This window comes from Arthrobacter dokdonellae (genome assembly GCF_003268655.1).
Taxonomy (GTDB): Bacteria; Actinomycetota; Actinomycetes; order Actinomycetales; family Micrococcaceae; genus Specibacter; species Specibacter dokdonellae.
Genome location: NZ_CP029642.1, coordinates 3,154,980 through 3,265,946, shown reverse-complemented (window position 1 = coordinate 3,265,946; position 110,967 = coordinate 3,154,980). Strand labels below are relative to the sequence as shown.

The following is a 110,967-nucleotide window of genomic DNA, read 5'->3' as shown; positions in this document are numbered from 1 at the left end:
GCGCCTGCCGAACCGGTCGTGCAGCCTGCCGAACACATTGAACAGTTCCCCTCCACGACTATGGGGACCATCCCGCCCCTGGCCGCCGTTCCGGTTGACGAATCCGCCGCGCCGTTGCCCGACTGGGGCGGCGCGCGGGCGGCCGGACAAACGGAGGGGGGACAGACATCGGATATGGAGGGCACGGCGGAAGGTGCCGAAGAGCCCGTCACCGCCGTCCTTTCCGAGATACTGCTGGCAGTGGAGGAGCTCTGGCCCGAATCCCTGGCCGAGGAATGGGACAGCGTGGGTCTGGTGGCGGGACGGCCTGACGCTGAGGTGGACAGGATCATGTTCGCCGTGGACCCCACACTGGAGGTTATCGACGAGGCCCTGGAATGGGGCGCCAAGCTGCTCGTCACGCACCATCCTCTGCTGCTCAAGGGTGTGAACTCCGTGGCCGCAACCACTGGCAAGGGACGCGCCCTGCACCGGTTGATCGAGGGCGGCTGCGCACTGCTGACCATCCATACCAACGGCGACAGCGCCGTGGGCGGAGTTTCCGACGTCCTGGCCGACGTCCTGGGCCTGGAGGAAGTCGCCCCGCTGGTGCCCGCCGCGCACGGGCTCGAGGAGGAAGGGATCGGCCGCGTGGGCGTGCTGCCCGATGTCGAAAAGCTCGGCGAGCTGGCGTCGCGGATCTTCCTGACCCTGCCGGCGGTGGCCGGGGGCGTGCGGGTGGCCGGCGACCGCGACGCACTGGTGCGCAAGGTGGCCGTCTGCGGCGGCGCCGGGGATGGCCTGTTCGACGCCGTCCGCGCATCCGACGCGGACGTGTACGTCACGGCGGACCTGCGCCACCACCCGGCGTCGGAGGCCCGCGAATTCAGCAGCGACGGCCGACCGTACCTCATTGACCTCTCCCACTTTGCCAGCGAATGGCTATGGCTGCCGGTGGCCGCGCAGGCGCTCGCCAACGTGCTGGCCGACCAAGGCTTCCAAGCCGAGCTGGCGGTCAGCCAGACCAACACGGACCCTTGGGACTTCATTTTGACGCCCGGCAACTAGTGGTGTGTCTCAGTTTTGCTTGATGGTTTGGAGTGCGACGCGGCCGCGGGCGACTTTTTCCAAGATGGAGTCCGCGGTTGCGACCCAGATCAGGGGTTTCGGGCGCTCGTTGTTGACCTGAATGTATTCCTCAATTTTGCCGATCAAGTCCGGTACTGAGTGGAAGACACCCCGGCGCAGAGCCTTGTCCGTGAGGTCCCTGAACCAGCGCTCGACCAGGTTCAGCCAGGACGATGATGTTGGCGTGAAATGCAGGTGGAACCGGGGATGTTTGCCCAACCAGGACTTCACTTCGGCATGCTTGTGCGTGGCGTAGTTGTCCAGGATCAGATGGATTTCCAGGCCCTGCGGGACCTCCTTTTCGATGGTCTTCAAAAAGGCCAGAAACTCCTCATGGCGGTGCTTGTCAACGCACGAACCGATCACTTTCCCAGTCGCCACCTCCAGCGCTGCGAAGAGCGTGGTGGTGCCGTTGCGCTTGTAGTCGTGCGTCATGGTTTCCCCGCGGCCCTTCTTCATCGGCAACGACGGCTGGGTATGATCCAGGGCCTGGATCGAGGTCTTCTCGTCCAGGCACAAGACGATCGCATTCTCCGGCGGGTCCAGGTACAGTCCGCACACATCGATGAGCTTCTCATCAAAGTGCGGGTCCGTGGAGAGCTTGAATGTCTCCACCCGGTGCGGCTTCAAGCCGCGCGCCGCCCAAATCCTTTGGACCTGAGCCGGGGACACCCCGACCTTGGCCGCCATCGACCGCACGGACCAGTGAGTGGCACCCTCCGGCTTGGAAAACCGCGTCAATTCCACGATCTCGGCGATCTTCGACTCCGGAATCACCTTCTTCCGCCCACGACCGGGCGCCACCGCACCAAGCTTCTTCAAACCGTCAGCAGCGAACCGGTTCCGCCAAGCACGCACCGTTCCCGGCGTCACTCCGACGACCTTGGCAATCCACTCATTGGGAAAACCATCGGCAGCCATCAACAACTGTTAGCTGCAACTTTAAACTGACCATAGACGGCATTTTTGATTGACCGTTCGCGGCAGTGGTTTTGACCAGTGGCTGCAAGTGTTTTGACCAGTAGTTCGCCGCCGTCCGGTGGCTGGGTGTGCTGGGATTCCCTTGTCCATCCCCGTGTCTTTACGGGGAGAGCCCCTTCCTTCGGGGTGAAATGACGATGCCAATCGTTTCAATTTCACCCTTTGCGGGAAGGAAGGGGCTTATTTTGAAGTCTCCAGGAGAGTTCATGGAAATTTTAGCTGCTTATGACATGACCCAGTCGTATCGAGGTGCCGCGGTGGTTTGCGGTGTCTCACACAACACTGTCCGTTCGTATGTGAAAGCACGGGCTGCCGGTGCGCAAGCGCCGATCGCCCGCAAGCGTGGCAGGATCACTGACCCGTACCTGCCGGCGATGACACAGCTGGTGGAGCAGTCCCGCGGAAAGATCCGCGGCGACGTTGTTCACGACAAGCTCGTTGATCTGGGATACGCCGGTTCGATCCGCACGACCCGCTATGTGCTGGCCGGGTTGAAATCGAAGTACCGGGCCCAGAACGCCAGGGTTCACCGGCCCTGGACTGTGGCCCCAGGGCTGTGGCTCCAGTGGGACTACGGAGACGGTCCTGTCGTTGACGGCGCCAAGACCGTGTTGTTCGTCGCGTGGATGGCGTACTCACGCTTCCGTATCGTCATTCCCTTGCGGGATAAGACGATGCCGAGCGTATTCGCGGCCCTTGACAGGTCATTCAGGCTGATTAATGGTGTACCAACGTATGTATTGACCGACAATGAGAAAACAGTCACGGTCGAGCATGTCGCCGGCGTTCCGGTCCGCAACCCGCAGATCGTTGCGTTCGCCCGGCACTACTCCACCGCCGTGCACACGTGCATGCCGGCAGACCCTGCCTCCAAGGGCGGGGTGGAAAACGCGGTGAAGATCGCTAAAGCCGACCTCGTGCCCAAAGACACCAACCTGCGTCCGGAGTACGGCTCCTTCGCCGAGCTGGAGCAGGCCTGTGAGGCGTTTATGGAGGATGTGAATTCCTCCGTGCACCGCGCCACGCTGGAGATCCCCAAGGACATGCTCCGGTTGGTGGAACAGCCTAAGCTTCACCCGGTTCCGGCGGTGCCGGTCACGGCGAGTTTCGGTCAGGTCCGCCAGGTCCCGCCGAACACGCCCATGGTTACGTATGAGCATTCGCGCTATTCCGTCCCGCACACCCTGATGGGGCAACGGGTGTGGGTGCGTGGTACCGACACCCACGTCATCATCGTGCACGTTGACAAGGCCGGGCCGGTGGAAGTCGCTCGCCATAAGCTCACCCGCCCCGGCGTACCAGCGGTCATTGACGCGCATTTCCCACCAGCCTCTGCTGGCGCCCTGGAACGGGTCATCCGCCCCAGCAACAGGGCCGAAGAGGAATTCCTGGCCCTGGGCGCCGGGGCAGCACTCTGGCTCAAGGAGGCCGCGGCAGCCGGCACGAACAAGATCCGCCACAAAATGGAACGGGCTGCCACGCTCGCCAAGGTCATGGGCAACGATGTCGTCGACCAGGGCCTGGGAGCTGCCGCGGTGCACCACCGTTTCACCCATGAGGACCTGGTTTCCATCATCACCAACACCGCTACCGGCGAACCATCCAGCACCATCAACAACACCCGGCATGCCGTGACCGATCAAAGCCAATGGCTGTCCCAAGGCACCAGCGGTTGGGCGAACTTCGGCACCACCAACCCGACCACCACGCCCGGCGAGGAGACCATTCCCGCCGATATCACCGATCTTGAAGGAGCAGCAGAATGAGCGCCGCAACCCTGGCTCCGGCGCCGCTGGCAGACGTGGCAGTAGAACAGGTGATTGCGCTGATGCGCACCACCCGGATGCCCCACGCCCGCGCCGTTGTCGCCGACGTCCTGGCCACCGCGAAAGCCCAGCGTTGGGACCCCACCGAGGTCGTCAGGGTCCTGCTCGAGGCCGAAGCGACCGGGCGGAACCGGTCCATGCTCACCACCCGGCGCAAACGTGCGGGGTTCCCGACCGGGAAAACCTTCGATGTGTGGGAGGAATCCCTCTCCACCCTGCCCGTGGCGACGACCTCGTTCCTGCGAACTCTGGAATGGGTGCGGCGGCGGGAGAACCTGATCGCTTGCGGCCCCTCCGGCACCGGTAAGACCCTGCTGCTGGAATCGTTGGGCCAGCAGGCCATCGATGAAGGCCTCTCCGTGTCTTGGCTGAGCCTGGAGGACCTCGGCGCGCTCGTACGCCGGCACCGCATCGATGACAGCGTCAACAAAGCCATCACCCGCGTCACCAATGTCGATCTGATTTGCATTGACGATATTGGCCTTTTGCCTGTCTCCGGCGACGCCGCCGAAGGCTTCTACCGCGTCGTGGACGCCTCCTACGAGAAACGCTCCCTCGCGATCAGCTCCAACATCCACCCCTCCGGGTTCGATGAGCTCATGCCAAAAACCATCGCCACCGCGACCGTGGACCGGCTCATGCACCACGCGCACCTCTGCCAAACCAGCGGTGAGTCCGTGCGCCTCATGCAAGCCCAAAACGGGAAAGGAACCCACCCGATGAACTAACCGCGCACCATGGTCAGGCGCCGCAACCCCAGCACACCCCCGGCGCCTGGCCACTGGTCAAAAGTACTTGCCGCCCATGGTCAACCGACTGCCGCCACTGGTCAAAACAAACTGCCGCCAGTGGTCAGTTCTAAGTTGCAGTTGACAAACAACACCTTCGCCCGCTGCACCTCCCGATGGGCGGCAACCTGGGACTTCGACAAAGCCTCCAAAACAGGACGCTCAGCCTCTGACAACGACAACGCAGCAGCTGGTCTCGACATAAGACCAGTTTAAACCCACACTCATTGCTTATTTTGGAGACACACCACTAGCGCCGTCGTGCCCTCCCCACCCTCGCTCGCGTCCCCGACGGCTCCCACCCCTCGCCAGCTCGCGGTCGTGGGCCCTCGTGCGGGGCCCCTCGGACGCTAGCGCCGTCGCGTCCTCCCCGCACTCGCTTCGCTCGTGCGGGGCCCCTCGGACGCTAGGCTGTCAGCAGGTATCGACTTATAGCAGGAGGAAACACATGGCGAAGGCAGCACCGGCGGAACAATTGCGTTTGTTGGACATGCAGGTCCTGGACGGCAAGCTGCGGGCGCTGGACGCCCAGGCGAAGGCGCTCAAGGAGGACCCTCGGCTGCCCGACCTCCACGGCGGCGTGACGGTGGCCAAGAGCGACCTGGTCGTCATTGACACGGAGGTCGGAGACTTGTCGCGCAAGCTCACCAAGGCCGAGGACGACGTCGCCCAGGTCACCGCGCGCATCGCCAAGGACGACGCGAAGCTCAACAGCGGAACCGGCCTCTCCAAGGACCTGGTGGCGCTGCAGCATGACATCGAGTCGTTGAGCAGACGCCGCAGCGACCTTGAAGACGTGGAGCTTGAGGCCATGGAGGCGCTCGACGACGCCAAGGGCCGTCAGGCCGCGCAGCAGGCGCTGGTGGACCAGATGCAATCGGTGCTGGACGGCGTGGTGGCGGAAGTGCGCGGCAAGCTCGCGGCCCTGCGCACTGAACGGGATGCCACCGCCGCCGAAAGGGCCGAACTGGCAGCCAGCTTCGATCCGGCCCTGATGGCGATCTACGACCGCACGCTCGCCAAGTACGGCGTGGGCGCGGCCCGGCTGTTCCACGGCACCTCGGAGGGCTCTGGCATGCAGCTGAGCCCGGGCGACCTCGCCGAAATCAAGGGCGCCGCCCCGGACGACGTCGTCTTCTGCCCCGACTCCGGCGCCATCCTGGTCCGCTCGCCCGAGTGGTCGTAGGGCGCGGCCGGCTGCACCACGTCGAAATCTGGGTCCCGGACTATCAACGGGCAAAGTCAACCCTCGGTTGGCTCATGGAAGAGCTCGGCTATGGTCTGGACTCCGAATGGGACAACGGCGGCAGCTGGCAAGGAGCAGGCGAATACATCGTGCTGGAAGCCGGCACCGACGTTTCGGGCCCGCATGACCGCCGCCGCGCGGGACTGAACCATCTCGCCTTTGACGCCGGGCCGGCGTCGGACGTTGATGCCATCACCCAGGCCGCCCTGCGCCAGGGCTGGGTGCTGATGTTCGCCGACAAGCACCCCAACGCGGGTGGATCGGGGCACCATGCGGCGTACCTGGAGAATGCTGACGGCTTTGAGGTGGAACTGGTCGCCCGCGCCGACTAGCCCCGCCGACTATGTTGCTGGTGTTGGACCAAAAATCGCGAAAATCAGGCAAAGGCGTCCAACAAGTGCAACATAGGCGGGGGCGAATGGATGCGGACGAATGGACGGGGGCGAACAGACGCGGGCGGGAGGCCTTGTCAGTCGGCCAGGATGATGTTCAGCGTGTGATGCTTGCGCGGCGTGCCGGACACCAGTTCCACGGCCCACTTCTCGCCGGCGGCCCTGGCCAGCTGCGCGGGGGTCTCAGGGGCCTTGCCGCGTCTGGTGAGCAGGTGCCGGGCCAGTTCGCCACGGGTGTGTTTGGCAAAATGGGAGACCACCTTGCGGGCGCCGTCGCGCTCGGTGAACACGTTCACGGCAACCGTCCGTTCCGGCGCGGGCGTCCACGCCGCAGCGTAGGTGCTTGAGCGGCAGTCAACCAGCAGGTGCCCCTCGGCGTGCCCCTGCAGTGCCGCCGCCAGCTTGGGCTTCCAGTAGCTGGCCAGCTTCCCCAGCCCGGGCAGCCCCACCGACATGGACAGCCGGTAGGCGGGAATGCTGTCGGCAAAGGCCACGGCTCCCCACAATCCCGAGACAACCACGACGCCGGCATCCGCCTTGCGCTTTTGGGCGGCCGTCATGCTGTGGTAACCCAGGGCGTCGTAGAGGACGCCGGTATAGATGCTGTGCGCCGGCGCCGCGGGTTCGGCCGCCAGCCGGGTGTTCCGCAGGACATCGTGGGCCAGGGACGCGCCCACGCCGAGGTGCGCCAGCGCGTCCTCCCGCCCTGACACTTTAGCCAGGGAGGCGGCAACTTCCTGCCGGGCCTGCGTCAGCTCGGGGAAGTGCAGCTGGTCCAAATCCACAGGGCGTCCGGCGTTGGCGGGGGTCTTGCCTTCGGACGGGGGCAGCAAAATCAACACCCTGCGAGCTTACCGGCACCGGGGGCGTGCTTTTTCGGGCACCTGGAACCTCGAACGGACAGATATCGGCGATGTTGCGCCCGGGCACTGCCGTTATCTGCCCGTTCGCGGGAAGAAATGTGACGGGAGGGCGCGGGGATAGACCGGTCTAGTGAGGTGCGGCACTGAACTCGCGGATAACCCGTCGCCCTTGGCTAGAATGATGTTGGCTTGGACCAAGGGTGTTTTAGGCCAGGAAGGTAATTTTTCGTGACGCTCAACAACGCTTCATCGAACAGCGACGCCGCATTGGACACATGGATCCAGCGCGAGACACTGGCGGAATCCATGATTCCGCTCATTGGCCGCCTTTACCGCGAAAACAACGTGATCACCAGCATCCACGGCCGGTCCCTGATCAACCAGTCGGTGATCGACCTGCTCAAGGCGCACCGCTTCGCCCGCCAGATCGACGACGTCGAACTTCCCTTGGCGGAAACGCTTCCCCTGCTGGAAACCCTGGTCACCCTTCAGCTCGGCGCCGCCTCCTTGGACCTGGCCCGCCTCAATGCCGGGTTCAAGGCTTCGGACGAAACGAGCCTTGAGGCTTTTCTGCGCACGGAACTGGCCGACGTCGTCAACCGCTACGGCGCGGACGAGCGCACCAGCACCGACGTGGTCCTCTACGGCTTCGGCCGGATCGGCCGCCTGCTGGCCCGCATTCTCATTGAGCACTCCGGCGGCGGCCACGGCCTGCGCCTGCGGGCCATCGTGGTCCGCAAGGGCGGCGACGCCGATCTCACCAAGCGCGCCAGCCTGCTGCGCCGCGACTCCGTCCACGGCCCGTTCACCGGCACCATCACGGTGGACCAGGAACGCAACGTCATCCAGGCCAACGGCATCGCCATCCAGGTCATCTACTCGGACAGCCCCTCCACGATCGACTACACGAGCTACGGCATCCGCGACGCCCTGGTGGTGGACAACACCGGCCGCTGGCGCGACGAGGCGGGACTCTCCCAGCACCTGCAGAGCACGGGCGTTGCCCGCGTGCTGCTGACAGCCCCGGGCAAGGGCGCGCTGAAGAACATCGTGCACGGCATCAACCACGGCGCGATCCTGCCCGAGGACAAGATCGTCACGGCGGCGTCCTGCACCACCAACGCCATCACGCCCGTGCTGAAGGTCCTCAACGACAAGTACGGCATCGTCCACGGCCACGTGGAAACGGTGCACTCGTTCACGAACGACCAAAACCTGACGGACAACTTCCACAAGGGCGACCGCCGCGGCCGTTCCGCCGCACTGAACATGGTGCTGACGGAAACGGGCGCCGCCAAGGCCGTCGCCAAGGCGCTGCCCGAGCTTGAGGGCAAGCTGACGGGCAACTCCATCCGCGTCCCCACGCCCAACGTGTCCATGGCGATCCTGAACCTGACACTGGAAAAGGGGACCACCAAGGACGAGGTCAACACCTACCTGCGCGACGTGTCGCTGAACTCGGGCCTGCGCAAGCAGATCGACTACATCGACTCCCCGGAAGTGGTCTCCACCGACTTCGTGGGATCGCGCCGGGCCGGCATCGTGGACGGGCTGGCCACCATCAGCACGGAGAAGAACCTGGTGCTCTACGTCTGGTACGACAACGAATTCGGTTACAGCTGCCAGGTGGTGCGCGTCATGGAGGAAATGGCCGGCGTCCACCCGCGCCAGTTCCCCGCGCTCGACGGCGCAGCCCCGGACGCAGGTCTGGCCGAGGCGCGGGATGCGGCTCGGGACGACGCCCAGCCCGCCCCGGCGTCTGCGGCGTCACCGTCGGCACTCGCCTCTGCGTCACTGGCGTAAGGCCAGGCACCCACGCCAGGTTCCGGCGTCGTACATGGTTCGCAGCAGCCAGGTGCGGCGCCGACGCCGTCGCCCCGGCCTGTAGACTGGGACACGGATAGGGCAGCTGGGCAACCGCGCGTCGCGCAAGCGGCTCGAGGAACGTCCGGGCTCCACAGGACGGGGTGGTGGGTAACGCCCACTCGGGGTGACCCGCAGGAAAGTGCCACAGAGAACAGACCGCCCGCACGGCCGCAAGACCGACGCAGGTAAGGGTGAAACGGTGGTGTAAGAGACCACCAGTTCCCCAGGTGACTGGGGAAGCTAGGTAAACCCCACCCGGAGCAAGGCCAGACAGGGCATGATTGAGGGCTGTCCGCCCGAGTGCCTGGGTAGGCCGCTGGAGGGCGTCGGCAACGGCGCTCGTAGATGGATGGTTGCCGCTCCGCCGCGGGCAACTGCGGCGGATGACAAAACCCGGCGTACAGGCTGCCCTATCCATTCACCCCGAGTAACGCCGTTGGGTCCGTTTGCGCTCCGGGTGCGTAGACTTGCGGGCATGTTGATACGCGAGGCAGCCGCCGCCGACTGGCCCGGCATCTGGGCCGTCATCGAGCCGACCGTCCGCGCCGGGGAGACCTACACCTTCCCGCCCGATGCCAGCGAGGAGTCGCTGCGTGCCGAGTGGCTGCCGGAAACCGTGGCTGAACCCACTGCTCCCGCTGCACCCTCTTCTCCCACTTCTCCCACTCCTCCCACGCACGACGCCGGACCCGCCCTCCGCGTACCGCGCACCTATGTGGTCACGGAGGAAACGGGCGGGCAGTCGCCGCCGATGATCGTGGCCACCGCGCAGCTGCACCCCAACCTGCCCGGCGCCGGAAGCCACATCGCCAACGCATCGTTCATGGTCCACCCCGACCACGAGGGCAAGGGCTACGGCCGGCTCCTGGCCCACCATGTGCTCAACGCAAGCATCGCCGACGGCTACCGCGCCATGCAGTTCAACGCGGTGGTTGAATCCAACACCGGTGCAATCTACCTGTGGGAATCGCTCGGCTTCGACATCATGACGACAATCCCCGACGCGTTCGACCACCCTTCGCTCGGACCCGTCGGCCTGCACATCATGTACAAGGCACTGGCGGGCTGATTTCCGCCGACCGTGAAGTGGCGCCGACGCCCTCGCCGAGACGTTCCGCGCATTGCCGTCACGCGCATGGTGCGGAGCAAAATTATGCGTGATGGAGACGAGCGGGGGCTGCGCAGCTTGTTTTCTGGCGCAGCGCCGGCGGCCGGCACTGCGCATGGCGGAAGTGGACCGGGGCCATGCGCCCCCGCGGCGGCCGGCACTGCGCATGGCGGAAGTGGACCGGAGCCATGCGCCCCCGCGGCGGCCGGCACTGCGCACGCTCGAAGCGGTGCAAGCTGAGGCGTATTGCCCGGTACGGGGGTGTGGATAACTTTCGGCGCGGGCGCTGCCGGATGCCTAGACTCGAACCATGGTGAGCCGGCCGTGCCCGCGGCGGCCCTGCCCGGAGGGGGCGTGGGACAGCCGGACAGGCGGAAGGGATGGTCCATGGCCCGGCATGCAGTAGTTGTTGCGGCGCGCCGGTCCGTGCCCCATGCCGGAACCCGTGTGAACGGATGCGGCGACCGGGACAGGCGCCGTGCCCCGGAAACGGACAGCCGCCCGGGCACGGACGCCCGCCCGGAAACGGACAGCCAGGGCACGGACGCCCGCCCGCCAACCCGCCGGTCTCCGGAGCGGGGCCTGCTGCAGGTGGCCGCGGCGCTTTCCGTGCTGCTCACCGCGGCCCTGGGCGGGTGGCTTCATGCCAGCGGCCGGTGGCCGTTTGAGCCCGGTGCCGGCCCGGCTCCCGTCATGTCCACGCCGCCGCCGGGGCTGGGCACCCCTGTCGTACGCGTGGGGCCGGCGTCGGCCCTCGCCGTGCTGGACACGCTGCAGGTCAAGGGGCGGGCGCCGAAGACGAACTACCAGCGGAGCGAATTCGGCGAGGCCTGGCTTGACGCGGATGCCAACGGCTGCGATACCCGCAACGACGTCCTGCGCCGCGACCTGCAACACGCCACCTTTGAAGGCGCGTCGCTGTGCCAGGTCAAGGCCGGCACGCTCGCTGAACCGTATACCGGCCGCACCATCGAGTTCCGGCGCGGTGCCGCCACCAGCGCCGCCGTCCAGATTGACCATGTGGTGGCCCTGGGCAACGCATGGCAGACGGGCGCACAGCGGCTCACGCCCGTGCAGCGCCAAAGCCTGGCGAACGATCCCCTGAACCTGCTGGCCGCTGACGGCCCGGCGAACCAGGAAAAATCGGACGGGGACGCCGCCACGTGGCTGCCGCCGGACAAAAAGTTCCGGTGCCAGTACGTTGCCCGGCAGGTCTCCGTCAAGGCCGCCTACCGGCTCTGGGTCACGCCGCCGGAAAAGGCCGCCATGACCCGGGTGCTGGCCGCCTGCCCGGGCATTCAATCGCTTCCGTCCGGCTACGCGGCACCATCCTGACGGCCACCGGGGACACGCCGCATGACACAAACGGCGCCTTGGTGGCCTGCCGCGGCAAACGGTGCAATGATGCCTTTTATGAGCGAATCAGACTTCAACGACCCGATGCAGCTGGCCCACGACAACCTTGAGGAGGCCAACCGTCAGCTGGCCCGGGCCACCGCCGATTTCAACGCGGGAAAGATCACGCAGCAGCGTCTGGACCAGCTCCATGAGCTGCGTGACATTGCCGCCGCCGACGTCAACCGCGTGGCCAAGGAAAGCTAAGACCAGCCGGCCCGGGGCGGCTACTCCCGGCTGGTGCCGATCTCGGCCAGCGGCAGGTCCGGGTGGTTCTTTTCCACGCGCCGCATGGCCCAGATGTCATTGAAGAGCGCCAGAAACTCACCGTCGCTGCGCTTAAGCACCTCGGCGCCATGGACGGAGCCCAGCACGGCCTCCGCGTCCGCCGTCGTCAGCCGGGCAAGTGAATAGGGGAGGCGCTCCAGGCGCATGGGGGCGTTGAAGTCGTGGTGCATGCGGTCCTCGACCACCTCAAACTGCATGGGCCCGACGGCGGCCAGCACGGGAGCCTGGTCCCCGCGCAGGTCCGAGCGCAGCACCTGGATGACGCCTTCATGTTCCAGCTGCTCGATGCCGCGGCGGAACTGCTTGTACTTGCTGGGGTCCTTGGAGCGGGCCACCTGGAAGTGCTCCGGCGCGAACAACGGGATGGCCGGGTATTCCACCGGCTCCTCCACGTACAGGCTGTCGCCCACGCGCAGCGCGGAGGCATTGACAAGTCCGACGACGTCGCCGGGAAACGCGGTGTCGATCACCTCGCGCTCACGCCCAAACACCTGCTGGGCGTACTTGGTGGCGAAGGATTTGCCGGTGCGTCCCTGCGTGACCACCATGCCGCGTTCAAACATGCCGGAGCAGACGCGGATGAAGGCCACGTGGTCGCGGTGGGCCTGGTTCATCCCGGCCTGGACCTTGAAGACAAAGCCGGAGAACGGCGCGTCCACGGGGCGGGTGCCGCCGGTGACCTCGGGGCGCGGGGCGGCCGGGGGGGCGTAGTCCACCAGTGTGTCCAGGATCTGCTTGACGCCAAAGTTCAAGGCCGCGGAGGAGAACAGCAGCGGCGTGGCCTTGCCGGCGTAGAACGCCTCCAGATCCAGGGGCGCGCCGGCGTCGACCACCAGCGACGCCTCGTCAATGGAGTCCTGCCAGGCGTCGCCCTCCGACGCGGCCGCCTGCTCGGGCGTCAGGTATTCGGTCAGGGCGATGTGGGCGCCGGAGCTGTTGCGGGCAAACTTGGCGAACTCGTTGCGCTGGATGTCCCAGACGCCGCGAAAGTCGCCGGCGATGCCGATGGCCCAGGTCAGCGGCATCGGGGCCAGGCCCGTGCGCTCGGTGATCTCGTCCATCAGCTCCAGCGGGTCCAGGCCGGGGCGGTCCCACTTGTTGATGACGGTGATGATGGGCAGGTTGCGCTGGCGGCACACCTCGAAGAGCTTCATGGTCTGCGTCTCCAGGCCTTTGCCGGCGTCCACGAGCATCACGGCGCAGTCGACGGCGGCCAGCACCCGGTAGGTGTCCTCGGAAAAGTCGGCGTGGCCGGGCGTGTCCAGGAGGTTGATGACGGTATCCCGGTAAGAGAACTGCAGGGCCGCGGAGCTGATGGAGATGCCGCGGTCCTTCTCCATCTGCTGCCAGTCGGAGACGGTGTCCTTGCGGTTCGACTTGCCGTTCGTGGCGCCGGCCGTGCCGATCACCTTCGCATGCAGCGCCAGGGCCTCGGTCAGCGTCGACTTTCCGGCATCCGGGTGGGAGATCACGGCGAAGGTGCGGCGCCGGCCCGCTTGGGCGGTGATTTCCGAGGCACGGACGGGGGACTGGACCTGAGAAGACACAAGACTGCTTTCTGGGGGTGGAGCGCGATGAACGACGGCGTGGCTTGCCCCGGGGCAACCTGCGGGTCGCGGCGCCACGGGTGCGGATCCTGCGGTTCGCGGCGCCACGGGTGCCGGGGCGAAAACGCCAACTCCCAAGTTTACCGCAGCCGGGCCGGAGTTACGGAAGCTGCAGGCAGCCGTACCCGACCTGCCACGTGCCTCCGCCGGCGATGCGGTCAAGGACCAACTGTTGGAGCGCCGTCGTGCGGGGAAGCTCGGAGAGGTTGTCCATGCCGCGGGTGCGGAAGGTGAAGTAGACGGCGTCGGTGGGTTCATCGCGCGGAGTCCCGTACGGGGTGAACAGGGCGGCGAAGCGGGAGATGTTGGACCACTGGTCCATGTGGCCGGACAGGTACGGGTCCAGCAGCCAGGACTCGCAGTTCGCGATCCGGACAGGCCGTTCCGGAAAGTGCGTGGCGAAGAACGGCCCGGCTGCGGCGAGGCTTTCCGCAACGGGCGCCATGCCCAGGGCGCCGTCTTCGGGGATGTGAATGCCCAGGATCCACTCGCCGTCTGCGACACCGGGAATCGTGACCGCGGGCTGGTGGAGCAGGTACTGCAGGCGGCCCAGGGCGAAGAGCCGGCCGGTGAAGTGGTGGGTGAGCCACCTCCAAGTGTCCATTCCGAACCGGCCGTGGACCCGCCGGTTGAGGGCCAGGTTGCGGCCAAAGTCGGCCAACGTGTCCCGCGTGACGACGTCGGGGATGTCCAGTTCGGCGTGCCAATGCTGCAGGGCGGGCACGAAGCGGAGCATGCCCTCCAGCCAGTCGCTCTCTGTGACGGGCAGTTCCGGCGTCCCGGGTTCCGGCACCGCGGCGTCAGTGCTGCCGAGGGCGGCGAAGAGATAATCCAACACCGCCGCCGCCGCCGGACCCGTCTCGCCGTCGAGCAGCTGCAGGCAGCCGTCCCGGTCTTCTTCCGCCACCGCAAGGTAGTCCAAGGACAGTTCTGTGCTCAGCGCGGTGTGCGGGATCATCAAGCCAGCTTACCGAAAATCCCCGTTGAGATCACGACGCCCCGGACCGTTGAGGTTCGAGATGACCACCTGTCCAAGAGTTGAGGTTCGAGATGACGACGCCTCCACGCCGCCGCGGAGGCGTCGTGATCTCGAACCTCGACGGCGGGCTAGGACTTGGCTTTCTTCACGAACAGCGTTTCGGCCTGCTCCAGGGACATGCCATTGGTCTCGGGCACCTTGAACATGACGAAGAAGAACGACGCCGCGGCGAACAGGGCGTACATGCCGTAGGTCAGCGGCAGGGAGGCGGAGGCCATGGCGGGGAAGCTGAGCGTGATCAGGAAGTTGGCGATCCATTGCGCCGCGGCGGCCAGTCCGAGCGCGCGCGCACGGATGCGGGACGGGAAGATCTCGCCCAGCAGCACCCACACCAGTGGTCCCCATGAGGCGCCGAAGCTGATGACGAACACGTTCGCGGCGACGAGGGCGACAGGACCCCAGGCGCCGGGAAGCGTGATGTTGGCGCCCGAGCCCGCGGCGGAGGAGAAGGCCAGCGCCATGGCGCCCAACGAAATGGCCATGCCGGTGGAGCCGGCGAGCAGGATAGGCCGGCGGCCGATCCTGTCCACAAGGGCGATCGCCACCAGCGTGACCAGGATGTTCACGACGGCGGTGACCACGGAGATGGTCAGCGAGTCGCTTTCGTGGAAGCCCACCGCCTTCCACAGCGTGGTGGAGTAGTAGAAAATGACGTTGATGCCAACAAACTGCTGCAGCACGGAGAGGATGATGCCAATCCAGACGACCGGCACCAGCCCAAAGCTCTTGCCGCGCAGCGAGCCTTTCCGTGCCGCGAGGGAGTCTTCCTTCACGGCGTCCTTGATGTCGCGGATGCTCCGGTCCGCGTCCTCGGCGGGGGCAATCGTCAGGAAGACTTCCCTGGCCTTGTCCTCCTTGCCCTTCAGGACCAGGAAGCGCGGTGATTCGGGGAGGACGAACGCGATCCACCCGTAGGCGACGGCGGGCACGGCGCCGGCGAGAAACATCCAACGCCAGGCCGGCAGGCCCAGCCACAGTTCATGGATGGCGCCCCCGGCTGTGGTGGCGAACAGCGCGTCGGAGAGCAGCGCGGCAAAGATGCCCACCGTGATCGCCAGCTGTTGCAGCGAGGCCAGCCGGCCGCGGTGGCGGCGCGGGGAGATCTCCGAGATGTAGGCAGGGGCAATGACAGAGGCCAGCCCGATGCCGAGGCCGCCGATGAGGCGCCAGAAGATCAGGTCCACCACGTTGAACGCCAGGCCTGTCCCGATGGCGCTGGCTAAAAACAACAGGGCGCCCAGCTTCATCGCCGGGATGCGGCCCTTGGCGTCGGCGATCCTGCCTGCCACGTAGGCGCCTGCCGCGCAGCCCAGAAGTGCGACGGCGATTGTGAAGCCCGTGAGTGCCTCACCGAGGTGGAACTGGCCTTGGATGGCGTCGACGGCTCCGTTAACCACTGAGGAATCGAAGCCGAAGAGGAAGCCTCCCAGGGCTCCCGCCACGGCGAGGCCGATCACCTTTTTGGGTATTTTTGCCGCCGCACCTGTGTCGGTGGTCGTGGACTCGGTCATGGTTTCCCCCTTGCCGGCCGTCCAAAAAGGGGGACCGGCCGGCTCATGTGGCGTCTAAAGAATGCTCTACGCCAAGCTACTCCATGACCGCTGCGCAGGCGGAATCCGCGCACCCGCATCGAAGGCGTGCGCCATGGCGAGGTGCTGATCCCGAAGGGGAGATGGAGGTCAGTGCCCGAAGGGGTCCGGGTCCACGCCGGGCATCCAGGTCAGGCCCGGCACGCCCCAGCCGCGTTCCTTGGCCGCCCGCCGGGCCTTGCGGCCGTAGCGGTCGTTGAGGCGGTCCACGTAGAGCTTGCCGTCGAGGTGGTCGTATTCGTGCTGCATGCACCGTGCAAACCATCCGGTCGCCTCAAAGTCCACGGGCCGGCCTTCGGCGTCGAAGCCGCGCACGCGCGCCCACTCGGCGCGCTTGAGCGGGAAGTCGATGCCGGGGACGGAGAGGCAGCCTTCCACCTCGTCGTCCGGGTCGGGTGCCTTACCCGAAATCTTCCCGACCGTCAGTGAGGGGTTCACCAAAACGCCCCGGTCGGGGACGCCGTCGTCGTTCTCCATCTGGTAAGTGAACACGCGCAGGCCCATGCCGATCTGCGGGGCGGCCAGGCCCACGCCGTGGGCGGCGTCCATGGTCTCGAAAAGGTCGGCGACGAGGGATTTCAACTCGCCATCGAAGCTCTTGACCTCCTCCGCCCGGCGGTGCAGCACGGGGTCGCCCAGAATGGTCACGGGATGGATGGTCATGGCGGATCCTTTTATGGGACGACTGGTCTGTGAGTGACCTGTCTGAGGACGACAGGGGAATGAAAAACACCCCGATCGAGTGACCGGGGTGTTTCGGTGTTTCGTAGCCGTTACACCAAGGGGGTGAGATACGGGGGTTGAACCCGCGACCTCCTGGACCACAACCAGGCGCTCTGCCAACTGAGCTAATCCCACCATGCGAAGCCGTCCCGCAGTCACACCGTGACGGTGTGTTCCGCGCTTTGGGCAACGACGACTAGTCTACCCGGTCCCGCGGGTGCTTATGACCAAAACCGGCCGGTTGGGCGAAAATGTGGTTAAGATCCCATTTTTTGGCCTGCAGGTTCCGTGTCGTCAAGCTGTTTTCAGCCCGCGAACTTGGCCGCGATCTTCTTCGCGGTCTCCGAATCGGGGCCCGGCGCCGGCACGAAAACGGCCTCGCGGTAGTACATGAGTTCGTTGATGCTGTCCTTGATGTCGCCGAGAGCGCGGTGTCCTCCCGTTTTCGCGGGCGCCTGAAAGTAGGCGCGGGCGTACCAGCGGCGGGAGAGTTCCTTGATGGTGGAGACGTCGATGACCCGGTAGTGGAGGTGCTCGACGAGCTCGGGCATGTCGCGGGCCAGGAACACCTTGTCGGTGCCGATCGAGTTGCCTGCCAGCGGAGCCTTGTTGGGCACGGGCACGTGTTGTTTGATGTAGGCCAGCACCTGGGCCTGCGCGTCGTCCATGGTGGTGCCGCCGGCCAGCTCGTCGATCAGCTTGGAGGTGGTGTGCATGGTGCGTACGAAGTCGCCCATCTGGGCCAGGGCCTCGTCGGAGGGCTTAATGACCACGTCCACGCCGTCGCCAAGAATGTTCAGCTCGGAGTCGGTCACCAGCACCGCGACCTCGATCAGGGCGTCGTTGACGGCGTCCAGGCCCGTCATCTCGCAGTCAATCCACACAATGCGTTCATTTGTAATAGGCACCTGTCCAATGTACCGCCTCCCGGTCCTGGCTCCCGGGGACGTCCCGGCCCGGGGGACTGGCGCCTCCGGCCCGGACGTCGGCGGCGCTGGTAAAATCAAGGCTTGCCCGCGCCTGGCACGCGGAATCCTCTTTTTGACGTACTTTCAATGGCCGGAGGCTTTGATGGCAGCCCCACCCCGCGCCACCCGTGCCGTCGGCCGGGCAGGTGACCGCCCCCGGATCGCACTGCTGCAGGGCCTTGCGGGGTCGGTGCTGTTGCTGGCCGGGTCGGTGGGCGTGGGGTGGATCGCCAACGGCTCGCCGATGATCCGCCAGCCGCTGGTTATTGCGATGCGGACCGACGGCACCGGCGTTCTGGTTTCCACGGCGCTGTTGGTGGTGGGCGCGATGGTCCTGCTGCGCTCGTGGTTGCGGCTGGGTCAGCGCCTGGCTGGCTGGGGTACCGGGTCGCTGAGGGAGGTGGTGCTGGCAGTGGTCCTGTGGGGCGCGCCCCTGGTGTTGGCCGTTCCCATCTACTCCCGGGACGTCTACGCCTACACAGGCCAGGGGCGGCTCATGTCCGAGGGCCTGAATCCATACAACACCGGCATTTCCGCGCTGAGCAACTGGTTCATGCTGGGCGCGGACCCGTCCTGGGCGGAAAACCGGACACCTTACGGACCGCTGTTCCTGTGGCTGGCCCAGGGCGTGGTGGCCGTGACGGGCGCCCAGCCGGACTTCTCGGTGCTGCTGTTCCGGCTGCTGGCCTGCGTTGGCGTGGCCCTGTGTGTCATTTATGTTCCGAGGCTGTCCGCCCTGCACGGCATCGGGGGCGCCCGCGCCCTGTGGCTTGTGGCGGCGAATCCGTTGTTTTTGATTTCCTTCATAGCCAGTGCCCACAACGACGCGCTGATGGTGGGCCTCGCCGTGGCCGGCACGTACTACGCGGCCGTCCGAAGGCCGCTGCTGGGAATCGTGCTGGTGACGGCGTCCATCGCGGTCAAGCCGATCACCATTGTGCTGCTGCCGTTCATCGGCCTGCTGTGGGCGGGGCACGCCGCGGGATGGGGCCGGAAGTTCCTGTGCTGGGCGGCCACGGCCGTGGTGTCCGGCGGGCTGCTGGTGCTGGCCGGGCTGCCGCACGGGCTCGGCCTGGGCTGGACGTGGGCGCTGACCGACGGCACGCCCGGATACACCGGGTATTCGCCGTCGGGCTTTGGCGGCCAGATGGTGGAGCTGGCGGTGAATGCCGTGGGGCTCGACGGCGGCACGGCCGCGGACATTTTCCGCACGGCGCTGACGCTTGCCAGCATCGCCGCGGCCTGCTGGCTGGTGCTTTTTGGCGACCCGAAGCGTGTGGTGCGGCGCCTCGGACTGGCGTTTGCCGCCGTCGTGCTTCTGGCGCCCATCATCCAGCCCTGGTACGTGCTGTGGTTCCTGCCCTTCCTGGCCGCGACGGGCATCCGGAATAACTGGCAGGTCAAGCTGATGTACGTGGTGGTGGGCTTCTTCGTGGTGTTTGGCGCCCAGGATCAAGTGTTTGTGTGGAACTTCGTGGAACTGCCCGTTTCCGCCCGCGCCCTGGCCTTCGGGGTGGCGCTCGCCGCGGTGGTGTACCTGCTGCTGGTGGACGTGCACACACGGAAGCTCCTGTTGCACCGGCCCGTGCGGTCCTCGCCGAAGTAGCCGCCGGAGTAGATGGCGGGCCCCGAAGCGCTCGGCGGGCCTGGTGCGGCGGGCCTGGTGCCGCGAGGTAGCGGCATGACGTCGAATCGCCCTGAAATTTCAGGCGGCCTCGGCGCGAACCTGCTGCCTCGGCGACCCGGGAGGGGGATGATGCGTGGTTTCGGCGCGGACCGGCTACCTCGGTGATGGAGCGGTGGCAAGACAGGAACTCACCGCCCGCCGCCTTTTCGCAAGGCGGCCATCAAACGGGTTTTGAACAGGTGCTCGTTGAAAAGGTCCGACCAGCCGATCCGGATAACAGTCCAGCCTGCCTCCACCAGGTCGTTTTCGCGGCGGCGTTCGTCACGAACGACCTGTTCAGTGGGCCGGTAGTCGAAATATTTGCCCTCCCCGTCAAATTCCAGGATGACCTTGTATCGGGGCCACGCGAAGTCTGCGCGGTAGTTGCCGTGCCGCGTGCTGAGTTTGAACTGGAGCTCCGGCGGCTCAATTCTGCAGATGCAAATGAGGTCGCGGGTGAGGGACTCACCAGCCGATTCGGAGGAGCCGGACGCGAAGTCGAGTGCGGCACGGAAGATGCGGATTCCACGGTGCCCGTCGAGTGCGGCCGCTTCGTGCTCGAGGGCTGCGCGGGCAACGCCGGTGCGAAGGGCGTGGTCCATGAGGATCAGCGCCTGTTTGTACGTCATGGTGAGAGCGCAATCGACCGTTGTCCGGAGCACGTTCGTCGCCGGCAGCCCGTCGATTTCGGTGCATTGGCCGTCGGGCAACGCCCGGCAGTGGATTTTGACGTCTGCGGCCCGGCCAACTGTCGAAGTCTTCGATCTGCGGGTCAAATGGATGTAGTTGTCCGCACGCCAGAGAGGGAGCCCGTGAAGGCGCGCCGCAGAGGCATGGCTGTAAACGGCTTGTGATGGCGATGACGCAACCGAGGCGTGGGCATGCAGCAGGATTTTCAGCCTTTCCTGGGCCCTGGAGTCGAATTTGTCCCAGTATTCTGCGCGGACATAGCAACCATGCCGGGCCCTGACTAGGACGCGCTCCCGAAGAAGCGTGACAATCGCGGCGGCATTCAGGCCGGCCGCATTCAGCTGGGAGGTCCGCCAGGCGTGTTCGCCATTCGGCAGCCGCGGCGCGAATGGATGTGCAGCAAAATCGCCGGCTGGCAGCTCCCCGCTGCTCTGGGAGACAAGTCTCAAGCCGCCGCCTGATTCGTCGGGCTCGGGCGGCGGGCCGGGGGCGCCAAGCCATGATGAAGTGTTCATGCATCCAGCTTGGACGCTTCCCGCGCCGCTCCAACAGTCTCACTTTGCGTTTTGTGGATAACGGGGCGCCCGTGTGTTGTCCGCGAAGTAGCGGGATCGGATCGAGGCTCGCCGTAATTGTTCGCTGGCTCGGCGTGCACCGGCTACCTCGGCAGAGGTGGGTCGTATGGATCCGCGACCTCGGAGCGAACCAGCTACCTCGGTGCGCTTTCCGCGGCCGACTCGGACGCCCGACGGCCCAGTTCCGCGGTGCGGCGCACGGCCCACACCAGCAGCGTCACCAGGAGCACGTTGCGGACGGTCAGGACGGCGGCCATGACAGGGTTTGCGTGGATCAGCGGCGTGTAGAACAGCGGGTAGATCACAAAGGTGGTGAACGCGATCCCCATGAGCAGCGTGGCCGGAACCTTCCAGCGGTCCCAGTTGTGGACCAGACCGGCAACGACCACCGGCGCCAGCCAGATGATGAATTGCGGCGAGCCGACCTTGTTAAACACGATGAACGCCGTCACCATCAGCAGCGAACCCTCCAGCAGCAGCTCCTCCCGCTCGGCCCCGCGCCGCAACGCCCACACCATGAGCAGAACACCGGCCACGGCGGCGACAATCAGCAGCGGCTGCATGAGCATCGCGGCCAGCGGCGCGCCCGGGCCGTACACCTCCGTGGAGTTGATGGCCACGTTGTCCGCAATCTTCGATCCGCCCAGCCTGAAGACGCTGAGCCACACCCACGGCGTGGAGAACGTGGCCTCGAGCTGCATGCCGCGTTCGCCCTGGTTCACGGCAAAGTCCAGCAGATGGGGCCCGGCCCCAGACGCCGCTGTGGCACCGGCCACCACGGCGCTGACCGCCACGCCGCACAGGAGTACGCGCACCCGCCTGGCGCTGGCGATCAGCAGGGGAAGGACGACGGCGGCCGGCCAGACCTTGACCCACGTCGCCACTGCGAGCAGGACCGCCGCGACGGCGGGACGCTCGGCCGCATAAAGCAGCGCGATGATCACGATCGGCGCGGTGATGCCCTCCACGCGGGCAAAGCTGAGGTAGCCCATGAAGACGGTGAAGAACAGCCAAAACCAGGCCGGCGCAATGCCGCTCCGGGCCCGCCTGCCGCGCGTCAGGAACGCCAGGCCCACTGCGTCCAGGGCCGTGATGACCAGCGTCCAGCCGAGCAGGTACAGGGACTGGCCGAACATGTTGGCCGCGAAGATGGGCACCTGGGCCAGCACCGGGTACACCCAGGGGCTGATGGTGCCGTGGAGCTCGGACGGGTTGTAGCCCAGCAGCGCCCACTGCCGGTACTGCTCGGTGTCGCTGAAGGTTTCGCCGTGGACAAAGAACGTGAACATCCAGCCCAGGAAGAACAGGTGCACGGCGGTGAAGCCCCACCACACGCTGGCGGGCGTTCGGAACCAGGCCAGCACGGCGGGGGAGAGGAACCGGTTCCTCAGCGCGGTGGCACGGTACAGGACCCGGTCGAAAAGTGGCGTGGAAATCTTAGGACTCCTTGGCGCCGGCGGGGGTTCCGGCGTCGTGCTGGGAAGGAACGGAGGAGGGGCGGCGGCCCATCAGGAAAAGCTCGCGCACGGACCACACAAACAACACCACCAGCATCAGGTTGCGCAGCGTCAGCACGGCGGCCATGACGGGGTTGTTGTGGGAGAGGGCGTCGTAAAAGAGGGGGTAGACCACAAAGGTCAGCACGCCGATGGCGATCAGCAGGGTGGCAGGCACGCGCCAGGCCCGCCAGCTGTGCGCCAGTCCCACGGCCACGGCGGGGGAAAGCCACACCATGAACTGCGGCGAACCAACCTTGTTGAACACCACAAACGCGGTGACCAGCGCCAGGGCGCCCAGGAGCAGCAGCTCGGTGCGGTCCGCGCCGCCGTTGCGCTTGCCCGTGTGCAGCGCCCAGAAGATCAGCCCGGCCACCAGCAGCGCGGCGGCGATGAGCAGCGGCTGCATCAGCACGCTCATCACCTCGGTGCCGGGGCCGTCCACCTGCATGGAGTTGATGTCCTGGTTCATGTACATGCGCGCCCCACCCAGCCCCAGCACGCTCATCCACAGCCACGGCGTGGTGAAGGTGGCCTCGAGCTGCATGCCGCGGTCGCCCTGCTGGAGCAGGAAGTTCAGCAGCTTGGGCAGGGCGTGCATGGAGAGCGCCAGGGCAACGACCAGCGCGGTGGCGAGCACGCCGGCGAGCACCACGCGCACCCGCCGCCGGACCACGGTGAAAAGCGCCAGTACGACGGCGGCCGGCCAGACCTTCATCCACGTCGCCAAACTCAGGATGCACGAGGTCAGGAACGGCTGGGCCACGCCGATGGACAGGGCTATCAGCACCACCGGCGCCGTGAACCCGTCCACGCGGGCAAAACCGAGCCAGCCGAGCAGCGCGGTGAACCCCAGCCACCACAGTGCGGCCGGAATGGCGCTGCGCCGGCGGCCCCAGCTCGTGAGCTTGGCCACGGCCAGGAAGTTCAGCGCGCTGATCATCAGCACCCACAGGAACAGGAACGGCGCATTGCCAAACACGTGCGCCACGGCCATGGGGAGCAGCGCCAGGATGGGGTACACCCAGGGGCTGGGGCCGGTGATGCGGCTTTCGTCAAAGCCGGTGGCGGCCCAGGTGCGGTAGATGAAGGTGTCGCTGAACGCCTCGCCGCGCAGGGAAAGCACCGCGGCAAAGATCAGGAAAAAGAGGTGGACGGCGCCGAAAACGCTCCACAGCCCCAGGGGTGTTTTCAACCAGGCCTGGGCAGGTGCCGGCAGGATGCGGTCCCGGAAGCGGGAGAGCGCGGCGAAGAATGAGTCCGTGGAGATGGTTGGGTCCTTCTCAAGCGTGGTTGGGTGGAGCGTGGTTGGGTAGACTGCCAAGATAAGGTGCCCCTCGGCCCCTATCATGTTAGCGCAGCCCGTGTTCCCTCCACTGGTTCGCCCGCGGGCTCGGGGCGGTATAAGCGTGCGAAGGATGTGCCCGCCAGCGATTGTTCAGGAGTGAGTATTTGACCAGCCGGGAAGTTGCCGAGCGCGAGACGAGGAGTCCGGGGCCAGTGAAGGAGCCGGTGGGCAGCTGGACAGTCCGGTCGGCGGTGTGGCAGGGCTTTGCCGGTTCGCTCATGCTGCTGCTGGGTTCCTTTGGCGTCGGCTGGATGGCGACCAGCGTGTCCCCCCTGATCCGCACGCCGCTGTTTATCCTGGCCAGGACCACCCCCGAGGCCGTCATCACGTGCACCGTGCTGCTGTGCATCGGCGCGCTGCTGATGCTTCGCGCGTGGCTGCGGCTGTCCCAGCACTTGGCGGGCTGGGATCCGTCCTGCCGGCCGCTGCTGCTCAAGGCGCTGGCCCTCTGGACCGCCCCCATGATGCTGGCCCTGCCGCTCTTCAGCCGCGACTCCTACGCCTATATCGGCCAGGGGCGCCTGATGCAGCAGGGCCTGGACCCGTACACCAACGGTATTTCCGCGTTGAGCAACTACTACAACCTGGGTCCGGACGTGCTCTGGACGGAGGCTCCCACCCCCTACGGCCCGGTGTGGCTGTGGCTGGAGCAGGCCGCCGTCGGGCTGGCCGGCGGCAGCCCGGAACTGGCGCTGGTCCCGTTCCGGCTGGCGAGCCTGCTCGGCATCGTGCTCCTCGCCATCTACGTGCCCCGGCTGGCCGAGCGGCACGGCTTTAACCCGGACCGCGCCCTGTGGCTGGTGGTCCTGAATCCGGTCCTGCTCATCAACTTCATCGGCAGCGTCCACAACGACTCGCTCATGCTGGGCTTGGTCGTGGCGGGTGTCTATTACGCGTCGGCCAGGCATCCGGTGTGGGGCATTGTGCTGGTCACCCTGTCGATTGCGATCAAGCCCATCACGCTCATCGCCCTGCCGTTCGTGGGCCTGCTGTGGGCCGGATCCCGGTCGGGCTGGCTGCGCAAGTTTGGCTTGTGGGCCGCCACCTTGGCCATCTCCATGGGAATCATGGCCGCCATGGGCCTGGTCAACGGGCTCGGCTTCGGCTGGCTGGCGGCATTGCAGACCCCGGGCACCGTGTGGATCTGGTACGCGCCGGTGGGCATGTTTTCGCACGTGGCCGGCTTCCTGGTGGGGCTGGTGGGGGGCGCCGGGGCGGTGGTGACCGGAGTCATTCAGGCCATCGGCCAGGGCGCGTCGATCCTCATCGTGGTGCTGCTGGCACTGGCCAAGGTGCGTACGACGCCGGATGCAGGCCCGGGCGGCGGCCCCTCCGAGGGCGTCCGGTACAGCCAGGCGGTGCTGCGCCGCATGGCCTGGGCGTTTGCCGCCGTGGTGCTCCTGGCCCCGATGATCCAGCCCTGGTATATGTTGTGGCTGCTGGCGTTGTTCGCGGTCACCGGCATCCGGGACGGCTGGACGCTGCGGGCGGTGTTCTACCTCTCCATGTTCTTCACCCTGATCGCGCTGACGGACCAGCTGAGTGTGTTCCAGTGGATTCCCGTGGTGGCCGTGCGCAGCGTGGCCATCGGGGTAGGCGTGCTCGGTGCGCTGTGGCTCATGCTGGCGGACAGGAAGACGCGCAGGCTCTTCCGCCCCTCGAGGGCTGCAGCGGATGTGGCCCGGGACCCGAGCACGTGACACGTTCTCCGCGCGCGGTCCGCTAACCGAGGTGCTTGAGTGCCTCGCGGCGTGAGAGCGGGCTGAGTCCGCCGGAGTAGCGGTCCACAAAGTCCAGCACCCAGGCCGGGTCGCTCCGTGCGTGTTGGCGCAGCGCCCAGCCGATCGCCTTGCGGATGAAAAACTCCCGGTCTGCCAGGTTGGCGGCGAGGACGTCGTGCAGCAGCACGGTGTCTGTTGCGGACTTGGCCGGGAGCTGGACGATGATGGCCGCCCGCCGGAACCAGAAATTCGCGTGGCGGCTCCACTCACGCAGCAGCGGATCCATCGTGGCCGGATGCGCCAGGAGCAGTTCGCACAGGCGCGGCGCCACGGAATCCACGTAATCCCACCACTGTCCCTCGGCAATGACGGCCGTGTAGAAAGGCAGCAGTCCAAGCTCTCCGCGGGCCAGCCGCGTATCCGTCACCATGATCGCCGCGTAGCGTTCCTCGCGGAATTCGGCCCCGCCCCACAACTGGGCCGCCGTGGAATGCAGCTGCTCTACGTCCGCAAAGGGATGTTCCTTCGCCAGGGCCCGCACGGTCCGGCGCACCCCGGGGGAGCGCACGCCCAGATACGGCAGGGCGGACTTCATGTAGGCGGCCATGCCCTCTGCCCTCCCCGGTTCCGCGATCCGCTCCAGGGCCGGGCGCAGGGAGGCGAGGAAGACAGCGTTGGGGGCAGCGGCGTCGTACTTCATGTCCACAGCGTAGCGGCGGCGGGCGGGCGCCCAAGTAATGTGGGTTCCACAACTGCGGGAAAGGGGCTCGATGAGCCAGATCAAGTCGGTCGAGGAGATCGCGGCCATGCGCGAGGCCGGGCGGGTGGTGGCACAGGCGCTGGCGGCTGTGAAGGCGCACGCGGAGGTGGGCACGGCACTCACGGAGCTCGACGACGTGGCCGCCACGGTGTTTTCCGGCGCCGGCGCCGTGCCCGCGTTCCTGGGCTACCATCCGCGCTGGGCACCCGTGCCGTACCCGGGCGTGATCTGCGCCAGCGTGAACGACGCCATTGTCCACGGCATCGCCAACGGCCTGCGCCTGGCTGATGGCGACGTGGTCAGCATCGACGCCGGCGCCTTCCTGGACGGCTGGTGCGCGGACTCCGCCATCAGCTTCACCGTCGGCACGCCGCGGCCCGAGGACGTGGCCCTCATCGAGGCCACGGAGGCGGCCCTGGCGCGCGGCATCGCGGCGGCCCGGCCCGGCAACACCATCGGTGACATCAGCCACGCCATCGGCCGGGACGCCCGCCGCGCAGGTTACGGAATCCTGGCCGGCCACGGCGGCCACGGCATCGGCCGCGCCATGCACGAGGAACCGCACGTGCCCAACGACGGGCTCCCCGGCCGCGGCATCAAGCTGGCCGAGGGCCTGGTCATCGCGATCGAGCCAATGCTGATCCTGGGCGGCCGCGATGAATACACGCACGACGCCGACGGCTGGACCCTGCGGACACCGAGCGGACGGCGGGCGGCGCATGCCGAGCACACCGTGGCCGTCACGGCCGAGGGGCCGCTTGTCCTGACGCTGCCGTAAATTCCGCGGGCCGGCGAAGTCGGGATCCCGGTGAGCGCACACGTCTGGCGGGTGTCCACCGCCGGGACTGGCGGAATGAGCGGGCCTGCTGAAACCTGCCGCCGCGGCGGCCATCGCGCGCTACTGTTGGACTGATATGGAGTTCTTTCCCGAGTTGACGGCCGCAACGCTCGCAGCCCGGCTGCGCGACGCCGGCTGCGTCTATGCCGAGGATGAGGCTGAAATTCTCCTCGAAGCGGCTCGCAGCGCGCAGGAATTGGACACCATGGTGCAGCGCCGCGTCGAGGGCCTGCCGCTGGAGCACATCGTGGGCTGGGCGGCATTTCACGGCCTGCGGATGAAGGTGGCCCCAGGGGTTTTTGTGCCGCGCCTCCGCACCGAATTTCTGGTCGTGCAGGCCGCCCAGATCCTCCGCCGTCTCCAGCACACAACGGGACGCGGGTTGAACGCCGTCGCGCTTGACCTGTGTTGTGGCAGTGGGGCGATCGCTGCGGCGCTCGGCGTCGAATTTCCGGGGTTGGAAATCCATGCGGCGGACATCGACCAGGCGGCCGTGGAATGCGCGGCGGAAAACCTGGCACACCTTTCCGGTGCCGCCTACTGCGGGGACCTGTTTGCGCCGCTGCCCCCGGACCTGCACGGCCGGATCGGCATCATCACCGCCAATGCGCCGTACGTCCCCACTCAGGACATTGCCTTCATGCCGCAGGAAGCACGGTTCTTTGAACCGGATGCCGCCCTGAACGGCGGTGACGACGGGCTGGACATCCAGCGGCGCATCGCGGCCGATGCCCCGGAGTGGCTGAGTCCAGGCGGGCACCTGATCATGGAAACCAGCCCCACCCAGGCGGCGGAGTCGGTCAGGATCCTGGAACGCAGCGGCTTCCGGGCCTCCAGCGTGCATTCGGAGGTGCTCGATGGAACGGCGGTGGTCGGCCTGTTCAGCGGGGAGATCAGAAGCTAACCTCGTCAGAGGCAACCATGCCTCGAACGACGGAGCCATTCATGAGCCTGCACAAGCACCACGCCCGACCTGACGAGACGGTACTGGACCCTGCCTTCGACGGGGGAGTGGGGGCGATTCCCAAGCACCGGCTGCCGCGCACCACGCAGGACGCGGCGGCTGCCCTGCGGTTTGTCCAGGACGAACTCATGCTCGACGGCAATGCACGGCAGAACCTTGCCACCTTTGTCACCACCTGGATGGAGCCGGAGGCCGCGACGCTGATCCAGGAGTCGTTGGAAAAGAACATCATCGACAAGGATGAATACCCGCAGTCGGCCGAGATTGAGCGCCGCTGCGTCAACATCCTGGCCAACCTGTGGAACGCGCCGCCGCCCACCGGGGGCACGGACGCCGTCGGATGTTCCACCACGGGTTCCTCGGAGGCCGCCATGCTCGCCGGCCTGGCCCTGAAGTGGCGGTGGCGGGCGCGCAGGAAGGCCGAGGGAAAGGACGCCACCAAACCCAACCTCGTGATGGGCGCGAACGTGCAGGTGTGCTGGGAAAAGTTCGCCCGCTACTGGGACGTGGAGGCACGGCTGATCCCGCTCGACGGCGCCACCCACCTGACCGCCGCACAGGCGGTCGCGGCCTGCGACGAAAACACGATCGGCGTCGTCGCCGTTCTTGGCTCCACCTTTGACGGCTCCTACGAGCCGGTGGCACAGATCGCCGCCGCCCTTGACCGGCTGGCACTGGACACGGGGCTGGACGTGCCGGTCCATGTCGATGCCGCGTCCGGCGGGTTCATTGCGCCCTTCCTAGACCCCGAGGTGCCGTGGGACTTCCGGCTGGACCGGGTCAGGTCCATCAACTCCTCCGGGCACAAATACGGGCTCGTCTATCCCGGCGTGGGCTGGGTTCTCTGGCGCAGCACGGATGACCTTCCCTCGGACCTGATCTTCAGCGTCGACTACCTGGGCGGCTCCATGCCGACGTTCGCGCTGAACTTTTCCCGCCCCGCCGCCCAGGTGATCGCGCAATATTACGTTCTGGTGCGCTACGGTTTCGAGGGATACCGGCGCATCCAGCAGCGTTCGCGGGACATCGCCCGGTACATTGCCGGCGGCGTGGAGAAGCTGGGCGTGTTCACACTCCTCAGCCGCGGCGAGGAACTGCCGGTGCTTGCCTTTTCGTTGACGACGCCGGATACCTACTCCGTCTACGACCTTTCCCACGAGTTGCGCAGCTTTGGGTGGATCGTGCCCGCCTATCCCATGCCGGAAGGAATGGCCGGCGTCGACGTGCTGCGCGTGGTGGTGCGCAATGGGTTGACGTTTGACCTGGCGGAGGCCTTCCTGGCTGACCTGGCCAGGTCTGTGGAACGGCTGTCGGGGCTGGCGCCGGCGCGCATCGCGTTCCACCACTGATACGAAAATAGGGTGGGTTAGGCCGCCTGGGTGAGTGTCACCTCGTATCCAAGCTGCTTGAGTGCCCTGAGGGCGTGTTGGCGGGTCCTGTCGTTGTTGGCCTGGTCGTATCGGCGCGGGTGTGGTTCTTCGTAGGCGACGCCGTTGGCGAGCATGTTCCAGATGTCCGTGATGAGTGTGTGTCCGGTGGCGACGATGGCGCGGGGCTTGCCGCGGCGGTTGGCGATTCTTTTGTAGCGTGTGGGCAGGAAGCCGCCCTTTTGCTTGGCGATGTTCAGCGCGGCCTGCCCGAGGGCGGCCTTGAGGTACTTGTCGCCCTTGCTGGTCGCGGCGGGCTTGTGGCGGCCGGCGGATTCGTTGTTGCCGGGCGCGACGCCGGCCCAGGAAGCGAGTTGGGCCGAGGTGGGAAACGCGGCCATGTTCCCGCCTGTTTCGGCGATGATGACTTGGGCGATGGTGGTCTTCACGCCCGGGATCGTGGAGAGCAGTTCGATGTCGGTGCGAAAGGGCGCAAACGCCTCGGTGATCTGCGCATCGAGGGCGGCCAGGCGTGCCTGCTGGGCGTTCAGCTCGTCCAGGTGGAAGGCGACCATGAACGCGTCGTGTGCGGTGAAGCGGATCCCGGTGAGGGCCTGCTCCAGCTCGTCGGTCTTGTTCTTCAGCCGGCCCTTGGCCAGGGCGGCCAGCGCCTTCGGGTCGCGTTCACCGCCGGCCAGGGCGCGCAGGATCAGCGTGGAGGTCACCCCGTCCAGGTCCGAGACCACGGAGGAGAGCTTGCTTCCGGTGCTTTCCAGGTACTTCTCCAGCCGCTGCAGTTCACTGGCGCGCCCGAAGGTGATCGTGCTGCGGGCCCGGGTCAAATCCCGCAACACCCGGATTGGCGGGGGTGGCACGAACGAAGGTGCGAGCATCCCCCACGAGGCGGTCTTCGCCAGCCAGTGGGCATCGGAAACGTCCGTCTTGCGCCCTGGCAGGTTCCGTGCCTGGCGGGCGTTGACCAGCTGCACCGGGACGGTGTCCTCGAGCAGGTAGAAGTACGGCTTCCAATAATCGCTGGTGGACTCCATCACGACCAACTCCAGCTGCGCTTCTTCCAGGAACGCCTTCAGCTTCATGATCTCCGGCACCGTCGCACCCCAGGTCGTGACCTCGGAATGGTACCGGTTGCGCTGGGTCGAGGGCACCCTCACGCAAACCTTCACATCACTCTTGGACACATCCATGCCCGCCACACGGCGGTACACCACATCATTCGGATCCTTGGTTCCCATCACAATCCCTCCAACGGTACAGACATGCTGCGCCCCGGCACGGGGTGCGTGCCCGTGAAGGGGAGGGCGGGATAAAACTAAGGAAACTGATACGCGTGCTCGAAGCAACAATCCACGGTGCCCATGGAAGCCCTCCGCGCCAAGCTAGTCCACAAGCTCAAGGCATCATAGTCGCACCGGCGTCGACGATCACAGACACCACCATCATCACCCCGGCAACACCGCCGGGCAAGGGCACACGGCGCCACGGAAGCGCACACACGGCGCCACGGAAGCGCACACATTTTCGGCACCCACTGGCGCGGCGAAGCCGCCCATTTGCTAGGCCGGGAATATGGGGCAGCGGCCCTGCGGGACACGGCCCGCGCCGAACCGCTGAGGAACTCATGAAAGGCCTTGACGGACGGCCGACGCGGGCTTAACGTTTAATAATCAACCAAGAGGTTGATAAACAAAATGATTGATCATAGGCAGCGGCATATGCAGGACACGGACGTTGAGCACCGGCTGGACAGGGCCTTTCTGGCGCTGGCCGATCCCGTCCGCCGGAGGCTGGTGGCGCGTCTGTCGCGCAGCTCGGCCACGGTGAACGAGCTCGCGGAACCGTTCACGATGAGCAAACAGGCCATCTCCAAGCACATCCAGGTGCTGGAAAAGGCCGGGTTGATCACTCGGACGCGGGATGGCCAGCGCCGCCCGTGCCATCTGGCTCCGGCGGCCCTCGAGGAATTGACCTCCTGGATTGACGGCTACCGGCTGGTTGCGGAAGCGCGCTTTCGGGCGCTGGACCACGTCCTGGCGAGCATGAAAGCTGCCGACAGTCACGACTCTGTTTGAAAGAAGTTGGGAAAGATGACAACAAACAACGCCCTCGTCGTCTCGGCCGAGCCCGGCGTGCCCTTCGTGGACAGTGTCCGCGAGGTGAACGCGCCGGTGGCAGACGTGTTCCGCGCGTACACCGACCCGGAGCTCGTGGCCCAGTGGCTCGGACCGCGGGCAATGGTCATGGACATCAGTTCCTGGGATGCGCGCATTGGCGGCACCTGGGCGTACACGCACACCGACCCGGACGGCAACGTCTACGGATTCCGTGGGGTCTTCCACGACGTTTCCCCCAACCAGGGCATCGTCCAGACCTTCGAATACGACGGTTTCCCCGGCCACGTGAGCCTGGACCGGGTGGCCTTTGAGGACCTGGGTGGGCGGACGCGGATCGTCAATCACACCGCGTTCCAATCCCAGGAGGACCGTGACGGCATGATGGGCTCCGGTATGGAGGGCGGCATGGCCGAAGGATATGATCGCCTGGAGGAACTGCTGGCCAAGAAGTAGCGGGAAGCAGTCGGCCGGGTTGCCGGCCGAACCTGAAGCCCCGATCCAGCTACGCCTTCCCGGACACCGCCTGGGCCAGTCGCGCCAGCCCCTTGTCAAAGTCGCGGCCCACCATCTTGTCCATATTCATGAAGAGCATGAACAACTTGTTGATGCCCCTGCTTTCACCGGACATGGTCCAAGTGACCCGGGTGCCGGCCCCTACGGGCGCGAAGTTAAAGGTGATCTGGTTGACGGACCTCATCGGCCGTGTGAACTCGAGCCGGATGGTAATTTCGGCGGCCGTCGCGCCGGTCAACTCCATGGTGCCGGCGCCGGCCCTGCCGTTGCCCTTCCAGGCATACTTCGCTCCCACGCCGGTGACAGGACCGTCATAGCTGCGTTGCATGGTGGGGTCGATGGTCTCCCACGGCGACCACTTGGTCCACTCGCGGAAGCTCTCAACGAGCGGATAAATCGCTGTGACGGGCGCGGGGATGACGGCGCTGCGTTCAACCGTGAAAGTCGACATGCGCTCATCATATAGTCGAGACCGGCACCGTGGCCGCCGGGTGGCCTGTTCACGGATCCGACGTTCGACGCCGGAGCCCCTACGTGTCCCTGTCCGGCCCCTCCGCGGCGTCCTGGGAGTGCATCCGGATTTCGGCCATCTCCGTGCCGTCGGTTCCCTCGGCGGCGACCTCGCTGTGTTCCCGGGACGGGCCTGCATCGCCTGCCGGCGTGGTTCCGCGGGTGAATGCTGGTGTTTGTGCCATGGCTGTACCTTTCCCTCCACCGCCCGGCGACTTCGGGCCAGGCGGGCTTGCTTCCATTGTCCGCCCGGACCCCCGGCTTTGCCACGCGGCCGCCGGCGCGGCCTGGCCAGGCGGAAGCCCGGAGGCTACCGTTTCCTTCCCTCAAGGGGCAGGATGGTTGCATGAATACATCGCCCGCCGCGCCGGGCGGCATGAGCGGCAACCACCAGGGGCCGGAACAACGCCACCCCTGGCGGCGTTTCGTGGCCCTCGGGGATTCGTTGACTGAGGGCGTGGGAGACCCGGATCCGGGCAGCCCCAACGGCTTCCGTGGCTGGGCGGACAGGGTGGCGGAAGAGCTCAGCGCCGGGGCCACCGGTTTCTCCTACGCCAACCTGGCCGTGCGCGGGCTTCAGCTGCGCGAGGTCATCGACACGGAAGTGCCCAGGGCCTTGGCGCTCCACCCGGACCTGGTCTCCATTCAGGGAGGCGGCAACGACCTCCTGCACGCAGGCGCCGACCCGGACAAGCTTGCCGACGCGCTGGAACGGGCCGTCAGGGAACTGCGCGCGCTCGACGCCACGGTGGTGGTGTTTGTGGGCCCTGATTCCGGCCGGTCGACCATCATGGGCCAGTTCCGGACCAAAATCGCCATCTTCAACGAAAACGTGCGCGGCCTCTGTGAACGCAACGACGCGCTGGTGGCGGACTTGTGGGCCATGACCGAGCTTGCGGACGCGCGCATGTGGAGTCCTGACAGGTTGCATCCTTCGGCGATGGGGCACCACGCCGTGGCTGCGATGGTGCTCACCACGCTTAACGTGCCCCACACGCTGGCCCCGCTCAGCCCCAAGCCGCTGCCGGTCCGCGGCTGGCGCCAGGCGAGGGTGGGGGACCTTGTCTGGGCGCGCGAATATTTCATGCCGTGGGTCCTTGAAGGAATCAAGAACCGTTCCCACAGCAACGGATTTCAGGCCAAGCAGCCCTGGCCGGGCCCCGTCAACTTCGGCAGGGCAGTTCCGCCGCCAGCGGACGACAGCGCGGAGCCGGGTTCCTGACTGGGGCAGAATGGAACCATGGAAAACCTCGTGGCGCGCTGGCGGCGGGAGCTGCGAGGGACCTTCAGCGCCAACTCGCCCACCATCCCGCAATGGGAGCTGGACCTGGAAAAGGGCGACGACGGAGGGTACTTCGCGCCGGACGCGGCGGCCTGGGCGGTCCATGGTTCCATGACGCCGGTCGTTGCCGGCATCCACTCCCTTCTGGTTCAGTCCCTCCACCCCGGCGCCATGGCCGGCGTCCACGACCACTCCGACTATGCGTCCGATCCGCTGTCCCGCCTGGCCGGCACCATCCGCTGGATCTTCACCGTCACATTCGGCGACACCGCTGCGGCGCAGGCGGCATCCACCAAGGTGCTGCGCATCCACACACACATTGCCGGGCGGTACACGGCAAACTCAGGGGAGGAAATCGACTACACGGCGAACGATCCGGACCTGCTGTCCTGGGTTCACCTGGCCTTCACCGAAGCGTTTCTCGCCACGCACCTGGCACTGGGACGGACCCTTCCCGGCGGTCCGGACGCGTACGTGGCTGACTGGGCCGTTGCCGGACGCCTCATGGGCGTGCCGGACCCGCCATTGACCGTGAGGCAACTGCACACGCAACTGGAGGGCTTCCGCGCGGAACTGCGCTGCGACCAACGTGTGCGGGACACGGTGCAATTCCTCAAGCACCCACCGCTGCCGCGTTCGCAGCAGCTCGGCTACAAGGTATTGTTCGCAGCGGCCGTGTCCACGCTTGATCCGCACTACCGCGAGCTGCTGGGCCTATACGCTCCGCGCCTGGGCGCGGTGCCGCTCCCGGTGAGGTGGGCAGCGAAGGCGGTGCTCGGCGTCGTACATCTAGGGCTGGGGAAAGCCGGTCCGAGCGAGCAGGCGGCCAGGGCGCGGCGGCGCCGGCTGGGCCTTGACGGGGTGCTCGGCGGGTAGCGTGGCCGGCGGTGCTGCTCGCGGCTACATGGAGTCGAGCTGGTGCACGGTGCGCGAGAGGTAGATGTGGTTATCGTCCACCCTGTCAATGGCATTCAAGGGTGCGAACCGGCTGCCGGACCACACGCCGTGGCCTGCGATCTTGATGAAGCCGGCGCGGAACAAGCGCGCGGACATCTCCTTGGGGACGCGGGGCGTGGCACCGAAAATGGCCGTAAGGATGAGGTTGATGGCGTCCTGGGTGGAAACGCTTGCCGCCTCCTCAAAGTCGGCGATCTTCTTATTGGCCGGCTCCACATGGCTCACCCGGCCAACGGTGCGCCCCTCCGAGTCAATAACTGTCATGCCCTTGACGACGCGGTCGTAAGTGATCATTTCGACATCCTCCTTGAACCCCTACTTTGAACTATATATCGGCACCGTCAAAAGAATCTGTAAACTTCGTGCCAATCTTCCCACGACGGGAACAGGCGTTCACCGGGCATGTGGGGGCCATCGCGAGGTTCCTCACGCCTCACAGCAGACACACAATTGGCGTGCAGGAACACTTCAGGGCTGTCCTATTTACTGAGGTCGTCAATGGGCCTGCGCGCGTTAAGGAGCTGTTTGTGAACCAAGAAGCATTCAACGGTCGAGGGGTGGATCCACAGGCCGGCGGGCATCCGCCAGCTGAAGGATATCCCTACGGTGCTGCCGGGCATCCGCAGGACGCGGACCATCCGCCGGCGGAGGCGCCCTACCGGAGCCCGCATTATGCGCCGGACAGGCGGCAAGCCGGAATGGGGCAAGCCGGAATGGGGCAAGCCGGAATGGGGTCAGCCCGGTTCGGGCGGGGCAGTTCCGAGAATCGGCCGGGATCGGACAGGCCGTCGCGGTCGCCTTTCAAGCGGCGCTGGTGGAGCATTCCGAAGGTGGTGGTTGCCGGCGTCATTGCCGTCCTGCTGGCCGGGGCCGGCGGGGGTGCCATCGGCTACGGCGTGGGCCAAGCCAGCGCACCCCACCGTGGTGCCGGCCTCTACGGACGCCACCACGGCAGCTTCGGTCCGGGCGGTGGCGCCGGATCGCAGGTGCCCGGCCAGTCCCAGTACGGCTCGGGCAACAGCGCCAACCCGTAGCCAAGGTATGCACCTCCTGCGCGGCAGTGCCTTCCACTGTTCGGCAGGAGGCCGCACGGCTAGGCTTGACCTGGGCCCCGCCCCCCGGCGGGCCACAGCGGCGAGGGAGAAGAACATGTTGGCAAGCAGCAGGGCGTTCAGCGGATTCTCGGTGGACAGCACCGAGTCAGTGCGCGACTTCTACGCCGGCACCCTGGGCCTGGAGGTGAGCGAGGCCAATGGAATGTTGACGCTGCACCTGGCCGGCGGCGGGACAGTCATCGTGTACCCCAAGGGCCGGGCCCACCAGCCGGCGTCGTTCACCGTGCTGAACTTCCCCGTTCCGGAGATCGAGGCCGTGGTGGACTCCCTGTCCGCCGCCGGCGTCGTCTTTGAACACTATGAGGGTTCGCCCATGCAGACCGACGAGAAGGGCATCTTCCGTGGTGGCGGCCCGCTCATCGCGTGGTTCAAGGACCCCGCCGGCAACATTTTCAGCGTCATCCAGGACTGACCGAGTTCAGGCGAGCCCCAGCTCCACCAAGCTTTCGGCCGTGGCAACCAGCGCCTCCTCGTTCGAACGCGGCTCCCAGCCCAGCGTCGCCCGGGCCTTCGCATTGGAAAGATGCTTGACCTTGCCCAGACGCGGCACCACGTCCTCTGCCAGCTGCCTGTTGAACCACCCGCCGATCCGCGCCACCACGTCCGGCATGACCCGCGTGGGCACCTTCGCGGCAGCGGTGCCGATCCGGGCGTGCAGGACCCCCGCCATCTCCGGCAGGCTCATGGCGTCTCCGGCCGAAGCCAAAAAACGCTGCCCCGCGGCAGCCGGACTGGTCATGGCCAGGACGTGCAACGCGGCGACGTCGCGCACGTCGACCACGCCCGTGGACACCTTGGGCACCGCGGGAAGAGCCCCCGACATGAACCGCTGCACGATTTCAATGGAGCTGGACAGTTTCGGCCCCAGCACCGGCCCGAAGATGCCCACGGGATTGACCACCGCCAGTTCCATGCCGCCCGCCCCGGCGATAAAATCCCACGCCGCGCGTTCGGTCAGCGTCTTTGACTTCACATAGGGGCTGACGTTCGCCTCAGGATCGGTCCAGTCCTCCTCCGTATATGGCCGGTCCAGAACGGGGCGGCCGTAACCGATCGCCGCGAACGACGACGTCAGCACCACCCGCCGTACGCCTGCCTCCCGCGCTGCCTTGAGCGCGCGGAGGGCGCCGTCGCGGGCCGGGACGATGAGCTCGTCCGGGTTCCGGGGCTGGACGCTGGGGAACGGGGAGGCCGTGTGGAGCACAAAGGCGACGTCCTCCATGGCGGCCGCCCAGCCGGCGTCGTCAGTCAGGTTGGCGGCCGCAAAGGCGACCCGCGCCTCCGGGCCCACGCCGGCGCGGCGCAGGAGTGCCACGACGTCAGGTTCACGGTCCGGGGACCTGACGGTGGTGCGCACGCGGTAGCCGTCGTGGAGGAGCTGCGCAATGCAGTGGGCGCCGAGGAATCCCGATCCGCCCGTGACCAAAACCAGTTCGCCGCCCATGCCAGCCGCCCCTCTTCCCGTCCCAGCTCCATTCTGCGCGCCCCGGACCCGGAACGCACGGGCGGACCCGGAGGCGTGGTGATCTCGAACTTCGACGGGGTGATTGGTGGTGATCTCGAACTTCGACGGGGTGATCGGTGGTGATCTCGAACCTCGACGGACGGGGCTAGGCGAAGGCGCTCTGGCCCGTGATGTCGCGGCCGATCAGCAGGGTCTGGACGCTTTCCGTGCCCTCGTAGGTGTGGATCGACTCGATGTCCAGCAGGTGGCGGATCACATGGTTTTCCAGCAGGATCCCGTTCCCGCCGAGCATGTCGCGGGCAGTGGAGGCGATCTGCCGGGCCTTGCGGGTGTTGTTGTACTTGGCCATGGACGCCTGCGGGGGCCGCAGCGCGCCGGCCGCCTCCAGCGTGGCGGCCTGCACGCACATGAGCTGCATGCCGGTGAGTTCCGCGAGCATCTGGGTGAGCCGCTCCTGCACGAGCTGGAACTTTGCCAGCGGCTTGCCGAACTGGATGCGCTGGTTGGCGTAGCTCAGCGCAGCCTCGTAGACCGCCGTCGCATGCCCCAGCGCCGACCACGCCACTCCCAGCCGGGTCGCCACCAGCACCTTGGAGGTGTCCTTGAAGGTGTGGCTTCCGGGCAGCACGTTCGACGCCGGAATCCTCACCTCGTTCAGGGTGATGCGGGCCTGGAAGATGGCCCGCAGCGACGCCTTGCCCGTGATGGTCTCCGCCTCGTAGCCCGGCGTGTCCTGCTCGACGAGGAAGCCGCGTACTCCGCCGCTCTCCGACCCGACTGATTCCGACCCGCCGGTTTCCGACCCGCCGCCGAGGACCCTGGCCCACACCACGGTCACACCGCCCACGGAGCCGTTGCCGATCCACTTCTTCTCGCCGTTAAGAACCCATTCATCCCCGTCCAGCCGGGCCGTGGTGGTCAGTCCGACGGAGTCGGAGCCGTGGTCCGGCTCGGTCAGGGCAAACGCACCGTACTCTTCGCCGCGGGCCAGCGGCCCCAGCCAGCGTTCCTTTTGTTCCGCGGAGCCGAAGTAGGCAATGGACCGCAGCGCGAGGCCGCCCTGCACGGCGATGACAGTGCCCAGCGAGCCGTCGATTCGCGACACCTCCATGTTCACCAGTCCGGCCGCCATGGGCGACATGCGCTCCAGCCCGGGCACATCGATGCCGTCGGCCAGCAGGTTCAACTCTCCCATCCGCTTGACCAGGTGCAGCGGGTAGTCCGCCCGGTCCCAGTAGTCGTTCATCTGCGGCAGGGCCTCGGCGCTCAGGCTGCGGGCACGGTCCCACACTTTCCGGTCCTCGGGGGCCAGCTGCGCAAAGGCGGCAAAGTAGTCGGTGTCGAGCGGCAGGCTGACGTCGTAGTCGGGCATGGTGCATCCTTGGCTGGCAGGGTCTTCGTCTGCCGCCAGTCTGTCGTGAAACTGAGTGTCACGTCAAATGAAACTAGGTTTCACGGAGGGGTGTCCAGCATCCGCTGCACCGCGGCCATGACCTCCGAGCGCGCGGCCGAGCGGGGGAACACGGCAACCACGACGTCTTCCTGCCGACCGTCCGGGGAAGGCTCCGCCGGGCCGCCGAAGACACCGAAAAGCCGTCGGACGTCGTCGAGCGCGTCGCGCATCTGCGCCCGTGTCACGGGACGGGCGCCGCGCATGAACTCGCGCAGGAGGTAGTTGTGGGTGGCGATGACGGCGGCGGCGAAGCGGACCGATTCCAGGGGGTCCAGCGCGGGCAGGGTGTAGCGCAGGTGTGCCTCGAAGAGCTTTTCGTAGCGAAACACCGTGACCAGTTCCTTGTCGCGCAGGGCCGGGTGGGCGTTGACCACGGCGTAGCGAAGCTCTGCGAGCCCGTCGTCGGCAGCGAAGTGGTCAAAGACCAGCCCGGCTGCCTCGCAAACGGCCAGCCACGGGTCGTCGTGCGGCCGGGCCAGCAGTTCGCGGGCCTGGTCCAACAGGGCGGTGTGGTCGGCGAAGACCACGTCCTCCTTGGATCCGAACTGCCGGAAGAAAGTGCTGCGTGAGATGCCGGCCGCGGCGGCGATCTGGTCGACGCTGGTCGCGTCAAAGCCCTGTTCGGCAAACAACTCCAGGGCGGAACGGGCCACCGCCAGCCTGAACGGGGCGGGCCCGGCACTGCCGCGGGATGTTGGTTGGTCCATGCCCTACACCTTAGCGCGCAGTGGCCCGCCGGAAGCGGCCCTTGACAGCGGCCCGCGCGCGTAGACACCATGGCATCACCCGTTGCACCCGTTGTGGAGGAGCCAGTCATGGAACAGGATCCCAGTGCCGCCGGACTGCCAGCACCCACACCGGACCAGCTGGCGGCGATGCGACCGTATGTGGTGGAACTGCAGGACGGAAAATTCGCCACCACGGCGCAGCTGAACACCACGCCGGCGGACGTGGACGCCATATTCTCCACCCACCTTCCGGCCTTCGCGGAGGCCCGCGGCGGGGGACCGGTTCCCGTCGTCCTGTGGGCCCATGGCGGGCTCGTGGACGAACGCCTGGCACTGTCCGAGGCGCTGCGGGACATTCCGTGGTGGTTGGCCAACGGGGTCTACCCCATCCACTTTGTCTGGCACACCGGTCTCTGGGAAACGCTGGGTGACCTGCTGGCGCAGCACTACGGGGAACTGGCTGCGGCAGGGGCGGTTCCGGGCCCTGGGCGGGGCCCGCTGCCCGGAGTCCAGGACGCCGCGCTGACCGATTTCACCGACGGAGTCATCGAGGACCTGCTGCGGTGTGTCGGTGGACCGGAGGTCTGGGGCGCCATGAAGGACAACGCTCGGCTTGCGTCGGAGCCTGGCGGCGGGGCCGCCTATATGGCCGGCGCGCTCCGGGCGTATCTGGGGGCACATCCGGGATCGGCGGCCCTCCACGCGGTCGGATTCAGTGCGGGGGCGAACTTCCAGCGCCACTTTGTGCCCGCCGTCGCACGGGCCGGCGGTGCCGCCTTCGACACGTGCAGCCTGCTGGTGCCGGCCCTGAGCACGGAATCCTTCAAGGACGGCCTGGCGCCGCTGCTGGGCACGGGCATCAAGTCGCTGGCGCTCTTCGGGATGCATCAGGAGCTGGCGCTCTCGGACAACTACCTGGGGATTTACCACAAGTCACTGTTGTACCTGATCCGCGGGGGCTTGGACTCAGCGCCGGGGACGCCCCTGCTGGGCCTGCAGCAGTGCATCAGCGGGGACCCCGTGCTGGCGGCGCTGTTCAAGGTGGCGCCCGCCACCGGGGTGGCCGAGGCCGTATGGTCCGTGAGCGCCACAGGGCCCCTGGATGCACGCAGCGCAGCCACCACCCACACCGCGTTCAACGACGACGTCCCCACCATGGACAGCGTGGCCCGCCGGGTCCTGGGCCGGGACCGGATCGTTTCCTTCGGGACCACGGCGCACGCCGGCCTCATTAAGGCGCTCGCCGGAGGGGCGATCTGATGCTGACGGGCCCTTGTCGCCGTCCACCCGCGTGCGGGGGCGGGCAGGCTCCCGCTCGGCGCCGCGGCGCGGCTAGAAGCCAGCGCTCGGCGCCGCGGCGCGGCTAGAAGCCGGGCAGCCTGGGCTTGGCCGCCAACAACTCGGAGGCGTCAAGCGGCGCGTCCTCGAGGATAAGGTTTTCCACGGGCGGCTCGCCCATGGCGACGAGGAGCTCGTTGATCGAGATTTGGCCCTCGATCACTTCGGGAATTTCGCAGTCCATCCACCCAGCTTAAGGTTGCCCGCGGCGCCGCGGCGGCTGGACACGCCCGCACCGGAAGGTGCCGGGCTTGCGGGCGCCGGGACAGCTGGACGTGCTGCGCGCGCCGGGTGGCAACCGGGGGCGCGGACCGCCGTGGCCGGCATTCCGGGTGAGGGGTCCGTCGTCGAACGGCTGGGGAGGGAAGTGCCCCGCGTGGGACACCGAACGGCCCGGCGGATCAGGCATGATGGGTCCATGCCGTCCGCTGTGCCAGGGCCGGCAGCAAGTCCAGCGCGAACCACGCCCAGCCCGACCCGACCCTAGAAGGACCGCGATGCCGAACCCTGCCCCTCCCGCCAACCGTTCCGATGTCCTGAACCTGGACGCCCTCCTGACCGCGGACGAGGTGGCACTGCGGGAGAAGGTGCGGGCGTTTGTGGAGGCCCGGATCCGTCCGAATATTGCAGCGTGGTACGAGGACGCCGTCTTCCCGGCCGACATTGTGCCGGAACTGGGCGCACTCGGCCTGCTCGGCATGCACCTGTCGGGTTACGGCTGCCCCGGCCGCTCCGCCGTCGAATACGGGCTGGCCGCGATGGAGCTGGAGGCCGGGGACTCCGGGCTGCGCACCTTTGTCTCGGTGCAGGGGTCGCTCGCCATGAGCGCCATCCACAAGTGGGGGAGCGAGGAGCAGAAAAACAAGTACCTGCCCGGCATGGCGAAGGGTGAGATCATCGGCTGCTTCGGCCTCACGGAGGCCACGGCGGGCTCGGACCCGTCGTCCATGGCCACTTTTGCCCGCCGTGAGGGCGGTGGCTGGGTGCTCAACGGCGCCAAGCGGTGGATCGGCCTGGCCTCGATTGCCCAGATTGCGGTGATCTGGGCGATGACCGACGACGGCGTCCGCGGCTTCCTGGTGCCCACCGACACTCCCGGCTTCAGCGCCACCGTGATTGAGCCGAAGCTGTCCATGCGCGCCTCCATCCAATGCGAGCTGGCGTTCGACGGCGTCCGGCTGCCGGCGGATGCCGTCCTCCCCGGCGCGAAGGGCCTGCGCGGGCCGTTCTCCTGCCTCAACGAGGCCCGCTACGGCATCATTTGGGGTGCCATGGGCGCTGCCCGGGACAGCTACGAGGCCGCGCTGAAGCATTCCCTGGAGCGGCTGCAGTTCGACAAGCCCTTGGCTGCCTACCAGATCACGCAGCAGAAGCTCGTGGACATGCTGCTGGAGATCCAGAAGGGCACATTGCTGGCGATCCACACAGGCCGGATGAAGGACGCCGGCACGCTGGAGCCCGTGCAGATTTCCGTGGGCAAGCTGAACAACTGCCGGGAGGCCATCCAGATCTGCCGCGACGCCCGGACGATCCTGGGCGGCAATGGCATCACCTTGGAGCATTCCCCACTGCGCCATGCCAACAACCTGGAGTCGGTGCGCACCTACGAGGGGACTGACGAGGTCCACACCCTCCTGCTGGGCAGCCACATCACCGGCATCCCCGCTTTCCGCTGACCGGGCCCATGGCCGCCGGGCGGGGACGCGAAATGGCGGGACGCGTCAGTCCGTGAAGCTGACGTCGTCCGTCGTCGTGACCGCAGCTGTGCGTCCCGGCGCGTCCTGATACTGCCAATAGAGATTTGTATGCGCAATGACCGCTTCCGGCGGAGGGGCACCCCAAGAACTCTGGTCCTCGGTGGTGTGGGCATCGCCCACCAGCGTGACGTCATAGCCGCGCGTAAAGGCGCCGTGGATGGTGGAGCGGATGCAGGCGTCCGTCTGGGCGCCGGCGACCACCAGGCGTCCCACGCCGGCCCTGGCCAGGACCGCCTCGAGGTCGGTCGCTTCGAAGGAATCCCCAAAAGTTTTGTGCACCAACGGTTCCGGTTCGCGGCGGACCAGTTCGGGGACATACTTCCAGGCCTCGCTGCCTTCCTCCAGTTGTTCGTCGGAATGCTGGACCCAGACGACGGGCGTTCCAGCCTCGCGTGCCTTCTCGACCAGGGCTCCGATGTTGGCGACGACGGCGTCTCGCCCGTAGGCTCCGTCCACCACGCCGTTCTGGACGTCGATGACGACGAGGGCTGTGTTGGGCCGGTCCGAAAGTGTTGTCATGATGGCTCTCCCTTGCTCGCGAGGTGAGGTTTTGTTCCACGTCCCAGCCTAGTACTACAGTCGCGTTTGTGGGGTGTGGCCGCGGGCTTTGTAGTGGAATTGTTGGGCGTGGTATTGGTGTCGCCGTCGCCAGAGTGAGCAGCGGATTACGTGGTGTGGGTCCGGTTCCCGGTGCCAGATGATGCGGGTGATGAGGTGCCTGATTTCGGGCAGGGAGAGTCTTACCAGGTGCTCGGCGCCTGGCTGCGGGCCCCCTTTTTAGAGCGGATGACGCTCAGGAAGGCGTGGGCGAACATGGAGAGCGTGATGTGCCGGTACCAGCCGGTGTATTGGCGCACCTGGTAGTGGTCCAGGCCCGTTTCGCCCTTGGAGGTTTGGAAGGTTTCCTCGATGGCCCAGCGGGCCCCGGCGACCCGGGCCAACTCGGCCAGGGTGACGCGCTCGGGCGTAAAGCAGATGAAGTAGGCCAGGCCCGTGGGATCCTTGAGGGAGCGGCGGGCCAGCAGCCAGTGCTCGCCGGTTTCGGCGGGGCCGTTGATGCGGATCCTGGCCCAGGAATACAGCCGGTCGCCCTTGGTCCCGGCGCCGGCGGTGCGGGTGCGCCAGGCGCGCCTGTCCAGGGCGGCGAAGAGCTCATCGGCCCGGCCCTCCCCGCCCACCGAGCCACGGGCCCGGGCGATGGCGCGCTGGTTCATGGGCACGGCCATGACATAGTGCAGGCCCCGGTCTTCCAGACGGCGGCGCAGCCCGGCGTGCTGTCCGTAGACCGCGTCCCCGGTAAGCCATTCGGCCTCGATCCCGGCATCCAGGGCGCGTTCGATCATGTCGGCGGCCAGCACGGGCTTGGTCGCCATCACCCGGCCTTCCGGGATGCCGGCGCGCTTGCACCGGGCAGCGTCATCCATCCATGCCTTGGGCAGGTAGAGTTCCCGGTCCAGGAACGTCCGGCCCGCCGGTGTCGCATAGGACAGGAACACCCCGAGCTGGCAGTTCTCCACCCGCCCCGCGGTGCCCGAGTACTGGCGGGCCACCCCTGCCGATGCGGTCCCCTTCTTCAGGAAACCGGTCTCGTCGATCGCCAGGATCCCCTTCGGGTCCCCCAGATGCTTTTTCACGTAACCGACCAAGGCGTCCCGGACCTTGTCCGGGTCCCAGTCCGTGGTCGAGAGCAGACGCTGCATCCCATCCGGCGTGCCTTGTCCGGCACGTTCGGACAGGGTCCAGGAGTTCTTCCGCTCCTCATCCGACAGCAGGCCGCGGATGTAGCTGACGGCGTTGTTCCGCGGCTCCGTCCGGGCGAACTCACCCCCGATCAGCTCCCGGATTTCCTCCAGGCCATCAGCCCATTCCTGTATCTCTGCCACCCAAATATCATCGCCCACCCACCATGATTAACAGGATTCCGGGCCAAAGTCCGATTAAACCGCCGACACGGCCAGAAAATAAACGCGACTGTAGTACTAGGCAGATCCACCTGGAGGCACCACAGACCACGGGCCTGAATTCGTCCGGCCCGGGGCGCGTCAGAGCTGGGAGAGCAGGCCGTCGAGGGGCGCCGGCACGTAGTCCAGGTCCAGTCCGTCGACAAGGTAGCGGCCATAGCTGATCTTGCGGCCGCTGTGCGTGCCCATGAAGCGCCGCAGCTGGCGCTCCACGGCCCGCTCCCGCTGGGCCGGCTGGTTCTGGAACAGACGAAATGACCGCAGGTCGCCGCGGGCGTCGACAATCCGCGCGACGGCGTCCGCGCCGAGGGCGCGGGTCAGCTCGTCCTCGAGGTCCGCGACGCAAACGAAAAAACCGTGGCACCGCAGCTCGGTGCGGTTGGCGCAGGGTCCTGGGCCCGCCCGCACCAGGCCGCGCATGAAGTAGCGTTCGTCGCCCGTGTCACAGAGGCCGGCCACGCCAAGGCCGAGCCCGGCGGGTCCCAGCAGTTCCAAATGCCTGGCAATGATCGTCGCACCTCCCATGGGCACCGTGGCGACGCCTTCGTCGGCGAACGCGAGGCCTTCATCGCGCGCGTTCGCCTGCCTCCCTGGACGTCCTTGACGACTGGCGGGCGGCATGTGTGAACTGCCCCTGCCGGAGTTTTCCAGAGTTGACCCGCACGGACCCGACCCTCCGCCCGGCGGTTCCTGCTGCTCGGAAAACGCGCGGCACGGCGTGTCTATGACGTGGACTTCACCGTCCAAAAGTCGTTGGCCAGCGACGTGCTCAGGAGGTAGGCGTAAGGCATGGTGGCGTAGCCCGCCTTCCCCCAGCCTTCACCCCAGGAGTTGCGGATGGTGAATCGCTGGTCGGCGTCGTCGTAGCCGACCGCCACCACGCAGTGCCCGCCCAGGACCGCCTCGCCCGCTGCGGGCATCGGGACGGTGCCGGTCTTGGCCACCTCATCGCTTTCAAAACTGTCGTAGACGGTGAAGCCAAACACGACGGGATAGCCGGAGGCCAGGCACCCCTTGAGCTGGCTGAGCGTCTGGCCGACACGTGAATACACGATGGCGCGCTGGCTCTTCGCCGCCTTGTAGCAGGCGGCCGTGGGCTTGGCGGCGAACTTGGCGATGTCATAGGGCCACAGGGATTCGTCGCAGACGCCTGTCTTGGCAACCGACTTGATGCCGTCGCGGATCTGTGCGCCGGAGTCGGACTTCACCGTTCCCTCGATGACGCGCTCGTTGTAGTAGATGAACAGGCGCGACGGCGCGGACGTGTCCGCCAGACCCTCTTTGAGGGCGTCAAACTGGAGCACACCGGCCACGCCGTTGCCGGTACAGGAGCCCAGCTGCCCCTGGTCGTAGACCGGTGGGCACTGGGGTGTGAGGTCGACGGCGGGCGGCAGGCTTGCCTGCACGGCCGCCGTCGCCGCGAAATGAAAATCGCGCTGGTCGGGCAGGTCCGGGACCCATCCGTACCGGGCGTTGGTTCTGGCCATGATCGTGGTTCCTCCTTCACCGCCATGCCGCGGCCACTCGGGCCCCCAAACGACATGGTTGAAATTGACAATCCTCCGGGCCGGGTGGCGTGTCAAGAATTGATTTAGCGTGCATTTTTCATGAGGCACGCGATGTCCGCTTCGGGCGTCCGGACCCGGACATGCTGGAGGTGCACGCGCTCCTCGCCGCCGGGGCGAAAGGGCACTAGCGTAAGTCTGGACAGCCCAAGCGAAGCACGAAAACGGCAGGGAGATGCGGCATGGACAACAACCAGGTGCACCACAGGATCGAGGAACTGGTCAAGGAGGAACAGGAACTGCGGGACTCCGCCCCGGACCAGGCGAAACTGCCCGCAAGGGCTGCCCAGTTGCGGGCCATTGAGGTCCAGCTGGACCAGTGCTGGGACCTGCTGCGCCAGCGCCAGGCGAGGATGCGCGCCGGTGAAAACCCCAACGACGCCCAGCTGCGCCCGGCCGACGAAGTTGAAGGGTACCGGCAATAGCCGCCGTCGACTTTCTGTCCGGCGCGCCCGTCAGGCCCAACCTCGACGTCGACTGGATCCACGGCAGCCGGCGCCGGGCCGCAGCCGGCGAGCCGCTGATCCAGGTCCACCGGCACGACGACCACAGCTTCATCCTGCGCCAAAGCAAGGCGACCAGCTTCGAGGCGCCGTTCCTTTACCTGCTGTTCGGCAACAGCCGGGCCTTGCTGCTGGACACCGGTGCCACCGCCGATCCGGCGCAGTTCCCGCTTCGCGCAACGATGGACTCGATCATGACCGGCTGGCTCGCCGCGCATCCCACGCCCGGCTACGGGCTGCTGGTTGCCCACACCCACGGACACGGCGACCACATCGCCGGGGACGGCCAGTTCGCGGACCGGCCGGACACCGAGTTGGTCGGCGCGGGCGTGGCGGCCGTGCGGGCTTTCTTTGGGTTCGACGACGACGGCGGGCCTGTGCGCGTCGACCTGGGCGGCCGGGTGCTCGAAGCCATCCACACGCCCGGCCACCAGGACGCGGCCATCACCGTGTTCGATCCGTGGACCGGCTGGCTGCTGACGGGGGACACCATCTGCCGCGGCCGGCTCTACGTCGAAGACATGACGGCCTTTACGGCAAGCCTGGACCGGATGGTGGCCGTGGCCCGTGCGCGGCGGGTCGGCTCCGTTCTGGGCTCCCACATCGAGATGACCGCCCGCCGCGGCCGTGACTATCCCGCGGGCACCTTGTACCAGCCGGACGAACCGCCGGTTCACATGTCTGTGGATCAGCTCGCCGAGGTGTGCGCTGCCGCGCATGCCGTGGCGTCCCGCCCCGGTGCGCATGTCTTTGACGATTTCATCATCTTCAACGGACCCTGTAGGGCCGCGTTCAGGCGACAGCGCCTGCGCCGCCTCGCCAACAGGATGCGGGGCCTCTGAGTCCTTCAGGCGGCATGTGCCGCGCCTCGGATGCGTTTGGCGGCTCGATCTTCCTGCGGGTCGCCGACGCCGGCCCGTCAGTGCGCTTCCCGGGCCACCTTCTCAAGCTGGCTGCGGTATGCCTCCCACGAGCTTTCGTCCTGGGCGGGCAGGTTCTCATTGCCCCGGCGCAGGCCGACCGTTCCGTCAATGAGCTCGCGGACAATGTCCGCGTGGCCCGCGTGCCGGTGCGATTCAGCGATCATGTGGACAAGGATCTGGTGCAGGGTGACCTCCTGGCGCCCGGGTGTCCACCACGGCACCTTACCGGCGGCGCCCAGCGGCAGTGCTCCGATCGTGGCGTCGGCGTGTTCGCAGGCCTGGCGATACAGGCCCGTGATGAACTCGCGCGATTCACCGGGTGCGGCCCACATGTCGGCATTGTCGTCGTCGTCCGCCCGAGGCCGGACGATGTCCGGCGTACGGCCAAACACGTCGCCGAAATAGTCCAGCTCGCAGCCGGCCAGGTGCTTGACCAGCCCAAGCAGGTTGGTACCGGTGGGGGTGAGCGGGCGGCGGATCTCGTATTCGTCCAGCCCGTCCAACTTCCACAGGATGGCCTCGCGGGCGGCGTCGAGGTAGCGGTGCAACACTGTTTTCATGTCAGAGTCAGCCATTTGGGCATCCTACCGCCACCGGTTGCCGAGCTTGTCAGGGCGGGGCGTCAGAGCCGGGGTCAGGGCCGGGGTGCGCGACGGGCGCGCCACATTACGCAGGCACTTTACGCGGGGGATCCCGCACCGGTCCGGCGCAAGTGCGCGGTCAGTTCACTCAGGCGCGGGATTCCACGAGCGGTCCGGCGCATGTCAGCACAGCAGGTTGCAGGTGTGCCCAACCGAGCGCGGGTTCTGCGCATGGGCGCTTATGTGCTCGACTTGATCCGGGGGTTGGCGCCCGTGTGAAGCCGCACCGCGTCACACGGCGCGGAAACGACGCGCCGAAGCCCTCGTAATGTCAGGGGACTGGCATTGACGGAACAGCCTGGGGGCGTTCATGGTTGGTAGGACCCCCGGGCCGTGCTGACCTGACTGCGTCGGGCCCGCGGCTGAAGGAAGACCGGTGAGCTTACCCATTCGGAGGCACCATGCAAGCAGGATTCGTGGCGGAAGTCCAGGGCCCGCCGTGCCAGGCAGCGCCGCGTCAGGGCCTTCCGTGCCAGGCCGTGCCGCGGGCGGTCCCTCACGCAAGGCCCCGCCCGTGAGCGCCAAGTCCAGGGCGGGAGCGCTGCTGACCTGGGTGAAGTCCTCGGTGGCCGGCCAGCGCGTGCTGCTCGCGGCCAAGACGGCCCTGGCTGTTGGGCTGTCCTGGTTTCTCGCCTCGCACATGCCGGGCGCCGCGGACAAATACGCCTACTACGCCCCGTTGGGCGCCCTGGTCAGCATGTATCCGACGTTCATGGGTTCGGTGCGTATTGGGCTGCAGACCCTCGTCGGGTTGTTGCTGGGCATCGTGCTGGCGGTGGGGGTGCTCGCGCTGGGCAGTCCCAGCCTCGTCTCCATATCGATCGCCGTGGGGCTGGGCGTGCTGCTGGGCGGGGTGCCCAAGCTCGGCGCGGGCCGCGAATATGTGCCCGTCGCGACGCTGCTGGTGCTGATCATCGGGGGCCGGAATGCTGACGCGTTCTCGTTCGGATATGCAGCGCAGATGGGCCTGGGAGTGCTGGTCGGTCTGCTGGTCAACGTGACCATCTTCCCGCCCCTGACGCTGGACGCCGCGCAGCTGCGCATTTCGCGTGGTCGCAACGTGCTCATCGGCCAGCTTGAGGATGCCGCCAGGGCCCTACGCGAGAAGTGGCCGCCTGAACATGAAGACTGGGCCGACCGCCAGCATGTCCTGTCCGAGACCGTCACAGACGTTCGTGCGGCCGTCCACGGGGCACATGAGAGCCACAAGGCCAACCCGCGCGCCTACCGCGGATCCCGCCACCGCCATGTTGCCGAGAGCTTCGATGACCTGGCCGTGCTGGAAAACGTCACCTTCCACGTGCGCGACCTCACCGAAGTGCTGGCCGGCGCCATCTGGGGCGGGCCCTTTGATGTCGACCTCAAACCCGAGCTGTGCGCCCCGATCAGCGACTGCCTCCAGGCGGTTGCCGACGTGCTGGCGGGGTGGGATCACGGGTCCATCCAGCCGGAAATGTTCGACGGCGCCCTCGAGTCACTCGATCGCCTCACCTCGGCGCTGGGCAAGCACAGCGGAGCCGACGCGTCCTCACTGAGCCCCGGCGCCGCCGTCGCACTTGATGTCCAGCGGATCCTGGTGTCCTTGCGCCGCCGCCTCTTCCCGGAAGCGGCGCGCACATGACTTGCGCGATCCGGGATGCTGGGCAAGGGTTGGACGTACAGGCAGTAATGACAGAAACGAGGTCACCATGAGTATTGGCGCAGGAGTCCTGTTGTTTGTGATCGGCGCGATTTTGCGTTTTGCACTCAATATTGAGGTCAGTTGGATCAACATCCCCTTGGTGGGCAACATCGTCATGGGGGCCGGCGTCGTCGTCTTCGTGCTGGGACTTATCTTTACGTTCCGGCGGCGCCGCACAACCACCGCACGGCGGCAGGTCGTCGACCGTGGGGCCGGCCAGGAAACCGTCCGGCGGACGGAGGCGACCGAAGACACCGGCCTGTGATGGCCGACTGCCGGGGACGTGCCACTGCGCCCCGGTGTGGCTGACGAGGCAGCGGATTTTCGAACCCGGGCCGTGCCCGGAACCGAATTGTTAGCGAGAGGCAGGAACATGCCAAGGGAAAAGAACCCGAGTCTGAAGGATCCCGAACTATACGAGGAATTGCGTGACGACGGTGCGTCCAAGGGAAAGGCGGCCAGAATCTCCAACGCCGCCGCCAAAAAGGGGCGTGCGGCCGTGGGGCGGAAGGGCGGCAAGGCCGGCTCCTACGACGACTGGACCGTTGAGGAACTGCGCGGCAAGGCCAAGGAACTAGGCCTGAAAGGGTACTCCAAACAGCGCAAGCAGGAACTGATAGAATCCCTGCGCAACTCGTAGCTGCGGACGGCATCGCGCGGCCGCGCCGTGGCGGTGACGGCTCTCGGCGCCGTGTTGCCGCGTCATGTTGCCACGCCGTGGCGGCGAGGTGCATTGAGCCCCTCGTGTTGCCGCGCCGTGGCGGCGAGGTGCATTGAGCCCCTCGTGTTGCCGCGCCGTGGCGGCGAGGTGCATTGAGCCTCTCGTGTTGCCGCGCCGTGGCGGCGAGGTGCATTGAGCCTCTCGTGTTGCCGCGCCGTGGACCCAGGTCCGGAACACACACATGCTGATGCAGGAGTTCGGCGTGCGGCTGACGGCGGGTTCCGCCGCGCGTTGCGGACGGCGTCGGCGAAGCGCGCCAACTTGGCTACTCTCCGTTCCTGCGGGGCTGTTTAGGCGCTGATGATCCGTCGGCGTGCCCGGGCGGCGATGCTCGGTGGTCAGTTTCGCGTCCAGGATGACGAAACGGCGAATTGATCCCGATAAATCAGCCTCATAAGTCCGCTTCGTCATCCCGGCGGAGTCACCCGCGCCGGCGCCGTGCCAGCAACTGGGGATCGTCCGGCCTGACTTCCTTGGCGGTGCGGTTTTTGGGCCGGTGCGGCATGGCCGGTTCGAACGCGAACCGCCGCGGGCCGCTCCACATGGACGGCGGGGCGTCGATGGCGTACGCAAGGGCGTAGGCCGCTTTCTCATAGTTGGCGCGCCAGCCCCTGAAGTGCGGCCAGGCCTGCTCGGCGGTCTCTTCCAGGGGGAAGTCGAAGCTGCGCAGCAGTTCCACCGCCGCCTGGAAGTCCGCGAATGTGAGACTCAGAGGGGCATCGGGATCCACGTCCTCGTCGACAGGGATGCGGACCGCCCGCGCCACCTGGTTCAGGCACGTGAACCCCATGCGGATCACCAGCCGCGCGCGGGTGTTCGGGGCGGTCCCAGGGCTCAGGGCAAGTTGCAGCGCGGCGGCGTCCATCACGCTGAGCAGGGAAATGAGCCAGTTCGACTGCGGCGCCGGCGACCGGAACCAGACCAGCGTGAGGTAGGTGCTGTGGGACTCGGCCACCTCGGCAGCCCACCGTTCCCACGTCTGGTACAGCTCGGCCAATTCGTTGGAGCTGTCCTGGGCGGCCCGGCCATACCGTGTGCGGACCAGCAGTTCGGGTCCCCAGGACGGTGATCCGGCCCTCGAAACCAAAAGGGTGACGTCCGCTTCGCGCCGGTTAAACGCCGAGTACAGCGTGGGCAGGTAGCTGATCTGCAGGGCAATGACGGTCAACCCCGTGTAGGCGGCCGCGTAGACCAGTACCGTGTTGCCGACGTTGTTCGGCGCCGCGTAGCCGAGCGTGAACATCGCGGAGCCGGCCTCGCTCGCGGCCCTCCAAATGTCACCGCCGACAAACGGCATGAGGAGGAGGCTGTACGACACATCGAACAGGACCATCCAAGCCAGGAGGCGGAGGAAGAGCGACATCGGAGCCTGCCAGGACAGGACCCGGTCACGCACTTCATAGGTCGATACTGGCCGCAAGAGGGTGAGAAAAGCCTTCATGGCGGCCAGACCGGTCGCTCGGGAGAGGACGCCGTGCAGGGGCCGGGGCACTATCAGCGTCCCGATCACGCTGACCCACGTCAGGAGCACACCGGCGGCGCCGGCGACAAAACACACCCACGCCAGGGCAGTCATGGTGGGCTTTCGCGTTGGTGTGGAGAATTCTGCCGGGCCATCGCTGTCCTCCTTGATGGAGTTGCCTTCTCTTGGCGGCTGCAGGAACAGAATCACGGTCTTGCAGACGCTAGTAAAACTGTAGCCACGGCGCGGGCGCCCGGGAACCCTGCCGGTGTCGGGACCCAAAGCGGCACCGGCGTCGTGCCCCACCCTGGGAACGGGCGGACCCGCCGTCAGGATGACGAAACGGAAATTTGATCACGATAAATCAGGCTCATAAATCCGCCTCGTCATACTCGGTGGGAATTGCGCGTGCCGAAGCGAAGACTGGAGGGCGGAGCAGCCGGGCTGCGGGGCTCAGCCGTCGAAGACGTGCCATAAGATGGCGCTGCGGCGTTGTTGGCCGTCCAGAACCAGTTCACGGACTCCGTCGGGGAGTTGCGACCGTTGCCACCGCCGTTCCCCGGACCGGGCCTCCGGAGCGTCTTCGGCCGGGACGCTGGCACCAGCAGCCCTGATGGCGTACGCCGCGGCGCCCAAGTAATGGGCGGCGACGTGGGCAACCGCAACGGCCTGGCCCGCGGACAGGTCTGCGAACTTTGCGGGATCGGGGATCCCGGGCGCTGCGGCGTTGGCCCGGAATGCTTCCTGGTGGGCGACGCCCATGCGCACCCCGCCTGGATCCAGGCCCGGCCAATCGCCATGGGGTCGCGCGGCCGGCTGTCGTCCGGCTGGTGGTCCTCGAACAAGGGCAGCACGTGCTCGGCGCAGTGAAGTGCCCATTCGGCCAGCAGCCGGTGGTGTCCGTCCGTCAGGGTGCCCCCTCGACGGATGGTGATCAGGCAGGGATCACGGTCTTTCGGCAGGATCGGCATATCTCCAGTCCTAGCATTCCTGCGGCTCAAGCGGATAGGCCCCGACCACGGCGTCCGCAAGCCTTGCCGGTCCATGGAGCGCCCGCGGAGTGCGCTCGCAGGCATCAAAATGATCCAATGACTCGTTGAGGCCAATCAGTGGCGGTCCGGTGGCTCCGGTGGCCGAGCCTGTCGGGGCCCCGGTGGTGCCGGGTGGGGTTCAGGCGGTGGCGCGGGCAGGTGGTGTCCCGGTGGCTCCGGTGGCCGAGCCTGTCGGGGCCCCGGTGGTGCCGGGTGGGGTTCAGGCGGTGGCGCGGGCAGGTGGTGTCCCGGTGGCGGGGGAGCGGGTACGTGTTGGTGGAGGCGAGGTGGTAGGGGCGGTCCGGCAGGCGGATGCTCCGGTCGCACCTGGTCCCTGCCTTCGTCCGCTGCACCAGCCGGCTGGGACTGGTCCGTGGCGAAGGCATCGACCGCCCGGGAGTCGTCCGCGAAGTCGGCATCCGCGGAATGCTTTCCTGCGCCGTCGCCGGTGGTCGTTGCCACCTGAACGGCATTGAGCCCGAAATAGCGGTAAAGCTCCTGTTCCTGAGCGTCGGTGATGGTACCGCGGTCGCTGTCGATGCGGGGACCGTCCTTCACAAAGTCCTTGGTGAAGGCCGCTGTGATGACGGAACCTTCCAAGGTGGCGCCGTCGACCGGGACGAAGGATTCGGACATGCCGAATAGGCCGGTTCGGACGGTCACGAAAACCGGCTCTCCTGATTCGCCGCCGGTAAAGATCTGCTCTACGGAGCCGATTTTCTCCCCGTTCGGAGCGACGACGATGCCGCCGGAGAGGACGATCGCGTCAATGTCCTGCAGGCTGAGCATTGGGCAGGTACTTTCCATGTGAGGGGTGGTTGCTTCTTTTCATCTTCGCCTGATTGTGCGGAAGTGGGAAGGCTCCCCCATTCGTGCATGGAGTCCAGTGCGCCTATACCTGAGCCAGCGCCAGCGCCGCTACGGCGGCGACCACGGTCAGGGGTGCCACGACCAGCCCGAAGAGCGCGTACCCCTTCCAGGTGATCAAGACATTCATGCGCATCAGTCGGTCGTGCCAAAGGAGGGTGGCCAGCGAAGCCCAGGGCGTGATGAGCGCGCCGGCGTTGACTCCGATGAGCAGGGCTGCCAGGCGCTGCGGTGTCCCTGCCACCGGCTCCGACAGTAGGTAGGCAGGCAGGTTGTTGAGCACGTTGGCGCCGACTGCCCCCGTCGCGGCCAGGCGCAGCAGGTCCACGGCTCCATGGCCCGCGCCGGTGAGCTGGCCCAGCAGCACCGGAGCGCCGAGGTGCCTGACCGTTTCCATCACCAGGAAAAGTCCTGAAGCGAACAGGAGCAGCGGCCAAGGTACCAGGGAGAACTTCAGGGACTGCCGCCGTCGTACGGCAAAGACGGCGGCCAGCACGACGGCGGCAGCCGTGGACGGAATCCAGACCGCTACTCCGGACACCAAGGCCGGAAGCAACATCACTAGCACGGCAGCGCAGGTGCCAAACAAAGTCCTGTCCGTGGCGGGAAGCCGGACCATTCCGACGTAGGCGGTCTCCGCCGACCGGATACGCGTCACAGGGATGCGGTCATAGCGCTTTCGGAGCGCTGAGCGGAACACAACGCCGATGAAGAGAAGCGGCACCGCGACTGCGGCCAGGGCTGGCGCCCACATGAGGGCGGCAAACCCGGCCGGGCTGGTGCCGGACATCTCGTGCTCGGCCAGCAGGTTGGTCAGGTTGGATATGGGGAGCAGCAGGCTGGCGGTGTTGGCCAGCCACACCGTGGTCAGGGCAAATGGCAGCGCCGGAAGGCCGGCCTGCCGGGCCACGGTGACAACCACGGGCGTCAGCAGCACTGCCGTCGTGTCGAGTGAGAAGAAGATGGTGCAGACGGTGGCAAATGCGGCGACAAGCAGCCACAACAGGACGGCGTGTCCGCGGCCCCAGCTCCTGAAGCGGCGGGCCACCCACCGGAAAATGCCGGCCTCGCTGGCCAGCTCCGTCACGACGGTCATCGAGACCACAAACAGCAGGATCGGCGCCACCCGCGCCACCAGTGCGGTGACGTCGGCCAAGGGAAGGAGGCCGGTCAGGACGGCGAAGGCGCCGGCCGCCAGCAGAACCGCTCCCGTGATCGACAACCGCATTCAAGGAGTCTATTCCCGGCAGGCTGGGGCCGTGGACCGGAGCGGCGTCATGGTCATGGATTGGGACGGCTGGGCCGTGGACCGGAGCGGCGTCATGGCCGTGAATCAGGGAACGGACCGTGGGCTCGGTTGCGGTGCCGACAGAGAAAGTCACAGCCCCTTCACCCGCAGCACCCGGTCCGCCCGGTGGGCCATGGATTTGATGAGTCTGGCATTGTCCTCGTCGGATCCCAAGGCCCAAGAGCGCGCGTCTTCAGCCGACTTTCCGTAATCCATGTGGCGGGCGATGAGCCAGTTGTGCCTGCATGCCCGGTCCGGGTCGAGGAACCAGGATTCCATGAGGCAGGCGCGGGCCGAGGGCCACGCGCCCGATTCTGCGAGCAGGTAGTTGCCCTCCGTCACCACCAGCGGAACCTCCGCTCGGACCGGAATGCTGCCGGCGATGGGTTCTTCGAGGTCGCGGTTGAAGCTGGGGGCGTAGATGACCTCGCCGGGTCTTTGCCCGCATATGCGCTGGAGCAAGGTGGCGTAACCGGCGTCGTCAAAGGTTTGGATGGCGCCCTTGACCTGTCGGAGGCCCATGGCCAGCAGGACCGAATTTGCCAAGTGGAAGCCGTCCATCGGCACCAGGACGGCGTTCTCCGGACCAAGAGCGTCAACAATTCGGCTCCCCACGGTGGATTTTCCGGCACCGGGCGCGCCAGTGATGCCCAGGACCGCGCGGTGTCTTCCGGCGGTCAGGGCTGCGGCGCTGCTGATCAGGTCACCGAGGTGCACAGCGGTCGTCATGGTCGTTCCGTCCTCAGGTAGTCAAGGGGCCGTTCGCCGGCAACGGAACCCAGCCGTTCCAGTATCCACGGTGTAGGCACGCGGGCTGGCCGGGGTCGTAAGGTCCGCTGCTTCTTGCCGTGCTGGTCGCGGCCTCTTTGCGCTGGTCGTCCTAGTCTGCTGCTTCTAGTCGCGGCACCTGGGTCCCGGTGCCCGGGGCGCAGGCAGGGTTTGAACGGTGGTGGTCAGCTTCCGGTGGTGGGGAGGCCGTGGTGGTAGGGGTTGCGGAGTTTGGTTCGTGTGGGGTCGATCTTGTAGCTGGGGGTGAACCAGGGTGTGCCGTTGATGAGTTCGACGCTCCAGGAGCCGTCGTGGACCGCGTGGTGGTGCACGGTACAGAGCAAGGCGGCATTGGAGATGTTGGTCTCGCCGCCGTCGGCCCAGGGCACGATGTGGTGGGCGTCGGTGGTCATGGCTGTTCTTCGGCAGTGGGGGAAGGTGCAGCCCTTGTCGCGGGCGATGAGGATTTTGCGTTGTGCGGCGGTGAAGAGGCGTTGGGTGCGGCCGACGTTGAGGATGTCCTGGCCGTTGCCCAGGATCATGGTGGTCACGTCGGCGTCGCAGAGTTCTGTGGTGAAGAGGGCCAGGGGCTGGGGTCCGCTGTAGGGCAGGAAGGCGATGCCGCCGGGTTGTCCGCACCGGGTGCGGCGTTGGAGGTCGGTTTCGGTGGTGGAGATGAACAGTTGGGGTTTCAGGCCGCCGTTCATGGGCAGCCTGCCGGTGCGGGCGGCGAGCTTGATGCCGTCGATGGTGCCGTCGAGGAGTTTTTGGGCGCGGGTGCGCCTATCTGCCACGACGGGATTGGTGCAGGCGGGGTCGATCGGGTCCAGTTCGGGAAGTTCCTCATCGGAGCCGGGCTCGGGCACCTGGATGCCGTTGACCAGGTGTGGCCACGGCGCCGCGGTTTCATTGTCCGCGTTGGTTGCACCGCCGTCCGCGTTGGTTGCACCGCCGTCCGCGTTGGTTGCACCGCCGTCCGCGTTGGTTGCACTGCCGTCCGCGTTGGTTGCACTGCCGGTTGCACTGCCGGGTTCCTGGGCCCAGTCCGGGGCCGGGCCCTGGCCTGCCGGTGGCCACGGGGAGGCTGCGCCGCCCGGGTTTTCCCCGCCTTCGCCGCCGCATCCGTCCTGGGTGTCCTGGTCGTCCTGGTTGTCCTGGTTGTCTTGGGTGTCTTGGGTGTCCTGGACTTCAGGCTTTTCGCTGGGGGTGAGGAGGCCGTCCAGGAGCATTTGCCCGGGCATCACGTCATCCCCAGCCCGGGTGGATTCGAAGGTGCCGCCGTTGCCGGATGCGGGGTCCGCGCCGGGGTCGGTGTGTTGGCGGGGGTTGGCGGCGGATCCGATGCCTGCCATCCAGGTCTCGTATTGGGGCACGGTGGCCCAGCCTTCAAAGTGGACCAGGCCGCGGCGTGGCTGGCGGAAGGTGATGCCCTGTTTGGCCAGCAGTTCTCCCTCGGTGGGTTGCTGGCCGTCGGGATCGAGCACGTTCACCACCCGGAGTCCGACCCGGGCGAGGGAGTCGGGGTCCATGGCGCGGGCGTAGCCGGTCAGGGTTTCCTCGACCTCGCTGGCGGTCTGGGCGGGGATCCGGCCGCCGTCGGCGAGGTGGCGGGCTTCCTCGGTGTAGCGCGAAACGGTCAGTGCCCGCTCAAGGGAGAGTTCGCCGGCGAAGAAGGGTGCCGCTGCCACTGGTTGCGCGGCGGGGGTGGTGGCCAGGGTCAGTTCGTCGGTGGCGGGCAGGAACTTCCCGGCCAGGCGCAGCCGCCGCCCCGCTTCGCTGCGGCCCAGCTTCAGGCTGGTGCCGAAAAGGTCCGTGGGGAGCTTGACCCCGTCAAAGCGTCCCGCGCGCACCCGCCCGGCCAGGTCCCCGGCGGCCTGGACCTGCAAAGCGGCCAGGAAGGCGCCCAGGTGCTCCAGTTCCTGCGCCCAGGACACGGCCTGGGCGTCGCTGAGGGACCCCATGTCCATGCCCAGCGGGGCCGTGAGGCGCCGACCGTCAACCGGCGCGCACGCCCCGGGCGCCGCTGCGCCGGACCCGGGCCCGGAGGCCGGCCCGGCGGCCGGCCCGGCAGCGGGCGCGGCCACGTGCCCGGACCCGGACGCAGCGAAGGTGCCCGGGCCGGCTCCCGCAACGCCCGGGCCGGGGGTGGCCGGGTCGGCTCCCGCAACGCCCGGGCCGAAGGTGCCCGGGTCGGCTCCCGCAACGCCCGGGCCGCCGATGGCGGCCGTGGAAGCCGCCGCCGCGGAGCGGGTCAAGGCCTCGGCAAGGGCGATCAGCCGGCGGACATGCCCGCCGGCGTCCCTGCCGTCCTGTGTGGAACCGGGATTGCCCGGCCTCCCCGCCATTGCTTCCATACCCACAACACTAACGGGTGCCACTGACAAAAGTAATGATCATTAGAACATGTGTGCTATTTGGAGTGCAGCCCTGCCTGTGGAGGAAGCAACGCCACTGTCCCGGAGACGGCGGGAACATGCCGGATCACCGCAACCAGCCGGCTCAACCACGGCATGCGACCAGCCCACCCAACGGTTTCGAGGCTCATCATCTGAGGTCCGACGGCCCCGGCCACCGGTCTGCCAGCGCCCATGCGATCTGGACGAGTCTGCCGACGCGAGCGCCGGCGCGGTGGTCACGCTGGTATGGTCGAGTGGAGAAGCAGAAGGGCTCGACCATGGCTGAGAACACTGAGGCTCCGCAGGGCCTGCTCATGCACGCTTTTGGAAAGAGTGGCGAGGAGGTGGCGGGCGTGTTCCGCAGCGCCCTGAATGCCGCCGCCGGCCTGCCCGGCGCCGCGATTGAAATGGTCGTCCAGGGCCCGGCCGTCGCCGGACTGACGGCCGACGGCGGATTGGCCGCCCCCGTTGCCGCCGTCCTGGAACGCGGCGTGGCAGTCCTCGCCTGTGAAAACAGCATGAGGGCCGCGGCCGTGGGCAGCGGCAGTCTGCTGCCGGGAGTCACGCCGGTCCCGTCCGCCGTCGTCCATCTCGCCCGGCGGCAGTGGGATCGCTGGGCCTACGTCCGCCTGTAGCTGCCGCGGTTTCGTCAGGTTCAACCAGCCGACCGCCGCGTCGGGCCCGGAGGACCGCCCAGCCATCCTGCACCGGGCCTGGGTGCCCGAGCCTGCCGCGTTCGGCACGGCCCGGTGGCCTGGATCTGCCTGCCGAGAATGTCGATGGACCACGTGTTGGGGACGTTGCCGCCGGGACCGTGGACGATGGGGCCCGGCGGTCCGTTCACCCTGTCCGGCCCAAACATCCCCCCATCGCGGCGAACGACGGAAGACCAACGTACGGGCCACGTTCCCGGCGCCGAAGATCCCCTTGCCCAGGTAGAGACGGTCCCGCCGGCCCAGACACCGAGGAGGTGCGACGTCGGCCGGCTGGCTCCCAGGGGCCACTCGCCCCGGCCGCGGCGGCCAGTCCCGCCGCCTTGTGATCCTTCCCAAGGAAATACCAGAGCCATTCGGGTGTGGCTTACCATTGGCTACCTGAGGCCCGTGCGGCCAGGCGCGACATACGGAACTGATGTGAGGGAGAACTGATTGGCTGACGCAGACGACGCAAAACAGGGCAGGTATGATGCTCCCAAGGCGATGGTCGAGCGCAGCCGGTTCGGCGTGGAGGAGCGACGCAGGCCGCAGGAGACGGAAGAAAACCGTCCGCCCATTTCCAGCAGCGAGCTGAGCAGGGGTCCGGCCGAGCTCGCCGGTGCCGCCGAACTAGTCGAGGACCGCAAGCCGCGCGTCAACTGGCGCGTCTTCATCATCTCCGCCGCCATCATCCTTGCCTTTTCCGTCTGGGCCATGGTCATGCCCGCGCACGCCAAGGACACCATGCACTCGGTGGTCACCTGGATTGCCACGAACCTGGGCTGGTACTACGTCCTCACCATCACCCTCGTGGTCCTGTTCGTGCTCTGGGTCGCCTTCTCCAAGGAGGGCAGCGTCCGACTGGGCCCGGACCACTCACGTCCGCAGTACAACCTCTTCACGTGGGTGGCGATGCTCTTCGCCGCCGGCGTGGGCATCGACATGCTCTTTTACTCCGTTACGGGGCCCGTCACGCAGTACATGTCGCCGCCGTCGGGCACCGGCCAGACCGCCGCCTCGGCGCAGGACGCGGTCATCTGGACCATGTTCCACTACGGCATTGCCGGCTGGTCGATCTACGCACTGCTTGGCATGGCCATGGGGTACTTCGCCTTCCGCTGGGGCATGCCCCTGTCCATCCGCGCGGCACTCTACCCGCTGCTGGGCAAGCGGGTGCGCGGGGCCGCCGGGGACGTCATCGACATCTTCGCCCTGGTGGGTACCGTGTTCGGCGTGGCCACGTCGATGGGGATCGGGGTGGTCCTGCTCAACGTGGGCTTCGCCTGGCTGTTCGGCCTGCAGGAGGGGCTGGCGCTGCAGATCGCCCTGGTGGTGGTGGCCGTGATCATGACCGTGGCCGCGTGCACGTCCGGGGTGGACAAGGGCATCCGTGTGATTTCCGAGCTGAACCTGTGGGCGGCCGGGGCCATGATGCTGTACATCCTGGTCACCGGCAAGACCTCCTTCCTGCTCAACGCCATGGTGGAAAACATCGGCCGCTTCATTTTCACCCTTCCGGAGCGGACCCTGCAGACCTTCGCCTACGAATCCGGCGGGGCCGATTGGATGGCCGGCTGGACCTTGTTCTTCTGGGCCTTTTGGCTCGCCTGGGGGCCGTTCGTGGGTCTTTTCCTGGCGCGCATCTCCCGCGGCCGCACGCTGCGGGAGTTCGTCATCGCCGCCATCACGGCCCCGGTGCTCTGCGACTTTTTCATTGTCTCGATCTTCGGCAACAGTGCTCTCAGCGAGGTCCTGGGCGGCAACAAGGCCTTCGCCGAGGAGGCCATCAAGAGCCCCGAGCACGGCTGGTATTCGTTGCTGGAAATGTTCCCTGGCGCGCCGTTCCTGATCGGCCTGGCCACGCTGTCCGGACTGCTGTTCTACCTGACCAGCGCCAACTCCGGTGCCATGGTGATGAGCAACTTTTCCTCGTCCATCCCGGATCCTTCCGTCGACGGGGCGAAGTGGCTGCGCATCTTCTGGGCGCTGCTCACGGCCATCCTCACAGTGGCCATGCTGGTGGCCGGTGGCGTGGCAACCATGGAGTATGCCACGCTGATCTTCGCCCTGCCGGTGACCGTCATCGCCTACCTGGTCATGGCCTCCTTCTCCAAGGTGCTGCGCATGGAGCGCGCCGAGCGGGAGGGCCAGGTGATGCGCCGTCGTTCGGTGGCGGCCCATGGAGGGCAGGCGCCGGAGAAAACATGGCGCCAGCGGCTGGCGCGACTGCGCTCCTACCCGTCCAACAAGGCGGTTGCGCAGTTCGTGGACCGCGTTGTGCAGCCGGCGTTGGCGGACGTGGCCAACGAGTTCAAGCAGTTGGGTTACCACGCCGAGCTCGCCGCCACGCCCAACGCGGAGACCGGGATTGACGAGTACACGCTGGTGGTGAACATGGAGGACCACCGCAACTTCCACTACCAGGTGGCCGCCGTGGAGGCGCCGGTGCCGATGTTCGGAGGGCGCAGCATGTCCCGCCAGATCGACGTGTACTATCGGCTGGAAGTCTTCACCCAGACCGGCACCGAGGGCTACGACCTCATGGGCCTGACCGACCAGCAGGTCATCAACGACGTCCTGGACCGCTACGAGGCACACTTGTCCTTCCTGCAGTACTCCAGCGACCACGACTACGCCTCGCTGCTCACACCCCCTCCGCCTCCCACGGAGTCCATCCCCAAGGTGCCAGGCGCGCACCTGAAGGACGACGACGGCGGGCCGGGGGAGGCATAAGCCTCCGGCGGCCCGCCGTCAGCGGCGTCCTAGCTGGCTGCGCGGCGGTACGCTGCCGGGTTCCGGGCTGCGCCCTTCGCCGCGTCCATTCCGGCGGTGATGGGGGAGGGCTTGAATCCCTTGAAGGCCAGCCAGATCCCCAACGAAAGCTCCCATGCCGCCACGGGCAGTGCGGAGAGTCCCGACCAGGCCGAAACCTGCTCGTTGAGGCCGAGGATTGTGGCGAACGTAGAGACGATCAGCAGCGGCGCCCCGATGAATCCCATGATGGGAAGCGCCCGGGGCACCAGGCGGGACTTGTACATCAGGGTGCCGAGCATGAGGGCGTTCGCGGCCGGCATGAGGTTTTGGGCCATGAAGAACCAGTTGTGCAGGGATGCGAGCGCCAGGCCGGTGGGCACCGAACCTGCCCCGAGGCCGGCCTGGCGCAGGGTCACCAGGGCGAGCAGGCACACGACGCCGGCAAACATGGCCGCCGCCTCAAAGACGCGCGCTGCGACAACGCCCAGTGCGAGTCCCTCATTCTGCCGCCTGACCACGGGGAAAAGCGCCACCGCGGTGCCGATGCCGGCCAGGGCAACGATGATCTCCAGGATGCCGCCAATGATGATGGGCGTGTCCGGGCCGGCCCCAGTGATGAAGTTCGGGTCCGACACCGGGCCGTACAGGGCCAGGGTCGGGATGGAAACGAAGGTGAGCAGATATAGCGCGCCGGCGACCAGTGAAATTTTCCTCGTCGGGCTCATGGGGGCGCGTCGTGTCGCGGGGGTGCGGTCGGTGATGGTCATGATGGTTGTCTCCTGGATGGATTGGGGCACTTGGTTGTGTCGCCGGTCAGGGTGTGGCGGCCGATGGCTGTGGGTGGTCGGGGTCGACCGGGATGAGCGAGACGAGCGGCAGGCCGGCGTCGCGCACTTTTTGGAGCAGGCCGTGAAGGGCGGCCTGGTCGGCGACGGGTCCGCGGATCGCCGTGGTCCCGTCGCTGTTGTTGCTCAGGGCCATGCCGTCAAACCAGGCCGACCAGCGCGGATCGAGATGGCCCTCAAAGCGGATCTCGTACCATCCGCCACCGTGGCGGCCGCTGTTTGGCAGGTGGCCCATGGTGCTCCCTTCGCTGTGGCGGCTGGTTGGATCGGTGCCAGGGTGGCTGTTCCTCGATGTGATCCAAAGGTAGAAGCACGAATGGTGAGCGGGCATCACCATGTGTGGTGATTAATGTGGTGACTTGGCCGCGGCCCTGGCCACTGTTGCGGGGCGCCCACCGTTCTCAGGTACGACGGCGGCCTGCCGGACTTTGCCCTACCCGTTGCGGGGCAGCAGGCCAAGCTCGTTGGCCCGCCGGAGCGCTGACCGCCGGCTGTTGACGCCGAGCTTGGCGTAGATGTGGCTGGTGTGGGTGCGCACCGTGTTCAGCGACACCATGAGCTCGCGGGCAATGTCGGGTCCGTCCAGCTCCGTTGCCAGCAGCCGGAGCACGTCCAGCTCCCTGTCACTCAACGGCTCGATCAAGCCCGTTTGCACAGGGGTCTCCTCGGCACCCGCGGCTGCACGGAGCCGGCGGGCGTAGGCCGGAGAAGTTCCCTGCTTGGCTGCCGTCGCGAGCAGGGATGCCATGGGGGCGCCCTCGTTTGCGAAGAGCCGGACATACCCCTCCGGTTCGGCCAGTGCCAGTGCCCGCTGCAGGCAATCCAGCGCCGCCGGAAGGTCGCCGTTGGCCCGCTGCGCCAACGCCTGCAGCACCAGGATTTCCAGGATGCTCCCCGCTCTCCGCCCGTCCTCCGCCGCTTGCAGGAGACGTGCCAGAAGCCTGTCCGATTCCGCCAGTGCGGCGGCACTCCCTTCCGTGGCATGGCGGGCCAGGAGGAGCCTGGCCAGGGTGATGTGCTCGAACTCGCGCAGGTAGCTGGGCTCGTCCCCGGCGGTTATGCCGTGTTCGCGTGCCCAGCCAAACGCCTCGTTGAGCAGGCCCTGGGCGGCCAGGACCCGCGCCCTCAGGGCGGGAATGGGGCGCACCGGCGGGAAGAAGTCGCTGACGTAGACACGGCCCGCTTCATCGAGCAGCTCAAGGGCGCCCCCCAGGTCACCCTCGGCAACCCGGATCCCGGCCATGGCGACCCGCCAGCGGTACGGGTTCTGTGGCAGTCCCCTGTGGTCGCCCAGCTCCCGGCTCCGCTGCAATTCCGCCATGGCTGCGGGCAGGTCGTTGCGCTCAAGGAGGAATGAGCTCATGGCGACGTGCAGGTCCGCCGTTCCCCTGAGGACTTCCCCCTCCGGCCCCGACGCGTCCGCCAAGGCCTGCCGGCAGGTGCGCATGCCTTCGCTGGGGCGGCCCTGTGCCAGCCGGAGGTCGGCCAGGGCGACCGTGCAGCCGAAAGTGTCGGCAATGTGTCCGGCCCGCTTCAGTCCCTCCACACAGATCTCGTAGCCACGGATGCCGGAGGCCAGGTCCCCGCTGGTCCAGGCCGCAAGCCCCAACAATCCGGACGCGGCGGCCCGGCCGAGGTGGTCGTCCAGGGGCGATGCGTCGAGGGCCCGGCTTGCCTGCCACGCCGCGCCTGCCGGGTCGCCCCTCGTCAGGGCCAGCGCGGCGCGGTAAAGGCCAATGGCTGCCGGGAGCCGGTGAAATTCCTCCTCGTCCACCACCACCATTTCCGGGACCGGTGCGAGGGTTTCCGACCGGCCGCCCGCCCCGGGCTTCAGCCACCGCTCGGCGTCCCGCAGCCGGCCTTCGACGCCGGCCGTCTCACCCACGGCGAGCAGCGCCCCGGCAAAGTCGACGCTGAGCACGGGGCGGGTGCGGAACAAGTCCTCCGGGAGCAGCCTGAACCAGCTGACCAGTGCTCCCTCGCTTCGGCTCCGGCGCATGGCCGGGACAGCGCGTTCCACCAGCTCGGCCGCCCGCGCGAAGTCCTTCGCAGCCAGGGCATGGTGGATGGCAGCGCGGGGCCACCCATGCTGTTCCAACCATGCGCTGGCCCTGCGGTGCAGTTCGGGAACGCGGTCCGGCTGTTCGCCGGTCAGGCGGGCCAGCAAAACGTCGGCAAAGAGCTGGTGGTAGCGGTACCAGCTCCGGCGGCCATCCAGGGGTGTCACGAACACGTTCCCCCGCTCCAACCCTTCAAGCGTGGCCTGACCCCCGGTCCGGCCGGTAACGGCGTCGCACAGCGGGCCGCCCAGCCGCTCCAGGATGGAGGTGTCCAGCAAAAAGCCCCGGACGTCCGCCGGCAGCCCGCCCAGCACCTCCTCGGCCAGATAGTCCACAACAAACCGGTCGTCGCCGGTGAATTCCGCAATGAACGCGGCCGCGTCGTTCCGCCCCTGGAGGGTAAGGGCTGCCAGCTGCAGGGCGGCGATCCAGCCCTCGGTCCGCCCGTCCAGGGCCTCAACGCAGTCGGCATCGAGTGCCAGCCCCATCACGCCATTGAGATACTCAGCCGTTTCCCCCTCAGTGAAACGGAGGTCTGCTGCCCGGAGCTCCACCAGGTCGCCGCGCCCGCGCAGGCGTGCAAGCGGCAGGGCCGGGTCTGCGCGGCAGGCGATCATCAGGTGCAGCTGCGGCGGCAGGTTTTGGACGAAGAAGTCCATGCCTTCCTGCACCGCGCGTGAGTGGATGACGTGGTAGTCGTCGAGTATCAGCACCATGTCGCCATCAGTGGACGTCGCGTCGTTGAGCAGCATGGAAAGGACCGACTCGATGGGCGGGGCCGGGGCCTGCAGCAGCGTGATCGCAGTTGCCCCAATTCCCGGTGCCGCCCTCCCCAGTGCGGAGATGACGTAGGTCCAGAACAGGACAGGATCGTTGTCGCGCGGGTCAAGCGAAAGCCACGCGGCGGGCCGTGCACGGTCAGCACGGCCCGCAAGCCACTCCGTGAGCACGGTCGTCTTGCCAAATCCGGCTGGTGCCGAAATGAGGGTCAGGGTCGTTTCAACGGCACGGTCCAGGCGCTCGCCGAGCCTTGGCCGCGCCACCACGGAGCGCCGTCGCAGGGGGACGATCAGCTTGGTCTCAAGCAGCGGGGCTGCCACGGCCCAAGTCCTTGGGTATCCACCGGGCGAGGGCTTCGAGGATGACGTCAAGCCCGATCTCGAATTCATCGCCGAAGTCGTAGCCGGGTTGGAGCACGTGTTCGGCGGCAATTTCAACGAGGTGCGGGTAGTCGCCTGTTGAGAACAGGGCCACGATGGGTTCGGTGACGTCCGACGCCGTGTCCGCACCGTTGAACGGAAGCGACGCCTCCTGCAGCGCGAATCCGTAAATGTAACTGTCGAGCAACGCGTAGGCGTGGGCCGTCAGCGCCACGGAAAATCCGGCATTCCGGAGCACGCCGAGGGTCGCGTCGTGATGGCGCAGCGTCGCCGGCCCGGGCGATGTGCGGGACTCCAGCAGCCCAATGGCCCAGGGGTGGCGGCGCAACGCCTGGCGGACCGAGCCGGCACGCTGCCGCATTGCGGTCTGCCAGTCGACCTCGGTCGAGGGCGTGTCGATCTCGCCAAAGACCATGTCGACAATGGCGTCGAGGATCTCGCCCTTGTTGGCAACGTAGTAGTACAGCGACATGGGCTTCACACCCACGGCCTGGGCAAGTGATCGCATGGTCAGCGCGGCGATTCCGGACTTGTCGGCGACCTCGACAGCGCAGTGGAGCACCCGTTCGCGGCTCAAGGGAGCGCGCTCTGGGGAAAATTCAGCCATCTTTTCTGCCGTCATGGCCCCACACTATCGCATTTTCGTACGCTGTACGATATGCTCTCTTACTAAGTAAGGCTGGGGGCTTGCGAAAACCACCAACTATGGAAGGGGATCGTCATGGCAGGCAAGGCAGGAAGGAACCGGGTTCGGAATGGACAAGCGGCGTGGAATGGAAATGGCGCCGGCCCGGGGGAGGGAGAGGGGCTGATGCTGGCGGTGGTGCGGGACCGCTACGGCGACGCGGACGTCCTGCGCACGACGCACATCAGCCGGCCTCGGATCAAGGACGACGAAGTGCTTGTGCGGGTCCACGCCGCGGGCCTTGACCGGGGCACCTGGCACATGATGACGGGGCGGCCGTATGTGATGCGCCTTTTCACGGGGCTGCGCAGGCCGCGAAACGCAGTGGCCGGCCTGGACCTCGCCGGGACGGTCGCCGCCGTGGGAGCGGCCGTGACCCGGTATTCGGTAGGGGACGAGGTGTTCGGGTTTGGCAAGGGCTCTTTCGCCGACTACGCCAGAGCGCGGGAGGACAAGCTGGCCCTCAAACCGGCAGGTCTGTCCTTTGCGGAAGCGGCGGTCGTTCCGGTCTCGGCGGTCACTGCCCTTCAGGCGCTTCGCGACGCCGGACGCGTCCGGGCCGGGCAGAAGGTCCTGGTCACCGGCGCCTCGGGCGGCGTGGGCAGCTACGCCGTCCAGCTGGCCAAGGCGTTCGGCGCCACCGTCACCGGCACCTGCAGCACGTCAAAAATGGATCTGGTGCGTTCCCTTGGCGCCGACCATGCCATTGACTACACCCTGGAAGACTTTGCCGACGGCAGCCGGCATTACGACCTCATTCTTGACTTCGCCGGCAACCCTTCCCTGTCCCGGCTCCGCAGGGCGCTCACACCGCGGGGAACCGCCGTCGTCGGCGGCGGGGAGCACGGCGGCAAGCTGACCGGCATGGGCCGGCAGCTGCGCGGGCTGGCCCTCTCGCCGTTCATGTCCCAGCGGCTGACCATGGTCGCCGCCAAGCAGCGGGCCGCGGACCTTGAGCAGCTCACGGAACTCATCCGTGCCGGAGCGGTGAAGCCATGCCTGGAGCGGTCCTTCGCGCTGGACCAGGCACAGGAGGCCATGCGCCACCTTGCGGCCGGGCACGCGCGCGGAAAGGTCGCCATCACCATCCTGCCGCCCCAATAGGCCGCCGCCAGGCGCGTCAACAGCCGGGCAACGGCAGCACAACGGCAGTCCTGGCACCGGTTCGTGCCCGCACACCCATCACCCAACACCCCATGAAAGAAGCAAGCCATGTCAACATCAGTTCCGTTTGAAACCCCCTCAAAGCCCGGCCCTCCGGCGGGCCGCATGCCGGGGATGCACATGTTCGCACTCGTTGCCGGCATCCTCCTGGGGACAGCCTCGCTGGGGGCGCTGGGCACGTCCCTTCCCCTTCCCGGGACGCTGGTCGGAATGGCCCTCGGCGCAACCTTGATCCTGCTTGGAGCCGCCGGGCTCGGCCGGGGCATCAGCCCGGGCGCGCCGACGGAGGCAGGAAGGACCGGAAGCGGGGTGTCCATGCCCGCACAACTGACCGGGCAGCTCGACCCGGGGCTGTCCCGGTGGAAGTGGCTGGTCAAGTGGTTCCTGGCGATTCCGCACTATGCCGTTCTGGCCTTTCTCTGGGTTGCCTTCCCGGTGGTGACCGTTGCCGCGGGCGTGGCCATCCTGTTTACCGGGCGCTATCCGGCACCCTTGTTTCAGTTCGCGGTCGGCGTGTTGCGCTGGAACTGGCGCGTCTCCTTTTACGCCTATGGCGTGCTGGGAACGGACGAATACCCGCCATTCACGCTGGCCCGCACGCCCTACCCGGCGGACTTCGACGTCGCCTATCCGGCGAGCCTGTCCCATTGGAAGGTCCTGGTGAAGTCGTGGCTCTTCGCCCTGCCGCAACTGCTGGTCGTCTCGCTGCTGACAGGCGGTGCATGGGCGTCCTCGTCGGCCTCGGGCATCTCGTTGGTGGGCGTTCTGGTCCTGATTGCCGCCGTCATCCTGCTCGTCACGGGCGTATACCGCGTGGGCGTGTTCAACCTGCTCATGGGCATCAACCGGTGGGCGCTGCGCACCATGGCCTATGTGGCGCTGATGACAGACAAGTACCCGCCGTTCCGCCTGGACCAGGGGCCGTTCGATCCTCCGGTCCGCGTGGTGAAGCCCGCATCCGCCTGAGCCGGGCGGAACTGTCAGCAACGGAATCCATGGAGCAAAAGCAAGGGGAGCAATGACATGAAGCAACTGCAGAAAGGGCCCATGGCCGGGCGGACCGTGCTGGTCACCGGGGCGAGCGGGGGGATCGGCCGGGCAACCGCCGTCGGACTGGCCGGGATGGGTGCGCACGTGGCCATTGTGGGGCGGGATCCCGGACGGGTTGAGGGGGCAGCCCGGGAGATTCGCGCCGCGGGCGGCGGGGAGGTGGATGCGTTCGTTGCGGACATGTCCTCGCAGACGGAGGTGCGGCGCCTGGCGGGGGAAGTGCTGGCAGCGCTGCCGCGGATCGAGGTCCTCATCAACAATGCAGGCGGCTGCTGGGACACCCGGCATGTGAGCGCCGACGGACTCGAACGCACTTTTGCGCTCAACCACTTGGCGCCGTTCCTGCTGACGAACCTGCTGATGGAACGGATGCTGGAAGCAGACAAAGCGCGGGTGGTGACGGTGGCGTCGAACGCGCAGGCGCTGGGACGGATTGACTTCGGCGACCTGCAGGGCGAACACGCCTATTCGGGGGCGCGGGCCTACAACCAGTCCAAACTGGCCAATGTGATGTTCAGCCACGAACTGGCCAGAAGGCTCGCCGGCAGCCGCGTCACGGCCAACGTCCTCCACCCTGGCGTGGTGAACACGCGGTTCGGGGCCGAGGATCCCGGCACCATCCAACGTGTGCTGGTTCCCTTCCTGCGGCCCCTGATGAAGTCCCCGGCGCGGGGTGCGGCGACGTCGGTTCTGCTGGCGTCCGCGCCCGAACTGGAGGGGGTGACGGGCTGCTACTTTGCCAACGGAAAGGCCCGCAAGTCCTCCACCCGGTCCTATGACGAGGCTGCGGCGGCGCGGCTTTGGCGAGTCAGCGCGGACCTGGTGGGCCTGGGTGCGCCTGCTTGGGACGCAAAGCCGGGATGACGGTGCGGCGCCGCCGTCGAACCGCCAGGCGCCGGGCCGAGGGCCATGGCGGGGGCGCACCGGTGATCGCACCCGGGTTGGTGTCGCCGGATTTAAAGCTTGCCGCACCGGACTCTTTCATTAACTCGAACACCGTTGTATGATTTATCCATGCCCGCAAGGGGCAAATCGGACGGCATTTCAGCGCGGAGACATCGCACCGCACGCCTAATATCCCCCCACTTCCTGGAGTTCTGTCATGCCATCCCGCTTCCACCGCACCCCTTCGGCCCCCGAACAGCCTCCCCACGCGCGTCCGCGACGCCGAGCCCTGAAGGCGGCAGGGGCACTCGCGCTGTCCCTCGCCGCACTGCTGCTCGCATCCACCGCTGCAAACCTCATTTTGGAAGGGGCCGAGAAGGCACACGCCGCACCCTACGGGGAGAGGGTCCAGATCAAGGAAGGCACCATCAACGTCTCCCGGAGCGGCCACACCGGTCCGACGATAGTGCTCCTCAGCGGGCTGGGGACACCGGCCCCGGCGCTGGACTTCGCCCCGCTGATCCGGGAACTGGGCGGCTTCCAAACAGTGGTTGTCGAAGGGTTCGGCTATGGCTACAGCGGCACGGAGGCCAGGCCGAGGACCGTGGAAAACATCACCGAAGAACTCCACGAAGTGATCTCAAAACTCGCCATCAAAACGCCTTACACCTTGGCCGGCCACTCGATCGGGGGCTTCTACACCCTGTACTACGCCAACAAGTATCCCCGGGAGGTGTCCAGCGTCATCGGCATCGACCCCACCGTTCCGGCCAGCAAAACCACCACAGGCAAAACCCCCGCCGCAACCGTGGCCCCGGCCCGGAACGACTTTTGGGCACATATCCCATCGACCACGGGCCTGGTCCGCTGGGCCACTGCCCTGGGCTATGGAGAGCCCGGGGGCGAGGGCTTTACCAAAACTGAACGTGAACAAATGCGCCGGCTGACCAGTTGGACCTTTGGGAACCAGGCCGTCACCGACGAAACCCTCCGGGTGGGGGAGAATGCCGCGAAACTCCGGGATCTTCGGTATCCCGACAGCCTTCCCGTGCTCGACTTCCTGTCACAGGACAGCATGGACCAAAATTCGGACTGGCTCGGCGCGCACCAACGCCAGCTGGCCACCGTCAAGCACCATGAACTGGTTGTCCTCAAGGGCGGGCATTACCTGCACTGGACGCAGTCCAACGTTATGGCCCACAAGATCCGCGCCTTCCTGGGCCACGGCGGCACAAAGTAGCTCCGTAGGCATGCGCCCCATGGCGGTGGTACAACTTGCAGGACCGTCTGAGAGGAGTTGGAGTCCATGACCGATGAACCGACCGGCCAGAACCGCCGGGCCGACGCCCAACGCAATCGCGCAGCAATTATCGACGCAGCAGTGGCCTGCCTTGCCGCCAATGCGAGGGCCAGCATGACGGAAATCGCGCAGGCGGCGGGGGTGGGCCGGGTGACCCTGTACGGCCACTTCGCTTCGCGCAGGGAACTGCTCGACGCGGCCGCGGCCCAAACGATGCGCCGTGTTGAGGAGGAACTTGGGCCGCTGAACCTCGACGGCGACCCCTCCGAAGCGCTCGACCTGCTCGTTCGCTCCTCATGGCGGATCGTGGACAATTTCCACGGGCTGCTGGCGGCGACCGACGATGAACTGGGATCCGACCGAATTCGCGAGCACCATGACGCCACCCTGCTGCGTGTCAGGGCGTTGATCGAACGGGGCCAGAAGGCCGGCATCTTTCGAACCGACCTCACCTCGCAATGGCTCGCCGGGTGCTTCTTCTCCCTGCTCCACGGCGCGGCGGCAGAAATCCGGGCAGGTCGGCTAACCGAGTCCGACGCGGCCAAGGCTCTTCCCGCAACGATCAAGTCCCTCACCGCCCGAACTCCCGCGTAGTCGCGGCGAAACGCCTTGGTGCCGCCGAGGCGGACACCTCGGCCGCCGACGTGAAGCCAAGCCGCAATTCTCCGGCGTCAGGATCCTGCGTTGAAAGCCTTGACGGCGTCCCTGACGTCTTCGTCGACCAGATCGGAGTTGATGGCGATGGCGGCGGCGGATCCTTCTCCGGCCGCAGAGATGACTTGGGCGCGGGGGTTGCCCACGTTGCCGGCCACCCACACGCCGGAAACGGTCGTCTGCCCGGTGCTGTCCATCACGGGCCACCCGGCATCGTCGACGTTGCAACCGAGGGCTGCAAGAAGCCCGCTGTTCGGGACAAATCGCGGCGGCACGAACAGCACGTCGCGGCCGATGGTCCGGCCGTCCGCCATCTCAACGCCGCACAGCTGGTCATCCAGGACCAGGACTCGAGAGACGGTTCCCTCCACCACCTCGATCGCCCGGGCGGCCAGTTCCGCGCGCTGGGCCGCCGTCAAGGTTCCGGTAGACGTAAGGTAGACGACGTCGGGGGCCCACTGGCGGATGAGCTGGGCGTACTGTACCGAGTCCGGCCCGCTGCCCAGCACGCCAAGCGGCAGCTCGCGCACCTCGTAGCCGTGGCAGTAGGGGCAGTGCAGAACGTCACGTGCCCACCTCTCGCCGAGCCCCGGAATGTTCGGCAATTCATCGCGCAGGCCGGTGGCCACGAGCAGCCGCCGCGCAAGAATTTCCTGGCCGTTGGATGTTTGAACCCGGAACCCTTGGGTTCTGTCCCCTCCAATTTCGGAGGCTGTCCCATCGAGAAAGCGCCCGCCGTAGGCCTTGACGTCCTCTCGACCGGAGGCCAGGAGGTCCCCGGGCGGCAGCCCGTCCCGCGATAGGAAACCATGCATGTGTTTGGCGGGACCATTTCGCGGCATCCCGGAGTCCACCACCAGGACCCTGCGCCGGGCCCGTGACAACACCAGCGCCGCCGACAGTCCGGCCGCCCCTCCGCCGATCACCACGACGTCATACTTGTCCATGTCCTTGAGACTCTCCTGAATTCCCGGCCTTGGGCCGTGCAGTGGTCAGGTGCGCCCCTGGGCGGCCGCCGTCAGCCCTGCTTGACCAGGGCGGCGTCGAGCTCGATCTTGACCTTGTCGCTGACCAGCAGGCCGCCCGCCGCGAGCGCGGCGTTCCAGGTCAGGCCGAATTCCTTGCGGCTGATCACGGTTTCGGCGGTGAACCCGGCGCGCGTGGCGCCGAAAGGGTCCACGGCCACGCCGGTGAATTCCACTTCCAGTTCCACGGGCTTGGTGATGTCGCGGATGGTGAGATCGCCGGTCAGCGTGTACTCCTCGCCGGAGCCTTCGATGCTGGTGGCACGGAACTTCATCTCGGGATACTTTTCGGTGTCGAAAAAGTCGGCGCCGCGGACATGCTCGTCCCGGCTGGCGTCGCCGGAGTCAAAGCTGGCGGTCTTCACCACGGCGTGCAGGGTGGAATTGGCCAGCGAGTCGCCCACCCGGGCCTCGGCTGTGGCTTCGGTGAAGCGGCCACGGACCTTGCTGATGCCTGCATGGCGGACCGTGAAGCCGATCTCGCTATGGGCGAGGTCGAGCGTCCAGGTGCCTTCGGTGAGTTCTGTGGGCAGGGTCATGGGTGTTCTCCTTTGGTGCGGATGGACAAATGCCGGCGCGGTCGGCAAGGGCCAAGACAAGCAAAACACACCGTTCCGCGCAGCACCAGAGCCCGCCGCAATCACAGGGCTGTTTCGGGCACGCTACGCCCCGTGGCCCGCGCCGCCGCCTGCCAGCGCCTTGGCGAGGTACGGCGCGGTCCGGCTGCCGGCGTCGGCGGCCACGTCTTCCGGCGTGCCCGCGGCCATGACCCGGCCCCCGGCCGCGCCACCGGACGGGCCCAGGTCCAGCACCCAGTCGGAAGCGGCCACCACGTCCATGTCATGTTCCACCACCACCACCGTGTTGCCGGCATCGACCAGGCGGTTGAGCTGGTGCAGCAGCAGGCGGACATCGGCCGGGTGGAGCCCGGTGGTCGGTTCGTCCAGAAGGTAGAGGGTGTGGCCGCGGCGGGCCCGTTGGAGTTCCGTTGCCAATTTGATCCTTTGTGCCTCCCCGCCGGACAGCTCCGTGGCAGGCTGGCCGAGGCGCAGGTAGCCAAGGCCCACCTCGCGCAGGGTTGCCAGGCTGCGGGCGGCGGCGGGGATGTCTGCCAGGAAGGCGGAGGCCGCGTCCACGCTCAGGCCCAGCACGTCGGCTATGTTCTTGCCCCGGTATTCCACCTCGAGGGTTTCGTCGTTGAACCGGGCGCCGTGGCAGACCGGGCAGGGCCCGTAGCTTCCCGGCAGGAAGAGCAGCTCCACCGCCACCCATCCGTCGCCAAGGCAGTTTTCGCATCGGCCGCCGGCAACGTTGAAGGAGAACCTGCTGGCCGTGAAGCCGCGGGCACGGGCCGCATCCGTGGCCGCGAACTCGCGGCGGACCGAATCAAACAGGCCAGTGTAGGTGGCCAGGTTTGACCGGGGGGTGCGGCCGATGGGCCGCTGGTCCACCTGGACCAGCCTGTCCACCACCTCGAGCCCGGGCACCCGGGCCACGGGGAGCTGCTGCGCGCCCGCGTCCGGACCGGACGGCTGCCCTGGGCCAGCTGCCGCGCCGGGCCGCGGCCGCGCGTCGACGGCGCGGGAGACCACCTCCAACAGCGTCGACTTCCCTGCACCGGACACCCCCGTCACGGACGTGAGGATGCCCAGCGGGACGGTGACGTCAAGGTCCTGGAGGTTGTGCAGCGTGATGCCGTTGAGTTGGAGGCCGCCGCTGGCGGCCCGGCGGTCACCCTCGGCGCGGCGGTCACCCTCGGCGCGGCGGTCGCCCTCGGCGCGGTGGTGCTGGGAAGGCGGGGTGCCGCCGCCGTCCGTGGCGCCAACGGAAACGGGGGCCGACGGCGTGGCGCCGCCGAGCAGGTAGGGCCGGGTCACGGATTCCTGGACCTCGGCCAGGCCCGCCACCGGCCCGCTGTAGAGGACCTGGCCGCCGTCGTCCCCGGCCCGGGGGCCCACATCCACCAGCCAGTCGGCCCGGCGCACCAAGTCCATGTTGTGCTCGACAAGGAACACGGTGTTGCCGGAGGCCTTGAGCCGGACCAGGACCTCCAACAGGGGCTCGGCGTCGGCGGGGTGGAGTCCGGCCGAGGGCTCGTCCAGTACATAGACCACACCGAAAAGCCCGGAGCGGAGCTGGGTGGCAATGCGCAGGCGCTGCATCTCGCCGGGGGAGAGCGTGGGGGTGGCCCGTCCCAGGCTGAGATAGCCCAGCCCCAGGTCCAGGAGAATACCCACGCGCTGAAGCAGGTCCTTTGAAATGGCGTCGGCAACGGCCTCCCGGGAGCCGTCCGGGTGCGGACCGGCGGTGCCGGACGGTTGCAGCGCGGCCGCGAGCTCCGTCAGCGGCAGCGCATTCATGGCGGCGATGTTGCGGCCGCCGATCGTCACGGCCAGGGCGTCCGGCTTCAGTCCGCTGCCGGCACAGTTGAGGCACGGGCCTGAATGCATGAAGGACAGTGCGCGGTCGCGCATGGCGGCGCTCTTGGAGTCCGCCAGGGTGTGCAGGACGTGGCTGCGGGCACTCCAAAACTGTCCCTTGTAGGGCTTTTCCACCCGGTCGCGCTTTGGCGTGACTTCCACGACGGGTTGTTCCTCGGTGAAAAGGATCCAGTCCCGGTCCTTCTGCGGCAGGTCCCGCCAGGGCACGTCGACGTCGTAGCCAAGGTGGCTGAGGATGTCACGCAGGTTCTTCCCCTGCCAGGCACCCGGCCAGGCGGCGACCGCCCCGTCCCGGATGCTCAGCGCCGGATCCGGCACGAGCGATTGTTCACTGACGGTGTGTGCGGTGCCCAGGCCGTGGCACACCGGGCACGCGCCGGTGGCCGTGTTGGGGGAGAAGGAATCCGAATAGAGGATCCCGGCGCCTTGCGGGTAGTCGCCTGCCCGGGAAAAGAGCATGCGTAGGGAGTTGGACAGCGTGGTCACTGTCCCCACCGAGGAGCGGGCACTCGGCGTGCCGCGGCGCTGCTGCAACGCCACGGCGGGCGGGAGCCCCGTGATCGCTTCCACCCTGGGATTGTTGCCCTGCTGGATCAGCCGGCGCGCGTACGGCGCCACGGACTCGAAATAGCGGCGCTGGGCTTCGGCAAAGATGGTCCCGAAGGCCAGGGAGGACTTGCCGCTGCCGGAAATGCCGGTGAAGGCCACGATGGCATCGCGGGGGACATCGACGTCGACGTTCTTGAGGTTGTTCTCGCGCGCACCCCGCACCCGGACGAATCCGTCCGGGGCGTCCTCGGCGGCCGGTTGTGTGGGCAGGGCGGCGTCAAAAGTGTGCATTGTCCCCACCCTAGGGCACTGGGCGGCTGCGCGTGGTCTTTGCCTCCGGCGGCAACTGCGGTTGACGGTCGGCCGACGGCGTGACTGCGGACTGCGGCGATCCAGCGGCCCAGGCGGCGGACGCCTGCCCGCGCCAAGATTCCACCTGGTCTCCTGAGGGCTGCCGACACGTCCGGGTCCGCAGCCGCGACTCCTGACACGGCCGGGTCCGTGGTGCGATGATCGGAGCATGGAGATCCCGGAGCCCGTCCACGAAAGTGCTGCCGAACCCGTGGTGCTGGTGGTCATGGGCGTTTCAGGCTGCGGCAAAACCACGGTGGCGGCCCTCCTTGCCGGCCGTCTGGGCTGGCCGTTCGAGGAAGGCGATGCCCTGCATCCCCAAGCCAACATCGACAAAATGGCTGCCGGACACCCGCTGAATGACGACGACAGGTGGCCGTGGCTGGAGAAGGTGGCCCACTGGGTTGAGGAGCGCCTCGACCAGGGACAAAGCGGCGTCATTGCGTGTTCGGCGCTTAAACGGTCGTATCGGGCGGTGATCAACCGCCGGGGCTCCGGGGTCGAGTTCGTTTTCCTGGCCGGCTCGCAGGAGACCATTGCGGCACGGCTGGCAACGCGGCACGGCCATTTCATGCCTCCGGAGCTGTTGGCAAGCCAGTTCGCCGACCTCGAGGGGCCGGGCCCGGACGAACCCGGGGCCCGGTTCGACATCGGGCCTGCCCCGGCGGAAATAGCCCGGAATATTGTTGATGCCTTGGGCCTGGCATAGCGAGGCACCGCTCGCGGGATGTCCTGAAGGGGCACCGGGCGCACGGGCTGGTCGGTGGGCCAGGGCGGCATGAGTGCACCAAGGCATGCCTGTCCAAGGTACTGTAGGGTCCGCTCACCGTCGAAGGCGTGCCAACAGATGGCGCTGCGGTTCCGCTGGTCGTCGAGCACAAGGTCACGGATGGCGGTGGGGAGCTGCGCGCGCTGCTACTGCCGCTCCGTGGCCCGCGCCCGCGCGGCGCGATCGGCCGGTACGGACGCCCGGATGGCGTACGCCGCAGCGCCCAGCTCACGGGCGGCCACGTGGGGCACCGCGGCCGCCTGGCCCGCGGACAAGGCGGCATACTTGGCCGGATCCGGACCTCCTCGTCCGGCCGCATTGGCCTGGAAGGCGTTTTGGCGCGACGCCATCACGGACAGCTCGCCTCGGATCCAGGCCCGCTGTCGATGGCACGGCGTGCACATGATCGGTCACCGCTGGAATCGCTCGGATGCCTCAGTGCCCCGGGCGGCCGTGGGCGTGTTCAGGGCTGCCGGTCCACGATACCCCGGCGGACTGTATCGCCAACTATCGCCTGGCGCCCGGACAACTCCAGACTTCACCTCGGAGGGCTATGGATTTCCATGCCACGCCGGACGTATCGTTAACTATCGCTGCGTATCGTTCGCGATTCATAAAGGAGAGCATGATGCACAATTCATTCCCGGGCGGCGCCTTTGGCGGCCCCAATTTCGACGGCCTGTGGCAGGCCGTTGAGGACCTGCGGTCAAAGTTTGAGAAGCGCTCCGGCACCCGGGCGGGGCGGGGCGAGTTGCGGACGGCGGTGCTGGCGCTGCTCGCGGAACAGCCGATGCACGGCTACCAGATCATTCACGAAATCGAGGAGCGCAGCGGCGGCAGCTGGAAGCCCAGTGCGGGTTCTGTCTACCCCACGCTGCAGCTGCTGGCCGACGAGGGTCTCATCACGGCCGAGGAATCCAACGGGCGCAAGGTCTACTCGCTGACGGAGGCCGGCCGGGAGGAAGTGGCCGGTTCCGGTGCCACGGCACCCTGGGAGGCAGCGGGACCGGCGTCGGGCGGCGGCTTCGCGTCGCTGCCGAAGGCCGGCGTCGAACTCGCGCAGGCAGCGGCCCAGGTGGGCCGCACCGGCACGAAGAAGCAGGTCGAGGAGGCAGTGGCCGTGCTCGAAGACGCCCGTCGGCGCCTGTACGCGATCCTCGCCCAGGACTGAAGGGGGTGGAGCCGGACACTGCAGGCGGCGCGGATCCGGGTCTGGCCGCGGGGGACACCAGGGCCCGGTACCGGCGCATCCTGCGGTTCGCCGCGTGGAACCTGGCCGTGACGTGGTGGTATGAGCTGTTCCTCCCGCGGATCGGGCTGGCATGGGTGGCCAACCGCACGCGGTCCGTGAGGATGCGGCGCTTCGCCCAGCGCTTCCATGCGCTGGCGGTGGAACTGGGCGGGTTGATGATCAAGGTGGGCCAGTTCATGTCCTCCCGGCTGGACGTGCTGCCGCCGGAGATCACCGAGGAACTGGCCGGGCTTCAGGACGAGGTGCCGCCGGTTCCGTTCCCCGCCATCCGTGCCCTGGCGGAGGCGGAGCTGGGTGCGCCGCTGGATGCCGTGTTCGCGTCGATCGAGGAGGTGCCCCTTGCCGCCGCCTCCCTGGGGCAGGCGCACCGGGCACGGCTCCGCCCTGTGGACGCTGCGGACACGGGCCTCCAGGGCGTGGTGGTGAAGGTGCAGCGGCCGGGCATCGGCGCGATCGTGGACGTCGACCTCGCCGCGCTGCGCAAGGTGGCAGGCTGGCTGAGCCGCATCCGCTTCGTGTCCACGCGCGCCAACGCGCCCGCGCTGGTGGAGGAGTTCGCGACCACGAGCCTCGAGGAGATTGACTACCAGCACGAGGCCGCCGGAGCCGAGCGCTTCGCCGTCGAATTCGCCCACGACGCGCGGGTGGCGGTGCCCGCCGTCGTCTGGGAACGGACCACCCGCCGCGTGCTCACGCTCGAGGACGTCACGGCCATCAAGATCACCGATGCCCAGGGGCTGCGGGCGGCCGGGATCGACCCGGCGGAGGTGGCGCCGATGTTTGCCTCCGTCATGTTCGACCAGCTGTTTACGAACGGCTTTTTCCACGCCGATCCGCACCCCGGCAACATCTTCGTCACCCCCGCGGTCGATGCATCCTCGGAGCATCCCTGGAAGCTGACCTTCATCGATTTCGGCATGATGGGAGAGGTCCCGCCCAAGACGCGAAGCGGCCTTCGGAGGCTGCTAATCGCCGCCGCCGCGAGGGACGGCAAGGGGCTGGTGGCCGCGATCACCGAGATTGGCGTGCTGGTGCAGTCGGCGGACACGGCCGCGCTGGAGCGGGCCATGACGCGGCTGTTCGGCCGGTTTGGCGGGATGGGCTTTGCCGAACTTCGCGAGGTGGACCCGCGGGAGTTCCGCGACTTCGGGCTGGAGTTCGGCGACGTGATCCGGTCGCTTCCGTTCCAGCTCCCGGAGAATTTTCTGCTCATCATCCGCGCCCTGTCGCTGACCTCCGGGGTCTGCAGTTCGCTGGACGCGCGCTTCAACTTGTGGGACTCGGTGGAACCTTATGCGGCGAAGCTGCTGCGTGATGAGCGAGGCAACTTTGCGCAGGACGCGGCGGCCCAGGCGCTCGACGTCGCATCCGTCGCCTTCCGCCTGCCCAAGCGCCTGGACGGCCTTGTGAGCAGCCTCGAGGACGGCTCGCTGGCGGTGCACGTGCCGCGCCTGGAACGGCAGCTGGCCCGCCTGAACCACGCCACGCAGCGGACCGGCTGGGCGGTGGTCTTCGGCGCCCTCCTCATTGCCGGCGCCGTGCTCCGCGCCAGCGACCCTGTGTTGGGCAGCGTGCTGATGGTGGCGTCAGTGCTCCCGCTCTTGGTGGGCTTGTGGGCGGGCCGCCGTCGGCGGTGATTGGCCCCTCGGGCAAGGGAACCGGCGGTACACCGCACGGCAGGCTCTTCCTTGTGGGCTCCCGGGCTGGTTTTCTTGATGGAGGACACGTTCACCCACGACCAAAGGAACATCCATGCAAAACGTGACACTCAACAACGGCGTCCAGATGCCGATCCTCGGCTTCGGCGTCTACCAGATTCCCGACGTCGAAACCCAGGCCGCCGTCGAAGCCGCGCTTGCTGCCGGGTACCGCCTCCTGGACACGGCGGCCGCCTACGGCAACGAGCAGGCGGTCGGCGCGGCCATCAAGGCCAGCGGCATAGCCCGCGAGGACCTGTTCGTCACCACCAAGCTGTGGATCCAGCACGCCCCCGCCGGCAGCGTTGAGGAGGACACCAGGCTCTCCTTCGAGAACTCCCTGCGCCGGCTGGGCCTGGACTACGTCGACCTGTACCTGATCCACCAGCCCCTGGGCGACTACTACAGCGAGTGGCGGGCCATGCAGAAGCTGAACACGGCAGGACTGGCCCGGGCCATCGGCGTGTCCAACTTCCACCCCGACCGGCTGGTCGACCTCATCGACCACAACGAGATCGCCCCGGCCGTCAACCAGATCGAAACCCACCCGTTCCACCAGCGCGCAGACGACCAGGCCCTGATGGTCGGGCGCGGCGTGCAGATCGAGTCCTGGGGCCCCTTCGCCGAGGGGAGGAACGGCCTGTTCACCAACCCGATCCTTAGCCAAATCGCTGACGCCCATGGCAAGTCCGTTGCCCAGGTGGTGCTGCGCTGGCTCACCCAGCGGAGCGTGGTGGTCATCCCCAAGTCAGTCCGCCCGGACCGCATCGCCCAGAACTTCGACGTCTTCGACTTCACCCTCACCGAGGAGGAAATGGGCCGGATCGCCACCCTGGACACCGGCGCGAGCCTCTTCTTCGACCACCGCGACCCCGCCATGGTCAGCTGGCTGGGCGGGCGCCGGAACAGCTAGCCGGGCGTCAACCGGTCGCGGATGACGTGCGACGGCGGGACCTCCTTTGGTGCCCGGTCGTCCGCGCCGCGCGTCCCGACGACCGAGTGTTATTGCCGCTGGGGAGGTGGACGTAACCGACGGTGTAGGAGTCTTGAACATCGCCTTGTCGGCTGCCGTTCGGCATGCGGATTAGATTTATCGGCACAGATCAGACGGGCCTCTCTCTTTGTTTGGTGTCCTGCCCTGTTACAGTGCTCAAAAGACTGTCCATGTCGCCGATCGAGGTGGACGGTCCGTCGCGGGGAGCTTCTCAACCTTTGAGATGCATATCCAAGAGCTCAGGGGGAAGCGCAATGACCAGCACGACCACACTCGAACCGGAGGAAACGCCGGACGATGTCGCGATTGAATCCCAGGAAATGCCCGGGGAAACCGTCGTTGAGTCTGAGGAATTACCGGAAACCGTGGCAGAAAGGGCGTCCGGGCAGCTCCTGAAACTGGTCGGAAAAGTGATCGACACAGGTGTTGGTCCTTTGTCGGGGTCGATTGCATGGGCAGAGGACCGGTTGTGCCGAGTCCAGGGGCCGCGATACCAGCCCAACTTCGGCCCGACAAGAATGTTTGATTCGGATGAGCGCGCTGATGTTGAAAAGGCAATCAAGAGGCTGATCGTCGAGTCAGTCGAAGCAGCCGGCGTCAACGGTTTCGTGACGGGCCTTGGCGGGTTCATCGCGATGCCGGTGACCATCCCCGCCAACATGGCTGGTGCACTCGTGATTAACGCCAGACTGGCCGCGGCAATAGCCTACCTAAGAGGGTACGACCCGAAGGATCCGCACGTCCGCACGGTAGCGACGCTCATCGCAGTCGGCTCCAACGCACAACAGATCGCCAAGGCAGTCGGCCTTAAAGTCGGCGAGAAGGTTGCACTTCAGGCGATTAAGAGCATTCCAATTGCGGTCATTCGCCAGATCAACAAGAAGGCCGGCTTCATGCTTCTGGCCAAATACGGCAGTAAGCGCTCGCTAGTCACCTTGGCGAAAGGAATACCGCTGGTCGGTGGTGTCATCGGAGGAACGGTTGATGCCACGATGACAGGCGTCATCGGGCGCACCACCAGAACGATGTTCCCCTTCGACTGATCCAGTCGCTGCTGGCTGTGGCCCTGGCCTCGTTGCCGGAATTCTGGGCTTTATGTGTCGGGGTCGGCTGCTTCTGGGCATCCAGCCTCTGCCGAAGGCTCCTTCGGGCGGGTCTCGAAGCGAGGACACAGTATTGTCAGTCTGTGCGTCACTGTGGATCCGACTCTCGTATCGGGGCCTGAATCCGCCGGCCCTACGCCACCAGATTCTCCGCCGCCACGTCCATGTGCCCAAGAACGGCGGACTGTGCGGCCTCGGGGTCGCCGGTCTCAATCGCCTCCACGATCTCGAGGTGCCGGTCAACGTCCATGTTCTTGACGGCCCGTTCCAGCCCGGCAAACATGATCGACATCCGGATGGACCCCTCCAGTGATTCCCAGGAATGGAGCAGGGTCTGGTTGTCGCTGAGCTTGCAGAGCGTCCGGTGGAACTCGAGGTCCGACTCGATCCGGGCCTCCAGCGTGCCCTTGGCGGCCGACTTCATGTGGTTGGCGGCGGCGCGCAGGGACTTGATCACCGCGGACCGGTTGGGCAGTTCACACAGCGTGCGCACGGCGAGGGATTCCAGGGTGGCCCGCACGGCGAAGATGTCGCGGATTTCCTTGGCGTCAAGGTGCCGCACGGAGAGGCGTCCGCGGGCGCCGGCGGAGAGCAGCCCTTCCTGCTCCAGCTGGCGGAGCGCCTCGCGCAACGTGCCCCGGCTGATTTGCAGCATGTCGGAGAGCTCGGTCTCCACCAGGTGCCTGCCGGGCTCCAGGGCGCCGCTGGTGATGGCGGCGCGCAGCGCGGAAACCGCCTGTTCGCGGAGGCTCTTCTTTTCCAACCCGAGGAGGGAGGCAGTGGCTGCTGGCATGGTGTGATCCTTGAAGGTGCGATTGTTTACTGTCAGGTGTTAACAGTTGATGCTACGCCACAGGCGCGGGACCAGTGGGAGGTCCCGCGCCTGCGGCTGCCCGGCGGCGAAAGTCAGCCCAGTTCGGCCAGCACCTTCTCCACGATGCGTGACACGGAGAGGCCGTAGCGCTCGTGGAGCGTCGGCAGGGCACCGGCATCGAGGAACTCGTCCGGCAGGGCGATGGGAACCACCCGCTTGCCGAGCCCGGCGGTGACCACGGCCGAGGCGACGGTCTCGAACAGTCCGCCAACCACCGTGTGGTTCTCCAGCGTCACGGCCAGCCGGTCGCCGGCCAGCTCGGCCAGGACAGTCGCCGAGTCGAAGGGCTTGATGGTGGGGGCATGTACGACGGCGACATCCACCTTGTGTGCCTCCAGGGCCTTGGCTGCCTGGAGGGCGCGCATCGTCATCAGGCCGCTGGAGACCAGGACCACGTCGTTGCCGCCGCGAAGCACCTTGGCCTTGCCGAGTTCAAAGGTGTAGTCGTATTCGTCCAGGACCGTGGGCACGTTCCCGCGCAGGAGTCGCAGGTACGTGGGCCCGTCGCTGGCGGCCAGCTGAGGCACGGCCTGTTCAATGTCAACGGAGTCGCAAGGGTCCACGATGGTCAGGTTGGGCATGCCGCGGAAGATGGCCATGTCCTCGGTGGCCTGGTGGCTGGGGCCGTAGCCGGTCGTCAGCCCCGGCAGGCCGCCAATGATGTTGACGTTGAGGTTGGGCTCGGCAATGTCGAGGCAGAGGAAGTCGTAGGCACGGCGTGCGGCGAAGACCGAGTACGTTGAGGCGAAGGGGATGAGCCCGGTTTGGGCCATGCCGGCCGCGGCGCCGAAGAGGAGCTGTTCGGCCATGCCCATTTGGAAGAAGCGGTCCGGATGCTGCTGGGCAAAGATGTGCATGTCGGTGTATTTGCCCAGGTCCGCGGTCAGGCCCACGATCCGCTCGTCCGCCTCCGCGGCCTTGGCCAGCGCGTGCCCGAACGGGGCGGAAGCGGTCTTCTGCCCCGGGTCGGCAAACGAGGCGATCATGGCGGAGGTCTTCAGTCTTTTGGTCGGTGCCAGCGTGTTGGCCATCAGTGGGCCGTCCCTTCAAAGCCGTTGCTCAGCTGCTCGCGGCAGATCTGCCACTCGTGCTCTTCGATGCGCATGAAATGCGCCTTTTCCCGGTCCTCCAGCAGGGGCACGCCCCTGCCCACCTTGGTGTCGCAGAGGATCACCGAGGGCTGGCCGTGGGTGGCGGCCCGGGCGGCCGCGTTGTCAAAGGCCTCCAGCAGTGCGGCAGTGTCGTTGCCGTCGATGCGCTGGGCGTACCAGCCAAAGGCCGTCCATTTGTCCTTCACGGGCTCGGTGCGCAGGACGGTGTCCGTCTTGCCGTCGGCCTGGAGCGCGTTGATGTCCACCATGGCCGTCAAGTTGCCCAGCTGGTGGTGGTGGGCCCCCATGGCGGCCTCCCAGGTCGAGCCTTCGTCAAGTTCGCCGTCGGAGAGGAAATTGAACACGCGGGCGCTGGATTCCTGGTGGCGCAGGCCCAGGGCCATGCCGACGGCGATGGAGAGCCCGTGGCCGAGGGAGCCGCCGGAGATTTCCATGCCGGGCGTGTAGGTGGACATCCCGGACATCGGCAGGCGCGAGTCGTCCGAGCCGTAGCTTTCCAGTTCCTCGACGGGGACGATTCCGGCCTCGGCCAGGGCGGCGTAGTGGCCGATGGCGTAGTGGCCGGTGGAGAGCAGAAAGCGGTCGCGTCCGGCCCAGTCGGGCTGGCCGGCGCGGTAGGTGAGCTGGCTGGCGTAGACGGTGGCGAAGATGTCCGCCGCGCCGAGGGCCTGGCCGACATAGCCCTGGCCTTGGACCTCGCCCATGTTCAGGGCGTGGTGCCGGATGCGGTAGGCGGCGTCGGAGACAGTCCGACGGCGGTCTTCGAACGTGCCGCCGGCCGTGGGCCGCGTGGTGGTCGTGTCCAGTGTGGACATGTGATTTCTGCCTTTCGTGGGCTTAGGCGTTGACTGTCAGCGGGGTGCTTTTGGTGGCCTCATCCGCCAGCTGGCGTTCGCGCCTGCCCCAGGTTTCCCGGGTGCTGATGGCGGCGGCCAGGCCGATGAGGGCGTAGAGCATGAAGAGTGCGGCGGGGCCGGCCCAGCCGAAGCTGATGAACAGCAGCGTGGTGATGAACGGGGTGAAGCCGGAGACCGTGGCGGAGATCTGGTAGGCCAGGGACGCTCCGGAGGCGCGGGTCTTGGCCTGGAAGAGTTCGGGGAACCATGGGCCCTGGGCACCGGCAAGGGAGTTCTGGCAGACGGCGTAGGAAATGATGACCGTCAGGATGATGAGGATGGACAGGCCGGTGTTGACCAGCAGGAACATGGGGAAGGCGAACAGCACGGCGAACGCGCAGGACCAGATGTAGAGGGGCCGGCGTCCGATCTTGTCGGTGAGGTGGCCCCAGGCGGCGGTGGCGAAGATGCCGATGGCCGCGGCAACGCTCAGGGCAACGAGGGTCTCGGTCTTGCTGGAAAGGCCGGTGGTGTGGAGGTAGGAGATCATGTAGGTGATGGACACGGCGTAGCCGGCCGTCTCGGCGATGCGCAGGCCGATGCCGCGCACAATGTTGCGCCAGTCCGTCTTGATGACTTCCACGATCGGCGACTTGACGATGGTGCCTGAGGCCTTGACCTCGTCAAACACGGGGGACTCGGGCACCTTGGACCGGATGATCAATCCGACAATGACCAGGAAGATGCTGCCCAGGAACGGGATGCGCCAGGCCCACGAATTGCCCAGGTGGACGCTGAAGAGGAAGACGAGGTTCGCCAGCAGCAGGCCGACGGGGAAGCCGGCCTGGACCATGCCGGTGTACTTGCCCTTCTTCTTCCATGGAGCGTGTTCGTAGCTCATGAGGATGGCGCCGCCCCATTCCGCGCCGAAGGCCAGGCCCTGGACAATGCGGACAAACACCAGCAGGGCCGGCGCCAGGAGCCCCACTGTTGCGTAGGTGGGCAGCAGGCCGATGGCGAACGTGGCCAGTCCCATCAGGACCAGCGATGCAACCAGCACTGGCTTGCGTCCCAGCTTGTCGCCGAGGTGGCCGCCAATAATGCCGCCGAGCGGCCGGGCTGCGAAGCCCACCCCCAGGGTGGCGAAGGAGGCCAGGGTGCCGGTGACGGGATCGGCGCCCGGGAAGAACGCGGTGCCGAAGTACAGGGCGGCGGCCGTTCCGAAACCGATGAAGTCGTACGTTTCGATGACGGCGCCCACGCTGGAACCAAGGGCCACGCGCCTGGCGTCCTTGGTGCCGTGGACCGGTCCGCGCATGGTGAGAGCTTCATTGCTCATGGTCGTAATTACCTTTCAAACGGCGACTGATGCTGCGGCATCATGGTGTCGACTGTTAACAGATGATACGCCAGTGTGACCTGAATCATTTCTGTTTGTCAACAGTCAACTTCGAAGGTTGACTGTTGACAGTAAAACGTTCTAGTGTGGTTCTCGTCACCCGGGCTGCGGGTGGCGGTCCCACGTAAGGAGCAACACCAATGTTCAATCCCCGGCTGGGCTGTTCGTCGATCAGCTTCCGTCACCTGGATCTCCCGGACGCCCTGCAGACCATGGCCGGGCTTGGCTTCGAGGAGATCGACCTCGGCGCCCTTCCCGGCGTCTGCGACCACGTTCCCTACGAGCTGGGCGAGGAGGACGTCCGCACCGTTGCCGGGCAAATCGCCGCGTCGGGCCTGAAGGTCCGTTCGGTCAACGGCGACATTGGCGACTTCAATGCCACTCTGGATGCCGGCGCGCAAAGGGACCGGCGCCGCCACCTCGAGATGCTCCTGGCGCTCGCCGTCGAGACCGGGGCCAAGGCGCTCGTCCTTCCCTGCGGCGCCCCCAGCCGGGAGCCGGTCCAGGGCCTGGACGCGGATCTGGACGCGGTCGCTTCCGCCCTCACGAGCGCCCAGCGGCGCGCGGTCGCCATGGGCGTCGAGCTGTGGACGGAGGCGCTGCATTACTTCCGGCTGTGCTCGGACCTGGACCGCGCCGGCCTGCTCATCGGCAGGCTGGCCGGGTCCGGCGTCGGAACCGTCATGGACTTCAGCCACATCGTGGCGTCCGGGGCAGACCCGCTGGATTTCGTGGAACGCTTCCACGCGACCATCACCCACGTCCACCTCCGGGACGCCGTGCCGGGCAACATCAACCTCAGCATAGGCAACGGCGACGCCGACTTCGCCGCCGGCCTCTCCGCCCTGAAGTCCAAGGGCTACACCGGGCACTTTTCGCTCGAACTCGAGACCCGTGACGTGGCCGACGGCGAACGGGCCACCGCTGCCGCACAGGCCGCCACCCATATTTCCACCCTCATTTAGTTCCACCCACCCTTCAAGGAGAATCATGTCCAACGCCATCCAGCGCACCGCCGTCCTCACCGGAGCCACCTCCGAGCGCGGCATCGGCCTCGCCACCGCCCGCCGCTACGCCCGCGAAGGCTGGGCCGTCGTCATCCTGGACCTCGACGGCGAGAAGTCCGCCAAGGTGGCCATGGAGGTCGGCAACGAATTCAACGTCCCCGCCTTCGGCCACGCCATCGACGTCGCCAGCGAGGATTCCGTGGCCACCGCGCACGGCGCCGTCCAGGCCGAGGTGGCCGCGGGCAACCTGCCCACCGTGGGCGCCCTCGTCAACATCGCCGGCATCACCTCGCCGGTGACGTTCCTGGAAACCACCCTGGAACTGTGGAACAAGATCTTCGCCGTCAACGCCACCGGCACCTACCTCGTCACCAAGGCCTTCCTGCCGGGAATGATCGACGCCGGATGGGGCCGCATCGTGAACATGTCCTCCGTGTCCGCCCAGCGCGGCGGCGGCGTCTTCGGCAAGGTTCCCTACTCCTCGGCCAAGGCGGCCATCCTCGGGTTCACCAAGGCCCTGGCCCGCGAAATAGGCGATACAGGAGTCACGGTCAACGCCATCACGCCGGGCGCCGTGGACACCAACATCCGCGTCGGCAGCACCGACGAGCAGGAGGCGGCCATCGCCCGCGACATTCCCGTGGGCCGCACCGCCACCACCGAGGAAATCGCCGCCGTCATCACCTTCCTCTCCTCCGAGGACGCCGCGTACCTGACGGGCACCACGGTGGACATCAACGGCGGCAGCCACCTCCACTAAGCCCCATCCCGGGCCCGAGTCCACAGCAGGAGAGCAGCACCATGACCAAACTATTCAACGACCCGGCAAGGTTTGCCGAGGAGGCCCTGGCAGGGTTTTGCGACGCCAACGCGAACCTGGTCCGGCAGGTCCCCGGCGGTGCCATCCGGCGGCACCGCTCCGCCGCGCCGAAGGTGGCTGTTCTGGCCGGCGGCGGCTCAGGGCACTACCCGGCCTTCGCCGGCTTCATCGGCCCGGGGCTGGTTGACGGCGCCGTGGTCGGCAACATCTTCACGTCCCCGTCGGCGCAGCAGGCGTACGCCGTGGCCAAAGCAGCGGACCAGGGAGCCGGCGTCGTCTTCGCCTACGGGAACTATGCCGGCGACGTCATGAACTTCGGCCTGGCCACGGAGCGGCTGGCGGCAGAGGCCGTCGCCGTTGACAACGTGGTGGTCACGGACGACATCGCCAGCGCGGCACCCGGGGAAAGTGCCAAGCGCCGCGGGATTGCGGGGGACTTTACGGTCTTCAAGGTCATGGGCGCCGCCGCCGAAGCGGGGGCCAGCCTGGCGGAGGTGGTGCGCCTGGGCCGCAAGGCCAACAGCAGCACGCGGACCATCGGCAGCGCCTTCCACGGCTGCACCTTTCCCGGCGCCGACGCCGCGCTCTTCACCCTTGGCGAGATGCAAATGGGGCTCGGGCTGGGCATCCACGGGGAGCCCGGTCTCCTGGACATGGCGCTTCCGACGGCGGACGAACTCGGCCGGGAACTTGTGGCCCGGATCCTGGCGGAAACGCCGTCCGGGTCCGGCCAGCGGATTGCCGTGGTGCTTAACGGCCTGGGCTCCACCAAGTACGAGGAACTGTTTGTGCTGTGGGGGACCGTGGCGCCGTTGCTGCGCGGCGCCGGCTACGAACTCGTCATGCCGGAGGTGGGGGAGCTCGTCACGAGCCTCGACATGGCAGCCGTGTCGCTGACAGTCACGTGGCTCGACGACGAACTCGAGCCGCTCTGGTGCGCTCCGGCGGAGTCGCCGGCGTACAAGCGCGGGAACGTTGCGTCGCCGGCCGGTCAGGACGACTGGATTGAGGCGGGCGGCACCGTCCCCGGCGGTGCCCGTTACTCGGCCGGCGACGACTCGAAGGCCTACGCCCGCCGTTGCGTGGCCGCCCTGGAGGCGGCAGCGCGGGCCGTCCACGACGCGGAAGCGATGCTGGGGGACTTGGACGCCATCGCCGGCGACGGCGACCACGGACGCGGCATGGTCCGCGGAATCGACGCCGCCGTCGCGGCCGCCGTGGGGACCCTCGGACTGGGCGCCGGTGCGGGGACTGTTCTCGCCGAGGCCGGTGACGCCTGGGCGGACAAGGCCGGAGGAACCTCAGGCGTCCTGTGGGGTGCCGGGCTGCGCAGCCTCGGCGAAACGCTGGGGGACAGCACGGCGCCCACCCCGGGCCGGCTGCTCGAAGCCGTGAATGCGTTTGCTGCCCGGATCCAAGGGCTGGGCAAGGCGGAGCCGGGGGACAAGACCATGGTCGACGCCCTGGTCCCCCTCACTGCGGCGTTTGGCCGGCACCTGGCGGAAGGCGTGGACGTGGCGGCCGCCTGGACTGCTGCTGCCGTCGAAGCCACAGCGGCAGCCGCAGCGACGGCAGGGCTGCGCCCCCGGCTGGGCCGGGCCCGGCCGCTCGCCGAAAAGAGCATCGGGACGCCCGATCCGGGCGCCACGTCCCTGGCCATGGTCTTCACCGTGATGGGGCCCCACCTGGCGAACATCAACCAATTGGCCGCGGCCAAGCAATGACGAAGGAAGAGATCACCATGGGAATACGGCTCATCGTGGGCGCCGACGAAGCGGGCGTTGACTACAAGGACCGGGTCCTGGCGGATGCCAGGGCCGATCCCCGGATCAGCGAAGTCATCGACATCGGCGTCAACCGCGGCGACGCGGAGTTCACGCGGCCGTATCCGTACGTCGGCATTGCTGCCGGGGAGATGATCAGGAACGGCCAGGCCGACCGCGCCATACTGTTCTGCGGCACCGGCCTCGGTGTCGCCATCGCGGCCAACAAGGTCGAGGGCATCCGAGCCGCCACAGCGCATGACTCGTTTTCGGTCGAGCGCTCTGTCCTGTCCAACAACTGCCAGGTGCTCACGATGGGCCAGCGCGTCATCGGCGTCGAATTGGCCCGGCGCCTGGCCAGGGAATGGCTGGGTTACTCCTTCGACACCGGCTCGGCTTCGGCCGCCAAGGTGCAGGTCCTGACGGACTTTGAGGGCTGCTGACGAATCTCGCCGGTTGAGGGGCAGTTGGTCCTCGCTGGTGACTGGCTGATGTGGCCAGCTACCCCACCTTGCAACGCCGCTGGTTCGACGATTTGGCATCGACTTCGATGTGCATCTTTACCCTGTGGTGATCTGGGGCGGCAGGAGCCGTCATGGACCACATCACCAGCGAAGCGATGCCTCTTCGAACCGCGCTCCCAAGGGATCTCCTGAAGGCGGACGGTTCGTTCCTCAGCAGCCTTCGGAACCAACTTTTTCTCCGACCACGTCGCCAAAATGCAGAATTTTAGGAATCCTATCCGACATGGAGCGGCGGCTCGACTGGGCGGCAGAGATTGACTCAGAGGGGGAGGGCAGCTTCGGCAGGGAAGACAATTGGCGCACCCGGGAAGCCATGAAATCCATTCTCGTCGACCTCGACACGGCGGCCAGGAGAATCCCCGCGGAGGCACGCCAAAAATTCCCTGCGATTCCTTGGATCTGACATGGAAGGACCGCCGTCGGCCAACCCGCACCAAGACGACACGTAAACTGCCACCCCCGTAGCAGCAGGTCCCTCCCAACCCGACGTCTGGTCTCACCGCCATCCGCCCTCCCGCAGCCATTACCTGGCAGTTTTAGTGGGGTCCCTGATCGCGTGCTCCCATGGCGGAAGTGTTCCCCACGATCTGCAATGGAATTATCCTCGCGAGGAATGTCGACGCACTGTCCACCCAGGGTGATGTGGAGATCTCTCACCGACGCCACATCGCCCGACAGGACCATGCGACCAAATGTCGATTACGTCGGCACGGGTCCTCTGCGACCAGCTGTCCAGCTTCGCCGGTTCACCCTCCATCTCCCAGATGGCAAGCAGGTGGCGCAGGACAATTTCTGTTCGTTGTCGCTAATGAACCCCATGGGGGTACTCCCAGTACCTGCACCAACAGACACTGCCGCGCGGGCCGGCAAGCGTGTTCACTGGAATCTAGGCCGAAGGCAAGGTGCCCACAAAGCGCGCCAAGCTACGGCCCCACGATTCCGACAAGGCCCCAAAACGGGGCCGTGAACCAGAAGGACCCGCGTGCCCAGCACCGCAATCGCCGCCCCACCAGCAACCAAGAGCACCGCCATCCTGGCCATCATCCTGGTCAGCTACTTCATGATCCTGCTCGACAACTCCATCATCTTCACCGGCCTGCCCAGCATCCAGGCGGAGATGGGCTACACCGCCACGGGCCTGGCCTGGGTGCAGGACGCCTACACCCTCGTCTTCGGCGGCCTGCTCCTCCTCGGCGCCCGGGCCGGCGACCTCCTGGGCCGCCGACGCATCTTCATCATCGGCCTGGCCGTGTTCTCCACCGCCTCGCTGCTGATCGGCTTGGCCCCCAGCGGCCAATGGCTCATCGGCGCACGCGCGCTGCAGGGCGTGGGCGCGGCCGTCGTGGCGCCGTCGTCCCTGTCCCTGCTCACCGCCAGCTTCGCCCCCGGCCGCGAACGCACCCGCGCCGTCGCCTGGTACGGTGCCACCGCCGGCATCGGCGCCAGCCTGGGCCTGGTCATCGGCGGAGCACTGGCCCACTGGTTCTCCTGGCGCGCCGGCTTCTTCATCAACGTCCCCATCGGAGCCGCCATGATCCTTTTGGCGCCCCGCTTCATCCCCGAATCCCCGCGTAGCGCCGGCCGCTTCGACGCCGCCGGCGCCATCACCGCCACCCTGGGCATGGGCGCGCTGGTCTTTGGCATCATCAGCTCGGCCGACGCCGGTTGGCTGGCTCCCCAGACCTTCCTCACCCTGGGTGCCGGGGCAGTCCTGCTCGCCGTGTTCATCGCCAATGAGTGGCGGGCCGGCCAGCCCATCATGCCGCTGCGGCTCTTCGCCAGCCGGGAACGCTCCGGCGCCTACCTGGCCCGCATGCTCTACATGGGCGCCATGATCGGCTTCTTCTACTTCACCACCCAGTTCCTGCAGGACGTCCTCGGCTTCAACCCGCTCCAGGCCGGCATGGCGTTCTTCCCCATGACCGTGGTCAACTTCGCCGTCGCCATGGCCATCCCGCGCCTGACCGCCCGCTTCGGCAACGCCGCGCTGCTCGCCGTCGGCGTCGCCGTGACGCTGGCCGGCATGGTGTGGCTCAGCCGCGTCACCGTGGACAGCTCCTACATATCCGGCGTCGCCCTGCCCATGGTGCTGCTGGGCATCGGGCAGGGGCTGGCCTTCGCGCCGCTGACGTCCGCCGGCATTGCCCGGGTCACCGCGGACGACGCCGGTGCCGCCTCGGGCCTGGTCAACACCGCCCACCAGCTCGGCAGCAGCCTGGGCCTGGCCGTCCTTGTCACGGCCGCCGCGGCCACTTCCACCGCAGCAGGCGGCGCGCGGGCGGCCATGGCCGGCCACGTCGGCGCCGCCCTCACCGCCGGCAGCGTCATGCTGGCCCTCTGCCTCACCGCCTCACTCGCCTTGGTCGTGCCAGCGGAAATCGCGGCCCGGTCAGCCAAACTCACCGCCTCCGGAAGGAAGTAACCATGGAATACACGCGCCTGGGAAATTCAGGACTCAAGGTCAGCCGGATCGCGCTCGGCTGCATGAGCTTCGGCGCGCCCGGCACGGGCCGCGACTGGACGCTGGATGACGCCGCCGCGGAGCCCGTCTTCCGTCAGGCAGTGGACCTGGGCATCACCTTCTGGGACACCGCCAACGTCTACGGCCGGGGGAGCTCGGAGGAGATCACCGGCCGCGCCATCCGCAAGTACAGCAGGCGCGAGGACATTGTCCTGGCCACCAAGCTGTTCTGGCCCATGCACGGCGGCCCCGGCGGCTCCGGGCTGTCCCGCAAGGCCATCCTCGAACAAGTGGACGCGTCACTGGCCCGCCTCGGCACCGGCTACATCGACCTCCTCCAAATCCACCGCTTCGACCCCAACGTCCCCGTCGAGGAAACGATGGAGGCCCTCCACGACGTGGTCAAGGCCGGCAAGGTCCGCTACCTCGGCGCCTCCTCGATGTGGGCCTGGCAGTTCGCCAAGCTGCAGCACACGGCCCAGCTCCACGGCTGGACCCGGTTCATCTCCATGCAGGACCAGTACAGCCTGACCCAGCGCGAGGAGGAACGGGAAATGTTCGGCCTCCTCGCCGACCAGGGCGTGGGCAGCATCCCGTGGAGCCCGCTGAACGCCGGCCGCAACGCCCGCCCGTGGGGTGCCCACGGCACCACGCGCGCCGGAAGCAACCCGGACACGGACATGTTCGGCAACCCGCTCTGGCTCAAGAGCGACAAGGCGATCGTCGACGCCGTCGAACACGTCGCCGCCGGGCGCGGCGTGTCCATGGCGCAGGTCGCCCTGGCCTGGGTGCTGCGTAACCCCGTGGTCAGCTCGGTGCTCTCCGGCGCCACCAAGCCGCACCACCTGGACGACGCCGTTGCCGCCCTTGAGCTGCGCCTCACCGAGGACGAGGTCAAGGCGCTGGAGGAGCCATATGTGCCGCGCACGCCCACGTACTTTGCGTAGAACTCCCCACGAAAGGAACATCATGACGGATCAACCCAAGCAGGTGGGCGGCGGACGGAACCTGTTCGGCGACTTTGCCCCGAAGCTGGCCGAGCTCACCGACGACGTGCTCTTCGAGGACGTGTGGAACCGGCCCGAGCTGTCCGCCCGCGACCGCAGCCTGATCACCGTGGCCGTGCTCACCGCCGGCGGAAACACCGGGCAGCTGGGCTTCCACCTGGGACGCGCCGTGGAGAACGGCGTGACCCGGGAGGAACTCATCGAGGCCATCACCCATGTCACCCTCTACGCCGGCTGGCCGAACGGCATGGCGGCCATGGGTGTTGCCAAGGAACTCTTCACCAACAACAAGTAAGGCAGACAATGAACATCGAACCCTCCGTGCCCACCGCCAAGAACCCGCCCGCCCAGTTTGCCGGCGACGTCTGGCTCGACCCCATCGCGCTGCCGCACGAAAGCGGCCAGACCATGGTGGTGGCCACCGTCCGCTTCGCCCCCGGGGCCCGCACGGCCTGGCACTCCCACGAGCACGGCCAGTACATCCGCGTCACCCAGGGCGTGGGCCGCTTCGGCGGCCGGGACGGCACGATCATCGAGGTCCACCCCGGCCAGACGCTGTACACCCCGCCCGGCGAGGAGCACTGGCACGCCGCCGCCCCCGGCTGCTTCATGGAACACATCGCCATGCTGCAGAACGGCGAAGACCCGGCCAAGACCACCACCTGGGCCGAGCACATCACGGACGAGGAGTACAACCGGAAGTAATACCGCTGGCCGCCCGCGCAGGGGGAGGGCCGGCGTCGTGCTTCCGGCGCTGAGTCAGCCGGTCCGCGCCGATACCGCGATAAATTTATGGCGGTATCGGCGCGGACCCGCTGACTCGCCGGCGCGCGGGGGAGACTCGCCGTCGTGCTTCCCAGGCTTACTCGGGGCGCGGATGGTGGCGGTGCAGGAAGCCGTGGAGGCGCCGGTCAAACTCGTCCGGGTCGGACGCAATTCCCTGCCGCGCGTGCCGGGCGGGCTGCACCAGCGGGTTCAGCCCGACATTTACCGCCGCCTTCGAGGCCCGCAGGGATGCGGCGGACAGCCCGTCCCAGTGGGTGAGGAGTTCGGCGAGCGCGGCGTCGACGGTGCCGTCATCCACGACAGTGGTGATGAGGCCCAGCTGGTTTGCTTCCTCCGCGGCCAGCAGCCGTCCGCCGTAGAGCAGGTCCTTGGTCCGCCCGGGGCCGATCCGCAGCGACATCCGGGTGGCGAACGTGGGCGGCACCAGGAGGCCCAGCCGGGCAATCGGCATGCCAATCATGGCGGAGCGGTTCACCAGCTGGAGGTCGCAGGCAAGGGCGAGCTGGCACCCGGCCCCGGTGGCGAACCGTTCAACGGCCGCCACGGTGGGAACCGGGAGGTCCTCGACGGCCTGCAGGGCCGCTTCCATCGCGGCGAAGCTTTCGGTGACCTCCTCCGACGTTGCGCCTTCCCATTCCCCCAGGTCCGATCCCGAGCAGAACACGCCGCCGCGCCCCCGGATTACCACGGCCCGCAGTTCCCCGCGCACGGCCAGGGACGTGGCCGCACGTTCCAGGGCGGCCCAGTCCTCCCGGCGCAGGGCGTTGAGCCGGCGGCCCGTGCCGATGGTCACGGTGGCCACGGAACCGGCGTCCTGGACCATGATGGTGTCCAGGTCAAGCTGGCCAAGGGGCGTCACTGGACTGCCCCGTCCTTGCGCAGGGAAGCGATGCGGCTTTCGTCGAATCCCAGGCCGGCCAGGATGTCCTCCGTGTGCTGGCCCAGCAGGGGCGGGGCGGCCCTGACCTCGGCGGGGGTCCGCGAGAGCCTCACCGGGCAGCCCACCATCCGCAGTTCCCCTTCCGTTGGATGCTGGACCGTGGCCACCATGCCCCGTGCCAGGACCTGCGGATCCGCCAGCGCCTGGTCCACGGTCTGGATGGGCCCCACGGGCACGCCCGCCAGGTCAAGCGCCTCCACCCACTCGTCGGTGGTGCGGGTGAGCATGATCCCCTCGATGAGGGGGACCAGCGTGTCCCGGTGCGCCACCCTGTCCGGGTTGCTCGCGAAACGGGCATCCTGGGTGAGGTCCTCGCGGTCCAGGGCCTTGGTGAAGCGCCGCCACAATCCATCATTGCCCACGGCCACCATGGTGAATCCGTCCGCGGTGGCAAAGGCTTGATAGGGGACGATGGTGGGGTGTGCCGAACCGTAGCGCCTGGGCACGTTCCCGCTGGCAAAATAACCGCTGGAAACGTACGTCAGCCAGGAGACGGAGCCGTCCAGCAGGCTGATGTCCACCCACTGGCCGCGCCCGGTGCGCCCCTTTTCGTGCACAGCGGCCAGGATGCCGATGGTGGCCCACATGCCGGCGGTGAGGTCGGCGCTGCTCACTCCCACCCTGACCGGCGGCCCGCCGGCCTCACCGGTCACGCTCATGATGCCGCTCCGCGCCTGGGCAATGGCGTCGTAGCCGGGACGGTGCGCATCGGGGCCGGTCTGGCCGTAGCCGCTGATGGACGCGTAAACCAGTCCCGGGTTCCGGACGGAGAGTTCCTCATAGCCCAGGCCGAGGCGGGCCGCCGTTCCGGGCCGGAAGTTCTCCACGAGCACGTCGGCCTTCAATGCCAACTGGCGGACGGCGGCCAGGCCCTCTGGCGATTTCAAGTCCACGGCCAGGCTGCGCTTGTTGCGGTTGACGGAGAGGAAGTAGGCTGCCTCCTCGCCTTGGAAGGGCGGGCCCCATTGGCGCGTGTCGTCTCCCCGCCCCGGCTGTTCAACCTTGATCACGTCCGCGCCGAGGTCCGCCAGGGTCATGGTGGCGAACGGGCCGGAGAGGATGCGCGTCAGGTCCAGCACCACCAGGTCGGCCAGCGCGCCACCCCGGTCTTCGGTGTGTTCCTTTTCAGTGCTCATGCGGTTGCCCTTACGGCCTTGGGGGTGGTGCCCGCCGGGGCCTGCGCGGCCCTGGGCAGGAGGATGAGGGCAGCCATGCTGATGACGGCGCAGATGATGATGTAGATCGAGATGGCCGTGGAGTTCCCGTAGTGGGCCAGCAGCGCCGCGGCAATCAGGGGTGCCGGGCCGCCGGCCACCACACTGGCCAGCTGGTATCCCAGGCCGGCGCCCGTGTAGCGGATGTCCGCGTCGAAGCCCTCCGCAATAAGCGCCGCCTGCGGCCCGTACTGCATGTCGTGCAGCGCCAGGCTGATGATGATGGCGATGGCGATCAGCAGCGCATTGCCGGTGTTGAGCAGGCCGAAGTAGGGGAAGGCGAACACGGCGGTGAGCACAATTCCCGTCCCGTACACCTTGCGCCGGCCAAAGCGGTCCGAGAGCCGGCCAAACACGGGGATGCTGATGAGTCCCAGCGCCGCCGCGATGAGGGTGTCGTCCAAAATGGAATTGCTGTCCAGCTTGAGCTGCTTGACCGCATAGGTCAGCACGAACGTGATGAACAGGTAGAACGGCGCCTGCTCGGACGTCCTGACCAGGGCGGAGAGCAGGATCTGCTTTGGCTGGCGCCTGATGGCTTCAAGGACGGGATTCCTGACCACCTTGTTGGCCTTGCGCATGGCCTCGAAATCGGGGCTTTCCACAACGCGCATACGTACCCACAGGCCCACCCCGATCAACACGATGCTGAGGATGAACGGGATTCTCCAGCCGTAGGCGGCAAAACCCTCACTGCCGGTGATTCCGGACGTCAGGCGGACGACGCCGGTGGACAGTACCAGCCCCAGCGGCACTCCCAGCTGGGGCCAGCTGGCGGCGAGGCCGCGCCGTTGCTGGTTTCCCCATTCCATGCTCAGCAGCACTGATCCGCCCCATTCCCCGCCCACGCCGATCCCCTGGATGATGCGCAGGAGCACCAGCAGGATGGGAGCGGCCACGCCGATGCTCTGCCAGGTGGGCAGGAACCCGATCAGGACCGTGCCAATTGCCATCAGGAACAACGTTGCCATCAGCGTCGTCTTACGGCCGATCCGGTCACCGAAGTGGCCAAAGATCGCGGCACCGACAGGACGTGCCACGAAGCCCACAAACTGGGTGCCGAAGGCCGCCAGGATCCCGGCGAAGGCGGACTGGCCCGGGAAGAACAGGTGCGGGAACACGAGGGCTGCCGCGGTTCCGTAAAGGAAAAAGTCGTACCACTCAATGGTTGTGCCGACCACGCTGGCCACGGTCGCACGCCGTGCGGCCTGCGTCCGTGTCACTTCTTGAACTGTCATCGCAACTCCATTGCTCTGAAGATTCGGGCTTGGCCCGGTGGGACTGGTCGATGTGATTTGGATTACTGTCTCACTGGACTAGCCTCTAGTACACCGAGTCACTTTGTCAATACTCCTTCCATGTATTCTTGAGGGCAAAGGACCTATCGAAGGAGGCCCTCGTGGACCAGGTGGAACCCGCGGACCCGCTGGCGCGTGTTGCCAAGCCGCGCCTGTACGAACAACTCGTGACGCTGCTTCTCGGATACATTGAGACATCCCAGCTCGGGCCGGGCGACCTGCTGCCCGCCGAGCGGGAGCTGGCGCAGCGGCTGGGAGTGTCCCGGGCCACGCTGGTCCAGGCCCTGGTGGCGCTGGAGGTTTTGGGCGTCATTGAGGTCCAGCACGGCAACGGCGCGGTGCTGGTGTACCGGCCCAGCATTGCCACGGTCATCAAGGGCCTCAGGGAGCACCGGAACAGGCTTCCCGAGACGGTGGAGGCCAGAAGCACCATCGAGGTGAAGCTCGCCGCGCTTGCGGCGCTCCGGCGCACCGAGGCTGAGATGAGGGCGATCGATTCTGCCCTGGACGTCATGGAGGCCGAGGTCCGCAACGGGGAAAGGGGACTGAACGGCGATGAACTCTTCCATGAGGCCGTGACGGCGGCGGCGCATTCGGCGGTCTTGGCCCAGCTCATGACCTTCATCGCGGAAATGGTCCTCGAAACGCGCATGGAATCGCTGGGCCAGCCCGGGCGGCCCGAGCAGTCGCTGGCTTCCCACCGCAAGATCGCCGAGGCCATCCGGGCCAAGGACCCCAAGGCGGCGGCGAAGGCGATGGAAACGCACATCGAGATGGTCTCGGACGTGGACCTGCTCAAGTAGGGCGCGGGCGGCCCCCGCCCACCGCCGAGGTAGCGGGTCCACGCCGAGACCACAGGAGAACTCCCGTTGTCTCGGCGCGATTCCGCTACCTCAAGTCGCGGGCCGCCGCCCGCCCACGCGGGGGGGGAGTGCCGGCGTCGTGCTTCCCATCCTTCCCAGCAGTGGGGGCGGTGCTTTAGCCTGTGGGGATGGAAGCAATCACGTTCGACCACGTGGGTTTCATCGTGCACGACCTGGACGCGGCCGTGAAGTTCTTCCTTGACCTGGGGTTTGTCCGCCAGGGATCGGCGGAGGTCAGCGGGCGGTGGATGGACAGGATCATCGGGCTGGGCGGCGCCCACGCCAAGATGGTGATGGTGAGCGCGCCGGACGGCAGCGGCCAGCTTGAAATCAGCCAGTTCATCGAGCCGGCGCCCGCCATGAATCATCAGGTGCTTCCTTCCAATGCGCACGGCCTGCGGCACATTGCCTACCAGGTGAAGGACGTGGACGCCGTCGTGGCCAAGGCCGCGGCTGCCGGCTACGGGCTGGTGGGAGAGGTGGTGAACTACGAGGACGTCTTCCGCCTCGGCTACATCCGCGGGCCCGAGGGGCTGATCCTCGAGGTGGCGCAGCCGTTATGGGAGGGCGCGTAGCTGGCGGCCCGCGAACTGTTGGAGGGGCAGCGTCCCCGGCGGGCACAAACAGCGGACGCAAGCCTTGGAAGATGCGGGGCGCCGGCCGGACCCCGACGCGGCCGGGCATGCCGCGGCACGGCTCCACCTCCGGGTCCGCATGGGGGACACTTGAGGTTCACCATGACAAGGCGGCAAGACTATGCTCACCCTCCGGCAGGACACCGACGGCTTCATCCACATGAGCCGGCACTTCCCGCAAAAGATGTCCATCTCCATCGTTTTCACCGACGGCAGCACGGGTGAATATTCCGGCGCCCGGCTCAACGGCCTCTACGACCAGGCCGTGGCCGCGTACCGTCTGGCCAACAACCTGGACGCGAAGGGCTTTGACAGGGCGCCCGCCAAGGTCCACCGCCGCAACGCCGTGGGCCTGGTTCCCGTCAGCGCCGACATGGGAGGCTGACGGGCATGGGAGGGCCGCAAGGGTCCGTGCGCAGAAACATGGCGCGCCGCCTTGAACCGAATAGTTGAAGCTACAAGTCCCTGGTGTACCTTGGAAGTGGCCAACAGCCCGGATTCCCGCTCCCCAGGAGATTGCATGACCCCCACCCTGCGCGATGTGCGCTCGCCAGACTGGACCGCCGCGCCTGTGCCCGGCTCCGTGGTGCTCCTGCTCCACGGCTTCGGCTCCCACGAGCACGACCTGGCCTCCCTGGCCCCGGCGCTGGGCCTGAACCTGCCCTGGGCATCGCTCCGCGCCCCGCTGGACCTCGGCAACGGCGGGGCGGCGTGGTTCCAGATCACCACGCCCGGTGACCCCGACGCCGGCCCGGTGGAGCAGGCAACCGACGCCGTCTGGGCCTGGGTGGAGGCCAATGTGGACCCCGGCACGCGCATTGTGCCCATCGGGTTCTCGCAGGGCGGGCTCGTGGCCACCCAGCTGCTGCGTACCCGGCCCGAACGCGTGCTGGCCCCCGTGGTCCTGGGCGGCTTTGTGCTGGGCGGCCCGCAGCCGGGAGACGATGCCCTGCGCGCCACCCTGCCCGCGCTGTTTTGGGGCCGCGGCGCCGAAGACAGGGTCATTGCCCCCGTGGCCATCGCCCGCACCGTCCAGTACCTGCCGGGCCACACCGCCTTGGTCGAGCGCGTGTACCCGGGCCTGGCGCACGGCATCAACGCCCCCGAGCTCGACGACGTCCGCGGCTTCCTCACGGCCCACGTGGGTGCCGCGGCGGTCGCAGGCGCGTAGGCAGGCCGCCAGCGCGCCGGCCGCCGCTGAGGCCAACAGGTCCTCGCACGCCAGGCCGGATCAGCCCGCCGGCTCCGTCAGGTCTTGCCCTTGCCCTTCTTGTCGTCAATGATCCCGCCGATCAGCCCGCCGATGGCCCCGCCCAGGACGCCGCCGGGAACCCCTCCCAGCAGGGTGCCAATGCCCGCGCCAATCCCGGACAGGCTTGAGCCGTAGCTGACCCGGGCGATCGTGACCGTCGTCGAACCTTCAGGGAAGACGGACACCTCGAACGAGCCCAGGGCCGCGGAGGCGATGACGAGGGCCACCGGGCTGGGCTTGTTCCCGGCGAGCATCTTGGCGTAAATGTCCCGTGTTTCGAAGTAGGCCCGCTGGGGGTTGCCCTTTGGCTCGCCCGCCTCATAGCCGAGCCTGTACAGCCCGAGCAGCGTCTCCGCCTCGTCCTCGCTGATGACCTCGGCTGCCGAGAGCCTGGCAAGCACGGCCCGGTGTTCGGCAACATAGTCCCCCTTGAACTCCTCCATGATGCCCCGCGCCTCGACGCGCGCAGCGTGCATCAAGTCCGGCAATCCAACGACGATGGCTGGTGTTGACTCCATGTGTCCCCCCTCTGGGTTCACGGATCGTTAGGGTGCACGGATAACGCTAGGCCGCTACCGGTTGGTTGTGACCGGTGTCACACCGGATTCCTTGCTGATTTTCAGACGGGTTGCCTGCCGTTCAAGGGAATCGTTTCCTCGCGGGTGTCGATCCGGCCACCGCCCAATCGTCATCCTGGTGAAGCACGGCCACCAGGCAAGCCCGCCGCCGTCGTGCTTGGCACAAGATGCGGCGCCGCCCGTGGACGGCATCGCCCCGATCAAGGAGAATGAACCATGCGTTACACACTGCTTCTGCACTACCCGGAAATGGATGCCGCAGCGCTGGGTGAGGAGGCGCTTGCGGAGGGCCGGCGTGCCTTCAGCAGCTATGCGGCCGCGCTGCACCAGGCGAACGTCCTGATCAGCGCCGAGGTGCTCCAGCCGTCGTCGAACACCACCACGCTGACCAAGCCCGACGGCGCCCTGAGGGTGCAGGACGGCCCGTTCGCCGACACCAAGGAGCAGCTGGGCGGGACGTTCGTGATCGACGTGGCCGATTTGGACGCCGCCATCGAGTGGGTCGGCAAGGCTCCGTCCGTGGAATGGGGCGCCGTGGAGATCCGGCCCGGTGCCACCTACACCGTGGACGGCACCTGGATGCCCAACGCATGACTTCCCCGGAGGCGCGGACCGCGGCCGAACACGCCGCCCGCGCCTCCTACGGTCACCTTGTGGCGCTGCTGGCCGCGTCCACCGGCGACCTCGCCTTGGCCGAAGACGCCCTTTCCGCCGCCTTTGAACAGGCCCTTCTCAGCTGGTCCGCGGGCGGCGTCCCCGCCAACCCTGAAGGCTGGCTGCTCACGGTGGCCCGCAACAGGCAGCGCGACGCCTGGAAGTCAGCCGCGCACAGGACGGCGCTGCCGCTCGAGGAGGCCGGACCGGAAGGAGGCCCCGCCATGGCGGCCCTTGACGAACTCGACGTCGACGCCATTGGCGACAGGCGCCTGGAACTGCTCTTCACCTGCGCGCACCCGGCCATCGACCCCTCGATCCGGACTCCGCTGATGCTGCAGGCGGTCCTGGGCTACGACGCCGCCAGGATCGCCGCCGCCTTTGCGGTGCCGCCCGCGGCCATGGCGCAACGGCTGGTCCGCGCCAAGAAGCGCATCAAGGCAGCGCGGATTCCCTTCACCGTGCCCGGCCGGGACGCCATGCCGGCGCGGCTGCCCGCAGTCCTGGAGGCCATCTACGGCTGCTACGCGCTGTCCTTCGCCGACGCGCCGGAAGTGCGCGGTGAATCGGCCGGCGAGGACCTGGCCGGCGAGGCGCTCTACCTGGCGGTGACCCTGGCCGCGCTGCTGCGCACCGAGCCCGAGGCCTGGGGTCTGGCTGCCCTGATCACGCTCTCGCAGGCCCGCGCACCCGCGCGCGGCGGCCCGTTCGTCCCCCTCGAGGAGCAGGACACCTCACTGTGGGACGCCCGCCTCATCGCGGAAGGCGAGGCCCACCTCCTGCGGGCCTCCGCGGGAAGCACCACCGGGCGGTTCCAGCTGGAGGCCGCCATCCAGGCGGTGCACTGCGACCGGGCCCGGACGGGCCGGACCGACTGGCCGGCGCTGCGCACCCTCTACACGGCGCTCGTCGCCACCGCCCCCAGCTTTGGGTCCCGGGTGGCGCTGGCCGCGGTCATCGGCCGCACGGAATCGCCCGCCGCCGGTCTCTCCGCGCTGGACGCCCTCAGCGAGGGGGACGGACCGGCGGGAGCGTCCGCCGTCGAACGCTTCCAGCCCTACCTGGCCACCCGGGCCGACCTGCTGGCGCGGGACGGCCGACGGCGGGAGGCGGCGGAAGCGTTTGCCGCGGCCGTGGCGGCGACCCCGCAGCCCGCCGTCCGCGAATACCTGGTGCGGCGGGCCGCCGGACTGGCGTGAGCGTACCCGTCCCGGGTGAAACGGGCGTGCCGGGTCTGGCCCCGATGGCGGCCCCGCTGCCACTACGCTGATCCCATGACAGCGTTGAAAGTGTTTGGACTGGACATCGACAAACTGGCCGGCGGGCGGCACGGCCACTACGTGATCGAGGAAGCCGCGCGCGTGCACCCGCGCACCCGCAGTGCCTTCCGCTGGGTCAACTGGATCCTGGGCCTGGAGGTGCTGGTGGGCTTCAGCGCCATCGTCATTGCCCTGGTGCTGGAGACCCGCGGCACGCCGGTGGGCTTCGCGGTGTGGTTCCGCGGCGTTGTGGTCCTGCTCATGACGCTGACGCTGTTCTTCTTCGCGTGGCGGGCCGAGCAGGGCTACTACTGGGGATACCAGCGGCTGCGGCTTTTCAGCCAGATCTTCCCCGTCATCACCCTCGTGGTGGCCACCATCCCGGGCCTGTACCCCTACTGGATGGTGGTGGAGCAGATCATCTTCGCCGTCCTGATGATCGGGGTCGCCGACTTCCTCACCAGCGACCACATGCGCGACGCCTACCCCAGCCCCAAACGACTGGCGGGGCGCCCCCGGCCCTGAGGGCGGGGACGACGCCGGCCCCCGCCGCCAGGTGCGCGGCGCCGTCGTCCGTCCCGTGGACCCGCCGCCCTCGCCCGTCTAGAACGTGGCCGCGTCGATGACGAAGCGGTAGCGCACGTCGGAGGCCAGGACGCGTTCGTAGGCGTCGTTGATCTTGCTGGCCGGGACCACCTCGATCTCGGCGCCGATGCCGTGCTCGGCGCAGAAATCGAGCATCTCCTGCGTCTCGCGGATGCCTCCGATCATGGAGCCGGCGAAGGAACGCCGCCCGGTGATGAGGGAGAACGCCTGCACGGGCAGCGGATCCGCCGGGGCACCCACGTTCACCAGGGCGCCGTCGAGCTTGAGAAGCTGCAGGTAGGCGTTGATGTCGATGGCGGCGCTGACGGTGTTCACGATCAGGTCGAAGCTGCCGGCGAGGTCGGTGAAGGTGGTTTCATCGCTCGTGGCGCGGTAGTGGTCGGCGCCCAGGCGCAGCCCGTCCTCCTGCTTCTTCAGGGACTGCGACAGCACCGTCACCGTGGCTCCCATGGCGTGGGCCAGCTTGACGGCCATGTGGCCCAGCCCGCCCAGGCCGACGATGGCCACGTTCCTCCCCGGACCCGCACCCCAGTGGCGCAGCGGCGAGTAGGTGGTGATGCCGGCGCAGAGCAGGGGAGCGGCGACGTCCAGGTCCAGGCCGTCAGGGATGCGCAGGACGAACGCTTCCGTGACCACGACATGGGTGGAGTACCCGCCCTGGGTGATGGTGCCGTCGCGGTCCACGGCCCCGTACGTGCCCGTGTTCCCGGCCAGGCAGAACTGTTCCTCCCCGGCCTGGCAGTTGGCGCACTCGCCGCAGGAGTTCACCATGCAGCCCACGCCCACCCGGTCGCCGACCCGGTGCCTGGTGACTGCCGACCCCACCTCGGCGACGACGCCGGCAATCTCATGTCCCGGGGCCAGCGGGTAGCTTTGCGGGCCCCAGTCGCCGCGGACCGTGTGGATGTCCGAGTGGCAGATGCCGGCGAACTTGATGTCGATGAGGACGTCGTGCGGGCCGACGTCGCGGCGTTCGATGGTGGTGGGGATGAGGTCGCCCGTGGCGGACGGGGCGGCGTAGGCGTTAACGGTAAGCATTCTGACTCCTGCAATTGACTTGGTGGGTTGGACTGGCTTGACGGGTTGGACTGGGGAGGGACGAGGGCGGGGCGTTGGCTCGTGCGCGCACGCTATGGCGTCGCGGGGAAGGCTGTGCGGCGGCCCGTGACAGCGACCACGAGCGCCAGGGCGGCCAGTCCGGTCATGACGACTGGCAGGGCGTGCCGACCGAGGCGATCGCCAGCGCCCGGCATGGTCGCCGCGATGGTCCCCAACGCGTAGACGCTGACGAGCTGGCCGGCCGTGCCTTCGGTGATGTCCAGGCCGGCGGAGATCTGGGGCAGGAGGCCGGCGGGCATGGTTTCGGTGGCAATGAGGATGAACCCCATGGCGGCCATGACCAGCAGTGCGGCCCGCGGCAGGCGGGGGGCCGGCGTCGTCCTGGGTGAAGGTTCCTGGGCAGCGCACGCCGGGGCGCCGTCGTCCAGAGAGGTGGCTCGGGTCAAAATTGTTCCATTTCGTGGGTGGCGGCCATCAGGCATGGCGACCAGGGGTTTGGGAGTGGGGGACGCGTCTGCCGTGCCTTCATCCATTCAACGGCAGGCGCGGGGCGGCAAACAGTCCCTGCTGTGAGGGGCACTGGCAGGGACCCCCATCATGGCGGCCGGCTGCCGCCTGGCGCGGAGGGGTCCGCCGGTCAGTGGCGCAGTGCGCCGGGAGTGTTGCTGTGCCCGTCACCGTCGGACACTGCCGTGACGGCCTTGTTCGTGGCGGCCCAGCTGGCCAGCAGCCGCAGGCCGTCCTCGGATGGGGTGCCCGGTTCGGCGCTGTAGGTGAACATGGTCAGCCCGGGCGTGGCAGGCAGCTCCAGCGCGTCGAAGTGAACCTCGAGCAGGCCCACCACCGGGTGCCGGAGGGTCTTGACGCCGCTGCGGTGGAGGCGGACGTCGTGCTGGGCCCAGCGACGGCGGAACTCCTCGCTGCGGGTGGACAGTTCCCCGACCAGCTCGGTCAGCGCCTTGTCGAACGGGTTGCGGCCGGCCTCGGCGTGCAGCATGGCGACGCAGGTGTCGGCCGCCAGGTTCCAGTCGGGATACAGCGAACGGGAACGGGCGTTGAAGAAGGCGAACCGGGCAAAATTTGCCGGACGCACAGGGTCCTCGAGCACGTCCGCGTACAGCGCGCGGCCCAAGTTGTTGGCGGCGAGGACGTCCAGCCGGCCGTTCTGCACCAACGCGGGAATGCCGACCATGCCGTCCAGGATGCGCTGCACGCTGGCGTGGATGCCCCGCGCGGCTTGCCGGCGCGGGCGCGCGGCCGGCCCGGCGGCCCGGGCGAGGTTGAACAGGTGGTCGTGCTCCGCCTCGTTCAGGTGCAGGGCCCGGGAGATGGCCTCCAGGACGGAGTCCGAAACGCCCGCCAGGCCGCCGCGCTCCACGCGTGTGTAGTACTCCACGCTCACGCCGGCCAGCAGCGAAACCTCTTCCCGGCGCAGCCCGGGGACGCGCCGGATGCCGCCAAAGGTTGGCAGCCCGGCCTGCTCGGGCGTGAGCCGTGCCCGCCGGGAGGCGAGGAATTCCCGAATTTCGCTGCGGTTGTCCATGGAGACAACGTTACGTGGCCCGGCCCGCCGCGTGGGAGTCCCTGACAGGGCCTGTAAGCGGCGTCACGCCGGACCGTTGCACCGGGCGCTAAACTGGTCCGTGTTGATTCCCAAATTCTCAAGAACGGCATTGCCATCCCGACCTGCACCGTGCCCATGGCGATTAGCCCATGATGTGGCAGACGCTGCTTGGCATCCTGGCCGGGCTGGTGGCCGTCTATGTGGTCCTGCTGCTGGCCTTGTGGATGTATGCCCGCCGCCACCCGGACACCGTGGGCATGAAGGACGCCCTGCGGCTGCTGCCGGACCTGCTGAGGGCGCTCCGCCGCCTGGCCGCGGACAGGACCGTGCCGCGCGGCGTGCGGATCAAGCTGGCCCTGCTGCTGGCCTACCTGCTCTCGCCGCTGGACCTGGTCCCGGACTTCCTGCCCGTGATCGGGTACGCGGACGACGTGATCGTCCTCGCCGTCGTCCTGCGCTCGGTGATCCGCACCGCCGGCCCCGGACCGCTGCGCCGGCACTGGCCCGGCACGCCGGCCGGGCTGCGCATCATTGAACGGCTCGCCGGGATGCCGGGCGGCACCGTTCCTTCGCGCACGACGGAGCACCCTTGAGCTCCTTCGCGCCGGCGGGTCCCTGGGACCGGCCGCATGCCGCCAGCCTCATCGCCAGATCCCTGAACGCCCTGCTGGGCGGTGAACGACACGGTGCCTGAGCGCCCGACGGCGGCGGAAGCCCTGCGCCTGCGCCGCCGCGGCTTCCTCCTCGAGGGGATCACGCTGGGCTGGAACGTCGTTGGCGTCGCGGTCCTGGCGGGTGCCTCGATCGCGGCCGGCTCCGTGGCGCTGGCCGGGTTCGGACTGGACAGCCTGATCGAAATCGGTGCCAGCACCGTGGTGATCTGGGAACTGTCCGGCACCGGCGAACAGCGCCAGCGGTTCTCCTTGAAACTCATCGCGGGCGCGTTCCTGGCCCTGGCCCTGTACCTGTGCATTCAATCCGGCGCCGCGCTTGCGCGGGGGCACCGTGCCGCACCGAGCCCCGTGGGCATTGCCTGGACGGCGGTCACAGCGGCGGCCATGTTTTTGCTGGCAGCCGGGAAGGCCCGCACCGGGAAGGCGCTGGGAAATCCGGTGCTGGAGGCGGAGGGCCGGGTGACGTTCATCGACGGGCTGCTGGCCACGGCGGTTCTGGGCGGCGTCCTGCTCGACGACCTGGCAGGGTGGTGGTGGGCCGATCCCGCGGCCGGCCTGGTCATTGTCTACTACGCGACCCGCGAAGCCTGGCACATCTTCCGCCCTGCGCAGTGAGTGCGTGCTCGATGACGGCGGCGGTCCCATAAGCCGCGCTTCCCTTGTTCCAGTGCAAGCGGTGACAGCTAAAGTTGCACGCATGACAAATACGCAGATCAGCCTTGGAGCCATCAATTTCGAGGCGGCGGACCCCACCGGACTTGCCACGTTCTGGGCAGCAGTCACTGGCGCCACACAGTCAGTCAACGGCGACAGCGTCTACCTGCCGCCGAATGGGCCCGGCGGGTTCGGCATGTTCTTCCAGCCGGGAACCGTTCCCCGATCCAAGCACCAGGTCTCCCACGTGGACCTGACAGTCCCCTGGGGTTCCCGACGGGCCGAGGTGGATCGGCTCATCGGCCTTGGTGCAACGCACAAGTGGGATGTCCTGGAGGAGGTCGCGCACGTGCAGTGGAGTACCATGGCCGATCCTGAAGGGAACCTGTTCTGCGTCGCCGAGCATCCACCCGCTGAACTACAGGACTGATAAATTGCGGGCGGTGCGCACGAGTCGTCGGGGTCCCCGTCTCATGAGTGAGTGTGCCGCAGCCTCAGGCGCGGCTGCATGGCCGCCCGGTCAGCGCGGCAAGGTCCGTGCGATCGGCATGTCGTCGATGCCGGCGTCGGGCATGGTGGCGGCCCAATGGACGCCCGAACGCCGCATCGACACGGTTGAACGGATCATCCCGGTCGCCGACGAGGCCGGGCTGGAGCTGACGCAAAGAGTCGTGGCTTGTGTCATCGCCCGCCCCGGTGTCGCCTCCGCGATCGCCGGCCCGCGCACCGTGGACCAGCTTGAGGACCTCGTCGCCGGCTCCGAGGTGTCCCTGACAGACGGGATCCTGGACCGGATCGACGCCGTCGTGGCACCCGGGACCGACGTCGGCGCGCTGGACATGGCGTACAGGGCTCCCGGGATTCCCAACCCGGCGGTCCAGCGGCGGACATTGGGCTGTCGATCGGCCGTCTGAACCGCCCGCGCACGGTCGGGGAGCCCGGTCTGTTGGCGGCTCCCCGCGCTTAGGATGTCGATATGGACAATTGAGGCTGATATATCGGGATCAAATATCCATCGCGTCATCCCAGGCGTCAAGGACGGCCCGCCAGGCTCCGTGTCCGTAGTGCCAGGTTGACACTGCCCCCGGGGGCAAGGTTTATGTTGTTGGGAGGAGGTAAGAATGCGGATAGGCGAGTTGGCGGCGCGGGCCGGGGTGTCCATCAAGGCCGTGCGCTATTACGAGCAGCTGGGCCTGGTCCTGCCGGGGCGCCTGCCCAACGGCTACCGCGACTATTCGGACCACGACCTGCGCGTCACCAGTGAAATCCGGGCGCTCGCGGGCTTCGGGATCAATCCCGCCCGCGCCGCGCCGTTCATTGAATGCCTCGACGCCGGCCACCGGCACAGCGACGAATGCCCGGCGTCCCTGGCCGCATACCGGGACAGCATCGCCGAGCTGGACCGCACCATCGCATCCCTTGCCTCACGGCGCGGACTCCTGGCCGAACGGCTGGCCCGGGTCGCGTCCCGAACCTTTAGAACGGAACCCACACCCATGATCGATTACTCCAAGGTCCTGCCCGACAACCTGCCGGCCCCCGAGGACGACGGCGCCGCGGACCACCTGCCCGGCCGCGCCATGCCCGCGCTGACACTGGAGGCCACCGACGGCGGCCGGGTCGACCTCGCGGGGCTCGGTTCCGGCCGGACCGTCATCTACCTCTATCCGCTGACCGGCGTCCCCGGCACGGACCTCCCGGACGGGTGGGACGCCATTCCCGGTGCCCGCGGCTGCTCCACGGAGGCATGCGACTTCCGCGACCACTACTCCCTGCTGCGCGAGGCCGGGGTCGCCAACGTGTACGGGTTCTCCAGCCAGGACCCCGGCTACCAGCGCGAGGTGGCGACCAGGCTCGGCCTGCCGTTCACGATGCTGTCCGATCCCGGATTCGCGCTCGCAGCCGCCCTGGACCTCCCCACGTTTCCGGCTCCGGGCCACCCGCGCTTGTACACGCGCCTGACCCTGGTGGTGAAGGACGGCGTCATCGAGCACGTCTTCTACCCGATCTTCCCGCCCAACACGCATGCGCAACAGGTGCTGGACTGGCTGCGGGCGTGAGCGTTTGTCGCGCATGCCCGCCAGGACTCCGACACAGGACGAAGCAGACCAGCTTTGCTTGAAGGGAATCAGCCGCGCCGCATCCGCGTTGGCCCTGACAAGCGACCGCCAGCAGAAAGACGCCACCTCCCATGACATCAGCACTCTTTGAGCCGATCACCGTCCGCGGCGTGACCGTCCGCAACCGGATCTGGGTCACGCCCATGTGCCAATATTCCGCCGAGCAGCAGGACGGGATGCCCACCGACTGGCACCTGGTGCATCTGGGCTCGTTCGCCCGGGGCGGCGCCGGCGCGGTGTTCACGGAGGCCACCGCCGTCCTGCCCGAGGGCCGCATCTCCCCGCAGGACCTCGGCCTGTGGAACGACGCCCAGCGTGACGAATTCGCCCGGATCGTGCGCTTCGTCCACTCGCAGGGGGCTGCGGCCGGCATCCAGCTGGCCCATGCCGGGCGGAAGGGTTCGACGTTCAGGACGTGGGACGAGCGCCGGGGAACCGTTCCCGCGGACGACGGCGGCTGGCCCACCGTGGGCCCCAGCGCCATTGCGTTCCCCGGCTATGAGGCACCCGCGGCCCTCACCACGGACGGGATTCGCGGGGTCGCGGCCGCCTTCGCGGCGGCCGCCGTCCGCGCCCTTGAGGCCGGGTTCGACCTCCTCGAAATCCATGCCGCCCACGGCTACCTCCTCCACGAGTTCCTTTCGCCGCTGAGCAACACCCGGACGGACGCGTACGGCGGAACGCTCGCCAACCGGGCACGGCTCCTGCTGGAGACCATCGACGCCATCCGCGCGGTCGTGGACGAAGGCATCCCCCTGAGCGTGCGGTTCTCCGCCACGGACTGGGTCGACGGCGGCTGGACGTTGGAGGAAACCCAGACCGTGGCCCGCTGGGCGGGTGAACACGGGGCCGACCTCGCCGACATCTCCACCGGCGGCAACGTCCCCGCTGCACACATCCCCGTGGGGCCCGGTTACCAGGTCCCGTTCGCCACCGCGGTCCGTGCCGCGGCGGGCCTGCCGACCATCGCCGTCGGACTGATTGAGGAGCCGCGCCAGGCCGAGCAGATCGTCGCCACCGGCCTGGCCGACGTCGTCATGCTGGGGCGCGCACTCCTGCGCGACCCCAACTTTCCGCTGCGCGCCGCCGCCGCACTGGGAGTGACGGTTGACTACGCGTCCCAGCAGTACCACCGGGCGCCGATCGGGCCCACGACGCCGTAAGGCGCCAACGCGGTTCCCCCGCCCTTGGCGGCAAGGGTGGCGCGGTCCCCACAGCAAACGACGACGGCGGCACCCAAGGCGGGTGCCGCCGTCGTCCGTGGTCGCCCGGGTGGGGCGTTGGGGCCTGGGGGTTACGGTGCCGGG

108 protein-coding genes, 1 tRNA gene, 1 other RNA gene and 2 pseudogenes (1 of these 112 cut by a window edge) are annotated in these 110,967 nt (G+C 67.5%); 61 read left to right on the top strand and 51 right to left on the bottom strand.

Annotated elements, in window-relative coordinates:
• Positions 1-174 precede the first annotated feature (174 nt).
• Entirely contained in the window at positions 175-1,047 is an 873-nt protein-coding gene (locus DMB86_RS14555; RefSeq protein WP_113719581.1) for a Nif3-like dinuclear metal center hexameric protein, read from the top strand.
• 9 nt (positions 1,048-1,056) lie between these two features.
• Here the strand turns inward: DMB86_RS14555 and DMB86_RS14550 are convergent.
• Positions 1,057-2,034 (bottom strand): annotated as a pseudogene (locus tag DMB86_RS14550) (IS630 family transposase); the annotation flags it as partial.
• 239 nt (positions 2,035-2,273) lie between these two features.
• Here DMB86_RS14550 and istA point away from each other — a divergent pair.
• The 4 genes from istA (at position 2,274) to DMB86_RS14530 (ending at position 6,280) form a co-directional block, all read left to right on the top strand.
• Complete coding sequence (istA, locus tag DMB86_RS14545) at positions 2,274-3,854, top strand: IS21 family transposase (protein ID WP_335645009.1); 1,581 nt, start codon at positions 2,274-2,276, stop codon at positions 3,852-3,854.
• Positions 3,851-4,642, top strand: a complete 792-nt coding sequence (locus DMB86_RS14540) for an ATP-binding protein (protein WP_113716823.1) — start codon at positions 3,851-3,853, stop codon at positions 4,640-4,642. Before istA ends, DMB86_RS14540 begins: the two co-directional genes overlap by 4 nt.
• Positions 4,643-5,150: 508 nt before the next feature.
• Positions 5,151-5,888, top strand: a complete 738-nt coding sequence (locus tag DMB86_RS14535; protein WP_113718441.1) for a zinc ribbon domain-containing protein — start codon at positions 5,151-5,153, stop codon at positions 5,886-5,888.
• Positions 5,889-5,962: 74 nt separating this feature from the next.
• On the top strand, positions 5,963-6,280 hold the full coding sequence (locus DMB86_RS14530) for a VOC family protein (protein WP_236783339.1): 318 nt from the start codon (positions 5,963-5,965) through the stop codon (positions 6,278-6,280).
• Positions 6,281-6,417: 137 nt separating this feature from the next.
• Here the strand turns inward: DMB86_RS14530 and DMB86_RS14525 are convergent, their stop codons facing one another.
• Entirely contained in the window at positions 6,418-7,182 is a 765-nt protein-coding gene (locus DMB86_RS14525) for a YaaA family protein (RefSeq protein WP_113718439.1), read from the bottom strand.
• 327 nt (positions 7,183-7,509) lie between these two features.
• Here DMB86_RS14525 and DMB86_RS14520 point away from each other — a divergent pair, with 327 nt between their 5' ends.
• The 5 genes from DMB86_RS14520 to DMB86_RS14500 all read left to right on the top strand — a co-directional run bounded on the left by DMB86_RS14520 (position 7,510) and on the right by DMB86_RS14500 (position 11,779).
• Positions 7,510-9,006 carry a glyceraldehyde-3-phosphate dehydrogenase gene (locus DMB86_RS14520; protein ID WP_418202333.1) on the top strand — a complete coding sequence of 499 codons (1,497 nt, stop codon included), beginning with the start codon at positions 7,510-7,512 and terminating at the stop codon, positions 9,004-9,006.
• 98 nt (positions 9,007-9,104) lie between these two features.
• An RNA gene (gene rnpB / locus DMB86_RS14515) (RNase P RNA component class A) lies at positions 9,105-9,486 on the top strand.
• Positions 9,487-9,544: 58 nt separating this feature from the next.
• Positions 9,545-10,138 (top strand): GNAT family N-acetyltransferase, encoded by a 594-nt coding sequence (locus DMB86_RS14510; protein WP_113718437.1) that lies wholly within the window; start codon positions 9,545-9,547, stop codon positions 10,136-10,138.
• Positions 10,139-10,564: 426 nt separating this feature from the next.
• Positions 10,565-11,512 (top strand): GmrSD restriction endonuclease domain-containing protein, encoded by a 948-nt coding sequence (locus tag DMB86_RS14505; protein WP_113718436.1) that lies wholly within the window; start codon positions 10,565-10,567, stop codon positions 11,510-11,512.
• A 78-nt stretch (positions 11,513-11,590) separates the two neighbouring features.
• Positions 11,591-11,779: a hypothetical protein gene (locus tag DMB86_RS14500; protein WP_113718435.1), complete on the top strand. Its 189-nt coding sequence runs from the start codon at positions 11,591-11,593 to the stop codon at positions 11,777-11,779.
• 20 nt (positions 11,780-11,799) lie between these two features.
• Here DMB86_RS14500 and DMB86_RS14495 read toward each other — a convergent pair whose 3' ends face one another.
• The 6 genes from DMB86_RS14495 to orn form a co-directional block, all read right to left on the bottom strand.
• Positions 11,800-13,407 (bottom strand): peptide chain release factor 3, encoded by a 1,608-nt coding sequence (locus DMB86_RS14495; protein WP_113718434.1) that lies wholly within the window; start codon positions 13,405-13,407, stop codon positions 11,800-11,802.
• Between the two features lie 160 nt (positions 13,408-13,567).
• Positions 13,568-14,425 carry an acyltransferase domain-containing protein gene (locus DMB86_RS14490; RefSeq protein ID WP_113718433.1) on the bottom strand — a complete coding sequence of 286 codons (858 nt, stop codon included), beginning with the start codon at positions 14,423-14,425 and terminating at the stop codon, positions 13,568-13,570.
• A gap of 149 nt (positions 14,426-14,574) precedes the next feature.
• Positions 14,575-16,017: a sugar porter family MFS transporter gene (locus DMB86_RS14485; RefSeq protein ID WP_113718432.1), complete on the bottom strand. Its 1,443-nt coding sequence runs from the start codon at positions 16,015-16,017 to the stop codon at positions 14,575-14,577.
• A 168-nt stretch (positions 16,018-16,185) separates the two neighbouring features.
• Complete coding sequence (gene def, locus DMB86_RS14480; RefSeq protein WP_113718431.1) at positions 16,186-16,758, bottom strand: peptide deformylase; 573 nt, start codon at positions 16,756-16,758, stop codon at positions 16,186-16,188.
• A 122-nt stretch (positions 16,759-16,880) separates the two neighbouring features.
• Positions 16,881-16,953 (bottom strand) — tRNA-His (locus DMB86_RS14475).
• Between the two features lie 170 nt (positions 16,954-17,123).
• The gene (gene orn / locus DMB86_RS14470; protein WP_113718430.1) at positions 17,124-17,726 is read right to left on the bottom strand and encodes an oligoribonuclease; all 603 of its coding nucleotides are present in this window, start codon (positions 17,724-17,726) and stop codon (positions 17,124-17,126) included.
• Between the two features lie 163 nt (positions 17,727-17,889).
• On the opposite strand from orn, the gene mptB (DMB86_RS14465) reads away from it, so the two are divergent.
• A complete protein-coding gene (gene mptB, locus DMB86_RS14465; RefSeq protein ID WP_129545552.1) occupies positions 17,890-19,392 on the top strand; it encodes a polyprenol phosphomannose-dependent alpha 1,6 mannosyltransferase MptB in 1,503 nt (500 codons plus the stop codon).
• Positions 19,393-19,601: 209 nt separating this feature from the next.
• Here the strand turns inward: mptB (DMB86_RS14465) and DMB86_RS20365 are convergent, their stop codons facing one another.
• The 3 genes from DMB86_RS20365 to DMB86_RS14450 all read right to left on the bottom strand — a co-directional run bounded on the left by DMB86_RS20365 (position 19,602) and on the right by DMB86_RS14450 (position 23,483).
• Entirely contained in the window at positions 19,602-20,081 is a 480-nt protein-coding gene (locus tag DMB86_RS20365) for a DUF559 domain-containing protein (RefSeq protein WP_129545551.1), read from the bottom strand.
• 770 nt (positions 20,082-20,851) lie between these two features.
• Positions 20,852-22,051 (bottom strand): hypothetical protein, encoded by a 1,200-nt coding sequence (locus DMB86_RS14455; RefSeq protein ID WP_418202280.1) that lies wholly within the window; start codon positions 22,049-22,051, stop codon positions 20,852-20,854.
• A gap of 103 nt (positions 22,052-22,154) precedes the next feature.
• On the bottom strand, positions 22,155-23,483 hold the full coding sequence (locus DMB86_RS14450; protein WP_227878767.1) for a glycosyltransferase 87 family protein: 1,329 nt from the start codon (positions 23,481-23,483) through the stop codon (positions 22,155-22,157).
• 242 nt (positions 23,484-23,725) lie between these two features.
• Between DMB86_RS14450 and mptB (DMB86_RS14445) the strand changes: the two genes are divergently transcribed.
• Positions 23,726-25,261 (top strand): polyprenol phosphomannose-dependent alpha 1,6 mannosyltransferase MptB, encoded by a 1,536-nt coding sequence (gene mptB / locus DMB86_RS14445; RefSeq protein WP_227878399.1) that lies wholly within the window; start codon positions 23,726-23,728, stop codon positions 25,259-25,261.
• 22 nt (positions 25,262-25,283) lie between these two features.
• Here the strand turns inward: mptB (DMB86_RS14445) and DMB86_RS14440 are convergent, their stop codons facing one another.
• Complete coding sequence (locus tag DMB86_RS14440; protein ID WP_113718424.1) at positions 25,284-25,982, bottom strand: DNA alkylation repair protein; 699 nt, start codon at positions 25,980-25,982, stop codon at positions 25,284-25,286.
• Positions 25,983-26,052: 70 nt separating this feature from the next.
• On the opposite strand from DMB86_RS14440, the gene map reads away from it, so the two are divergent.
• The 3 genes from map (at position 26,053) to DMB86_RS14425 (ending at position 29,193) form a co-directional block, all read left to right on the top strand.
• On the top strand, positions 26,053-26,820 hold the full coding sequence (gene map / locus DMB86_RS14435; RefSeq protein ID WP_113718423.1) for a type I methionyl aminopeptidase: 768 nt from the start codon (positions 26,053-26,055) through the stop codon (positions 26,818-26,820).
• A 136-nt stretch (positions 26,821-26,956) separates the two neighbouring features.
• Positions 26,957-27,784, top strand: coding sequence for a putative protein N(5)-glutamine methyltransferase (locus DMB86_RS14430; protein WP_113718422.1), 828 nt, complete (start codon positions 26,957-26,959; stop codon positions 27,782-27,784).
• Between the two features lie 41 nt (positions 27,785-27,825).
• Positions 27,826-29,193, top strand: a complete 1,368-nt coding sequence (locus DMB86_RS14425; RefSeq protein WP_113718421.1) for a glutamate decarboxylase — start codon at positions 27,826-27,828, stop codon at positions 29,191-29,193.
• A 17-nt stretch (positions 29,194-29,210) separates the two neighbouring features.
• Here DMB86_RS14425 and DMB86_RS14420 read toward each other — a convergent pair whose 3' ends face one another.
• A complete protein-coding gene (locus DMB86_RS14420) occupies positions 29,211-30,464 on the bottom strand; it encodes an IS110 family RNA-guided transposase (protein WP_113717488.1) in 1,254 nt (417 codons plus the stop codon).
• Positions 30,465-30,944: 480 nt separating this feature from the next.
• Here DMB86_RS14420 and DMB86_RS14415 point away from each other — a divergent pair, with 480 nt between their 5' ends.
• Together DMB86_RS14415 and DMB86_RS14410 are read left to right on the top strand one after the other, a co-directional pair.
• Positions 30,945-31,301 (top strand): ArsR/SmtB family transcription factor, encoded by a 357-nt coding sequence (locus DMB86_RS14415; protein WP_113718420.1) that lies wholly within the window; start codon positions 30,945-30,947, stop codon positions 31,299-31,301.
• Positions 31,302-31,316: 15 nt separating this feature from the next.
• Entirely contained in the window at positions 31,317-31,796 is a 480-nt protein-coding gene (locus DMB86_RS14410) for an SRPBCC family protein (RefSeq protein ID WP_113718419.1), read from the top strand.
• Positions 31,797-31,845: 49 nt separating this feature from the next.
• Here the strand turns inward: DMB86_RS14410 and DMB86_RS14405 are convergent, their stop codons facing one another.
• Together DMB86_RS14405 and DMB86_RS20650 are read right to left on the bottom strand one after the other, a co-directional pair.
• The gene (locus DMB86_RS14405; RefSeq protein WP_113718418.1) at positions 31,846-32,307 is read right to left on the bottom strand and encodes an SRPBCC family protein; all 462 of its coding nucleotides are present in this window, start codon (positions 32,305-32,307) and stop codon (positions 31,846-31,848) included.
• Positions 32,308-32,386: 79 nt separating this feature from the next.
• Positions 32,387-32,551, bottom strand: a complete 165-nt coding sequence (locus DMB86_RS20650) for a hypothetical protein (RefSeq protein ID WP_171814509.1) — start codon at positions 32,549-32,551, stop codon at positions 32,387-32,389.
• Between the two features lie 161 nt (positions 32,552-32,712).
• Between DMB86_RS20650 and DMB86_RS14400 the strand changes: the two genes are divergently transcribed.
• Together DMB86_RS14400 and DMB86_RS14395 are read left to right on the top strand one after the other, a co-directional pair.
• Entirely contained in the window at positions 32,713-33,588 is an 876-nt protein-coding gene (locus DMB86_RS14400) for an SGNH/GDSL hydrolase family protein (protein WP_227878398.1), read from the top strand.
• 18 nt (positions 33,589-33,606) lie between these two features.
• Positions 33,607-34,524, top strand: coding sequence for an oxygenase MpaB family protein (locus DMB86_RS14395; protein ID WP_113718417.1), 918 nt, complete (start codon positions 33,607-33,609; stop codon positions 34,522-34,524).
• A 24-nt stretch (positions 34,525-34,548) separates the two neighbouring features.
• Here DMB86_RS14395 and DMB86_RS14390 read toward each other — a convergent pair whose 3' ends face one another.
• Positions 34,549-34,899 (bottom strand): hypothetical protein, encoded by a 351-nt coding sequence (locus DMB86_RS14390; protein WP_113718416.1) that lies wholly within the window; start codon positions 34,897-34,899, stop codon positions 34,549-34,551.
• 233 nt (positions 34,900-35,132) lie between these two features.
• Here DMB86_RS14390 and DMB86_RS20645 point away from each other — a divergent pair, with 233 nt between their 5' ends.
• Positions 35,133-35,639 carry a hypothetical protein gene (locus DMB86_RS20645; protein WP_171814508.1) on the top strand — a complete coding sequence of 169 codons (507 nt, stop codon included), beginning with the start codon at positions 35,133-35,135 and terminating at the stop codon, positions 35,637-35,639.
• Between the two features lie 115 nt (positions 35,640-35,754).
• Positions 35,755-36,132, top strand: a complete 378-nt coding sequence (locus DMB86_RS14380; RefSeq protein ID WP_113718414.1) for a VOC family protein — start codon at positions 35,755-35,757, stop codon at positions 36,130-36,132.
• A gap of 6 nt (positions 36,133-36,138) precedes the next feature.
• Here the strand turns inward: DMB86_RS14380 and DMB86_RS14375 are convergent, their stop codons facing one another.
• The 3 genes from DMB86_RS14375 to DMB86_RS14365 form a co-directional block, all read right to left on the bottom strand.
• Positions 36,139-37,164 carry an SDR family oxidoreductase gene (locus DMB86_RS14375; protein ID WP_113718413.1) on the bottom strand — a complete coding sequence of 342 codons (1,026 nt, stop codon included), beginning with the start codon at positions 37,162-37,164 and terminating at the stop codon, positions 36,139-36,141.
• 166 nt (positions 37,165-37,330) lie between these two features.
• Positions 37,331-38,557 (bottom strand): acyl-CoA dehydrogenase family protein, encoded by a 1,227-nt coding sequence (locus tag DMB86_RS14370; RefSeq protein ID WP_113718412.1) that lies wholly within the window; start codon positions 38,555-38,557, stop codon positions 37,331-37,333.
• An 80-nt stretch (positions 38,558-38,637) separates the two neighbouring features.
• Positions 38,638-39,345, bottom strand: coding sequence for a TetR family transcriptional regulator (locus DMB86_RS14365; RefSeq protein WP_113718411.1), 708 nt, complete (start codon positions 39,343-39,345; stop codon positions 38,638-38,640).
• Between the two features lie 108 nt (positions 39,346-39,453).
• Between DMB86_RS14365 and DMB86_RS14360 the strand changes: the two genes are divergently transcribed.
• Positions 39,454-40,626, top strand: coding sequence for a hypothetical protein (locus DMB86_RS14360; protein ID WP_113718410.1), 1,173 nt, complete (start codon positions 39,454-39,456; stop codon positions 40,624-40,626).
• 103 nt (positions 40,627-40,729) lie between these two features.
• Here DMB86_RS14360 and DMB86_RS20640 read toward each other — a convergent pair whose 3' ends face one another.
• Positions 40,730-40,888: a hypothetical protein gene (locus tag DMB86_RS20640; RefSeq protein ID WP_171814507.1), complete on the bottom strand. Its 159-nt coding sequence runs from the start codon at positions 40,886-40,888 to the stop codon at positions 40,730-40,732.
• A gap of 313 nt (positions 40,889-41,201) precedes the next feature.
• On the opposite strand from DMB86_RS20640, the gene DMB86_RS14355 reads away from it, so the two are divergent.
• The gene (locus DMB86_RS14355; protein ID WP_113718409.1) at positions 41,202-42,380 is read left to right on the top strand and encodes an acyl-CoA dehydrogenase family protein; all 1,179 of its coding nucleotides are present in this window, start codon (positions 41,202-41,204) and stop codon (positions 42,378-42,380) included.
• A gap of 45 nt (positions 42,381-42,425) precedes the next feature.
• Here DMB86_RS14355 and DMB86_RS14350 read toward each other — a convergent pair whose 3' ends face one another.
• The 4 genes from DMB86_RS14350 to DMB86_RS14335 all read right to left on the bottom strand — a co-directional run bounded on the left by DMB86_RS14350 (position 42,426) and on the right by DMB86_RS14335 (position 45,909).
• Positions 42,426-42,980, bottom strand: a complete 555-nt coding sequence (locus DMB86_RS14350; RefSeq protein WP_113718408.1) for a cysteine hydrolase family protein — start codon at positions 42,978-42,980, stop codon at positions 42,426-42,428.
• A 221-nt stretch (positions 42,981-43,201) separates the two neighbouring features.
• Positions 43,202-44,344 (bottom strand): IS701 family transposase, encoded by a 1,143-nt coding sequence (locus tag DMB86_RS14345; RefSeq protein WP_418202279.1) that lies wholly within the window; start codon positions 44,342-44,344, stop codon positions 43,202-43,204.
• 159 nt (positions 44,345-44,503) lie between these two features.
• On the bottom strand, positions 44,504-45,043 hold the full coding sequence (locus DMB86_RS14340) for an ATP-dependent endonuclease (RefSeq protein WP_129545550.1): 540 nt from the start codon (positions 45,041-45,043) through the stop codon (positions 44,504-44,506).
• A 101-nt stretch (positions 45,044-45,144) separates the two neighbouring features.
• Positions 45,145-45,909: a C1 family peptidase gene (locus DMB86_RS14335; RefSeq protein WP_113718406.1), complete on the bottom strand. Its 765-nt coding sequence runs from the start codon at positions 45,907-45,909 to the stop codon at positions 45,145-45,147.
• Positions 45,910-46,169: 260 nt separating this feature from the next.
• Here DMB86_RS14335 and DMB86_RS14330 point away from each other — a divergent pair, with 260 nt between their 5' ends.
• Together DMB86_RS14330 and DMB86_RS14325 are read left to right on the top strand one after the other, a co-directional pair.
• Positions 46,170-46,412 (top strand): DUF2630 family protein, encoded by a 243-nt coding sequence (locus tag DMB86_RS14330; protein ID WP_113718405.1) that lies wholly within the window; start codon positions 46,170-46,172, stop codon positions 46,410-46,412.
• Positions 46,413-46,615: 203 nt separating this feature from the next.
• A complete protein-coding gene (locus tag DMB86_RS14325; protein ID WP_236783338.1) occupies positions 46,616-47,332 on the top strand; it encodes an MBL fold metallo-hydrolase in 717 nt (238 codons plus the stop codon).
• 77 nt (positions 47,333-47,409) lie between these two features.
• Here the strand turns inward: DMB86_RS14325 and DMB86_RS14320 are convergent, their stop codons facing one another.
• On the bottom strand, positions 47,410-47,988 hold the full coding sequence (locus tag DMB86_RS14320; RefSeq protein ID WP_113718403.1) for a DinB family protein: 579 nt from the start codon (positions 47,986-47,988) through the stop codon (positions 47,410-47,412).
• Between the two features lie 580 nt (positions 47,989-48,568).
• Here DMB86_RS14320 and DMB86_RS14315 point away from each other — a divergent pair.
• The 3 genes from DMB86_RS14315 (at position 48,569) to DMB86_RS14305 (ending at position 50,375) form a co-directional block, all read left to right on the top strand.
• Positions 48,569-49,675, top strand: coding sequence for an aromatic acid exporter family protein (locus DMB86_RS14315; RefSeq protein WP_171814506.1), 1,107 nt, complete (start codon positions 48,569-48,571; stop codon positions 49,673-49,675).
• A 67-nt stretch (positions 49,676-49,742) separates the two neighbouring features.
• Complete coding sequence (locus DMB86_RS14310) at positions 49,743-50,000, top strand: DUF6458 family protein (protein WP_113718401.1); 258 nt, start codon at positions 49,743-49,745, stop codon at positions 49,998-50,000.
• 108 nt (positions 50,001-50,108) lie between these two features.
• Positions 50,109-50,375 (top strand): DUF7218 family protein, encoded by a 267-nt coding sequence (locus DMB86_RS14305; protein WP_113718400.1) that lies wholly within the window; start codon positions 50,109-50,111, stop codon positions 50,373-50,375.
• Between the two features lie 502 nt (positions 50,376-50,877).
• Here the strand turns inward: DMB86_RS14305 and DMB86_RS14300 are convergent.
• The 6 genes and pseudogenes from DMB86_RS14300 to DMB86_RS14275 form a co-directional block, all read right to left on the bottom strand.
• A complete protein-coding gene (locus DMB86_RS14300) occupies positions 50,878-52,032 on the bottom strand; it encodes a hypothetical protein (protein ID WP_193926257.1) in 1,155 nt (384 codons plus the stop codon).
• Positions 52,033-52,371: 339 nt separating this feature from the next.
• Positions 52,372-52,889, bottom strand: a pseudogene (locus DMB86_RS14295) (putative immunity protein).
• A 135-nt stretch (positions 52,890-53,024) separates the two neighbouring features.
• Positions 53,025-53,738, bottom strand: coding sequence for a hypothetical protein (locus tag DMB86_RS14290; RefSeq protein WP_113718399.1), 714 nt, complete (start codon positions 53,736-53,738; stop codon positions 53,025-53,027).
• A 103-nt stretch (positions 53,739-53,841) separates the two neighbouring features.
• Positions 53,842-55,044, bottom strand: coding sequence for an SLC13 family permease (locus tag DMB86_RS14285; protein ID WP_113718398.1), 1,203 nt, complete (start codon positions 55,042-55,044; stop codon positions 53,842-53,844).
• Between the two features lie 150 nt (positions 55,045-55,194).
• A complete protein-coding gene (locus tag DMB86_RS14280; RefSeq protein WP_113718397.1) occupies positions 55,195-55,833 on the bottom strand; it encodes a nucleoside/nucleotide kinase family protein in 639 nt (212 codons plus the stop codon).
• 224 nt (positions 55,834-56,057) lie between these two features.
• Complete coding sequence (locus DMB86_RS14275) at positions 56,058-58,226, bottom strand: HNH endonuclease signature motif containing protein (RefSeq protein WP_171814505.1); 2,169 nt, start codon at positions 58,224-58,226, stop codon at positions 56,058-56,060.
• Between the two features lie 320 nt (positions 58,227-58,546).
• On the opposite strand from DMB86_RS14275, the gene DMB86_RS14270 reads away from it, so the two are divergent.
• Complete coding sequence (locus tag DMB86_RS14270) at positions 58,547-58,903, top strand: DsrE family protein (RefSeq protein ID WP_129545549.1); 357 nt, start codon at positions 58,547-58,549, stop codon at positions 58,901-58,903.
• A gap of 564 nt (positions 58,904-59,467) precedes the next feature.
• On the top strand, positions 59,468-61,696 hold the full coding sequence (betT, locus tag DMB86_RS14265) for a choline BCCT transporter BetT (protein ID WP_113718394.1): 2,229 nt from the start codon (positions 59,468-59,470) through the stop codon (positions 61,694-61,696).
• A 29-nt stretch (positions 61,697-61,725) separates the two neighbouring features.
• Here the strand turns inward: betT and DMB86_RS14260 are convergent, their stop codons facing one another.
• From DMB86_RS14260 to DMB86_RS14245, 4 genes are all read right to left on the bottom strand, one after another.
• Complete coding sequence (locus DMB86_RS14260; protein ID WP_227878396.1) at positions 61,726-62,484, bottom strand: DUF4386 domain-containing protein; 759 nt, start codon at positions 62,482-62,484, stop codon at positions 61,726-61,728.
• 46 nt (positions 62,485-62,530) lie between these two features.
• Complete coding sequence (locus DMB86_RS14255; protein ID WP_113718393.1) at positions 62,531-62,797, bottom strand: hypothetical protein; 267 nt, start codon at positions 62,795-62,797, stop codon at positions 62,531-62,533.
• 198 nt (positions 62,798-62,995) lie between these two features.
• Complete coding sequence (locus tag DMB86_RS14250; protein WP_227878395.1) at positions 62,996-65,722, bottom strand: winged helix-turn-helix domain-containing protein; 2,727 nt, start codon at positions 65,720-65,722, stop codon at positions 62,996-62,998.
• The gene (locus tag DMB86_RS14245; protein ID WP_227878394.1) at positions 65,703-66,389 is read right to left on the bottom strand and encodes a TetR/AcrR family transcriptional regulator; all 687 of its coding nucleotides are present in this window, start codon (positions 66,387-66,389) and stop codon (positions 65,703-65,705) included. Before DMB86_RS14245 ends, DMB86_RS14250 begins: the two co-directional genes overlap by 20 nt.
• Before the next feature lie 114 nt (positions 66,390-66,503).
• On the opposite strand from DMB86_RS14245, the gene DMB86_RS14240 reads away from it, so the two are divergent.
• From DMB86_RS14240 to DMB86_RS14220, 5 genes are all read left to right on the top strand, one after another.
• On the top strand, positions 66,504-67,571 hold the full coding sequence (locus tag DMB86_RS14240) for an NAD(P)-dependent alcohol dehydrogenase (protein WP_335645008.1): 1,068 nt from the start codon (positions 66,504-66,506) through the stop codon (positions 67,569-67,571).
• Positions 67,572-67,679: 108 nt separating this feature from the next.
• Entirely contained in the window at positions 67,680-68,597 is a 918-nt protein-coding gene (locus tag DMB86_RS14235; protein WP_113718389.1) for a DUF4389 domain-containing protein, read from the top strand.
• Positions 68,598-68,654: 57 nt separating this feature from the next.
• The gene (locus DMB86_RS14230; RefSeq protein WP_227878393.1) at positions 68,655-69,545 is read left to right on the top strand and encodes an SDR family oxidoreductase; all 891 of its coding nucleotides are present in this window, start codon (positions 68,655-68,657) and stop codon (positions 69,543-69,545) included.
• 238 nt (positions 69,546-69,783) lie between these two features.
• Entirely contained in the window at positions 69,784-70,806 is a 1,023-nt protein-coding gene (locus DMB86_RS14225) for an alpha/beta fold hydrolase (RefSeq protein WP_113718388.1), read from the top strand.
• A gap of 66 nt (positions 70,807-70,872) precedes the next feature.
• Positions 70,873-71,460 (top strand): TetR/AcrR family transcriptional regulator, encoded by a 588-nt coding sequence (locus tag DMB86_RS14220; protein ID WP_113718387.1) that lies wholly within the window; start codon positions 70,873-70,875, stop codon positions 71,458-71,460.
• Positions 71,461-71,537: 77 nt separating this feature from the next.
• Here the strand turns inward: DMB86_RS14220 and DMB86_RS14215 are convergent, their stop codons facing one another.
• From DMB86_RS14215 to DMB86_RS14205, 3 genes are all read right to left on the bottom strand, one after another.
• The gene (locus DMB86_RS14215; protein ID WP_113718386.1) at positions 71,538-72,467 is read right to left on the bottom strand and encodes an NAD(P)/FAD-dependent oxidoreductase; all 930 of its coding nucleotides are present in this window, start codon (positions 72,465-72,467) and stop codon (positions 71,538-71,540) included.
• A 71-nt stretch (positions 72,468-72,538) separates the two neighbouring features.
• On the bottom strand, positions 72,539-73,084 hold the full coding sequence (locus tag DMB86_RS14210; protein ID WP_113718385.1) for a YceI family protein: 546 nt from the start codon (positions 73,082-73,084) through the stop codon (positions 72,539-72,541).
• A gap of 123 nt (positions 73,085-73,207) precedes the next feature.
• Positions 73,208-75,826 (bottom strand): excinuclease ABC subunit UvrA, encoded by a 2,619-nt coding sequence (locus tag DMB86_RS14205; protein WP_113718384.1) that lies wholly within the window; start codon positions 75,824-75,826, stop codon positions 73,208-73,210.
• Between the two features lie 229 nt (positions 75,827-76,055).
• On the opposite strand from DMB86_RS14205, the gene DMB86_RS14200 reads away from it, so the two are divergent.
• Positions 76,056-76,595: a gluconokinase gene (locus DMB86_RS14200; protein ID WP_113718383.1), complete on the top strand. Its 540-nt coding sequence runs from the start codon at positions 76,056-76,058 to the stop codon at positions 76,593-76,595.
• Between the two features lie 206 nt (positions 76,596-76,801).
• Here the strand turns inward: DMB86_RS14200 and DMB86_RS14195 are convergent, their stop codons facing one another.
• Entirely contained in the window at positions 76,802-77,005 is a 204-nt protein-coding gene (locus DMB86_RS14195; protein ID WP_113718382.1) for a putative immunity protein, read from the bottom strand.
• 278 nt (positions 77,006-77,283) lie between these two features.
• Here DMB86_RS14195 and DMB86_RS14190 point away from each other — a divergent pair, with 278 nt between their 5' ends.
• The 4 genes from DMB86_RS14190 (at position 77,284) to DMB86_RS14175 (ending at position 81,641) form a co-directional block, all read left to right on the top strand.
• Entirely contained in the window at positions 77,284-77,826 is a 543-nt protein-coding gene (locus DMB86_RS14190; RefSeq protein WP_113718381.1) for a PadR family transcriptional regulator, read from the top strand.
• Positions 77,827-77,831: 5 nt separating this feature from the next.
• Complete coding sequence (locus DMB86_RS14185; RefSeq protein ID WP_113718380.1) at positions 77,832-79,544, top strand: ABC1 kinase family protein; 1,713 nt, start codon at positions 77,832-77,834, stop codon at positions 79,542-79,544.
• Positions 79,545-79,659: 115 nt separating this feature from the next.
• Positions 79,660-80,517 carry an aldo/keto reductase gene (locus tag DMB86_RS14180; protein ID WP_113718379.1) on the top strand — a complete coding sequence of 286 codons (858 nt, stop codon included), beginning with the start codon at positions 79,660-79,662 and terminating at the stop codon, positions 80,515-80,517.
• A gap of 335 nt (positions 80,518-80,852) precedes the next feature.
• Positions 80,853-81,641 carry an EcsC family protein gene (locus DMB86_RS14175; RefSeq protein ID WP_113718378.1) on the top strand — a complete coding sequence of 263 codons (789 nt, stop codon included), beginning with the start codon at positions 80,853-80,855 and terminating at the stop codon, positions 81,639-81,641.
• A 193-nt stretch (positions 81,642-81,834) separates the two neighbouring features.
• Here the strand turns inward: DMB86_RS14175 and DMB86_RS14170 are convergent, their stop codons facing one another.
• From DMB86_RS14170 to DMB86_RS14155, 4 genes are all read right to left on the bottom strand, one after another.
• Positions 81,835-82,494: a GntR family transcriptional regulator gene (locus DMB86_RS14170; RefSeq protein ID WP_113718377.1), complete on the bottom strand. Its 660-nt coding sequence runs from the start codon at positions 82,492-82,494 to the stop codon at positions 81,835-81,837.
• A 113-nt stretch (positions 82,495-82,607) separates the two neighbouring features.
• The gene (locus DMB86_RS14165; protein ID WP_113718376.1) at positions 82,608-83,606 is read right to left on the bottom strand and encodes a transketolase family protein; all 999 of its coding nucleotides are present in this window, start codon (positions 83,604-83,606) and stop codon (positions 82,608-82,610) included.
• Positions 83,606-84,502: a transketolase gene (locus tag DMB86_RS14160; RefSeq protein WP_113718375.1), complete on the bottom strand. Its 897-nt coding sequence runs from the start codon at positions 84,500-84,502 to the stop codon at positions 83,606-83,608. The genes DMB86_RS14165 and DMB86_RS14160 overlap by 1 nt, the downstream gene beginning before the upstream one ends.
• Before the next feature lie 22 nt (positions 84,503-84,524).
• On the bottom strand, positions 84,525-85,862 hold the full coding sequence (locus DMB86_RS14155) for an MFS transporter (protein ID WP_113718374.1): 1,338 nt from the start codon (positions 85,860-85,862) through the stop codon (positions 84,525-84,527).
• A 200-nt stretch (positions 85,863-86,062) separates the two neighbouring features.
• On the opposite strand from DMB86_RS14155, the gene DMB86_RS14150 reads away from it, so the two are divergent.
• The 8 genes from DMB86_RS14150 (at position 86,063) to DMB86_RS14110 (ending at position 94,209) form a co-directional block, all read left to right on the top strand.
• Positions 86,063-86,887 (top strand): sugar phosphate isomerase/epimerase family protein, encoded by an 825-nt coding sequence (locus DMB86_RS14150; protein ID WP_113718373.1) that lies wholly within the window; start codon positions 86,063-86,065, stop codon positions 86,885-86,887.
• Between the two features lie 25 nt (positions 86,888-86,912).
• Complete coding sequence (locus DMB86_RS14145; protein ID WP_113718372.1) at positions 86,913-87,689, top strand: SDR family NAD(P)-dependent oxidoreductase; 777 nt, start codon at positions 86,913-86,915, stop codon at positions 87,687-87,689.
• A 41-nt stretch (positions 87,690-87,730) separates the two neighbouring features.
• A complete protein-coding gene (locus tag DMB86_RS14140) occupies positions 87,731-89,473 on the top strand; it encodes a dihydroxyacetone kinase family protein (protein ID WP_113718371.1) in 1,743 nt (580 codons plus the stop codon).
• Complete coding sequence (locus tag DMB86_RS14135; protein ID WP_269467405.1) at positions 89,470-89,955, top strand: ribose-5-phosphate isomerase; 486 nt, start codon at positions 89,470-89,472, stop codon at positions 89,953-89,955. The genes DMB86_RS14140 and DMB86_RS14135 overlap by 4 nt, the downstream gene beginning before the upstream one ends.
• 1,063 nt (positions 89,956-91,018) lie before the next feature.
• Entirely contained in the window at positions 91,019-92,458 is a 1,440-nt protein-coding gene (locus DMB86_RS14125; protein WP_227878392.1) for an MFS transporter, read from the top strand.
• Between the two features lie 2 nt (positions 92,459-92,460).
• Positions 92,461-93,444, top strand: a complete 984-nt coding sequence (locus tag DMB86_RS14120; protein WP_113718368.1) for an aldo/keto reductase — start codon at positions 92,461-92,463, stop codon at positions 93,442-93,444.
• A gap of 22 nt (positions 93,445-93,466) precedes the next feature.
• Entirely contained in the window at positions 93,467-93,799 is a 333-nt protein-coding gene (locus DMB86_RS14115) for a carboxymuconolactone decarboxylase family protein (protein ID WP_113718367.1), read from the top strand.
• An 8-nt stretch (positions 93,800-93,807) separates the two neighbouring features.
• Positions 93,808-94,209: a (R)-mandelonitrile lyase gene (locus tag DMB86_RS14110; protein WP_113718366.1), complete on the top strand. Its 402-nt coding sequence runs from the start codon at positions 93,808-93,810 to the stop codon at positions 94,207-94,209.
• Positions 94,210-94,366: 157 nt separating this feature from the next.
• Here DMB86_RS14110 and DMB86_RS14105 read toward each other — a convergent pair whose 3' ends face one another.
• From DMB86_RS14105 to DMB86_RS14095, 3 genes are read right to left on the bottom strand one after another with little or no spacing between them, the layout of a single operon-like run.
• Positions 94,367-95,149: an enoyl-CoA hydratase/isomerase family protein gene (locus DMB86_RS14105; protein ID WP_113718365.1), complete on the bottom strand. Its 783-nt coding sequence runs from the start codon at positions 95,147-95,149 to the stop codon at positions 94,367-94,369.
• Positions 95,146-96,366: a CaiB/BaiF CoA transferase family protein gene (locus DMB86_RS14100; RefSeq protein WP_113718364.1), complete on the bottom strand. Its 1,221-nt coding sequence runs from the start codon at positions 96,364-96,366 to the stop codon at positions 95,146-95,148. Before DMB86_RS14100 ends, DMB86_RS14105 begins: the two co-directional genes overlap by 4 nt.
• The gene (locus DMB86_RS14095) at positions 96,363-97,682 is read right to left on the bottom strand and encodes an MFS transporter (RefSeq protein ID WP_113718363.1); all 1,320 of its coding nucleotides are present in this window, start codon (positions 97,680-97,682) and stop codon (positions 96,363-96,365) included. Before DMB86_RS14095 ends, DMB86_RS14100 begins: the two co-directional genes overlap by 4 nt.
• Positions 97,683-97,843: 161 nt before the next feature.
• Between DMB86_RS14095 and DMB86_RS14090 the strand changes: the two genes are divergently transcribed.
• The 4 genes from DMB86_RS14090 to DMB86_RS14075 all read left to right on the top strand — a co-directional run bounded on the left by DMB86_RS14090 (position 97,844) and on the right by DMB86_RS14075 (position 100,411).
• Positions 97,844-98,545: a FadR/GntR family transcriptional regulator gene (locus DMB86_RS14090; protein ID WP_418202278.1), complete on the top strand. Its 702-nt coding sequence runs from the start codon at positions 97,844-97,846 to the stop codon at positions 98,543-98,545.
• A 188-nt stretch (positions 98,546-98,733) separates the two neighbouring features.
• The gene (locus tag DMB86_RS14085) at positions 98,734-99,180 is read left to right on the top strand and encodes a VOC family protein (protein WP_113718362.1); all 447 of its coding nucleotides are present in this window, start codon (positions 98,734-98,736) and stop codon (positions 99,178-99,180) included.
• Between the two features lie 181 nt (positions 99,181-99,361).
• Positions 99,362-99,625: a hypothetical protein gene (locus DMB86_RS14080; protein WP_113718361.1), complete on the top strand. Its 264-nt coding sequence runs from the start codon at positions 99,362-99,364 to the stop codon at positions 99,623-99,625.
• Positions 99,626-99,760: 135 nt separating this feature from the next.
• A complete protein-coding gene (locus DMB86_RS14075; RefSeq protein ID WP_113718360.1) occupies positions 99,761-100,411 on the top strand; it encodes an alpha/beta hydrolase in 651 nt (216 codons plus the stop codon).
• Positions 100,412-100,488: 77 nt separating this feature from the next.
• Here the strand turns inward: DMB86_RS14075 and DMB86_RS14070 are convergent, their stop codons facing one another.
• On the bottom strand, positions 100,489-101,010 hold the full coding sequence (locus DMB86_RS14070) for a hypothetical protein (protein WP_129545548.1): 522 nt from the start codon (positions 101,008-101,010) through the stop codon (positions 100,489-100,491).
• A gap of 276 nt (positions 101,011-101,286) precedes the next feature.
• Here DMB86_RS14070 and DMB86_RS14065 point away from each other — a divergent pair, with 276 nt between their 5' ends.
• From DMB86_RS14065 to DMB86_RS14055, 3 genes are all read left to right on the top strand, one after another.
• A complete protein-coding gene (locus DMB86_RS14065; protein WP_113718358.1) occupies positions 101,287-101,664 on the top strand; it encodes a YciI family protein in 378 nt (125 codons plus the stop codon).
• On the top strand, positions 101,661-102,923 hold the full coding sequence (locus tag DMB86_RS14060; RefSeq protein WP_113718357.1) for an RNA polymerase sigma factor: 1,263 nt from the start codon (positions 101,661-101,663) through the stop codon (positions 102,921-102,923). The genes DMB86_RS14065 and DMB86_RS14060 overlap by 4 nt, the downstream gene beginning before the upstream one ends.
• Positions 102,924-102,998: 75 nt before the next feature.
• Positions 102,999-103,508 (top strand): hypothetical protein, encoded by a 510-nt coding sequence (locus DMB86_RS14055; RefSeq protein WP_113718356.1) that lies wholly within the window; start codon positions 102,999-103,001, stop codon positions 103,506-103,508.
• A gap of 78 nt (positions 103,509-103,586) precedes the next feature.
• Here the strand turns inward: DMB86_RS14055 and DMB86_RS14050 are convergent, their stop codons facing one another.
• From DMB86_RS14050 to DMB86_RS14040, 3 genes are all read right to left on the bottom strand, one after another.
• Positions 103,587-104,627, bottom strand: coding sequence for an NAD(P)-dependent alcohol dehydrogenase (locus DMB86_RS14050; protein ID WP_113718355.1), 1,041 nt, complete (start codon positions 104,625-104,627; stop codon positions 103,587-103,589).
• 92 nt (positions 104,628-104,719) lie between these two features.
• Positions 104,720-105,094 (bottom strand): MFS transporter, encoded by a 375-nt coding sequence (locus tag DMB86_RS20770; RefSeq protein ID WP_193926256.1) that lies wholly within the window; start codon positions 105,092-105,094, stop codon positions 104,720-104,722.
• 191 nt (positions 105,095-105,285) lie between these two features.
• Positions 105,286-106,191, bottom strand: a complete 906-nt coding sequence (locus DMB86_RS14040; protein WP_113718354.1) for a helix-turn-helix domain-containing protein — start codon at positions 106,189-106,191, stop codon at positions 105,286-105,288.
• Positions 106,192-106,361: 170 nt separating this feature from the next.
• Between DMB86_RS14040 and DMB86_RS14035 the strand changes: the two genes are divergently transcribed.
• From DMB86_RS14035 to DMB86_RS14010, 6 genes are all read left to right on the top strand, one after another.
• The gene (locus DMB86_RS14035) at positions 106,362-106,805 is read left to right on the top strand and encodes a YkvA family protein (RefSeq protein WP_113718353.1); all 444 of its coding nucleotides are present in this window, start codon (positions 106,362-106,364) and stop codon (positions 106,803-106,805) included.
• Positions 106,806-106,898: 93 nt separating this feature from the next.
• Entirely contained in the window at positions 106,899-107,501 is a 603-nt protein-coding gene (locus DMB86_RS14030) for a cation efflux transmembrane domain-containing protein (protein ID WP_113719575.1), read from the top strand.
• Between the two features lie 82 nt (positions 107,502-107,583).
• Positions 107,584-107,970, top strand: coding sequence for a VOC family protein (locus DMB86_RS14025; protein ID WP_113718352.1), 387 nt, complete (start codon positions 107,584-107,586; stop codon positions 107,968-107,970).
• A 43-nt stretch (positions 107,971-108,013) separates the two neighbouring features.
• On the top strand, positions 108,014-108,454 hold the full coding sequence (locus DMB86_RS14020; protein ID WP_171814503.1) for an aldo-keto reductase family protein: 441 nt from the start codon (positions 108,014-108,016) through the stop codon (positions 108,452-108,454).
• Positions 108,455-108,661: 207 nt separating this feature from the next.
• Entirely contained in the window at positions 108,662-109,600 is a 939-nt protein-coding gene (locus DMB86_RS14015) for a redoxin family protein (protein WP_113718350.1), read from the top strand.
• Positions 109,601-109,731: 131 nt separating this feature from the next.
• The gene (locus DMB86_RS14010) at positions 109,732-110,823 is read left to right on the top strand and encodes an NADH:flavin oxidoreductase/NADH oxidase (protein WP_113718349.1); all 1,092 of its coding nucleotides are present in this window, start codon (positions 109,732-109,734) and stop codon (positions 110,821-110,823) included.
• Positions 110,824-110,954: 131 nt separating this feature from the next.
• On the opposite strand, the gene DMB86_RS14005 is transcribed toward DMB86_RS14010, so the two are convergent.
• Positions 110,955-110,967, bottom strand: the 3' end of a protein-coding gene (locus DMB86_RS14005) for a S53 family peptidase (RefSeq protein WP_113718348.1). It continues 1,898 nt past the right edge of the window; 13 of the gene's 1,911 nt are visible here — the last part of the coding sequence; its start codon lies beyond the right edge, outside the window; its stop codon occupies positions 110,955-110,957.

Coding starts and splice junctions, on each gene's coding strand:
- DMB86_RS14375 (WP_113718413.1), bottom strand. CDS start 37,164: ATGGGCGGCGAACTGGTTTTGGTCACGGGCGGATCGGGATTCCTCGGC.
- DMB86_RS14085 (WP_113718362.1), top strand. CDS start 98,734: ATGGAAGCAATCACGTTCGACCACGTGGGTTTCATCGTGCACGACCTG.
- DMB86_RS14150 (WP_113718373.1), top strand. CDS start 86,063: ATGTTCAATCCCCGGCTGGGCTGTTCGTCGATCAGCTTCCGTCACCTG.
- DMB86_RS14240 (WP_335645008.1), top strand. CDS start 66,504: ATGGCAGGCAAGGCAGGAAGGAACCGGGTTCGGAATGGACAAGCGGCG.
- DMB86_RS14110 (WP_113718366.1), top strand. CDS start 93,808: ATGAACATCGAACCCTCCGTGCCCACCGCCAAGAACCCGCCCGCCCAG.
- DMB86_RS14370 (WP_113718412.1), bottom strand. CDS start 38,557: ATGCCCGACTACGACGTCAGCCTGCCGCTCGACACCGACTACTTTGCC.
- DMB86_RS14365 (WP_113718411.1), bottom strand. CDS start 39,345: ATGGACCAACCAACATCCCGCGGCAGTGCCGGGCCCGCCCCGTTCAGG.
- DMB86_RS14405 (WP_113718418.1), bottom strand. CDS start 32,307: ATGTCGACTTTCACGGTTGAACGCAGCGCCGTCATCCCCGCGCCCGTC.
- DMB86_RS14210 (WP_113718385.1), bottom strand. CDS start 73,084: ATGACCCTGCCCACAGAACTCACCGAAGGCACCTGGACGCTCGACCTC.
- DMB86_RS14390 (WP_113718416.1), bottom strand. CDS start 34,899: ATGATCACTTACGACCGCGTCGTCAAGGGCATGACAGTTATTGACTCG.
- DMB86_RS14120 (WP_113718368.1), top strand. CDS start 92,461: ATGGAATACACGCGCCTGGGAAATTCAGGACTCAAGGTCAGCCGGATC.
- DMB86_RS14055 (WP_113718356.1), top strand. CDS start 102,999: ATGACAGCGTTGAAAGTGTTTGGACTGGACATCGACAAACTGGCCGGC.
- DMB86_RS14535 (WP_113718441.1), top strand. CDS start 5,151: ATGGCGAAGGCAGCACCGGCGGAACAATTGCGTTTGTTGGACATGCAG.
- DMB86_RS14145 (WP_113718372.1), top strand. CDS start 86,913: ATGTCCAACGCCATCCAGCGCACCGCCGTCCTCACCGGAGCCACCTCC.
- DMB86_RS14395 (WP_113718417.1), top strand. CDS start 33,607: ATGGAAAACCTCGTGGCGCGCTGGCGGCGGGAGCTGCGAGGGACCTTC.
- DMB86_RS14245 (WP_227878394.1), bottom strand. CDS start 66,389: ATGGCTGAATTTTCCCCAGAGCGCGCTCCCTTGAGCCGCGAACGGGTG.
- DMB86_RS14170 (WP_113718377.1), bottom strand. CDS start 82,494: ATGCCAGCAGCCACTGCCTCCCTCCTCGGGTTGGAAAAGAAGAGCCTC.
- DMB86_RS14225 (WP_113718388.1), top strand. CDS start 69,784: ATGCCATCCCGCTTCCACCGCACCCCTTCGGCCCCCGAACAGCCTCCC.
- DMB86_RS14070 (WP_129545548.1), bottom strand. CDS start 101,010: ATGGAGTCAACACCAGCCATCGTCGTTGGATTGCCGGACTTGATGCAC.
- DMB86_RS14065 (WP_113718358.1), top strand. CDS start 101,287: ATGCGTTACACACTGCTTCTGCACTACCCGGAAATGGATGCCGCAGCG.
- DMB86_RS14430 (WP_113718422.1), top strand. CDS start 26,957: ATGGAGTTCTTTCCCGAGTTGACGGCCGCAACGCTCGCAGCCCGGCTG.
- DMB86_RS20365 (WP_129545551.1), bottom strand. CDS start 20,081: ATGACGTACAAACAGGCGCTGATCCTCATGGACCACGCCCTTCGCACC.
- DMB86_RS14140 (WP_113718371.1), top strand. CDS start 87,731: ATGACCAAACTATTCAACGACCCGGCAAGGTTTGCCGAGGAGGCCCTG.
- DMB86_RS14540 (WP_113716823.1), top strand. CDS start 3,851: ATGAGCGCCGCAACCCTGGCTCCGGCGCCGCTGGCAGACGTGGCAGTA.
- DMB86_RS14440 (WP_113718424.1), bottom strand. CDS start 25,982: ATGAAGTACGACGCCGCTGCCCCCAACGCTGTCTTCCTCGCCTCCCTG.
- DMB86_RS14360 (WP_113718410.1), top strand. CDS start 39,454: ATGGAACAGGATCCCAGTGCCGCCGGACTGCCAGCACCCACACCGGAC.
- DMB86_RS14200 (WP_113718383.1), top strand. CDS start 76,056: ATGGAGATCCCGGAGCCCGTCCACGAAAGTGCTGCCGAACCCGTGGTG.
- DMB86_RS14500 (WP_113718435.1), top strand. CDS start 11,591: ATGAGCGAATCAGACTTCAACGACCCGATGCAGCTGGCCCACGACAAC.
- DMB86_RS14075 (WP_113718360.1), top strand. CDS start 99,761: ATGACCCCCACCCTGCGCGATGTGCGCTCGCCAGACTGGACCGCCGCG.
- DMB86_RS14095 (WP_113718363.1), bottom strand. CDS start 97,682: ATGACAGTTCAAGAAGTGACACGGACGCAGGCCGCACGGCGTGCGACC.
- DMB86_RS14380 (WP_113718414.1), top strand. CDS start 35,755: ATGTTGGCAAGCAGCAGGGCGTTCAGCGGATTCTCGGTGGACAGCACC.
- DMB86_RS14220 (WP_113718387.1), top strand. CDS start 70,873: ATGACCGATGAACCGACCGGCCAGAACCGCCGGGCCGACGCCCAACGC.
- DMB86_RS14195 (WP_113718382.1), bottom strand. CDS start 77,005: ATGGCGTCGCGCCAAAACGCCTTCCAGGCCAATGCGGCCGGACGAGGA.
- DMB86_RS14310 (WP_113718401.1), top strand. CDS start 49,743: ATGAGTATTGGCGCAGGAGTCCTGTTGTTTGTGATCGGCGCGATTTTG.
- DMB86_RS20650 (WP_171814509.1), bottom strand. CDS start 32,551: ATGGCACAAACACCAGCATTCACCCGCGGAACCACGCCGGCAGGCGAT.
- DMB86_RS14415 (WP_113718420.1), top strand. CDS start 30,945: ATGCAGGACACGGACGTTGAGCACCGGCTGGACAGGGCCTTTCTGGCG.
- DMB86_RS14555 (WP_113719581.1), top strand. CDS start 175: ATGGAGGGCACGGCGGAAGGTGCCGAAGAGCCCGTCACCGCCGTCCTT.
- DMB86_RS14335 (WP_113718406.1), bottom strand. CDS start 45,909: ATGGCCAGAACCAACGCCCGGTACGGATGGGTCCCGGACCTGCCCGAC.
- mptB (WP_129545552.1), top strand. CDS start 17,890: ATGGCAGCCCCACCCCGCGCCACCCGTGCCGTCGGCCGGGCAGGTGAC.
- DMB86_RS14300 (WP_193926257.1), bottom strand. CDS start 52,032: ATGACTGCCCTGGCGTGGGTGTGTTTTGTCGCCGGCGCCGCCGGTGTG.
- DMB86_RS14180 (WP_113718379.1), top strand. CDS start 79,660: ATGCAAAACGTGACACTCAACAACGGCGTCCAGATGCCGATCCTCGGC.
- DMB86_RS14400 (WP_227878398.1), top strand. CDS start 32,713: ATGAATACATCGCCCGCCGCGCCGGGCGGCATGAGCGGCAACCACCAG.
- DMB86_RS14285 (WP_113718398.1), bottom strand. CDS start 55,044: ATGCGGTTGTCGATCACGGGAGCGGTTCTGCTGGCGGCCGGCGCCTTC.
- DMB86_RS14035 (WP_113718353.1), top strand. CDS start 106,362: ATGATGTGGCAGACGCTGCTTGGCATCCTGGCCGGGCTGGTGGCCGTC.
- DMB86_RS14040 (WP_113718354.1), bottom strand. CDS start 106,191: ATGGACAACCGCAGCGAAATTCGGGAATTCCTCGCCTCCCGGCGGGCA.
- DMB86_RS14235 (WP_113718389.1), top strand. CDS start 67,680: ATGTCAACATCAGTTCCGTTTGAAACCCCCTCAAAGCCCGGCCCTCCG.
- DMB86_RS14280 (WP_113718397.1), bottom strand. CDS start 55,833: ATGACGACCGCTGTGCACCTCGGTGACCTGATCAGCAGCGCCGCAGCC.
- DMB86_RS14060 (WP_113718357.1), top strand. CDS start 101,661: ATGACTTCCCCGGAGGCGCGGACCGCGGCCGAACACGCCGCCCGCGCC.
- DMB86_RS14080 (WP_113718361.1), top strand. CDS start 99,362: ATGCTCACCCTCCGGCAGGACACCGACGGCTTCATCCACATGAGCCGG.
- DMB86_RS14115 (WP_113718367.1), top strand. CDS start 93,467: ATGACGGATCAACCCAAGCAGGTGGGCGGCGGACGGAACCTGTTCGGC.
- DMB86_RS14520 (WP_418202333.1), top strand. CDS start 7,510: ATGATTCCGCTCATTGGCCGCCTTTACCGCGAAAACAACGTGATCACC.
- DMB86_RS14490 (WP_113718433.1), bottom strand. CDS start 14,425: ATGATCCCGCACACCGCGCTGAGCACAGAACTGTCCTTGGACTACCTT.
- DMB86_RS14255 (WP_113718393.1), bottom strand. CDS start 62,797: ATGGGCCACCTGCCAAACAGCGGCCGCCACGGTGGCGGATGGTACGAG.
- DMB86_RS14160 (WP_113718375.1), bottom strand. CDS start 84,502: ATGTCCACACTGGACACGACCACCACGCGGCCCACGGCCGGCGGCACG.
- DMB86_RS14410 (WP_113718419.1), top strand. CDS start 31,317: ATGACAACAAACAACGCCCTCGTCGTCTCGGCCGAGCCCGGCGTGCCC.
- DMB86_RS14420 (WP_113717488.1), bottom strand. CDS start 30,464: ATGGGAACCAAGGATCCGAATGATGTGGTGTACCGCCGTGTGGCGGGC.
- DMB86_RS14355 (WP_113718409.1), top strand. CDS start 41,202: ATGCCGAACCCTGCCCCTCCCGCCAACCGTTCCGATGTCCTGAACCTG.
- DMB86_RS14205 (WP_113718384.1), bottom strand. CDS start 75,826: ATGCACACTTTTGACGCCGCCCTGCCCACACAACCGGCCGCCGAGGAC.
- DMB86_RS14290 (WP_113718399.1), bottom strand. CDS start 53,738: ATGCTCAGCCTGCAGGACATTGACGCGATCGTCCTCTCCGGCGGCATC.
- DMB86_RS14530 (WP_236783339.1), top strand. CDS start 5,963: ATGGAAGAGCTCGGCTATGGTCTGGACTCCGAATGGGACAACGGCGGC.
- DMB86_RS14135 (WP_269467405.1), top strand. CDS start 89,470: ATGACGAAGGAAGAGATCACCATGGGAATACGGCTCATCGTGGGCGCC.
- DMB86_RS14275 (WP_171814505.1), bottom strand. CDS start 58,226: ATGGAAGCAATGGCGGGGAGGCCGGGCAATCCCGGTTCCACACAGGAC.
- DMB86_RS14100 (WP_113718364.1), bottom strand. CDS start 96,366: ATGAGCACTGAAAAGGAACACACCGAAGACCGGGGTGGCGCGCTGGCC.
- DMB86_RS14050 (WP_113718355.1), bottom strand. CDS start 104,627: ATGCTTACCGTTAACGCCTACGCCGCCCCGTCCGCCACGGGCGACCTC.
- betT (WP_113718394.1), top strand. CDS start 59,468: ATGGTCGAGCGCAGCCGGTTCGGCGTGGAGGAGCGACGCAGGCCGCAG.
- DMB86_RS14215 (WP_113718386.1), bottom strand. CDS start 72,467: ATGGACAAGTATGACGTCGTGGTGATCGGCGGAGGGGCGGCCGGACTG.
- DMB86_RS14025 (WP_113718352.1), top strand. CDS start 107,584: ATGACAAATACGCAGATCAGCCTTGGAGCCATCAATTTCGAGGCGGCG.
- DMB86_RS14260 (WP_227878396.1), bottom strand. CDS start 62,484: ATGACCATCACCGACCGCACCCCCGCGACACGACGCGCCCCCATGAGC.
- DMB86_RS14425 (WP_113718421.1), top strand. CDS start 27,826: ATGAGCCTGCACAAGCACCACGCCCGACCTGACGAGACGGTACTGGAC.
- DMB86_RS14350 (WP_113718408.1), bottom strand. CDS start 42,980: ATGACAACACTTTCGGACCGGCCCAACACAGCCCTCGTCGTCATCGAC.
- DMB86_RS14305 (WP_113718400.1), top strand. CDS start 50,109: ATGCCAAGGGAAAAGAACCCGAGTCTGAAGGATCCCGAACTATACGAG.
- DMB86_RS14320 (WP_113718403.1), bottom strand. CDS start 47,988: ATGGCTGACTCTGACATGAAAACAGTGTTGCACCGCTACCTCGACGCC.
- DMB86_RS14175 (WP_113718378.1), top strand. CDS start 80,853: ATGACCAGCACGACCACACTCGAACCGGAGGAAACGCCGGACGATGTC.
- DMB86_RS14015 (WP_113718350.1), top strand. CDS start 108,662: ATGCGGATAGGCGAGTTGGCGGCGCGGGCCGGGGTGTCCATCAAGGCC.
- DMB86_RS14330 (WP_113718405.1), top strand. CDS start 46,170: ATGGACAACAACCAGGTGCACCACAGGATCGAGGAACTGGTCAAGGAG.
- DMB86_RS14190 (WP_113718381.1), top strand. CDS start 77,284: ATGCACAATTCATTCCCGGGCGGCGCCTTTGGCGGCCCCAATTTCGAC.
- DMB86_RS14230 (WP_227878393.1), top strand. CDS start 68,655: ATGAAGCAACTGCAGAAAGGGCCCATGGCCGGGCGGACCGTGCTGGTC.
- DMB86_RS14165 (WP_113718376.1), bottom strand. CDS start 83,606: ATGGCCAACACGCTGGCACCGACCAAAAGACTGAAGACCTCCGCCATG.
- DMB86_RS20640 (WP_171814507.1), bottom strand. CDS start 40,888: ATGGACTGCGAAATTCCCGAAGTGATCGAGGGCCAAATCTCGATCAAC.
- DMB86_RS14505 (WP_113718436.1), top strand. CDS start 10,565: ATGGCCCGGCATGCAGTAGTTGTTGCGGCGCGCCGGTCCGTGCCCCAT.
- DMB86_RS14510 (WP_113718437.1), top strand. CDS start 9,545: ATGTTGATACGCGAGGCAGCCGCCGCCGACTGGCCCGGCATCTGGGCC.
- map (WP_113718423.1), top strand. CDS start 26,053: ATGAGCCAGATCAAGTCGGTCGAGGAGATCGCGGCCATGCGCGAGGCC.
- def (WP_113718431.1), bottom strand. CDS start 16,758: ATGACCATCCATCCCGTGACCATTCTGGGCGACCCCGTGCTGCACCGC.
- DMB86_RS14010 (WP_113718349.1), top strand. CDS start 109,732: ATGACATCAGCACTCTTTGAGCCGATCACCGTCCGCGGCGTGACCGTC.
- DMB86_RS14485 (WP_113718432.1), bottom strand. CDS start 16,017: ATGACCGAGTCCACGACCACCGACACAGGTGCGGCGGCAAAAATACCC.
- DMB86_RS14155 (WP_113718374.1), bottom strand. CDS start 85,862: ATGAGCAATGAAGCTCTCACCATGCGCGGACCGGTCCACGGCACCAAG.
- DMB86_RS14020 (WP_171814503.1), top strand. CDS start 108,014: ATGAGTGAGTGTGCCGCAGCCTCAGGCGCGGCTGCATGGCCGCCCGGT.
- DMB86_RS14340 (WP_129545550.1), bottom strand. CDS start 45,043: ATGCCGCCCGCCAGTCGTCAAGGACGTCCAGGGAGGCAGGCGAACGCG.
- DMB86_RS14270 (WP_129545549.1), top strand. CDS start 58,547: ATGGCTGAGAACACTGAGGCTCCGCAGGGCCTGCTCATGCACGCTTTT.